This window comes from Nocardia sp. BMG51109, assembly GCF_000526215.1.
Taxonomy (GTDB): domain Bacteria; phylum Actinomycetota; class Actinomycetes; order Mycobacteriales; family Mycobacteriaceae; genus Nocardia.
Genome location: NZ_JAFQ01000004.1, coordinates 8,320,101 through 8,435,443, shown reverse-complemented (window position 1 = coordinate 8,435,443; position 115,343 = coordinate 8,320,101). Strand labels below are relative to the sequence as shown.

At 68.0% G+C, this 115,343-nt stretch carries 101 protein-coding genes, 3 pseudogenes and 1 riboswitch; of the genes and pseudogenes, 70 read left to right on the top strand and 34 right to left on the bottom strand.

All coding sequences use genetic code 11. The features are described from left to right. Window positions 1-286: 286 nt before the first annotated feature. Window positions 287-523 (bottom strand): hypothetical protein, encoded by a 237-nt coding sequence (locus D892_RS0139460; protein ID WP_036571584.1) that lies wholly within the window; start codon window positions 521-523, stop codon window positions 287-289. 186 nt (window positions 524-709) lie between these two features. Here D892_RS0139460 and D892_RS0139455 point away from each other — a divergent pair, with 186 nt between their 5' ends. After that, window positions 710-1,615 carry a DMT family transporter gene (locus D892_RS0139455; RefSeq protein WP_024806523.1) on the top strand — a complete coding sequence of 302 codons (906 nt, stop codon included), beginning with the start codon at window positions 710-712 and terminating at the stop codon, window positions 1,613-1,615. 17 nt (window positions 1,616-1,632) lie between these two features. Here D892_RS0139455 and D892_RS0139450 read toward each other — a convergent pair whose 3' ends face one another. Beyond that, window positions 1,633-3,093 carry a short-chain fatty acyl-CoA regulator family protein gene (locus D892_RS0139450; protein ID WP_024806522.1) on the bottom strand — a complete coding sequence of 487 codons (1,461 nt, stop codon included), beginning with the start codon at window positions 3,091-3,093 and terminating at the stop codon, window positions 1,633-1,635. A gap of 116 nt (window positions 3,094-3,209) precedes the next feature. On the opposite strand from D892_RS0139450, the gene D892_RS0139445 reads away from it, so the two are divergent. Further along, a complete protein-coding gene (locus tag D892_RS0139445) occupies window positions 3,210-4,718 on the top strand; it encodes an MmgE/PrpD family protein (RefSeq protein ID WP_024806521.1) in 1,509 nt (502 codons plus the stop codon). Window positions 4,719-4,720: 2 nt separating this feature from the next. Here the strand turns inward: D892_RS0139445 and D892_RS46165 are convergent, their stop codons facing one another. Further along, window positions 4,721-4,891, bottom strand: coding sequence for a DUF1737 domain-containing protein (locus D892_RS46165; protein ID WP_084161428.1), 171 nt, complete (start codon window positions 4,889-4,891; stop codon window positions 4,721-4,723). Between the two features lie 230 nt (window positions 4,892-5,121). Between D892_RS46165 and prpB the strand changes: the two genes are divergently transcribed. Together prpB and D892_RS0139425 are read left to right on the top strand one after the other, a co-directional pair. Then, window positions 5,122-6,030: a methylisocitrate lyase gene (gene prpB, locus D892_RS0139430; RefSeq protein WP_024806520.1), complete on the top strand. Its 909-nt coding sequence runs from the start codon at window positions 5,122-5,124 to the stop codon at window positions 6,028-6,030. A gap of 4 nt (window positions 6,031-6,034) precedes the next feature. Then, window positions 6,035-7,168, top strand: a complete 1,134-nt coding sequence (locus tag D892_RS0139425; RefSeq protein WP_036567822.1) for a bifunctional 2-methylcitrate synthase/citrate synthase — start codon at window positions 6,035-6,037, stop codon at window positions 7,166-7,168. 148 nt (window positions 7,169-7,316) lie between these two features. On the opposite strand, the gene metE is transcribed toward D892_RS0139425, so the two are convergent. Then, window positions 7,317-9,602 carry a 5-methyltetrahydropteroyltriglutamate--homocysteine S-methyltransferase gene (gene metE / locus D892_RS0139415; RefSeq protein ID WP_036567821.1) on the bottom strand — a complete coding sequence of 762 codons (2,286 nt, stop codon included), beginning with the start codon at window positions 9,600-9,602 and terminating at the stop codon, window positions 7,317-7,319. Window positions 9,603-9,820: 218 nt separating this feature from the next. Continuing rightward, window positions 9,821-10,007: riboswitch (cobalamin riboswitch) on the bottom strand. Between the two features lie 218 nt (window positions 10,008-10,225). Here metE and D892_RS0139410 point away from each other — a divergent pair. After that, complete coding sequence (locus D892_RS0139410; protein ID WP_024806517.1) at window positions 10,226-13,630, top strand: pyruvate carboxylase; 3,405 nt, start codon at window positions 10,226-10,228, stop codon at window positions 13,628-13,630. A gap of 295 nt (window positions 13,631-13,925) precedes the next feature. Further along, window positions 13,926-14,483, top strand: coding sequence for a 16S rRNA (guanine(966)-N(2))-methyltransferase RsmD (rsmD, locus tag D892_RS0139405; protein ID WP_024806516.1), 558 nt, complete (start codon window positions 13,926-13,928; stop codon window positions 14,481-14,483). 13 nt (window positions 14,484-14,496) lie between these two features. Here rsmD and D892_RS0139400 read toward each other — a convergent pair whose 3' ends face one another. After that, window positions 14,497-15,084 (bottom strand): helix-turn-helix domain-containing protein, encoded by a 588-nt coding sequence (locus D892_RS0139400; RefSeq protein WP_024806515.1) that lies wholly within the window; start codon window positions 15,082-15,084, stop codon window positions 14,497-14,499. Between the two features lie 82 nt (window positions 15,085-15,166). On the opposite strand from D892_RS0139400, the gene D892_RS0139395 reads away from it, so the two are divergent. Continuing rightward, window positions 15,167-16,183 carry an NAD(P)/FAD-dependent oxidoreductase gene (locus tag D892_RS0139395; protein WP_024806514.1) on the top strand — a complete coding sequence of 339 codons (1,017 nt, stop codon included), beginning with the start codon at window positions 15,167-15,169 and terminating at the stop codon, window positions 16,181-16,183. 47 nt (window positions 16,184-16,230) lie between these two features. On the opposite strand, the gene coaD is transcribed toward D892_RS0139395, so the two are convergent. The 3 genes from coaD to D892_RS49945 all read right to left on the bottom strand — a co-directional run bounded on the left by coaD (window position 16,231) and on the right by D892_RS49945 (window position 19,221). Continuing rightward, window positions 16,231-16,716 (bottom strand): pantetheine-phosphate adenylyltransferase, encoded by a 486-nt coding sequence (coaD, locus tag D892_RS0139390; RefSeq protein WP_024806513.1) that lies wholly within the window; start codon window positions 16,714-16,716, stop codon window positions 16,231-16,233. A 245-nt stretch (window positions 16,717-16,961) separates the two neighbouring features. Continuing rightward, on the bottom strand, window positions 16,962-18,014 hold the full coding sequence (locus D892_RS0139385) for a hypothetical protein (protein WP_024806512.1): 1,053 nt from the start codon (window positions 18,012-18,014) through the stop codon (window positions 16,962-16,964). A gap of 415 nt (window positions 18,015-18,429) precedes the next feature. Next, complete coding sequence (locus tag D892_RS49945) at window positions 18,430-19,221, bottom strand: GtrA family protein (RefSeq protein ID WP_024806511.1); 792 nt, start codon at window positions 19,219-19,221, stop codon at window positions 18,430-18,432. 247 nt (window positions 19,222-19,468) lie between these two features. Between D892_RS49945 and D892_RS0139370 the strand changes: the two genes are divergently transcribed. The 7 genes from D892_RS0139370 to D892_RS0139340 all read left to right on the top strand — a co-directional run bounded on the left by D892_RS0139370 (window position 19,469) and on the right by D892_RS0139340 (window position 24,514). Beyond that, complete coding sequence (locus D892_RS0139370) at window positions 19,469-20,218, top strand: DivIVA domain-containing protein (RefSeq protein WP_024806510.1); 750 nt, start codon at window positions 19,469-19,471, stop codon at window positions 20,216-20,218. A gap of 99 nt (window positions 20,219-20,317) precedes the next feature. Next, window positions 20,318-20,983, top strand: coding sequence for a DUF177 domain-containing protein (locus tag D892_RS43275; RefSeq protein ID WP_024806509.1), 666 nt, complete (start codon window positions 20,318-20,320; stop codon window positions 20,981-20,983). 2 nt (window positions 20,984-20,985) lie between these two features. Beyond that, window positions 20,986-21,168: a 50S ribosomal protein L32 gene (rpmF, locus tag D892_RS0139360; RefSeq protein ID WP_024806508.1), complete on the top strand. Its 183-nt coding sequence runs from the start codon at window positions 20,986-20,988 to the stop codon at window positions 21,166-21,168. A gap of 59 nt (window positions 21,169-21,227) precedes the next feature. Further along, on the top strand, window positions 21,228-21,926 hold the full coding sequence (gene rnc / locus D892_RS0139355; RefSeq protein WP_156959907.1) for a ribonuclease III: 699 nt from the start codon (window positions 21,228-21,230) through the stop codon (window positions 21,924-21,926). A 36-nt stretch (window positions 21,927-21,962) separates the two neighbouring features. Next, the gene (gene mutM / locus D892_RS0139350) at window positions 21,963-22,829 is read left to right on the top strand and encodes a bifunctional DNA-formamidopyrimidine glycosylase/DNA-(apurinic or apyrimidinic site) lyase (RefSeq protein ID WP_024806506.1); all 867 of its coding nucleotides are present in this window, start codon (window positions 21,963-21,965) and stop codon (window positions 22,827-22,829) included. A gap of 63 nt (window positions 22,830-22,892) precedes the next feature. Then, on the top strand, window positions 22,893-23,474 hold the full coding sequence (locus tag D892_RS0139345) for a dihydrofolate reductase family protein (RefSeq protein WP_024806505.1): 582 nt from the start codon (window positions 22,893-22,895) through the stop codon (window positions 23,472-23,474). Beyond that, window positions 23,474-24,514, top strand: a complete 1,041-nt coding sequence (locus D892_RS0139340; protein ID WP_024806504.1) for a PHP domain-containing protein — start codon at window positions 23,474-23,476, stop codon at window positions 24,512-24,514. The genes D892_RS0139345 and D892_RS0139340 overlap by 1 nt, the downstream gene beginning before the upstream one ends. Window positions 24,515-24,577: 63 nt before the next feature. Here D892_RS0139340 and D892_RS0139335 read toward each other — a convergent pair whose 3' ends face one another. The 8 genes from D892_RS0139335 to D892_RS47505 all read right to left on the bottom strand — a co-directional run bounded on the left by D892_RS0139335 (window position 24,578) and on the right by D892_RS47505 (window position 31,877). Then, a complete protein-coding gene (locus D892_RS0139335) occupies window positions 24,578-25,030 on the bottom strand; it encodes a DUF350 domain-containing protein (protein ID WP_024806503.1) in 453 nt (150 codons plus the stop codon). Between the two features lie 55 nt (window positions 25,031-25,085). Continuing rightward, window positions 25,086-26,252 carry a glutathionylspermidine synthase family protein gene (locus tag D892_RS0139330; protein WP_024806502.1) on the bottom strand — a complete coding sequence of 389 codons (1,167 nt, stop codon included), beginning with the start codon at window positions 26,250-26,252 and terminating at the stop codon, window positions 25,086-25,088. Beyond that, a complete protein-coding gene (locus D892_RS49940) occupies window positions 26,252-26,785 on the bottom strand; it encodes a hypothetical protein (protein ID WP_024806501.1) in 534 nt (177 codons plus the stop codon). The genes D892_RS0139330 and D892_RS49940 overlap by 1 nt, the downstream gene beginning before the upstream one ends. Before the next feature lie 741 nt (window positions 26,786-27,526). Continuing rightward, complete coding sequence (locus tag D892_RS0139320) at window positions 27,527-27,805, bottom strand: acylphosphatase (protein WP_024806500.1); 279 nt, start codon at window positions 27,803-27,805, stop codon at window positions 27,527-27,529. Between the two features lie 22 nt (window positions 27,806-27,827). Beyond that, the gene (locus D892_RS0139315) at window positions 27,828-28,286 is read right to left on the bottom strand and encodes an OsmC family protein (RefSeq protein WP_024806499.1); all 459 of its coding nucleotides are present in this window, start codon (window positions 28,284-28,286) and stop codon (window positions 27,828-27,830) included. Between the two features lie 113 nt (window positions 28,287-28,399). Further along, a complete protein-coding gene (locus tag D892_RS0139310) occupies window positions 28,400-29,098 on the bottom strand; it encodes a response regulator (RefSeq protein ID WP_024806498.1) in 699 nt (232 codons plus the stop codon). Further along, window positions 29,095-31,737, bottom strand: coding sequence for a sensor histidine kinase KdpD (locus D892_RS0139305; protein WP_024806497.1), 2,643 nt, complete (start codon window positions 31,735-31,737; stop codon window positions 29,095-29,097). The genes D892_RS0139310 and D892_RS0139305 overlap by 4 nt, the downstream gene beginning before the upstream one ends. After that, a complete protein-coding gene (locus D892_RS47505) occupies window positions 31,734-31,877 on the bottom strand; it encodes a hypothetical protein (RefSeq protein WP_156959905.1) in 144 nt (47 codons plus the stop codon). Before D892_RS47505 ends, D892_RS0139305 begins: the two co-directional genes overlap by 4 nt. Before the next feature lie 265 nt (window positions 31,878-32,142). On the opposite strand from D892_RS47505, the gene D892_RS49935 reads away from it, so the two are divergent. The 4 genes from D892_RS49935 to D892_RS0139275 are packed head-to-tail and all read left to right on the top strand — an operon-like array spanning window position 32,143 to window position 37,062. Next, window positions 32,143-32,337 (top strand): potassium-transporting ATPase subunit F, encoded by a 195-nt coding sequence (locus D892_RS49935; protein WP_036567819.1) that lies wholly within the window; start codon window positions 32,143-32,145, stop codon window positions 32,335-32,337. After that, on the top strand, window positions 32,338-34,014 hold the full coding sequence (gene kdpA / locus D892_RS0139285; RefSeq protein ID WP_024806496.1) for a potassium-transporting ATPase subunit KdpA: 1,677 nt from the start codon (window positions 32,338-32,340) through the stop codon (window positions 34,012-34,014). After that, entirely contained in the window at window positions 34,011-36,167 is a 2,157-nt protein-coding gene (gene kdpB / locus D892_RS0139280) for a potassium-transporting ATPase subunit KdpB (RefSeq protein WP_024806495.1), read from the top strand. The genes kdpA and kdpB overlap by 4 nt, the downstream gene beginning before the upstream one ends. Window position 36,168: 1 nt before the next feature. After that, window positions 36,169-37,062, top strand: coding sequence for a potassium-transporting ATPase subunit C (locus D892_RS0139275; protein WP_024806494.1), 894 nt, complete (start codon window positions 36,169-36,171; stop codon window positions 37,060-37,062). A 362-nt stretch (window positions 37,063-37,424) separates the two neighbouring features. Here D892_RS0139275 and D892_RS0139270 read toward each other — a convergent pair whose 3' ends face one another. After that, complete coding sequence (locus D892_RS0139270; RefSeq protein WP_024806493.1) at window positions 37,425-38,654, bottom strand: Ig-like domain-containing protein; 1,230 nt, start codon at window positions 38,652-38,654, stop codon at window positions 37,425-37,427. Window positions 38,655-39,138: 484 nt separating this feature from the next. Between D892_RS0139270 and D892_RS0139260 the strand changes: the two genes are divergently transcribed. The 6 genes from D892_RS0139260 (at window position 39,139) to thpD (ending at window position 44,088) form a co-directional block, all read left to right on the top strand. After that, a complete protein-coding gene (locus tag D892_RS0139260) occupies window positions 39,139-39,858 on the top strand; it encodes a response regulator transcription factor (RefSeq protein ID WP_024806492.1) in 720 nt (239 codons plus the stop codon). Beyond that, window positions 39,845-40,873, top strand: a complete 1,029-nt coding sequence (locus D892_RS0139255) for a HAMP domain-containing sensor histidine kinase (protein WP_024806491.1) — start codon at window positions 39,845-39,847, stop codon at window positions 40,871-40,873. The genes D892_RS0139260 and D892_RS0139255 overlap by 14 nt, the downstream gene beginning before the upstream one ends. A 191-nt stretch (window positions 40,874-41,064) precedes the next feature. Next, window positions 41,065-41,532 carry a diaminobutyrate acetyltransferase gene (gene ectA, locus D892_RS0139250; RefSeq protein WP_084161427.1) on the top strand — a complete coding sequence of 156 codons (468 nt, stop codon included), beginning with the start codon at window positions 41,065-41,067 and terminating at the stop codon, window positions 41,530-41,532. After that, entirely contained in the window at window positions 41,529-42,791 is a 1,263-nt protein-coding gene (ectB, locus tag D892_RS0139245; protein WP_024806489.1) for a diaminobutyrate--2-oxoglutarate transaminase, read from the top strand. The genes ectA and ectB overlap by 4 nt, the downstream gene beginning before the upstream one ends. A gap of 3 nt (window positions 42,792-42,794) precedes the next feature. Continuing rightward, complete coding sequence (locus D892_RS0139240; RefSeq protein WP_024806488.1) at window positions 42,795-43,187, top strand: ectoine synthase; 393 nt, start codon at window positions 42,795-42,797, stop codon at window positions 43,185-43,187. Window positions 43,188-43,206: 19 nt separating this feature from the next. Next, a complete protein-coding gene (thpD, locus tag D892_RS0139235; RefSeq protein WP_024806487.1) occupies window positions 43,207-44,088 on the top strand; it encodes an ectoine hydroxylase in 882 nt (293 codons plus the stop codon). Window positions 44,089-44,444: 356 nt separating this feature from the next. On the opposite strand, the gene D892_RS0139230 is transcribed toward thpD, so the two are convergent. Beyond that, on the bottom strand, window positions 44,445-45,572 hold the full coding sequence (locus D892_RS0139230) for an acyl-CoA dehydrogenase family protein (RefSeq protein ID WP_024806486.1): 1,128 nt from the start codon (window positions 45,570-45,572) through the stop codon (window positions 44,445-44,447). A gap of 2 nt (window positions 45,573-45,574) precedes the next feature. Continuing rightward, entirely contained in the window at window positions 45,575-46,804 is a 1,230-nt protein-coding gene (locus tag D892_RS0139225) for an acyl-CoA dehydrogenase family protein (RefSeq protein ID WP_024806485.1), read from the bottom strand. Window positions 46,805-46,972: 168 nt separating this feature from the next. On the opposite strand from D892_RS0139225, the gene D892_RS43265 reads away from it, so the two are divergent. The 3 genes from D892_RS43265 (at window position 46,973) to D892_RS0139210 (ending at window position 52,293) form a co-directional block, all read left to right on the top strand. Then, window positions 46,973-47,611 (top strand): DUF1707 domain-containing protein, encoded by a 639-nt coding sequence (locus tag D892_RS43265; RefSeq protein WP_024806484.1) that lies wholly within the window; start codon window positions 46,973-46,975, stop codon window positions 47,609-47,611. 177 nt (window positions 47,612-47,788) lie between these two features. Next, window positions 47,789-51,400, top strand: a complete 3,612-nt coding sequence (gene smc, locus D892_RS0139215; RefSeq protein WP_024806483.1) for a chromosome segregation protein SMC — start codon at window positions 47,789-47,791, stop codon at window positions 51,398-51,400. Window positions 51,401-51,465: 65 nt separating this feature from the next. Next, window positions 51,466-52,293 (top strand): alpha/beta fold hydrolase, encoded by an 828-nt coding sequence (locus D892_RS0139210; protein WP_024806482.1) that lies wholly within the window; start codon window positions 51,466-51,468, stop codon window positions 52,291-52,293. A gap of 425 nt (window positions 52,294-52,718) precedes the next feature. Here D892_RS0139210 and D892_RS0139205 read toward each other — a convergent pair whose 3' ends face one another. After that, window positions 52,719-53,108 carry a DUF2237 family protein gene (locus D892_RS0139205; RefSeq protein ID WP_024806481.1) on the bottom strand — a complete coding sequence of 130 codons (390 nt, stop codon included), beginning with the start codon at window positions 53,106-53,108 and terminating at the stop codon, window positions 52,719-52,721. A 163-nt stretch (window positions 53,109-53,271) separates the two neighbouring features. On the opposite strand from D892_RS0139205, the gene D892_RS0139200 reads away from it, so the two are divergent. The 13 genes from D892_RS0139200 to trmD all read left to right on the top strand — a co-directional run bounded on the left by D892_RS0139200 (window position 53,272) and on the right by trmD (window position 66,653). Beyond that, entirely contained in the window at window positions 53,272-53,679 is a 408-nt protein-coding gene (locus D892_RS0139200; RefSeq protein ID WP_024806480.1) for an RpiB/LacA/LacB family sugar-phosphate isomerase, read from the top strand. Between the two features lie 187 nt (window positions 53,680-53,866). Further along, a complete protein-coding gene (ftsY, locus tag D892_RS0139195) occupies window positions 53,867-55,432 on the top strand; it encodes a signal recognition particle-docking protein FtsY (protein ID WP_024806479.1) in 1,566 nt (521 codons plus the stop codon). A 217-nt stretch (window positions 55,433-55,649) separates the two neighbouring features. Further along, window positions 55,650-56,996, top strand: a complete 1,347-nt coding sequence (locus tag D892_RS0139190) for an ammonium transporter (protein ID WP_024806478.1) — start codon at window positions 55,650-55,652, stop codon at window positions 56,994-56,996. Between the two features lie 4 nt (window positions 56,997-57,000). After that, complete coding sequence (locus D892_RS0139185) at window positions 57,001-57,339, top strand: P-II family nitrogen regulator (RefSeq protein WP_024806477.1); 339 nt, start codon at window positions 57,001-57,003, stop codon at window positions 57,337-57,339. Window positions 57,340-57,582: 243 nt separating this feature from the next. Continuing rightward, the gene (locus D892_RS0139180; RefSeq protein WP_051499405.1) at window positions 57,583-60,033 is read left to right on the top strand and encodes a [protein-PII] uridylyltransferase; all 2,451 of its coding nucleotides are present in this window, start codon (window positions 57,583-57,585) and stop codon (window positions 60,031-60,033) included. A 163-nt stretch (window positions 60,034-60,196) separates the two neighbouring features. Next, window positions 60,197-60,508: a hypothetical protein gene (locus D892_RS0139175; RefSeq protein WP_024806475.1), complete on the top strand. Its 312-nt coding sequence runs from the start codon at window positions 60,197-60,199 to the stop codon at window positions 60,506-60,508. An 88-nt stretch (window positions 60,509-60,596) separates the two neighbouring features. Then, entirely contained in the window at window positions 60,597-62,204 is a 1,608-nt protein-coding gene (gene ffh, locus D892_RS0139170) for a signal recognition particle protein (protein ID WP_024806474.1), read from the top strand. A 195-nt stretch (window positions 62,205-62,399) separates the two neighbouring features. Continuing rightward, a complete protein-coding gene (locus D892_RS0139165) occupies window positions 62,400-63,500 on the top strand; it encodes an amidohydrolase family protein (protein WP_024806473.1) in 1,101 nt (366 codons plus the stop codon). 147 nt (window positions 63,501-63,647) lie between these two features. Next, window positions 63,648-64,232: a Uma2 family endonuclease gene (locus tag D892_RS43260; protein WP_024806472.1), complete on the top strand. Its 585-nt coding sequence runs from the start codon at window positions 63,648-63,650 to the stop codon at window positions 64,230-64,232. 386 nt (window positions 64,233-64,618) lie between these two features. Next, window positions 64,619-65,059 (top strand): 30S ribosomal protein S16, encoded by a 441-nt coding sequence (gene rpsP / locus D892_RS0139155; RefSeq protein WP_024806471.1) that lies wholly within the window; start codon window positions 64,619-64,621, stop codon window positions 65,057-65,059. Continuing rightward, window positions 65,059-65,301: an RNA-binding protein gene (locus D892_RS0139150; protein ID WP_024806470.1), complete on the top strand. Its 243-nt coding sequence runs from the start codon at window positions 65,059-65,061 to the stop codon at window positions 65,299-65,301. The genes rpsP and D892_RS0139150 overlap by 1 nt, the downstream gene beginning before the upstream one ends. Then, the gene (gene rimM / locus D892_RS0139145; RefSeq protein ID WP_024806469.1) at window positions 65,302-65,826 is read left to right on the top strand and encodes a ribosome maturation factor RimM; all 525 of its coding nucleotides are present in this window, start codon (window positions 65,302-65,304) and stop codon (window positions 65,824-65,826) included. A 2-nt stretch (window positions 65,827-65,828) separates the two neighbouring features. Continuing rightward, complete coding sequence (gene trmD / locus D892_RS0139140; protein ID WP_024806468.1) at window positions 65,829-66,653, top strand: tRNA (guanosine(37)-N1)-methyltransferase TrmD; 825 nt, start codon at window positions 65,829-65,831, stop codon at window positions 66,651-66,653. On the opposite strand, the gene D892_RS47495 is transcribed toward trmD, so the two are convergent. Further along, window positions 66,638-66,871 (bottom strand): hypothetical protein, encoded by a 234-nt coding sequence (locus D892_RS47495; protein WP_156959904.1) that lies wholly within the window; start codon window positions 66,869-66,871, stop codon window positions 66,638-66,640. The two genes, trmD and D892_RS47495, sit on opposite strands and share 16 nt — an antisense overlap. Before the next feature lie 377 nt (window positions 66,872-67,248). Between D892_RS47495 and D892_RS0139135 the strand changes: the two genes are divergently transcribed. From D892_RS0139135 to D892_RS0139080, 11 genes are all read left to right on the top strand, one after another. Further along, the gene (locus D892_RS0139135; protein ID WP_369801801.1) at window positions 67,249-69,720 is read left to right on the top strand and encodes a Tex family protein; all 2,472 of its coding nucleotides are present in this window, start codon (window positions 67,249-67,251) and stop codon (window positions 69,718-69,720) included. A 306-nt stretch (window positions 69,721-70,026) separates the two neighbouring features. Continuing rightward, complete coding sequence (locus tag D892_RS0139130) at window positions 70,027-70,890, top strand: hypothetical protein (protein WP_036571544.1); 864 nt, start codon at window positions 70,027-70,029, stop codon at window positions 70,888-70,890. A gap of 154 nt (window positions 70,891-71,044) precedes the next feature. Then, on the top strand, window positions 71,045-71,386 hold the full coding sequence (rplS, locus tag D892_RS0139125) for a 50S ribosomal protein L19 (RefSeq protein WP_024806465.1): 342 nt from the start codon (window positions 71,045-71,047) through the stop codon (window positions 71,384-71,386). Between the two features lie 111 nt (window positions 71,387-71,497). Beyond that, window positions 71,498-72,325 (top strand): signal peptidase I, encoded by an 828-nt coding sequence (gene lepB, locus D892_RS0139120; protein ID WP_024806464.1) that lies wholly within the window; start codon window positions 71,498-71,500, stop codon window positions 72,323-72,325. A 136-nt stretch (window positions 72,326-72,461) separates the two neighbouring features. Then, a complete protein-coding gene (locus tag D892_RS43255; protein WP_024806463.1) occupies window positions 72,462-73,259 on the top strand; it encodes a ribonuclease HII in 798 nt (265 codons plus the stop codon). Then, a complete protein-coding gene (locus D892_RS49335; RefSeq protein ID WP_255360286.1) occupies window positions 73,249-73,377 on the top strand; it encodes a hypothetical protein in 129 nt (42 codons plus the stop codon). Before D892_RS43255 ends, D892_RS49335 begins: the two co-directional genes overlap by 11 nt. Then, entirely contained in the window at window positions 73,374-73,679 is a 306-nt protein-coding gene (locus tag D892_RS0139110; RefSeq protein WP_011210678.1) for a DUF2469 domain-containing protein, read from the top strand. Before D892_RS49335 ends, D892_RS0139110 begins: the two co-directional genes overlap by 4 nt. Before the next feature lie 107 nt (window positions 73,680-73,786). After that, window positions 73,787-74,143, top strand: a complete 357-nt coding sequence (locus tag D892_RS0139105; RefSeq protein ID WP_024806462.1) for a YraN family protein — start codon at window positions 73,787-73,789, stop codon at window positions 74,141-74,143. Further along, window positions 74,143-75,651: a YifB family Mg chelatase-like AAA ATPase gene (locus D892_RS0139100; protein ID WP_024806461.1), complete on the top strand. Its 1,509-nt coding sequence runs from the start codon at window positions 74,143-74,145 to the stop codon at window positions 75,649-75,651. Before D892_RS0139105 ends, D892_RS0139100 begins: the two co-directional genes overlap by 1 nt. Window positions 75,652-76,244: 593 nt before the next feature. Further along, window positions 76,245-77,423, top strand: a complete 1,179-nt coding sequence (gene dprA / locus D892_RS0139090) for a DNA-processing protein DprA (protein ID WP_198037208.1) — start codon at window positions 76,245-76,247, stop codon at window positions 77,421-77,423. A 731-nt stretch (window positions 77,424-78,154) separates the two neighbouring features. Beyond that, window positions 78,155-79,078: a tyrosine recombinase XerC gene (locus D892_RS0139080; protein ID WP_024806458.1), complete on the top strand. Its 924-nt coding sequence runs from the start codon at window positions 78,155-78,157 to the stop codon at window positions 79,076-79,078. A gap of 589 nt (window positions 79,079-79,667) precedes the next feature. On the opposite strand, the gene D892_RS0139075 is transcribed toward D892_RS0139080, so the two are convergent. Continuing rightward, entirely contained in the window at window positions 79,668-80,174 is a 507-nt protein-coding gene (locus D892_RS0139075) for a DUF1990 family protein (protein WP_024806457.1), read from the bottom strand. Window positions 80,175-80,325: 151 nt separating this feature from the next. Between D892_RS0139075 and D892_RS0139070 the strand changes: the two genes are divergently transcribed. Continuing rightward, complete coding sequence (locus tag D892_RS0139070; protein WP_024806456.1) at window positions 80,326-81,087, top strand: siderophore-interacting protein; 762 nt, start codon at window positions 80,326-80,328, stop codon at window positions 81,085-81,087. Window positions 81,088-81,362: 275 nt separating this feature from the next. Here D892_RS0139070 and D892_RS0139065 read toward each other — a convergent pair whose 3' ends face one another. Next, on the bottom strand, window positions 81,363-81,863 hold the full coding sequence (locus D892_RS0139065) for a M23 family metallopeptidase (protein WP_024806455.1): 501 nt from the start codon (window positions 81,861-81,863) through the stop codon (window positions 81,363-81,365). Window positions 81,864-82,287: 424 nt separating this feature from the next. Between D892_RS0139065 and rpsB the strand changes: the two genes are divergently transcribed. The 6 genes from rpsB (at window position 82,288) to D892_RS0139035 (ending at window position 86,793) form a co-directional block, all read left to right on the top strand. Then, entirely contained in the window at window positions 82,288-83,175 is an 888-nt protein-coding gene (rpsB, locus tag D892_RS0139060) for a 30S ribosomal protein S2 (RefSeq protein WP_024806454.1), read from the top strand. A gap of 2 nt (window positions 83,176-83,177) precedes the next feature. Next, window positions 83,178-83,321: a hypothetical protein gene (locus D892_RS47490; protein ID WP_156959903.1), complete on the top strand. Its 144-nt coding sequence runs from the start codon at window positions 83,178-83,180 to the stop codon at window positions 83,319-83,321. Window positions 83,322-83,351: 30 nt separating this feature from the next. Continuing rightward, window positions 83,352-84,176, top strand: a complete 825-nt coding sequence (gene tsf, locus D892_RS0139050) for a translation elongation factor Ts (protein WP_024806453.1) — start codon at window positions 83,352-83,354, stop codon at window positions 84,174-84,176. 275 nt (window positions 84,177-84,451) lie between these two features. Further along, window positions 84,452-85,180 carry a UMP kinase gene (pyrH, locus tag D892_RS0139045; protein WP_024806452.1) on the top strand — a complete coding sequence of 243 codons (729 nt, stop codon included), beginning with the start codon at window positions 84,452-84,454 and terminating at the stop codon, window positions 85,178-85,180. A 68-nt stretch (window positions 85,181-85,248) separates the two neighbouring features. Next, window positions 85,249-85,806 carry a ribosome recycling factor gene (gene frr / locus D892_RS0139040; RefSeq protein WP_024806451.1) on the top strand — a complete coding sequence of 186 codons (558 nt, stop codon included), beginning with the start codon at window positions 85,249-85,251 and terminating at the stop codon, window positions 85,804-85,806. Window positions 85,807-85,869: 63 nt separating this feature from the next. Beyond that, window positions 85,870-86,793: a phosphatidate cytidylyltransferase gene (locus D892_RS0139035; protein WP_024806450.1), complete on the top strand. Its 924-nt coding sequence runs from the start codon at window positions 85,870-85,872 to the stop codon at window positions 86,791-86,793. 208 nt (window positions 86,794-87,001) lie between these two features. Here the strand turns inward: D892_RS0139035 and D892_RS0139030 are convergent, their stop codons facing one another. Next, window positions 87,002-87,364 (bottom strand): lipopolysaccharide assembly LapA domain-containing protein, encoded by a 363-nt coding sequence (locus D892_RS0139030; RefSeq protein WP_024806449.1) that lies wholly within the window; start codon window positions 87,362-87,364, stop codon window positions 87,002-87,004. Between the two features lie 124 nt (window positions 87,365-87,488). Between D892_RS0139030 and rlmN the strand changes: the two genes are divergently transcribed. From rlmN to D892_RS47485, 7 genes are all read left to right on the top strand, one after another. Further along, a complete protein-coding gene (gene rlmN / locus D892_RS0139025; RefSeq protein WP_024806448.1) occupies window positions 87,489-88,598 on the top strand; it encodes a 23S rRNA (adenine(2503)-C(2))-methyltransferase RlmN in 1,110 nt (369 codons plus the stop codon). Window positions 88,599-89,141: 543 nt separating this feature from the next. Then, window positions 89,142-89,651 carry a DUF4365 domain-containing protein gene (locus tag D892_RS0139020; RefSeq protein WP_024806447.1) on the top strand — a complete coding sequence of 170 codons (510 nt, stop codon included), beginning with the start codon at window positions 89,142-89,144 and terminating at the stop codon, window positions 89,649-89,651. Between the two features lie 26 nt (window positions 89,652-89,677). Further along, the gene (locus tag D892_RS0139015; protein ID WP_036571530.1) at window positions 89,678-90,745 is read left to right on the top strand and encodes a hypothetical protein; all 1,068 of its coding nucleotides are present in this window, start codon (window positions 89,678-89,680) and stop codon (window positions 90,743-90,745) included. 10 nt (window positions 90,746-90,755) lie between these two features. After that, on the top strand, window positions 90,756-91,403 hold the full coding sequence (locus D892_RS0139010) for a hypothetical protein (protein WP_024806445.1): 648 nt from the start codon (window positions 90,756-90,758) through the stop codon (window positions 91,401-91,403). Continuing rightward, the gene (locus tag D892_RS0139005; protein WP_051499399.1) at window positions 91,403-94,507 is read left to right on the top strand and encodes an ATP-binding protein; all 3,105 of its coding nucleotides are present in this window, start codon (window positions 91,403-91,405) and stop codon (window positions 94,505-94,507) included. The genes D892_RS0139010 and D892_RS0139005 overlap by 1 nt, the downstream gene beginning before the upstream one ends. Window positions 94,508-94,587: 80 nt before the next feature. Beyond that, window positions 94,588-95,367 (top strand): radical SAM protein, encoded by a 780-nt coding sequence (locus D892_RS46155; RefSeq protein WP_369801800.1) that lies wholly within the window; start codon window positions 94,588-94,590, stop codon window positions 95,365-95,367. Between the two features lie 270 nt (window positions 95,368-95,637). Further along, window positions 95,638-96,993, top strand: a complete 1,356-nt coding sequence (locus D892_RS47485) for a hypothetical protein (RefSeq protein WP_156959902.1) — start codon at window positions 95,638-95,640, stop codon at window positions 96,991-96,993. Window positions 96,994-97,120: 127 nt separating this feature from the next. Here the strand turns inward: D892_RS47485 and D892_RS47480 are convergent, their stop codons facing one another. From D892_RS47480 to D892_RS0138980, 3 genes are all read right to left on the bottom strand, one after another. Further along, window positions 97,121-98,587, bottom strand: coding sequence for a hypothetical protein (locus D892_RS47480; protein WP_156959901.1), 1,467 nt, complete (start codon window positions 98,585-98,587; stop codon window positions 97,121-97,123). A 176-nt stretch (window positions 98,588-98,763) separates the two neighbouring features. Then, a complete protein-coding gene (locus tag D892_RS46150) occupies window positions 98,764-99,330 on the bottom strand; it encodes a nucleotidyl transferase AbiEii/AbiGii toxin family protein (protein ID WP_369801850.1) in 567 nt (188 codons plus the stop codon). Window positions 99,331-99,528: 198 nt separating this feature from the next. Next, on the bottom strand, window positions 99,529-100,194 hold the full coding sequence (locus tag D892_RS0138980; protein WP_232236273.1) for a type IV toxin-antitoxin system AbiEi family antitoxin: 666 nt from the start codon (window positions 100,192-100,194) through the stop codon (window positions 99,529-99,531). An 84-nt stretch (window positions 100,195-100,278) separates the two neighbouring features. Between D892_RS0138980 and D892_RS0138975 the strand changes: the two are divergent. The 3 genes and pseudogenes from D892_RS0138975 to D892_RS0138960 form a co-directional block, all read left to right on the top strand. Then, a pseudogene (locus tag D892_RS0138975) lies at window positions 100,279-100,845 on the top strand (radical SAM protein); the annotation flags it as partial. Window positions 100,846-100,976: 131 nt separating this feature from the next. Then, window positions 100,977-101,663 (top strand): hypothetical protein, encoded by a 687-nt coding sequence (locus D892_RS0138970; protein ID WP_156959900.1) that lies wholly within the window; start codon window positions 100,977-100,979, stop codon window positions 101,661-101,663. A 60-nt stretch (window positions 101,664-101,723) separates the two neighbouring features. Then, window positions 101,724-102,641 carry a hypothetical protein gene (locus D892_RS0138960; RefSeq protein ID WP_156959899.1) on the top strand — a complete coding sequence of 306 codons (918 nt, stop codon included), beginning with the start codon at window positions 101,724-101,726 and terminating at the stop codon, window positions 102,639-102,641. A 796-nt stretch (window positions 102,642-103,437) separates the two neighbouring features. Here the strand turns inward: D892_RS0138960 and D892_RS43250 are convergent. Both D892_RS43250 and D892_RS49070 read right to left on the bottom strand, forming a co-directional pair. Then, window positions 103,438-104,364, bottom strand: a complete 927-nt coding sequence (locus D892_RS43250) for a hypothetical protein (protein WP_024806436.1) — start codon at window positions 104,362-104,364, stop codon at window positions 103,438-103,440. 84 nt (window positions 104,365-104,448) lie between these two features. Next, window positions 104,449-104,712, bottom strand: coding sequence for a hypothetical protein (locus D892_RS49070; protein ID WP_232236272.1), 264 nt, complete (start codon window positions 104,710-104,712; stop codon window positions 104,449-104,451). A 92-nt stretch (window positions 104,713-104,804) separates the two neighbouring features. Here D892_RS49070 and D892_RS0138940 point away from each other — a divergent pair. Next, a pseudogene (locus D892_RS0138940) lies at window positions 104,805-105,375 on the top strand (23S rRNA (adenine(2503)-C(2))-methyltransferase RlmN); the annotation flags it as partial. Between the two features lie 592 nt (window positions 105,376-105,967). On the opposite strand, the pseudogene D892_RS49065 reads toward D892_RS0138940, so the two are convergent. The 5 genes and pseudogenes from D892_RS49065 to D892_RS0138910 all read right to left on the bottom strand — a co-directional run. Further along, window positions 105,968-107,067 (bottom strand): annotated as a pseudogene (locus D892_RS49065) (IS3 family transposase); the annotation flags it as partial. A gap of 374 nt (window positions 107,068-107,441) precedes the next feature. Continuing rightward, on the bottom strand, window positions 107,442-107,768 hold the full coding sequence (locus D892_RS47460; RefSeq protein ID WP_156959895.1) for a hypothetical protein: 327 nt from the start codon (window positions 107,766-107,768) through the stop codon (window positions 107,442-107,444). Next, complete coding sequence (locus D892_RS47455; RefSeq protein ID WP_156959894.1) at window positions 107,758-109,491, bottom strand: hypothetical protein; 1,734 nt, start codon at window positions 109,489-109,491, stop codon at window positions 107,758-107,760. Before D892_RS47455 ends, D892_RS47460 begins: the two co-directional genes overlap by 11 nt. Next, window positions 109,488-112,421, bottom strand: a complete 2,934-nt coding sequence (locus D892_RS43230; protein ID WP_051499396.1) for an ATP-binding protein — start codon at window positions 112,419-112,421, stop codon at window positions 109,488-109,490. Before D892_RS43230 ends, D892_RS47455 begins: the two co-directional genes overlap by 4 nt. Window positions 112,422-112,483: 62 nt before the next feature. Further along, window positions 112,484-114,403 (bottom strand): hypothetical protein, encoded by a 1,920-nt coding sequence (locus D892_RS0138910; RefSeq protein WP_156959893.1) that lies wholly within the window; start codon window positions 114,401-114,403, stop codon window positions 112,484-112,486. Window positions 114,404-114,721: 318 nt separating this feature from the next. On the opposite strand from D892_RS0138910, the gene D892_RS46130 reads away from it, so the two are divergent. Continuing rightward, the gene (locus D892_RS46130; RefSeq protein ID WP_156959892.1) at window positions 114,722-115,342 is read left to right on the top strand and encodes a class I SAM-dependent methyltransferase; all 621 of its coding nucleotides are present in this window, start codon (window positions 114,722-114,724) and stop codon (window positions 115,340-115,342) included. The last annotated feature ends 1 nt before the right edge of the window (window position 115,343 follow it).

Here is a 115,343-nt window from a genome sequence, read left to right as displayed (position 1 = left end):
GCCGTGGGATTCCGGCCGAAGCGCGCAGGTATGACGGAGTCGGGGTGCGCCGGATCGACGGGTGCCGGGGCGGCGGGCTCGGCGTTGCGCCTGGACGATGTGCGCTGGGTGGTGTCCCGGCGACCGGGTTGAGGTTTGCCGGGTGACGGGTTTGGTGTGTCGGACCGGTAGAGGTTGGGTTCGGCGCCCGAGTGAGACTGGCTGGGCCGGAGTGGGAGACCCGGTGCTGCGGGGGTGGTCGTATATCGGTTCCGGCAGCGGATGGAAGTCGGGTGCGATGTGGTTGTCAGCGTGTGGAGGGGTGTGGCGGGTCGTCCGGTGAGGGTGCCGGTGCTCGCAGCTCGGCTCGGACCTCGATCTCGAGGACGGTGCGGCCGGCTCCCGGATCCCAGATGTCCTGGAACGGTCCGATGACCGACACACCGAGCCCGCGGCGGCGAGCGCGGGTCGTCACCCAGGCGAAGCCGCCGGTGATCAGGACGATCGGGCCGACCGACAGTAAGAACAACAGAAACCCGTCCATGCGCGACATGCTACGGCCGGCCGACGGCGACCTCCCGTGAGCGATGCGGCCCGGCTGCGACGAACGAAACCTCTCACCGCAGGCGCGGGGCGGGGGAATCGATACCGGGTGGAAGCATGTCGACGGTGGGTGCGATGCTGCCCCGCAGGGGGATGGCTCGGCGGCGGCGATGAGAAGGGAGAACCGGTGGTAGCGATCGACCTCGAATGGGGCCGGAAACCCGCGGTGACGCAGCTGTTCTCGCGGCTGTCGGCGCGGACGGGGATCGGTGGCGTTCCGCCGACGATGCTGGTGCTGACGGGGATCGTCAGCGTCCAGGTCGGCGCGGCGGTGGCCAACAAGCTGTTCGCCGCCACGGGCCCCGCGGGTGCGGTGAGCCTGCGGCTGTTCTTCGCGGGCGCCGTGCTGCTGGTGTTCTGGCGCTCGTCGCTGCGCATCGAGCGCCGCGCCCTGCCGGTGGTGATTGCCTACGGCACGGTGCTGGCGGCGATGAACTTCTTCTTCTACGAGGCGATCGCCCGCATCCCGCTCGGCATGGCGGTGACCATCGAGTTCCTCGGCCCGCTGGCGGTCGCCCTGGCCGGATCGCGTCGCTGGACCGACCCGGTGTGGGCGATGCTGGCCGGGGGCGGCGTGCTGTTGCTCACCCAGGCCGACGGGCCGGTGGCGTGGAGCGGTGTCGCCTTCGCTCTCGCCGCCGCGGCCTGCTGGGCCTGCTACATCCTGGCCGGTGCCAAACTCGGCGAAAAGACCAGCGGCGGTGGCGGTTTGGCGCTGGCAATGGCCTTCGGCGGCATCCTGATGGCACCGGTCGGCATCGCCGGCGCGGGCACCGCCCTGCTCGAACCGTCCGTGCTGCTCGCGGGTTTCGCCGTCGCGCTCCTGTCCTCGGTGCTGCCGTACTCGGTCGAGCTCGAGGCCCTGCGCCGCATCCCGCCCCGCGTCTTCGGCGTGCTCATGAGCCTCGAACCCGCCGTCGCCGCCCTCGCCGGCCTGGCCGTCCTCGGCCAGCTCCTCGGCCTCCCGCAGTGGTGCGGCATCGCCTGCGTCGTGGCCGCCTCGGTGGGCGCCACCCGCACCGGAAAACGCTGACAGCAGGGGCGCCCCCCTCAGCGCGGCGAGACCGGTAGTTCCGCGCCTACCGTGGGTGGGCGGGATGCGCGGGGGTACGGCAGATCGACCGACGTGTTCTCGGTGACCGCCAGCGGGCGGCCGATCTGCGGAAAGGCGCGCTGCGGGCAGGACGATCGCTCGCACACCTTGCATCCGGCGCCGATCGGGATGGCCGCCGAGGGGTCGTCGAGTTGCAGGCCCTTGGAATACACCAGGCGGTCGGCGTATTCGATGTCGCAGCCCAGGCCGATGGCGAATTCCTTTGCCGCCGTGCCGTATCCGCGCGGCGCCGAGTGGGCGGTGCGGGCCACCCAGAGATAGCGCCGCCCGTCGGGCATCGACGCCACCTGGGTGAGGATGCGGCCGGGGTGGGCGAACGCCTCGTGCACGACCCAGAGCGGGCAGCTGCCGCCGACGCGGGAGAAGTGGAACGCCGTGGCGGACTGGCGCTTGGAGATATTGCCGGCGCGGTCGGTGCGCACGAAGAAGAACGGCACCCCGCGCTGCCCCTGCCGCTGCAGGGTGCTCAGGCGGTGGCAGACGGTTTCGAAACCCACCTCGAAGCGCAGGCCGAGCAGGTCGATGTCGTAGTGCAGCTCCTCGGCCGACCGCAGGAACTTCCCGTACGGCAGCACCAGCGCGCCGGCGAAGTAGTTGGCCAGCCCGACCCGGGCCAGCGCCCGCGATTCCCCGGTCAGCGAGGGGGTGTCGCTGACCACCTCGTCGATCAGCGGGCCGTACAGCAGGAAGGCCAGGGTGGTCGCGATCTGGAAGGCGCGCTGTCCAGGCCGCAACCGCCGGGCCAGCGTGAGCGTGCGGGTCTCGGGGTCGAAATGGCGTTTCGGAATGGCCGGGTCGGCGCCGTCGCCGCGCACCAGCACGGTGACGCCCGCCTTCTCCTCGGCGACGCGGGCCAGTTGCCGATCCAGCGACCCGATGGACAGGCCGCATTCGTCGAACAGCCGCTCGGCGGCCAGGTCCAGCTGGGCGATGTGATTGTGATGGTCGTAGAAGAAGTCGCGGACGTCCTCGTACGGCATCGGCACGCCGGGCGCGCCGGTCGGGGTCGCGACCTTGGCGGATAGCAGGTCCAGCTGGTCGGTTGCGGCGCGCAACCGGCGGTGCATGGCGACGATGGTCTTGGCGACCTCGGGCAGGCGGGTGGCGAGATCCTCGACCTCGGCGGCGGGCGGGGCGGTGCCGCCGGCGGCCTCCACCAGCACCTCGTGCAGGTCGGAGACCAGCCGGGCGTCCGAGTCTGCGGCGAAGAACTGCACGTCCAGATCGAACGTCGAGTTCAGTTTCAGGAGTACCGGAATGGTGAGCGGACGTTGATCGCGCTCGAGCTGATTGAGGTAGCTGGGGGACAGCTCCAGCGACTTGGCCAGTGCGGCCTGGGTCATCCGCCGTTCCTCGCGCAACCGCCGTAGTCGGGCACCCGCATACATCTTGCGCACGCCGCCGATGCTACCCACTGGCTTCGCAAACCTTGCAATTATGGCGGTACTCGCCGACAAAAATCTGCCATTGCGAGGCGTTTTGTCCCGAGTCATCGCTGCGTAGCGTGCGAAGTATGAAGCCTCATATCGTACGTGCCCGCGCGGCGGCCGATGATTTCCCCCGCCCCGACCATCTGGCGACCCGGATCGCGCAGGTGGCCGCCGACCCGGTTGCCGTGCCGGACGAGGTTGCCGAGATGATCGTCAACCGGATCATCGACAATGCCGGGGTGGCGGCGGCCGCGCTGCGCAGGCGCCCGCCGACGACCGCCCGGCGGCAGGCGCAGGCGCATCCGTACACACCCGGCGCCACGGTCTTCGGATTACCTGCCGCGCAGCGGTTCTCGCCCGAGTGGGCGGCCTGGGCCAACGCGGTCGCGGTGCGGGAGCTGGATTTTCACGACACCTTCCTGGCCGCGGAGTACTCCCATCCGGGCGACAACATTCCGCCGATCCTGGCGGTCGCGCAGCACACCGGGCGCGGCGGCGCCGAGCTGATCCGCGCCCTGGCAACCGGTTACGAGATCCAGATCGACCTGGCGCGCGGAATCTGCCTGCACGAGCACAAGATCGACCATGTCGCCCACCTGGGTCCGTCGGTGGCGGCCGGGATCGGCACCCTGCTCGGTCTCGACGGCGAGACGATCTATCAGGCCATCGGCCAGGCCCTGCACACCACCACCGCGACCCGGCAGTCGCGCAAGGGGGAGATCTCGAGCTGGAAGGCGTACGCCCCCGCCTTCGCCGGGAAGGCGGCGGTGGAGGCGGTGGACCGCGCGATGCGCGGGGAGACCGCGCCCGCCCCGATCTGGGAGGGCGAGGACGGGGTGATCGCGCGGCTGCTGAACGGACCGGACGCGGAATACGCCGTGCCGCTGCCGGTTCCGGGCGAGCCGAAGCGGGCGATCCTGGACAGCTACACCAAGGAGCACTCCGCCGAGTACCAGAGCCAGGCGCCGATCGACCTGGCGCGGCGGATGCGGGAACGGCTCGGCGATCTCGGCCGGATCGCCTCGATCGTGCTGCACACCAGCCACCACACGCACGTGGTGATCGGCAGCGGGTCCGGCGATCCGCAGAAGTACGACCCGAACGCCGGACGGGAGACCCTCGACCATTCGGTGCCCTACATCTTCGCGGTCGCGTTGCAGGACGGAACCTGGCATCACGAGCGCTCCTACGCGCCGGAGCGGGCCCGGCGGCCCGACACCGTGGCGCTGTGGCACAAGATCCGCACCGTCGAGGACCCCGAGTGGACCCGCCGCTACCACTCGGCCGACCCGAACGACAAGGCCTTCGGCGCACGGGCGGTGGTGACGCTGGACAGCGGCGAGACGATCGTCGACGAACTGGCGGTGGCCGACGCGCATCCGCTGGGACGGCGGCCGTTCGGCCGCGAGCAGTACGTCGCCAAGTTCCGCACCCTCGCCGAGGGCGTACTCGAACCCGCCGAGCAGGACCGCTTTCTCGATGCGGCGCAACGCACCCCGCTGCTGCGCCCGGACGAACTCGATCAACTGACCTGCACCGTCGCCCCGGAGATCCTGGCGACGGAACCTTCGACCGGAAAGGGAATCTTCTGATGTCAGTGCGGATCCCGGACCACGGCCTGCGCCGCGACCACCCGCGTGCCGTCGAACGTCACCGACGGCGACCCGTGCAGCCGGTACCCCTCCTCGAGCAGTGTGCTGATCCGCTCGCAGAACGTGACGTCGTCGGGGCCGGTGATCAGGCGGTAGCGCAGGGGCTCGGTCATGTCGCGATCGTAGTGCTGCCACGGCGGTTGCCACCGGTTCCCGTCACCTCGGCATCCTTCCCCGTCATGCCGGCATGCTCCCGGCCGGGATCCATCACCGGCACTTGTCGATTCCGGCCACAAGCACGCCGGAACGACGGAGGCGCCGTTGCGGGGTCGGCAGCTCCGGTCTCGCCCGGCTGTCGGCGGCACGCCCGCACCGCGGCCTGCCGACGGGCCCGGTGGTCGGCATGACGGGGCCGATGGCGGCGTCGACCACGCCGGCGCAGAAGCGTACGGCGTTGCGGGCCGGGCTGGGCAGCGGGCGGATTCAGCGGCTCCCCGGGGCGTTCAATCCCTTGGTGGCCAAGCTGATGCAGGAGATCGGATTCGAGGGCACGTACGTGTCGGGCGCGGTGGTCTCGGCCGAGTTGGCGCTGCCCGATATCGGGCTCACCACGCTGAGCGAGGTCACCGAACGGGGACGGGAGATCGCTCGGGTCACCGATCTGCCGACGCTGATCGATGCCGACACCGGGTTCGGGGAACCGATGAACGCGGCCCGCACGATCACGCTCCTGGAGGACGCGGGCCTGGCCGGGTGCCATATCGAGGATCAGGTGAATCCCAAGCGGTGCGGCCACCTCGACGGGAAGGCCGTCGTACCGGCCGCGGACATGGCCCGCCGGATCAGGGCGGCGGTATCGGCACGGCGGGATCCCGGATTCGTGGTCTGCGCTCGCACCGATGCCCGTGCCGTCGAGGGGTTGTCCGCCGCGATCGACCGAGCGAAGGCGTACGTGGACGCGGGCGCCGACCTGATCTTCACCGAGGCGCTGGCGGACGAGTCCGAGTTCGCGAGGTTCCGTGCCGCCGTGGACATTCCGCTGCTGGCGAATATGACCGAGTTCGGCAAGTCGGAGCTGCTGTCCGCGCGGACGCTGGAGGACCTCGGCTACAACGCCGTCATCTACCCGGTGACCACACTGCGCCTCGCGATGTTCGCCGTGGAGGCCGGGCTGCGCGAGATCGCCGACAGCGGAACGCAAACCGGTCTGCTCGACCGCATGCAGCACCGCGCCCGGCTGTACGACCTGCTCGACTATCGCGGCTACAACGAATTCGATTCCGGCATATTCGATTTCACGGTGAGTGAGTGACCCCATGACCGAGATCAAGAAGGGCCTGGCGGGGGTGGTGGTGGACACCACCGCCATCTCGAAGGTCGTCCCCGAGACCAACTCCCTGACCTACCGGGGCTACCCGGTGCAGGATCTGGCCCGGCACTGCCGCTTCGAGGAGATCGCCCATCTGCTCTGGTACGGCGAACTGCCCGACCCCGACCAGCTGCGGGCGCTGTGCCTGCGCGAACGCGCCCTGCGGCACATCGACCGCTCGCTGCTCGCGCTGATCGGCCGGCTGCCCGAGACCTGCCATCCGATGGACGTCGTGCGCACCGTTGTCAGCTACCTCGGTGCCGAGGACCCGCTGGAGGATCGGGGCAAGAGCCCGGATGCCCTGCTGGCCAAGGCATTGCGGATGACCGCGATGCTGCCCACGGTCATCGCGGCGGATCTGCGCCGCCGCCGCGGACTGGCGCCGATCGCCCCGGACGAGCGGCGCGGGTTCGCCGAGAACTTCCTCGTCATGTGCTTCGGCGAGGCCACCGGGGCCGACCGGCACCTGGACCCGCGCCTGGTGCGGGCGTTCGAGACCTCGCTGATCCTCTACGCCGAGCACAGTTTCAACGCCTCCACCTTCGCCGCCCGCGTGGTCACCTCCACCGAGTCGGATATGTACAGCGCCGTCACCGCGGCCATCGGCACCCTGAAGGGGCCGCTGCACGGCGGTGCGAACGAGGCGGTCATGCACGCCATGCTGGCGATCGGCCGGCCGGAACTGGCCCGGGAATGGCTGCGGGACAAGCTGTCCCGCAAGGAGAAGGTGATGGGATTCGGCCACCGGGTCTACCGTAGCGGCGATTCCCGGGTGCCGACCATGAAGGCCGCCCTGGAGCAGGTCGCGGAGGTGACCGACGGCGGGGACTGGTTGCGGATGTACGCCGAACTCGAGGCGGCGATGGCGGAATTCACCGGCATCGAACCCAATCTGGACTTCCCGGCCGGGCCCGCCTACTACCTGATGGGCTTCGACATCGACATGTTCACACCGATCTTCGTGATGAGCCGCATCACCGGCTGGACCGCGCACATCATCGAGCAGTCCCAGTCCAACGCGCTGATCCGCCCGCTGTCGGCCTATCACGGTGTGCCGCAGCGGCCGGTCGGGGCCGCCTGACCCGCGGCCCCTCGGCGGCACGGGCCGACCCATCCGGCTTCGGCCGACGGCATCCCGGACGATCCGGCGTCACCGGTCGCGCTGCCGAACGGATCGGCGCGGCGGCCGGCCGCACGAACCACGATGTCGCGCGGCCGGCCCGGCGCTGTTACCGGCGCACGGCCTGTGCGGCGGTCACCATGTTGCGCAGCGACGCCTGCACCTCGTCCGGTCCGCGGGTCTTCAGACCGCAGTCCGGATTGACCCAGAGCCGTTCGGCCGGAACGGCTTTCAGTGCCGACCGGAGCGACGCGGTGATCTCCTCCACACCGGGCACACGCGGCGAGTGGATGTCGTAGACACCCGGACCGACACCGAGATGGAACCCCGCGGCGTTCAGGTCGTCGAGCACCTCCATATGCGAACGCGCCGCCTCGATCGAGGTGACGTCGGCGTCCAGCGCCGCGATCGCCCCGATGATCTCACCGAACTCCGAATAGCACAGGTGCGTGTGGATCTGGGTGGCATCCGAGACACCGCTGGTCGCCAGCCGGAACGCGGTCACCGCCCAGTCCAGGTATGCCTGCTCAGCCCCGGCCCGCAGCGGCAGCAGCTCCCGCAGCGCCGGCTCGTCGACCTGGACGACGCGGATTCCGGCGGACTGCAGATCCACCGTCTCGTCCCGGATCGCCAGGGCGACCTGCCGCGCGGTATCGGCCAGCGGCTGATCGTCGCGCACGAACGACCACGCCAGAATCGTCACCGGACCGGTGAGCATGCCCTTGACCGGCTTATCGGTCAGCGATTGGGCGTACTCGATCCACTCGACGGTCATCGCCGCCCGGCGGGCCACGTCCCCGTACAGGATCGGCGGCCGCACGCAGCGGGTGCCGTAGGACTGCACCCAGCCGTTGGCGGTGGCGAAGAAGCCGTCGAGCTGTTCGGCGAAGTACTGCACCATGTCGTTGCGCTCGGGTTCGCCGTGCACCAGCACGTCCAGCCCCAGTTTCTCCTGCAGCGCAACGACATCGGCGACCTCGGTGCGCATCTGCTCACGATACTGCTCGGCGGTGATCTCGCCCTTGCGCAGCGCGGCCCGGGCCCGCCGGATCGCCGAGGTCTGCGGGTAGGAGCCGATCGTGGTGGTGGGCAGCAGTGGCAGCTTCAGCCGTTCCCGTTGCAGCGCACGGCGTTCCGCGGCGGGGGAGCGGTGGGTGGCGTCCTCGCCCAGCGCGGCCAGCCGCGCCCGGACCGGCTCGTTGCGCAGGCGCGGGTCGGACCCGCGGCTCGCCGCGGCCTCGCGCGCCGTGCTCAGCTCCTCGGCGATGGCCCCGGTGCCCTTGTGCAGCGCGGTGTTCAGCACCCGCACCTCGTCGACCTTCTCCGCGCCGAATGCCAGCCACGACCGCAGCGCCGGATCCAGATCCGTTTCCGGCTCCAGCGAATACGGCACGTGCAGCAGCGAACTCGAACTCGACACCGCCAGCGCACCGGTGCTGCCCAGCAGCGTGCCCAGCGTCGACAGCGCGTGGTCGAGGTCGGTGCGCCAGACGTTGCGGCCGTCGACGACGCCCGCCACGACCAGCTTGTCCGCCAGGGCCGGGACGGCGGCCACGTCGTCCACGGTGGTGCCGGAAACGAAGTCCAGGGCGATGCCCTCCACCCCCATATCCGCCAGCGCGGGCAGCGCGGGCCCCGGACGGCCGAAGTAGGTCGCGACCAGGATCGCCGGGCGTCGCCCCGCCCCGGCCAGCTCGGCGTAGGCACGGCGCACCTGCGCCAGCTCGGCATCGGACAGGTCGGTGACCAGCACCGGCTCGTCGATCTGCACCCAGTCGGCGCCCGCGTTCGCCAGCCGGCCCAGCAGGTCGCGATAGTGCGGGAGCAGATCGTTCAGCCGGTCCAGCGGCGCGATGCCGCCGGTGTCGTCGGTGTCCTCCGCGCCCTTCGCCAGCTTCAGGAAGGTGAACGGCCCGATGATCACCGGCCGCGCCGGGACACCGAGCTGACGCGCCTCGTGCAGCTCGTCGAGCAGCTTGTCCGGATGCAGCGTGAAGGTGGTTCCGGGGCCGATCTCGGGAACCAGATAGTGGTAGTTGGTGTCGAACCACTTGGTCATCTCCAGCGGCTCGACGTTCTCGGTGCCGCGGGCCGCCGCGAAGTACCGATCCAGCGGGTCGGCGATCCCGGCCACCCGCGCGGGCAGCGCGCCGAACATGGCCGTGGTGTCGAGCATCTGGTCGTAATAGGAAAAGGTGCCGACCGGAACGGAGTCCAGTCCGGCCGCGGTCAACTCGGTCAGCTGCCGGGTGCGCAGCTCACGGCCGACGGCGCGCAGCTCGTCGGCGCCGAGACGACCGGCCCAGTAGCCCTCGGTCGCGCGTTTCAACTCGCGCCGCGGCCCGATCCGCGCCGTGCCGAGAACCGTTGCGGTGAAAGGGTTGTGAACAGTCACAGTCTCTCTCCAGTGCTGGAAGCCACTGGCCACTGCCCTCACCGAGCGGACGGAGCCCGAGTTGCCGAGCGAGCTGCGTAGCGGCCCGAGCGGTCGGCAGACGGTTGGTCCGTCCGCGCTGCGCCGCTGGGCGACATCTCGTTCGGTCGCACCGGAGTTCTCCGGTGTGTGCACTGGTGCCCGGTCGCCCGATCCACGAGGCGGTGGCCGCCGGATACGGCGTATCCGGCACAGTTGGCAGGTCTTCGGACTCGCAGGCGCTCCCCGTCGGGGTTTCCTACTGGCCGTCGCTTCCCAGGTTTCCCCAGTGCTCATGACGGCGGTCGTTCCTGCACACCGCTGCGGGACAGTCCCGGATTCCCACCGGGTTCCCTCTGGCCGGCCGCTAGGGACCGGTTTCGACGCTGCCACCCGGCGCTCGGGGCTCCAACTCGCGGGCGCAGCGAACCAGCTGCAGTACCGAGCATAAGTCACGCGGGCGGGTGAATATTCCTCGGGACGGCGGGCGACGAGGTTACCGGCGGGTTTCGCCTCTTCGCTGATCGGCCCGGTCGGGTTGTGAGGTTGGCTGCGAAGGCGCATTCGCCGTCCGGACCGCGCGACGAGGCAGGTACCTTAATCGAATGTTCTCGAAAGTGCTGGTCGCCAATCGCGGGGAAATCGCCATCCGGGCCTTCCGCGCCGCTTACGAACTCGGCATCGGCACCGTCGCGGTGTTCCCCTACGAGGACCGCAACTCGGTGCACCGGCTGAAGGCCGACGAGTCGTATCAGATCGGCGTGCCCGGTCACCCGGTGCGGACGTACCTGTCCATCGAAGAGATCCTCGAGGCCGCCAAGACGGCCGGCGCCGACGCGGTCTACCCCGGTTACGGGTTCCTGTCGGAGAACCCGGACCTGGCCGCGGCCTGCGAGCGCGAGGGCATCACGTTCATCGGTCCCTCGGCCGGGGTGCTGGAACTGACCGGTAACAAGGCGCGGGCGATCGCGGCCGCGCGGGAGGCCGGGCTGCCGGTGCTCGACTCCACGGCGCCGTCGGCCGACGTGGACGAGCTGCTGGCGGCCGCGGAGCCGATGCGGTTCCCGATCTTCGTCAAGGCCGTCGCGGGCGGCGGCGGGCGCGGCATGCGCCGGGTCGCCGACCGGTCGCAGCTGCGCGAGTCGGTGGAGGCCGCGATGCGGGAGGCCGAATCGGCCTTCGGCGATCCGACGGTGTTCTGCGAGCAGGCCGTGATCAACCCCCGCCACATCGAGGTGCAGATCCTCGCCGACGAGCACGGCGAGGTCATCCACCTGTACGAGCGGGACTGTTCGCTGCAGCGGCGGCACCAGAAGGTGATCGAGCTGGCGCCGGCGCCGAACCTGGATCCCGCACTGCGCGAACGCATCTGCGCCGACGCGGTGGCGTTCGCGCGGCAGATCGGCTACAGCTGCGCGGGCACCGTGGAATTCCTGCTCGACGAGCGCGGCCACCATGTGTTCATCGAGATGAACCCGCGAATCCAGGTGGAGCACACGGTGACCGAGGAGATCACCGACGTCGACCTGGTGGGCGCGCAGCTGCGGATCGCCGCCGGGGAGACCATGGCCGATCTCGGCCTGAGCCAGGACGCGATCGGCATCCGCGGCGCGGCGCTGCAATGCCGGATCACCACCGAGGATCCGGCCAACGGATTCCGGCCCGACACCGGCCGCATCACCGCCTACCGCAGCCCGGGCGGCGGCGGTATCCGGCTCGACGGCGGCGCGAATCTGGGCGCCGAGGTCGGCGCGCACTTCGACTCGATGCTGGTCAAGCTCACCTGTCGCGGGCGCGATTTCGGCCAGGCGGTGGCCCGGGCGCGGCGCGCGGTCGCCGAGTTCCGGATCCGCGGCGTGGCGACGAACATCCCGTTCCTGCAGGCGGTGCTCGACGATCCGGACTTCCGGGCCGGGCGGGTCACCACCTCGTTCATCGATGAGCGCCCGGAACTGCTGACCCAGCGCGCCTCCGCCGACCGCGGCACCAAGATCCTCACCTATCTGGCCGATATCACCGTCAACAAGCCGCACGGCGAGCGCCCGACGGCGGTGTACCCGCACGACAAGCTGCCGGCGATCGATACGACGGTGCCGCCACCGGCCGGGTCGCGCCAGCGGCTGTTGCAACTGGGGCCGGAGGGGTTCGCCCGGGCACTGCGCGAACAGCGCGCGATCGCGGTCACCGACACCACGTTCCGGGATGCGCATCAGTCGCTGCTGGCGACGCGGGTGCGCACCGACAGCCTGCTGAAGGTCGCCGGCCACGTGTCCCGGTTGACGCCCGAACTGCTGTCGATCGAGTGCTGGGGCGGCGCGACCTACGATGTGGCGCTGCGCTTCCTGTTCGAGGACCCGTGGGAGCGGCTGGCGGCGCTGCGCGAGGCGATCCCGAACATCTGCCTGCAGATGCTGCTGCGCGGACGCAACACCGTCGGCTACACGCCGTATCCGGAAAAGGTCACGCGCGCTTTCGTTTCCGAGGCGACGGCGACGGGCATCGACATCTTCCGGATCTTCGACGCGCTGAACAACGTCGACCAGATGCGCCCGGCCATCGACGCGGTCCGCGAAACCGGCACGGCCGTCGCGGAAGTCGCGATGAGCTACACCGGCGACCTGTCGAACCCGGACGAGAACCTCTACACCCTCGACTACTACCTCAAGCTGGCCGAGCAGATCGTGGCGGCCGGGGCGCACGTCATCGGCATCAAGGACATGGCCGGGCTGCTGCGCGCACCGGCCGCGCACACGCTGGTGACGGCGCTGCGGGAGAACTTCGACCTGCCGGTGCACGTGCACACCCACGACACACCGGGCGGTCAGCTGGCCACGTATCTGGCCGCGTGGCAGGCCGGGGCCGACGCCGTCGACGGCGCCAGCGCCCCGATGGCCGGTACCACCAGCCAGCCGGCGCTGTCGGCCATCGTTGCGGCAGCGGCGAATTCGGACTACGACAGCGGGCTCGACCTCGCGAACGTCTGTGACCTGGAGCCGTACTGGGAGGCGCTGCGCAAGGGGTACGCCCCCTTCGAGTCCGGGCTGCCCGGGCCGACCGGGCGCGTCTACAACCACGAGATCCCCGGCGGGCAGCTGTCCAATCTGCGCCAGCAGGCCATCGCGCTCGGGCTCGGTGACCGGTTCGAGGAGGTCGAGGCGAAATACGCCGCGGCCGACCGGCTGCTCGGGCGGCTGGTGAAGGTGACGCCGTCGTCGAAGGTCGTCGGCGATCTGGCGCTGTCGCTGGTCGGTTCCGGGATCGACGTCGAGGATTTCGCCCAGGATCCGGGCCGCTACGACATCCCCGACTCCGTGATCGGTTTCCTGCGCGGCGAACTCGGCACACCGGCGGGTGGCTGGCCCGAACCGTTCCGCAGCCGCGCGCTGGCCGGGCGTGGCCCGGTCAAACCGGAGGTGCAGCTGACCGAGACCGACGAGGCCGGGCTGAACGGAACCTCCGAGGAGCGCCGGGCGACGTTGAACCGCTTGCTGTTTCCCGGCCCGGCCGCCGAATTCCTCGCGCACTGCGAGAAGTTCGGCGACACCTCCGGCCTGTCGACCAATCAGTTCTTCTACGGGCTGCGGCACGGCGAGGAGCACCGGGTGCAGCTCGAGAAGGGTGTCACCCTGCTCATCGGGCTGGAGGCGATCTCCGAACCCGACGAGCGCGGCATGCGCACCGTGATGTGCATCCTGAACGGCCAGCTGCGCCCGATCATGGTCCGCGACCGGTCCGTCGCCAGCGATGTCCCGGCCGCCGAGAAGGCCGACAAGAACGACCACGGCCACATCGCCGCGCCGTTCGCGGGCGTCGTCACCCTCACCGTCGCCGAGGGCGACACCCTCGCCGCCGGCGACACCATCGGCACCATCGAGGCCATGAAGATGGAGGCCGCCATCACCGCCCCCCGCGCCGGCACCGTCCGCCGCGTCGCCATCGGCAAGGTGCAGCAGGTGGAGGGCGGCGACCTCCTGGTCGACGTGCGCCTGAACGAGACCGCCCAGGAGTGAGGAAACCCGTACGCCTCCAACGAGTCCCGCGCCCCGCATCGGCCGCCGGGCCGAGGGCGGGGTGCGGGACGGCGGCCGGCCACAGCGGCAGCTGCTGCGGGTCCTCGCATCCCGCGCGGGACGTCGTATTCCGCACCGGGCGCCAGGGCGATCCGGGTGGCCGGGCTTCCGGCCGCGGTGCCGGTCCCTCCGGATGGCCCTTGCCGCCGCGCGCCGACTGCCTTTCGGCGGCAACGACTTCCGGAGGCACAGGTGTGCGGGGGCGTCGAGTCGCGGCGGTTTCGGGAATGGCGCGATGACGCGGATCGTGGCGGGGCGGGTCGGAGGGCGGCGGTTGCGGGTTCCCGCCGCGGGGACGCGGCCGACGTCGGACCGCGTGCGGGAGGCGCTGTTCAGCATGGTGGCCGCGCGCGTGGATCTGGACGGGGCACGGGTGCTGGATCTGTATGCCGGGTCGGGCGCGCTGGGGCTGGAGGCGTTGTCCCGCGGTGCTTCTCATGCGCTCCTGGTCGAGGGCGACCGCAAGGCTGCGGCCGTGGTGCGCGGGAATATTGCCGATCTCGGGCTGGCCGGTGCCGAACTGCGGGCCGGGACGGTGATTTCCGTGCTGTCCGGCACGCCTGGCGCGCCCTACGACCTGGTGTTCTCGGATCCGCCGTACGCCCTCGACGGTGTCGCGGTAGTGGCCGATCTCTCGGCACTGGCGGCCAACGGCTGGCTGCGTGACGAATCGCTGGTGATCGTCGAGCGGCCGACCAGGTCACCCGAAATCGACTGGCCGGAACCCTTTTCCGCGCTCGAGCCGCGCCGGTACGGCGAGACCCGCATCGAACTGGCCGAATACGAGCCGTGAACGCGGTAAACCCTTATGCGTCCTGGTCTTTCATATTGGCACGCAGGTGCGCCCGCTCGCCCTGCTTGCCGAACAGGCTGAGGATCTCGACCGGTTCGTCACCCGCCGCGCCGAACCAGTGCGGTACGCGGGTGTCGAATTCGGCCGCCTCGCCGGGGGCCAGCACCAGGTCGTGTTCGCCGAGCTTCAGGCGCAGCCGCCCGTTGAGGACATACACCCAGTCGTAGCCCTCGTGCGTCTGCTGCTGTGGATCGCGCTCGTGCGCGCGCGGCGGCAGCACTATCTTGTACGCCTGGATGCCGCCGGGACGCCGGGTCAGCGGCACCGTGGTCATGCCGTGGTGGGTGACCGGGCGCATATGAATGCGCGGGTCGCCGGTGGGCGGCGCGTCCACGAGATCGTCGAGGGTGACCCCGTGCGCCCGGGCCAGCGGCAGCAGCTGTTCCAGGGTGGGCCGTCGCGCGCCGGACTCCAGCCGGGACAGCGTGCTCACCGAGATCCCGGTCACCGCCGACAGGTCGGCGAGGGTGGTCTCGCGCTGCCGGCGCAGGGCCCGCAGCCGCGGGCCGACCGTATCGAGTGCCTGATCGATGTCGTCCATACCGACAGTTTGCCATTTCAGCAAAGAAGTTTGCACGCATGGCGGGTGTGGCCGCATGGTCGTAGGCGAGGAGGTGGTCGAGATGACCGATCAACTGAACGAGGCATACGACGTGGTGGTGGTCGGCGGGGGAGCCGCGGGCCTGAACGGGGCGTTGATGCTGGCCAGGGCGCGGCGCTCGGTGCTGGTGATCGACGCCGGGGACCCGCGCAACGCGCCCGCCGAGGGCGTGCACGGCCTGCTGGCCCGGGACGGGATGCCCCCCGCCGAACTGGTCGAACGCGGCCGCGAGGAGGTCCGCAGCTACGGCGGACAGGTGGTCGCCGGGACCGTCGAATCCGCCACCCGCGACGGCGATTTCGCGGTGACCCTGGCCGGCGGCCGGACCGTGCGGGCCTGCCGGCTACTGGTGGCCACCGGGCTCACCGACGAGCTGCCGGAGGTGGCCGGCCTGTGGGACCGGTGGGGCCGCGACGTGGTGCACTGCCCGTACTGCCACGGCTGGGAGGCTCGCGACCAGCCCATCGGCGTGCTCGCCAACGGCCCCATGTCGGTGCACGGCGCCCTGCTGTGGCGGCAGTGGAGCGACGACGTCACGCTGTTCTGCCACACCATGGACGCCCCGACCGGCGAGCAGGCCGAGCAGCTGGCCGCCCGGGGCATCCGCGTGGTCACCGGCGAGGTTGCGGCGCTGGACATCGTCGACGACCGCCTGGCCGGTGTGCGGCTGTCCGACGGCAGCACGATCGCGCGGCGCGTGCTCGCCGCCCCGCCGCGCATGGTCGCCCGCGCCGGTTTCCTGGCCGGACTGGGGCTCCGGCCGGTCCCGCATCCCAGCGGCATGGGCGAGCACATCCCGGCCGACCCGACCGGCCGCACCGAGGTGCCCGGGGTCTGGGCGGCGGGCAACGTCACCGACCTCTCCGCTCAGGTGGGCAACGCGGCGGCGGCCGGTGCCCTCGCGGGCGCCCAGATCAACGCCGATCTCGTCACCGAGGACACGCGCCGGGCGGTCGAGGCCGCCCGCGAAACCTTTTCGCCCGAGATGGAATCCCGCGTCGCCGAACTGATTTCGGACGACCGCCGACACGGGCTGTGAAGTATCCTCGGCGATCTGCCGCGGCCCGCTCCTGACCCCCGCCCCGCTTATCCGCGGCGTTCGGCGATGCGGGTGAGCAGGCGTTTGTGGACGGCGTCGGGGAGCATGCCGGCGACGTCGCCGCCGAAGGCGGCGACCTCCTTCACCAGCGAGCTGGACACGAAGCTGTAGACGGGGTTGGGGGCCAGGAAGTAGGTGTCCACCCCGGACAGCTTCTTGTTCATCTGCGCCATCTGCATTTCGTAGGCGAAGTCGGTGGTGTCGCGCAGGCCCTTGACGATCGCCGTGATGCCCTGCTCCCGGGCGAAGTCCACGAGCAGTCCGTACCAGGATTCGACGCGGACGTTCGGCAGGTCGGCGGTGGCCTCGCGGAGCATCTCGATGCGCTCGTCGATGCCGAACATGCCCTGCTTGTTCTTGTTGATCAACACGGTCACGACGATCTCGTCGAACTGCGTGGCCGCCCGCGCGATCACGTCGAGATGCCCGCTCGTCACCGGATCGAACGACCCGGGGCACAGTGCTCCAGCCATGTTCGAACGCTAACAGGTGCGTGTCGCATTCGCGCGGCCCGTATTCGGAATCCCGGCCGTGCGGAGACGGTTCGCGCGAGCGCGAACAGAGACCGTGTACCCCGGAGACCGTGCACCCGGAGACCGTGCACCCGGAGACCGTGCACCCGGAGACCGTGCACCGCCGAAGGACCGTGGCGACCCGACGCTCCGCCGAACCGGGGGTTGCGGCCCGCCGCAGCGAAACCACAACCCCGGCGGCGCCTTCACAGTGCGCGCAGCGCAAGGAGTTTCGGCTCCGGCAGGGGCGCTTGGCAGATGAAACCGCCCGGGCGGACATGCTGTGCGGCCGCCAGCGCGGCCCGGATGCGCCGGGCCGCCTCGCCGGTCGGCAGATCGTCCCAGGTCCATCGGACAACGTGGAGACCGTTGTCGCGCAAGGCATTCTCCCGGATCTTCTCGGCAGCGGGATCGGCCGGGCCGGCACCGGGACCCCGCCGCCGCCCGTACTCCGTGCGCCCGTCGAACTCGCCGACGACACCGGTCTCACCGAAATAGAAGTCGACCCGCCCCAGCATCCGCCCGTCGCCGCCGTACACATCGCCCTGCGACTGCGGTATCGGGATGCCGCACCGCCGCAGCATCACCCGGCTGCGGGACTCGCCGACGCTCTCGCTGTGCGGATTCAGGAACTCCACCACCCGCCGGGCCGCGGCGATGCCGTGGCGGCGCCGCGCCAGCGCCAGCTCCCCGTCCAGATCGGCAGGGGTGACACCGTATTCGCGGGCGAGCGCGTCCCCGGCGACCACCGCGGCCTCGAACGGCACCGTGCGGGCGAGGTCGACGATCGTGCGCGCCGGTGCGGTGAGCACGAAGCCGTCCAGCTCGGCCACGGTGCCGACCGGCGCGCAGTGCACCTTCAGCTTCGGCCGGACCCGCCCGCCGTGCCGCCGGTCGCGAGTGACATCGACGCGGTCCAGCAGCGCCACCCGGACCGGCGCACCGTAGATCACCGCCGCGGACTGATGGCTCAGGATGGCGTCGGTGGACAGATCCGGCAGCATCGCGTCGGCCAGCACCCGGTGGCGGGCCATGGCGTCCAGCCCGGCGAAGGCCGCCTCGTCGGTGTAGGAGCCGCGCCGCAGCCGCCGCCACCGCCCGCCGGTGCACCGCCGGCGGATCTCGTCGTCGCTGATCCCGTGCCGCACCGCCTCCCGCCGGCGGAGTACGCCGCCGCAGATGTCCTCCGCGGCCACGCATTCGGGCCACGGTCCGGGCGGGAGGGGATCGTCGGGCGCGACCCGTTCCCGGGTACTCATTCGGGCTCGCGATCGGTACGCGACCGCCGGTTTCGCCGCGAGGTGAAGCGTTCGCAGAGCTCGGTGGGCCGGGCGAAGGGCCGCATCCGCGACAGATCCGAGCGCGTTCCGTTGCGCGCCGACGTGCGACATCCGTGGCAATGCTGCATTGCTAGACCTCCACATCGAGTACTCGGGCACTTACGTTTGCTCTGATTGGACGTGGGGTACCCCGGGGCGGTTCCTTACTCGGTTGACCATGTTTTCCCGCACCTCATACCGGTTCTCGCACCGTTTGCCGGACCCCCGCGCGGGCGCGCGAACACGCACGGGGTGCGGGCACAGCGGTGCCAGAGAAACGGCGGTGCCGGAGATGCGGCGGTGCCGGAGATGCGGCGGTGCCGACTTTGGCAGGCGGGGACTCGGAAGACCCGGCTCAGAAGACCCAGAGCCGCAGGGTGAGGAAGCGCAGGGTGCCGACCGCAACGGTGATGACGATGACCGCGATCGCCTCGCCCACATCGCTGAGGCCGGGCGCGACGAAATCGAGTACCGCGAGCGAGGCCGAGGTGAGCGCGAGGCCGGCCAGCGCCAGCCCGCCGCCCTCGAGCTGCGCGGTGAACCAGCCGACCCGATCGGCGGCGTGGAAGGTCAGCCGCCGGTGCAATTCGTTGGCCAGCGCCGTGCTCACCACCGAGCCGGTCAGGTTGGCCAGCTGCGGGCCGCCGCCGTAGCAGGCCAGGAACAGCAGGAAGTAGCCGATGTTGCTGAACCCGCCCACCAGCGCGAACCGGATCAGCTGCGGCAGCCACTTGTCGCCGCGCAGATAGGCGCCCAACCGGGTGAGGGCGGCCCGCCGGCCGGTGGGGACGTCGGTGTCGGCCGCATCGGACGAGAGATCTTCGGGCGTATCGGAATTCGAGTCCGCGTCGGGGCCGGGTCGGCGCGGCGGCGGGACCCGTCCACCGGCGAGTAACCGGGCCGGAAGAGCGGAGCGGTCCCGGGTCGTCCGGCGCGACCCGAATACGGCGCCGGCGCGGGCCGAGGGCAACAGCATCCGGAACGCCTCGGGCGGCGGCACGGCCAGGCCCTTGCCGAGCCGGGTGAGCCGGCGCAGCACGGGATGCGCCGACTCGGCGCGCTGGGCAGCGGTTTCGGCGTCGGGCCGCACGGATACGCCGGGGCGCTGGTTCTCCAGGTCCCTAGCTACCGGATACAGGACAGCCATTGTCTTTCCGATCCCATATCGCCGGGACCGCATGCACGGCGCCCGGCTGCTCTACCGCTCGGTAGGAAGATTACATCAAGTGGAGAGATTGCCTCCACTTGATTTGTGTGGCATTGGAAACATGCCCACGACACACCGCGGGTGAACTGGGCGGATGATCGTGACCAGAGGCACACTGAGCCATGGCTGCAAGACGGCCGGGCGGTGTTGCGCCGTGAGAGTTCGGCAGGAGAGTGGGGTCAGCAGGATGTACCGCGTATTCGAAGCACTCGACGAGCTGGTCGCGATCGTGGAGGAGGCGCGCGGCATCCCGCCGACGCGCAATTGCATCGTTCCGCGCGGCGAGGTGCTCGAGCTGCTCGACGACGTGCGCGACGCGATCCCCGGCGAACTGGACGACGCCCAGGACGTGCTCGACCACCGCGACAAGATCGTCTCCGACGCCCGCACGACCGCCGAGACCACGGTCACCTCCGCCGACGACGAGGCCAAGCAGACCGTCGCCGCCGCCCGCGAGGAGGCCGACCGGATCCTGGCCGACGCCAAGGCGCATGCCGACCGAATGGTCGCCGAGGCCGGCGCGCACGCGGATCATCTGGTCGGCACCGCGCAGGCCGAGGCCGAGCGGGTGGTGACGGACGGCAAGGCCGAATACGAGGCCGTCACCGGCCGGGCGCGCACGGAGTCCGAGCGGATGATCCAGGCGGGCCAGACCTCCTACGACCGGTCGGTCGCCGAGGGGCAGGCCGAACAGGACCGCCTGGTGGCGCAGACCGAGGTGGTGCGCGCCGCGCACACCGAGTCGGCGCGGATCATCGACGCCGCGCATACCGAGTCCGACCGGCTGCGCGAGGAGTGTGACCACTACGTCGATTCCAAGCTGGCCGATTTCGAGGAGACCCTGCACGGCGCCCTGCGCACCGTCGGCCGCGGTCGCCAGCAATTGCGTACCGGTGGTACGGGCGTCCCGGACTACGCCGCCGAATTCCGGCGCTGAACAGGCCCGTCCGGTACCGCGAGTTTGGGCGGGCGGCACCCGTTCGCGTATTGTCGGGTGGTTGCCCAAATCCCCGACCTCGATGTGAGTGAGTTCGTGATGCCTGCCGAATCCGGTTCCGGTTCGCGTCGTCGCCTGACGGACGCGGATTTCGTGCTGGACACCCGCAGCCTCGGACGTGCCCCCGGATCGATGAAGCAGGTGCGGCGCACCGCGACCGCCGCCGAGCGCATCGGCCTGGACCTGATCGCCATCCCGGCCGGCGGCGAGATCGAGCTCGATCTGACGCTGCAGGCCGTCTCGGAGGGCGTCCTGGTCACCGGCACCGTGTCCGCGCCCCTGGCCGGCGAGTGCTCGCGCTGCCTGGAGCCGTTCACCGATCGGATCGACCTGGGCGTCACCGAGCTGTTCGCCTATCCGGACAGCGCCACCGAGCGGACCACGGAGGACGACGAGGTCTACCGCCTGGTGGACGACCGGATCGACCTGCAGCCGGTGGTCGTCGACGCCGTCGGCCTGGAGCTTCCGTTGCAGCCGCTGTGCGAGCCCGACTGCGCCGGTTTGTGCGCGGAATGCGGTGTGCGGATGGCGATTGCGGGTCCCGATCACGGGCATGAGATACTGGACCCCCGCTGGGCCGGGCTCGCGAAGTTCGCGGCCGATGTGCCCGGTACCGGTGTCGCGGACACCGCCGCAGAATCAGACGAAAACCGATCGCTTGCGGGCCGTAACGGCCCGGCAGGCTCCAGAACAGAGGAGACGTAGTCGTGGCCGTTCCGAAGCGCCGGATGTCCCGTGCCAACACCCGCTCGCGGCGCAGCCAGTGGAAGGCCACCGCGCCGACGCTGATCACCTGCCCGAACCGGGCCTGCGGTCAGAAGACGCTGCCGCATATCGCCTGCCCGAACTGTGGCACCTACAAGGGCCGTCAGGTCGCTTCGGCCGTCTGAGCGCCCAGCCCGGTAGCCCGAACGTGACCGCCAGCAAGGATGGAGCGGAGGCGCCCCCCGTGGGCGAGTCCGCCGACCACGCCCCATTGCTCGAGGCGCTCGGCGTCGACGTGCGCGCGGATCTGCTCCGGCTCGCGCTCACCCATCGGTCCTACGCCTACGAGAACGGCGGTCTGCCGACCAACGAGCGCCTGGAGTTCCTCGGCGACTCGGTGCTCGGCCTGAGCATCACCGAACGCCTGTACCTGGAGCATCCGGACAAGTCCGAGGGTGAGCTGGCGAAGCTGCGCTCGAGCGTGGTGAACATGAACGCGCTGGCCGAGGTGGCCCGCGGTCTCGGCCCCGGCGGCCTGGGCCGGCACCTGCTGCTCGGCAAGGGCGAGGAGCTCACCGGCGGCCGCGACAAGCCGAGCATCCTCGCCGACGGCATGGAGTCGCTGCTCGGTGCGGTACATCTGGAGCACGGGATCGACGTCGCCCGCAGCGTGGTGCTGCGGCTGTTCGCGGGCCTGCTGGAGCGCGGCCCCCGGATGGGCGCCGGCCTGGACTGGAAGACCAGCCTGCAGGAGCTGACCGCGGAGCGCGGCCTCGGCGTGCCCAGCTACGAGATCACCTCGACCGGCCCGGACCACGACAAGGAGTTCACCGCCACGGCGGTGGTGAGCGGCGACGCCTACGGCACGGGCGTCGGCCGTTCGAAGAAGGAAGCGGAGCAGAAGGCCGCCGGCGCCGCCTGGCAGGCATTGAACGGCGTGTGACGGCCGCCGCGGCGGGCGGTTGCCGGAGGAGTCAGCGTGCCCGAACTACCCGAGGTCGAAGTGGTCCGTCGCGGCCTCGCCGAACATGTGGTCGGCGGCGTCATCGAATCGGTCACCGTCAAACATCCGCGTTCGGTGCGGCGGCACCTGCCGGGCGGCGACGATCTGGCCGCGCAGCTCGCCGGTCTGCGGGTCGAATCCGCGCGGCGGCGCGGCAAGTTCCTGTGGCTGACCTTCGATGATCCCGATCTCGCCCTGGTCGTGCATCTGGGCATGAGCGGGCAGATGCTGGTGCGCTCGGCCGACGCGCCCGTCGAGAAGCATGCGCACATCGTCGCGACGCTGAGTTCGGGGGTGCAGCTGCGATTCGTCGATCAGCGCACGTTCGGCGGCTGGGCGCTGAATCCGCTCGTGGAGGTGGACGGGACATCCGTCCCGGAGTCGGTCGCGCACATCGGCCGTGACCCGCTGGATCCGCGCTTCGACGCCGACGCCGTCGTCCGGGTGGTGAAGGCCAAGCAGTCCGAGGTCAAGCGGGTGCTGCTGGACCAGACCGTGGTGTCGGGCATCGGCAACATCTACGCCGACGAGGCGCTGTGGCGGGCCCGCGTGCACGGCGAACGGATCGCCGCCACGCTCACCAAGCCCGCCCTGCACGGCCTGCTGACCGAGGTCCGGGCGGTGATGAGCGATGCGCTGCGGGCCGGCGGCACGTCCTTCGACGCGCTGTACGTCAATGTCAACGGCCAGTCCGGCTACTTCGAGCGGGCGCTGGCGGCCTACGGTCGCGAGGACGAGCCGTGCCGGCGCTGCGGCGCGCCGATCCGGCGGGAGAAATTCATGAACCGGTCCTCGTTCTCGTGTCCGAGGTGTCAGCCCAAGCCACGCCGCCGAGCGAACTGAAGCGCTAACGTTTTCAGTGTGTGTCCGCCGACGAGGACGCCGGCGGTCCGGAAGGGAGGACGGATGCGCAAGCTGACCTATTACGTCGCGGCGACCATCGATGGGTACATCGCCACCGAGGACGGTTCGGTCGACTTCTTCCCGGTCGGTGGTGACCACGGGCCGGCGATCACGACGCAGTATCCCGAGACCCTGCCGACCAAGGTGCGCGAGTCGCTGGGCATCGATAAGCCGGGCAGTTACTTCGACACCGTGCTGATGGGCCGCAAGACCCACGACTTCGGTGTCCGGACCGGGACCTCCAGCCCGTACGCGCATCTGCGGCAGTTCGTGGTCTCCACGACGCTGCCCGAGGGCCCCGATCCCGATATCGCACTGATCTCGGCGGATCCGCTCGAGCGGGTGCGAGAGCTGAAGCGGGAGAACGGGCTCGGCATCTGGCTGTGCGGCGGCGGCGACCTCGCCCGGGCCCTGCTGCCGGAGATCGACCAGGTGTTCCTGAAGCTGTATCCGATCGTGCTGGGCGGCGGCCGCTCGCTGTTCGGCGCGAGCGCGCAGTTGCCCGACCCGGCCCGGTTCCGGGTGCTGACCAGCCGGGTCTTCGAGGACGGCGTGGCGTTCGTGAAGTACGTGCGGATTCGCTAGTGGCCCAACAGGTTCCGGGCCCCGTCCAGGCATTGCGGGAGATCGCGTTCTGGATGGAGCGCTCCCGGGCCCAGACGCATCGGGTGAAGGCGTACCGGCGGGCGGCCGATATCGTGGCCGAACTGCCGCCGGACCGCTTCGACGATCTCCGCGGACACGGTGGCTGGCAGGAGCTTTCCGGTATCGGGCCGAAGACCGCCGAGGTGATCGCGCAGGCGTGCGCCGGGCGGCTGCCCGAGCGGCTGGCCGAATTGCGTACGGAGGCTCGGCCTATCGCCCCCGGCGGGGCGCCGCTGCGCAAGCGGTTGCGCGGGGATCTGCATACGCATTCGAACTGGTCCGACGGCGGTAGCCCGATCGAGGAAATGATGCGCACCGCGATCGCGCTGGGCCACGACTACTGCGCGCTGACCGATCATTCGCCGCGGCTGACCGTCGCCAACGGGCTGTCCGCCGACCGGCTGCGCCGCCAGGTGGAGGTGGTCGCGGAGCTGAACGAGGAGTTGGCGCCGTTCCGCGTCCTCACCGGCATCGAGGTCGACATCCTCGACGACGGCACCCTCGATCAGGAGGCCGGGCTGCTGGCGGAGCTCGATATCGTGGTGGCCAGCGTGCATTCCCATCTGCGTGCCGACCGGGAGACCATGACCCGGCGGATGGTGTATGCCGTGGCGAATCCGAACGTCGACGTCCTCGGCCACTGCACGGGGCGGCTGGTGGCGGGCGAGCGCGGCATCCGGCCGGAGTCGCAGTTCGACGCCGAGGTGGTATTCGAGGCGTGCCGCCGCTACGGCACCGCGGTGGAGATCAACAGCCGCCCGGAGCGTCTCGACCCGCCGAGCCGGCTGCTGCGGCTGGCGGCGGAGATGGGCTGCTACCTGGCCGTCGACACCGACGCGCACGCGCCCGGCCAATTGGATTGGCAGGGTTACGGATGCGAGCGGGCGATCGCCAACGGCGTTGCGGCCGAACGGATCGTCAACACCTGGGCGTTACCGGAGCTGCTGGCGTTCACCGAGCGTGCCGCCGACGGGTCGTGAACGGCTCGCGGAGGTACCGTTCGCCGGCTGCCGGGCCCGCCACCCGGGTGCTACGAGCTTCCGCTACAGGACCGCGAAGGCGACGACCAGACCGATGCCCACATGGGCGGCGGCGACCACCAGCGAGTTCACCGAGTACTGGTCGGCCTTCAGCAGCGCGCCGATGTCCAGGCCGACGACCCACTCCAGGATCCGCACCGAGATCACCTGCGCGACAATGCCGACCAGGCCGTAGATCGCCGAGGCGATGAGCCCCTCGGCGAGCTTGCCGCCCGCCGAGTAGATCGCCAGCACCACGATCAGCGCCATGCTCACCATGCCCGAGGCGGTCACGACGACGGCGTTCGGATTGCCGGCGGCGACCATCTTGCGCAACGGCCCGGGCGTGGTGACGTCGATGGCGTAGAAGCCGACCAGCATGAGCGCCAGCCCGACGATGGCGTACAGGATGATGGCGCCGACGCCGTGGCCGACGTTCCCCCAATACCCCGACTCGAGCGCAAGTGTGGTCCTCAATTGTCCTCCAGGTGGTGTGAATTCGGTGCCGGGTGGTCTCGTGCTTGCCGGGTGATCAGTGCTGCGGGATCCGGTGCGGGACGAACGTGGAGCTGTCGTCGGTGATCAGCCCGGGCGTCTCGCGGATGCCCAGGCCGGCCGACGAGTCGCCGACGATCCACGCACCGAGTACCGGCCGCATGCCGTCGAAGTCGGGGAGCGGGTCGAACATCTGATAGACGTAGCCCTCCTCGCCGTACACCCCGCCGGTGGCGGTCTCGGTGCCGGTGCCGACGATCGTCATATTCGCGCCCTCGCGGCCGAGCTTGGGCTTGCGGATGTACTCGGTGAGCTCGTGCGGCTCATCGATGTAGGCCGGCAGCAGGTTGGGGTGGCCGGGATACATCTCCCACAGCACCGCCAGCAGCGCCTTGTTGGACAGCATCGTCTTCCACAGCGGCTCGATCCAGGTGGTCTCCGGCAGCGAGTCGACGACCCGCTTGCCGAACTCGTCGTCCAGCGCCCATTCCCACGGGTACAGCTTGAACAGCGACTCGATCGGCGCCTCGGCCAGATCGACGAAACGGTCCAGCTCGGTGTCGAATCCGATCTCCTCGATCGGCAGTGCCACGGTGTGGAATCCGGCCTCGGCGGCGGTCTCCTGCATATAGGCCGTGGTGATGTTGTCCTCGCCGGAGGCGTCCGCCGACGACCAGGTGAAGTGCAGCTCGTCGGTGGGCATCGACTCGCGCAGCTCGGTCCAGCGCTCGACCAGCTTCTCGTGCAACGAATTCCACTGATCGTCGTCGGGGTGGGTATCGGTCAGCCAGTGCCACTGCACGATTGCCCCCTCCAGCAGCGAGGTCGGCGTATCGGCGTTGTACTCCAGCAGTTTCGCCGGGCCCCGGCCGTCGTAGCGCAGGTCGAAGCGGCCGTAGACGTAGGGATCGGAGCGCTGCCAGGATTTCTTGATCGGCTCCCAGCTCCATTCCGGCAGACCGAACTCGGCGAAGCGCTCGGTGAGCACGATCTGCTCGACCGCGTGCAGGCACATCGAGTGCAGCACCTCGACCTGTGCCTCCAGCGCGAGGATCTCGTCGAGATCGAACTCGTAGTGCACCGTTTCGTCCCAGTACGGGCGCGGACGACCGTTCACGTCGCGGCCGGGCGAGCCGAATACCAGGCCCTGATCCTCGATGATCTGCCGCCAACCCGGTCGTGGTTGGCCGTGCATCCGCCGCACTACGATCCTCCGCTGCTGCCGCTCTTGGAACCCAGTCCGCCGCGAACGACGGTGCCGCTCTTGGTCTTCACCGTTGCGTCCTTCGGCGCGACGGTGCTGCCGCCCGTGGGTGGCCGCCCCACGGTGTTGTTGCTGCCGCCGTAGTAGTAGCTGTACTGGCGGCCGTTGTAGAGGAAGATCCCCGGCGCGCCGTAGTAGCCGCCGCCGGTGGTGGAGTAGGTCTGCGCGCGGTCGCAGTCGTCGTCGGGGGCTAGGACCTCCTGGCCGTTGGCGTCGCGGACGACGCAGTAGGCGGTGACATCCGGCTTGGTGACCGCGCGGTAGGCCAGATATCCGCCCCCGACCACCGCAGCGATGCCGACCACGGCCACGCCGCCGATCAGCAGCCGCTTGCGCGTGCGCTTCTTGGCCGCCAGTGCCTCCTCGGCCGCGCGCTGCGCGTCCTCGGCTCGTTTGCGTGCCTTGTCGCGGGCGCGCGCCTCGGCCACCGTCGGCGGCCGGGCCTGGGTGACGCCGGGCTCCTGGCGCTGGATGCTGCCCCGCATGCGCGGGGGTCCGGCCGGTCCGCCGGTCGTCTCGCCGGGCGGAGGTACGCCCATGCCGCCGGATTCGGTAGCTCCGGGAAATCCGCCGGGTGCGCCCGGCGGGGGACCGGCGGGCCCGCCGGCCGGGGGTACGTCCGTGCCGCCCGGTTCGGCGGCTCGGGGAAACAGGTCCGGAGTGGTCGGCGGGGGCCCGCCGGCCGGCTGGTCGGGTGGTGCTGCGGCCCACGGGGGTTCGGGCGGCGGCGCGCCGGGACCACCCGGCCGACCTGGCAGCGGTGCGGTGCCCGGCTGCCCGGAGATGCGCACGGTGTCCTCATCGCCGGGGCGATCGAGGTGGACGGTGGCGTCGGTGTCGTCCGGCCGGTCCGGGCGGCCGGGGCCTTCGCTGCCGCCCGGGCGAGCGATGCGGGCGGTGGTTTCGGTGTCGCCCGGTTCGTTCACGCGGCCCGGGGTTTCGCTACCCGGCCGGTCGATGCGGGCCGTGGTCTCGCTGTCGGCCGGCTGACCGCCGGGGACCTGCGGCTCGGAACTGCCCGGACGGACCGGAGGTCCGGCATTCCCCGGACGGTCGATCCGCGCCGTGGTCTCGGCGTCGCCGGGTGCCTCGGGTTGCGGTGCCGTCCGGTCTGCGGCCGGGTCGCCGGATTCGGGTTTGCGGGGGTCCGGAGAGTTTCCGGGATGGTTGCCGGACTGTTCACTTGCCAACGATCGACTCCCTGTTCCCCGCCGCTACCGTTCCTCGAATCCGGTCAATTCGCCCTGTGCGGCGCCCCAGTCTTCCACAACCAGATCGACGCGGCCAGGCGTGTTGCCGGACCGCAACAACGTCAGCAGTCTGTCACATCGGTCCCGCGGACCCTCTGCAAGAACATGGACGCGACCGTCGCGAGTGTTACGCGCGTAGCCCGCCAGACCGAGTTCCAGTGCCCGCGAACGGGTCCACCACCGGAACCCGACGCCCTGCACCCGGCCGTGCACCCACGCGCTCAGCCGGACGTCGGCCGTCATCGGGTCACCGGCGCGCGGCCCGTCACGCGTCCACCTGGAACGACAGGTTCACCTTGCTTCCGGCCTTCAGCGTCCGGCCCACCGTGCACACCTTGTCGACGGCGCGCTGAACGGTGACCAGCAGCCGCTCGCGCCCGGCCTCGTCGAGTTCGGACAGGTCCAGCTCGACCACCTCGTCGAGTTCCGGATAGACCTCGTTCTCCCGGTCGGCCGCGCCGGACACCCGGATGGTGACGTCGTAGTTCTCGCCGAGCCGGTTCGACAGCGGGAAGTCCGAACTCATCCCCGTGCAGGCGGCCAGCGCGATCTTCAGCAACTCGCCGGGGGTGAAGACGCCCTCGACGCCCTCCGAACCGACGAGCACCTCCGCTCCACGCGAGTTGCGGCCGGTGTAGCGCCGAGTTCCGGTGCGCTCGACCCACAGCGAGGTCGGCGCCGTGGCGGATGCGGCGGGCGGGCGTGCGGCGGTATCTTCAGCCATGTCCCGATCCTGCCATCCGGGCCCGGCAGGGCGTCGTGCGGCGTTGCGGGTACGCGGCGCGCCGGAATCAGGCCGAACCCGAGTTCGGTCGCCTCTGCGACCCGGACCGTCCGTCAGGCACTGAACCGGTAACCCATGCCCGCCTCGGTCAGCAGATGTTTCGGATGCGACGGATCGTCCTCCAGCTTGCGCCGCAACTGCGCGAGATAGACACGCAGATAATGGGTTTCGGTCGCATACGACGGCCCCCACACCTCGCGCAGCAGCTCGCGGCGGCCCACCAGCTTGCCCTGGTTGCGCACCAGCATCTCGAGCACGCCCCATTCGGTGGGGGTGAGGTGCACGTCCCGGCCGTGCTTGGTGACCTTCTTCGCCGACAGGTCGACGACGAACGAGGAGGTCTCGACCACCGGGTCGGAGCCCTCGCCCGCCTCGGCGGCGCGGCGGACCGCGGCGCGCAGCCGGGCCAGCAGCTCGTCCATCCCGAACGGCTTGGTCACGTAGTCGTCGGCGCCGGCGTCCAGCGCCTCCACCTTGTCGGCCGAATCGGTCCGCGCCGACAGCACGAGCACCGGTGCCCGGCTCCAGCCGCGCAGCCCGGCCAGCACGTCTATCCCGTCCATATCCGGCAGTCCCAGGTCGAGCACCACTACGTCGGGGTGTCTTTCCGCCGCGGCGCGCAGCGCGGCCGCCCCGCTGGCGGCCGTGATCACCTCGTAGCCGCGGACCGACAGGTTGATGCGCAGCGCGCGAAGGATCTGCGGCTCGTCGTCGACCACGAGCACCTTGGTGGCCGCAACCGGTGTGCTCACCCGTTCTCCTGTCCTCGTGTCGTTCCCTGATGCCGTCCGGCGCCGTATCGCGTGCCGCCGTCCGGCACCGCACCGGTTTCCGGCACCGCATCGGTTTCCGGCACCGGGCCCGCGACGGCCGCCGTACCGGTGTCCCGGGCGCCGTTGGTGTGCTCGCCGGCCGGCAGGTCGACCACCATGGTGAGACCGCCGCCCGGGGTCGGTTCGGCGTGCACGGTGCCGCCCATCGCCTCGACGAATCCGCGGACGACCGACAACCCCAGCCCGACACCGGTGGAGTTGTCCCGATCGCCGAGCCGCTGGAACGGCTCGAACATCTGATCCTCCACGCCCGTCGGCACCCCGGGGCCGATATCCACCACCGTGACCGCGACACGGCTGCCGGTGCGCTCGGCGGTGACCCGCACGGGTGTGTCGTTGGGCGAGTAGCGCAGCGCGTTATCGATGAGGTTGGCCAGCACCCGCTCCAGCAGTCCGGTGTCGGCACGCACCGACACGCCGCCGACCTCGACCTCGAGCCGGCTCATCGCCGCGCGGCGCAGGCCGCGGGTGCCCATCCCGACGCCGACCACCGCGCGATTGACGACCTCCTCCAGATACACCCGCTTCAGCTGCGGCCGCACCACGCCCACCGCCAGCCGCGAGGAATCGAGCAGGTTCCCGACCAGGTTGGTGAGCTGATCGACGGATTCCTCGATGGCCTCCAGCAGTTCGGCCGTGTCCTCCGGCGAGAATTCGACATCGTCGCTGCGCAGGCTCGACACCGCGGCCTTGGCCGCGGCCAGCGGGGTGCGCAGGTCGTGGCTGACCGCGGACAGTAGCGCGCGGCGCAGCCGATCGGCCTCGAGCACGCCGGCCGCGGCCTGTGCCTCGTCGGCCAGCCTGCGGCGCTGTTGCAGCCCGGCGGCCTGGTTGGCTACCGCGCCGAGCACCAACCGGTCGCCCGAGGTCAGGTTGCGGCCGGAGAGCAGCAGCCAGTGCATGTCGTCGCCGGCCTCGATCGCGACGTCGGCGTCGGCGATCCGGCGCGGCGGATCGTCGCCCACGCGGGCGATCACCTCGTCGTCGGTCGCGAAGCTGACCGCGCGCTGCCCGAACGTCTCCCGCGCGCGTTCCAGCAGGTCGTGCAGGTCGGCGCCGTGCAGTACGGCACCGGCGAACAGTGTGAGCAGTTCGGCCTGCTGCGACGCCCGCCGGGCCTCGCGGGTGCGTTTCGCGGAGATGTCGACCAGTGCCGCGACGGCGACCGCCACCATGAGCATCACGACGATGGTGAGGAAATTGTTGAGCTCGGCGACGGTGACGCTGTAGCGCGGGGAGACGAAGAACCAGTTCAGCAGCATGCCGCCGAGCAGCGCCGACAGCGTCGCCGGTGCCACGCCGCCGAGCAGGGATACCCCGATGACGCCGGTGAAGAACAGCGCGCTCTCGCCGGCCAGGTCCAGGTGGTTGTCCAGCCAGAAGTAGCACGCCACGGTGATCACCGACGGCACCAGCACGGCGGCGAGCCAGGACGACAGCTTGCGCCGGCGCGGCGTCACCGTCGACCACCGGAACCCGCGTTTGGACTCCTCGTGGGTGACCATGTGCACGTCGATCTTCCCCGACAGCTGCACCACGGTGGATCCGATGCCCTCGTCCAGCATGCGGGCCCAGCGCGAGCGGCGGGAGGTGCCCAGCACCAGTTGGGTCGCGTTGACCTGGCGGGCGAAGCCCAGCAGTGCCGTCGGCACGTCCTCGCCGGTCACGGTGTGCAGGCTCGCGCCCAGGCCGTCGGCCAGATCGCGCAGCCGGGCGAGCCGCTGCGTGGACACGCCGGCCAGCCCGTCGCCGCGCACCACGTGCACGACGATCAGATCGGCGCTGGACTTGGTGGCGATGCGGCCGGCGCGGCGCACGATGGTCTCCGACTCCGGGCCGCCGGTCACCGCCACGACGACGCGTTCGCGGGCCTCCCAGGTGTCGGTGATCTTGTGGTCGTCGCGGTACTTGGCCAGCGCCGCGTCGACCTGGTCGGCCAGCCACAGCAGCGCCAGTTCCCGCAGCGCCGTGAGGTTTCCGGGCCGGAAGTAGTTGCGCAGCGCGGCGTCGACCTGCTCCGCCGCGTAGACGTTGCCGTGCGACATCCGCCGCCGCAGCGCCTCGGGGGTGATGTCGACCAGCTCCACCTGTTCGGCGCCGCGCACCACCCAGTCGGGCACGGTCTCGCGCTGCACCACGCCGGTGATCTGCTGGACGACGTCGTTCAGGCTCTCCAGGTGCTGGACGTTGACCGTGGTGATCACGTCGATCCCGGCGTCGAGCAGCTCGTGCACGTCCTGCCAGCGTTTCTCGTTCTTCGAGCCGGGCGTGTTGGTGTGCGCGAGCTCGTCGACCAGCACCACCGCGGGCGCGCGGTGCAGCACCGCCGGCACGTCGAGTTCGGGCAGCGCGGCGCCGCGGTACTCGATCAGCGCCGGCGGGATGCGCTCGATGCCCTCCAGCGATTCGGCGGTCTTCTTGCGGCCGTGCGTCTCCACCACCGCGGCGACCACGTCGCGCCCGCGATCCAGGCGCCGATGGGCCTCGCCGAGCATCGCGTAGGTCTTGCCCACACCGGGGGCAGCACCGAGATAGATGCGTAACCGACCGCGCTTCACTCGTCCATCATCGCGCGTCGGTGTCGCCGGGCCTCCCGCGCCGCGCGCGAGCGGGCCGGTGTCTCCGTCGCGCGTGTCCACAGGTCCCGCGCGTGGGCGACACCGGCGGGCGCCGCGGCGCCGACCGCGAAATCCGGCACTGTTGTCTCCTCACGCACTGTCGTCACCGCCCGGGCCGCATATCCACGGCCGGGCACAACACTGTCTACCGGTGAGTAACTCGGGACGGAAAATATTGACGACTTCTTGACGGCAATCGCCGCAACCTTGACGGCATCGACGTGACACGCCGGGGAGGCGCGTCAGCGGTCCGTCAAGGCGGCCGCCCGGAACGCTAAGAATGCGTCAACACTCTCGAAATCCAACCAAATGGGCATTTGACTCACTGCGGCATAGGCGTTGCGTATGCCGCTGTCCAAGAGAGGTTTTCCACATGTCTGTCGTGGTGTTCACACTGCTGACCGTCGCGGTCTTCGCGCTGCTCGGCCTGATTCAACGGGGAGTGGAGCGGCTATGACGGAGAACATCATCGGTCTGGTACTGGCCGTCGGCGTCGCCCTGTATGTCGTTGCGGCGCTGCTGTTCCCGGAGAGGTTCTAGGTGAACACGACCATCGCGGGGATGCTGTTCGTCGTCTCCCTGATCATTGCGATCGCCGTCGTGCACGTCCCGCTCGGCAACTACATGTACCGGGTGTACGCGGGCGATAGGCACACCCGGCTGGAGCGGGGCATCTATCGGCTGATCGGCGTCCAACCCGGCGTCGAGCAGAACTGGGCGGTGTATGCGCGCAGCGTGCTGGCCTTCTCGGCGATCAGCGTGCTGTTCCTGTTCTTCCTGCAACTGCTGCAGGGGCACCTGCCGTGGCAGCCGTCCGATCCGGCCACCGAGATGACCGGCGGCCTGGCCTGGAACACCGCCATCAGCTTCGTCACGAATACGAACTGGCAGAACTACGCCGGGGAGTCCACGCTCGGGCATACCGTGCAGATGGCCGGCCTGGCGGTGCAGAACTTCGTCTCGGCCGCCGTCGGCATCGCCGTCGCGATCGCGCTCGTCCGCGGTTTCGCCCGCCGCGACACCGGCGATCTCGGCAACTTCTGGGTGGATCTGGTGAGGGGAACCATTCGGCTGCTGCTGCCGCTCGCGTTCGTCTTCGCGATCGTGTTCGTCGCCGCCGGGATGGTGCAGAACTTCCACGTCTACGACCAGGTTGCGCAGACCCTGGGCGGCACCGGATCGCAGACACTGCCGGGCGGTCCGGTCGCTTCCCAGGAGGTCATCAAGGAACTGGGCACCAACGGCGGCGGATTCTTCAACGTCAATGCCGCGCACCCGTTCGAGAACCCGACGGCCTGGACGAACTGGCTCGAGATCTTCCTGATCCTGATGATCAGCTTCTCGCTGCCGCGCACGTTCGGCCGCATGGTCGGCAGCCCGAAGCACGGGTACGCGATCACCGCGGTGATGGCCACGCTGGCGATCCTCAGCGTGACGCTGACCAACGCGTTCCAGCTGATGCACCACGGCACCGTGCCCACCGCGGTCGGCTCGGCGATGTCGGACGTGGAAACCCGCTTCGGCGTATCGAATTCGGCGACCTACGCCGCGGCCACGACGCTCACCTCGACCGGTTCGGTCGACTCCGCGCACGACTCCTATACCAGCCTCGGCGGGCTGTGGCCGCTGTTCAACATGCAGCTGGGCGAGGTCGCGCCCGGTGGTACCGGCGCCGGCCTGTACGGCATGTTGATCCTGGCCGTGATCACGGTGTTCGTCGCCGGCCTGATGGTCGGCCGCACGCCGGAGTATCTGGGTAAGAAGATCACTCCGCGCGAGATCAAGCTGGCCGCCACCTACTTCCTGGTGAGCCCGCTGATCGTGCTCGTGGGTACCGCGGTGGCCATGGCGATGCCGGGCCAGCGTGCGGGGATGGCCAATACCGGCCCGCACGGATTCACCGAGGTGCTCTACGCGTTCACCTCCGCGGCCAACAACAACGGCTCGGCGTTCGCCGGCCTGTCCGGCAACACCGACTGGTACAACACGGCGCTCGGCCTGGCCATGGTGTTCGGTCGCTTCGTGCCGATCATCCTGGCCCTCGCGCTGGCCGGATCGCTTGCCGCACAAGGTCGTACGCCCGAGTCGGCCGGCACGCTGCCGACGCACCGGCCGCAGTTCGTGGGCATGGTCGTCGGCGTGACGATCATCCTGGTCGCGCTCACCTTCCTGCCCGCGCTGGCGCTCGGGCCGCTCGCCGAAGGAATCCATTCATGACCACCCCCACCCTGGACACCACGGAGACGAAACAGGAATCCCCGGCACGATCCCGCGGCCGCGTGGGCAGTGGCCTGTTCAACCCGCGGATGCTGATCGAGTCGCTGCCCGAGGCGTTCCGGAAGCTGGATCCGCGCACCCTGTGGCGCAATCCGGTGATGCTGATCGTCGAGATCGGCGCGGTCTGGTCGACCGTGCTGGCCATCGCCGAGCCGACGTTCTTCGCCTGGATCATCGTCGTATGGCTCTGGCTCACCGTGCTTTTCGCCAATCTGGCCGAGGCCGTCGCCGAGGGGCGCGGCAAGGCGCAGGCCGACACGCTGCGCAAGGCCAAGACCGACACCATCGCCCGGCGACTGGCGAATTGGCAGCCGGGGCGGCCCGGCGGTGCCGAGGAGCAGGTTCCCGCACCGGAACTGCGGCGCGGCGACTACGTCGTGGTCGAGGCCGGACAGGTGATCCCCGGCGACGGCGATGTCGTGGAAGGCATTGCGTCGGTGGACGAGTCGGCCATCACCGGAGAGTCCGCGCCGGTGATCCGCGAGTCCGGCGGCGACCGCTCGGCCGTCACCGGCGGGACCACGGTGCTGTCGGACCGGATCGTCGTGGAGGTCACCCAGGAGCCCGGCGGCTCGTTCATCGACAAGATGATCGCGCTCGTCGAGGGCGCCAGCCGGCAGAAGACGCCGAACGAGATCGCACTGAACATCCTGCTGGCCGCGCTCACGATCATCTTCGTGTTCGCGGTGGCGACGCTGCAGCCGATGGCGATCTTCGCGAAGGCGAGCAATCCGGGCGTCGAGGACACCCTGGCGCTGGATGCGCACGGCGTCACCGGCATCGTGCTGGTGTCGCTGCTGGTGTGCCTGATCCCGACCACCATCGGCGCGTTGCTGTCGGCCATCGGCATCGCGGGCATGGACCGGCTCGTACAGCGCAATGTGCTGGCGATGTCCGGCCGCGCCGTCGAGGCCGCCGGCGACGTGAACACGCTGCTGCTGGACAAGACCGGCACCGTGACCCTCGGCAACCGGCAGGCCTCGGAATTCGTGCCGATGCCGGACGTCACCGCCGACGAGATCGCCGATGCCGCACAGCTTTCCAGCCTCGCCGACGAGACCCCCGAGGGGCGCTCGATCGTGGTGTACGCCAAGCAGGCATACGGGCTGCGCGAACGCACGCCCGGCGAGCTGACCGGCGCGAACTGGGTGGAGTTCACCGCGCAGACCCGCATGTCGGGGGTGGATCTGCACGACGGCCACCAGCTGCGCAAGGGCGCCGCCAGCGCCGTCACCGAATGGGTGCGCGCGCACGGCGGCGAGGTGCCCGCCGAGGTCGGCGAGACCGTCGACGGCATCTCCGCCTCCGGCGGCACGCCCCTGGTGGTCGGCGAGATCTCCGGCGGAAAAGCCCGGCTGCTCGGCGTGATTCACCTCAAGGACGTCGTGAAGCAGGGCATGCGTGAGCGTTTCGACGAGATGCGCCGGATGGGCATCCGGACGGTGATGATCACCGGCGACAATCCGTTGACCGCCAAGGCGATCGCCGACGAGGCCGGTGTCGACGACTTCCTCGCCGAGGCCACGCCCGAGGACAAGCTGGCGCTGATCAAGCGCGAGCAGGACGGCGGCAGGCTGGTCGCGATGACCGGTGACGGCACCAACGACGCGCCCGCCCTGGCCCAGGCCGATGTCGGTGTCGCGATGAACACCGGCACCTCGGCGGCCAAGGAGGCCGGCAACATGGTCGATCTGGACTCGGATCCGACCAAGCTGATCGAGATCGTGGAGATCGGCAAGCAGCTGCTGATCACCCGCGGCGCGCTGACCACGTTCTCCATCGCCAACGACATCGCCAAGTACTTCGCGATCATTCCCGCGTTGTTCGTGGCGCTGTTCCCCGGCCTGGACGTGCTGAACATCATGCGGCTGCACAGTCCGCAGTCGGCGATCCTGTCGGCGGTGATCTTCAATGCGCTGGTCATCGTGGCACTGATCCCGCTGGCGCTGCGCGGCGTGAAGTACACGCCGTCGAGTGCGTCGAAGCTGTTGTCGCGCAACCTGACGATCTACGGTGTCGGCGGGATCATCGCGCCGTTCATCGGGATCAAGATCATCGACCTCATCGTCCGATTCCTCCCTGGGATGTCCTGATATGCGCATGTCAACCTGGATCCGGCAACACATCGCGGCGCTGCGCGCGCTGCTGGTGCTCACGGTGATCACCGGAATCGTCTATCCCGTGGCGGTTTTCGTGGTCGCTCAGCTGCCCGGCCTGCACGACGAGGCCGACGGCTCGCTGCTCGAGCGGGACGGCAAGGTGGTCGGCTCGTCGCTGATCGGGCAGTCGTTCACCGACGGCAACGGCAACGCGCTGGCGCAATACTTTCAGAGCCGCCCGTCGTCGTCGGGCGAGGGCGACGGCTACGACCCGACCTCGACCAGCTTCACCAACCTCGGTCCGGAGAGCATCGTCGACACCCTGGCGGCGAATCCGGACGACGCCGACCAGAGCCTGCTGACGCAGGTGTGTCAGCGCAGCAAGACGATCGGCGAACGCGAGGGTGTCGACGGCAGCCGGCCGTTCTGCGCACCCGGCGGCGTCGGCGCCGTGCTGTCGGTGCTGGGCCCGCGCGACGCCCAGGGCGGCGTCGAGCATCCCACCAAGGTGGTCAGCGTCAACGAGGCGTGCCCGGCCACCCCGTTCCTCGGCAGCTACAAGGGCGTGAAGGTCGAATGCGCCGAGATCGGCGAGGACTATTCGGCCGGCCTGATCGTGCCCGTCCGCGGCGACGCCCCGGCCGAGTCCCCGGTCCCCTCGGACGCGGTCGTCACCTCCGCCTCGGGCCTGGACCCGCACATCTCCCCGGAGTACGCGGCCATCCAGGTAGCCCGGATCGCCAAGGCCCGCACCATCTCCGAGGCCGAGGTTCGAACCCTGGTCGCCGCCCACACCGACGGCCGCGACCTCGGTTTCCTGGGTGAGCCCCGGGTGAACGTCCTGGAGCTGAACCTGGACCTGGACGGGAGGTACCCGGCCGAGAGCTGAACGTCCTCACCACGGCAGGCCGCCTTCATCCAACGATGAAGGCGGCCTTTGCTTTTCGCCGGACATGGTGGTCGGCGCCCACCGGTGCCCTGGGCGGATGGCCGTCCGGGTGCCGGTGCAGATCTTCGGGCGTGGCCCGTAGCCGCGGGCCATCGGCGGCCGTGCGGCATGTGCACGAGACCTTGCCGTGCGATGCTCGTCTGCACGCGGTTGATACAACGTCGGGGAAACGAGATCGCGTGGCGGACAGGCGAACAACGCGGCTGCTGTGCCTGCGGCACGGCCGGTCCGCCGACAATGCCGCGGGGATCCACGCGATTCGGGTCGCCCACACCCGGCCGGGCTGACGCGGCAGCGCTACCTCAGTGCAGCGCGCTGCCCGCCAGCCACTCCTCCCACGGGATGGTCCAGTCGCCGTTGTCCCAGGACTGCAGGGGTGGGCCGGTGGTGTTGCGGACCTCCACCACATCGCCGGGGACCACCCAGTTGAAGAACCATCTCGCGTTCTCGCCGCTGAGGTTCAGACAGCCGTGCGAGAGGTTCTGGCTGCCCTGCGCCCACACCGTCGAATCCAGCTGGTGCAGGTAGATACCGTCGGCGCTGATGCGGGTCGCCCAGTTGATCTCTTCCTTGTAGCCCAGCCGGGAGTTCACCGGCAGCCCGTAGCTGGCGGAGTCCATGGTGACCGGATTGCCCTTGTCCATCACCGTGTACGTGCCCGACGGCGTATTGAAGTAGATGGTCTTGCCGCCCACCTGCTCGCTGCCGCCGCGCCCCATCGAGGTGGGCATGGTGCGGATCAGGTTGCCGTTCTCGAACACCTGCACCTGATGGGTGTTGTCGTCGGCGATCGCCACATGCGACGGGCCGATGGTGAAGGTGGTCTTGGAGTCCTCCTGGCCGTACATGCCGGACCCCAGATCGGCCCCGAACAGGTTGGCCGACGCCGTCACCTTCGCGCCCGAGGGCCAGTACTGCTGCGGCCGCCAGTGCGCATTGCGATCGTCGAGCCAGTACCACGAGCCCTGCACCGGCGGATCGGACGTCACGCTCAGCCGCTTCTCGGCGGCCGCGCGGTCCTGGATCGGCTCGTCGAAGTGGGCGACGACGACGGTGCCGACGCCGTAGGTACCGCCGTCGGCCAGGGGGAGACCGCCGGTGGTGGTCAGATACGCCTTGGTCTGATTGCTCGGCGTGAGTGTCGAGAAGGATGCCTTCGTGGGTCCGCTGGGCCCGCTGATGGTCACACCCTGCGCGGTAACATCGTAGGTATGGCCGTATCCGAGCGGACCGGTCGGCTTCCAAGCGGTCTTGTCCGGTGTGAGAATCCCCTCCACCGGTTTGCCCTGTTCGTTGGTCATGCTGACCGACGTCAGAATGCCGTCGGAGGTGGACACCTCGATCTTGCCTAAGGGGTCGACATCCTCGCTGTCCGTCGCCGGTGTCACCGAGATCACCGGCGCGGCCGGACCCGGTGTCGCCGGGGCCGGTTTCGAACCGGAACCCGACGAGGATGAGCACGCGGCCATCAGCACCGTCACCAGGGCTATTACACCCGTTGCGATACCGAATCGGCAGCGGCGACCTGACATGGTGTCTCCTGCGCTCGCCGTGCGCCTGCCGAGCGAGTCCCCCGCAGCGCACCATCGCCTAACTGTCTTCGCGGGTAGTTTACGGGCAGACGGACGACGGCGGCACACCGAGGTGTTGCCGCAGGTTTACGAACATGTTGAGCGGGTATCCCAGGTACCGTTCTCTGCCGTCCCCGACCGCACCACCAGGGCGGCGGGATATCCGGCGGGGAACCTGCCAGGGAAGAAATCTATGAGCGAGCACAGCGAGGGACGCATCGGCACCGCCGCCCCCGCGGTCGAGGGCGCAGCCGCGGTGGCGGCCGGGCCGGAGTCGGGCGCCGGCGAGGTACAGGCATGAGCGGTCAGGCCCGGAGGCGGCAGCGGAGCGTCACCACGGAGGGCCCCGGTCATGCCCGAGAGGACACAGCATGAGCGGTCAGGCCCGGAGGCGGCAGCGGAGCGTCACCACGGAGGGCCCCGGTCATGCCCGAAAGGAAACAGCATGAGCGCGAACCTGATGATCGTAGAAGACGACGACCGGGTCCGGAGCGCCTTGCGGCTGGCCATGGAGGACGAGGGTTACGACGTCGAGGAGGCCGAGGAGGCCGAGGACGCCCTCGAGCATCTGCGCGACAACGGTGCGCCGGATGTGATGATAGTGGACCTCATGCTCGGGGAGATGGACGGATTTTCCTGTATCCGTGAGATCCGTCGCGATCACGACGTCCCGATAATAGTGGTCAGCGCGCGTGACGATACTCACGATGTGGTGGCCGCTCTCGAGGCGGGCGCCGACGATTTCGTCACCAAGCCGTTCGAGATCAAGGAGATCACCGCGCGCATGCGGGCGCTGCGCCGCCGCGCCCAGCAGTTCGCCGAACCGGAGGAGCCGCCCGCACCGCAGGAGGTCGTGCTGGACGCCGATCCCGATGCGCCGCTGGTGTTGTCGGCCGATGGCGGCACGGTGCGCCGCGGCGATGAGGAATTGCACCTGACGCTCACCGAGTTCCGGCTGCTGTGCGAGCTCGCCGAGATGCCGGGCCGGGTCCTGTCCCGGAGCGTGCTGCTCGAAAAGGTATGGGATCAGGGCTTTTTCGGTGACGAGCGGATAGTCGACGTGCACGTGCGCCGGTTGCGCACGAAAATCGAGCAGGATCCCTCGGAGCCCAGCATCGTCGTGACGGTGCGCGGGCTCGGTTACCGCCTCGATGTCCAGCGCTGATCTTCGGAAACTGCGCCTGCCCGGTCGGCAAACCCTGCGTGGCCGAGTCGTTTTCGTCTTCGCGGTGATGTCGGGGCTGGTGTCGGCGCTGCTGGTGGTGGCGGTGTTCGTGCTGGACCTCGGTTTCTGGGGAACGCTGGCCGGCGGCGTGGCCGGCGGGATCGCGGTCGGCATCGCCTTCGCGTGGTGGATGTCGCGGCGTCTCCTGGAACCGTTGCAGCGGATGACCCGCACGGCGGCGCGTATCGCGTCGGGCGAACTCGGCACCCGGCTCCCGGACACCGACGACCCCGATCTGGCCCCGACCGTGGACGCCTTCAACACCATGGTCGATTCGTTGCAACGGCGTATCGATCGGGAGCGACGGCTGGTCGGTGACGTGAGTCACGAACTGCGTACCCCGTTGACGACGCTCACCACGAGCGTCGGCGTCATGTCCCGCTACGAGGACGAACTTCCGCAACGGTCGCGCCAGGCGCTGGTGCTGGTCCGGGCCGAATTGGAACATCTGCGGCGGCTTCTGGACGATCTGCTCGCGCTGGCGCGCGCGGAGGCGCGCATGCACCGCGCCGATGCCGAGCCGCTGTCGGTGCGTGACCTCCTCACCCACACCCTCAACGATCTGCGCTATCCGCCGGATCTGCTGACCATCTCCGCCGAGGCCACCGTGACCGGGCGCAAGCTGGAACTCGAACGCGCGCTGGTGAATCTGCTCGAGAACGCGGACCGGCACGGGGGCGGCGTGATGGGCGTCGGGGTCGATCGGCGGGGCGCGCAGGTGGTGATCACCGTCGACGACTACGGGCCGGGGGTGGCGCCGGAGGATCGGCAGCGCATATTTGAACGTTTCGTGACGGTGCGCCGCGGACGCCGCACCGTCTCGGGAACCGGCATCGGATTGGCGCTCGTCGCCGAAACCGTTGCCGCACACGGGGGAACGGTGGAATGTACGGATCGACCAGGGGGTGGTGCGCGTTTCCTCGTACGCCTACCGGCGTGTGACGAAATTCACTGATTATACTGCTGTAACGTAACCGTAAAGTGTTCGACCAGCTGCCCTCAAAGTTCGGCGGCAATTCTGGAAGGGTGATAGAGACCCGAACGCGGGATGCGTCTTTCGGTTCCCCTTCTCCCGGTGGCGAAAGAACCCGGGACGACTCTGCGCCAGCGGTGATCAGGACGCCGCGGCTTGGTGACGGGGCGCCGATGTGGCGTATTGCCGTCGATTCCAAAGTCCTGGACGTAAATTCCAGCTACGCATACATCCTGTGGTGCCGAGACTTTCGGGCAACCTCCGTGGTCGCCGAAATCGGATCGGAAATCGCGGGATTCGTCACCGGATATCTTCGGCCGGAGGCGCCGGGGACGGTGTTCGTCTGGCAGGTTGCCGTCGACCATGCCTTCCGCGGTCGCGGACTGGGCGTGGCTATGCTGGAACAGCTGGTAGAAAACGTTGCCGAACACGGAGTTTCGATACTGGAGACCACTATTTCCCCGGACAACGAGGCCTCGCAGGCGATGTTCGCCGCGCTGGCGCGGCGCCGGGGCGCGGAGCTGACGCGAGAGTCACTGTTCGAACCACAAGACTTTCCGGACGGTCACGAATCCGAGGACCTGTACCGGATCGCGCCATTGCACGAGGTGGCGCATACCACACGAGAGGATCATCGATGACGACGACCGCTGAGATGACCATTTTCGAAGAACTCGAATCCAATGTCCGCGGCTACTGCCGGTCCTGGCCGACCCTGTTCGACACGGCCCAGGGATCGTGGATCCGCGACGATAGCGGCCGTGATTTTCTGGACTTTTTCGCCGGTGCGGGTTCGCTGAACTACGGGCACAACAACCCCGTGCTGAAGCAGGCGCTGATCGATTACATCGCGCGTGACGGCATCACCCACGGCCTGGATATGTCGACGGTGGCCAAGCAGAAGCTGCTGGAGACGATCGACAGCGTTCTGCTGAATCCGCGCGGGCTGGACTACAAGGTGCAGTTCCCCGGACCCACGGGTGCCAACGCGGTGGAGGCGGCGCTGAAGCTGGCCCGCAAGGTCACCGGGCGCACCACGATTCTCAATTTCACCAACGCCTTCCATGGCATGACACTGGGCGCGCTGTCGGTGACCGGCAACGCGGCCAAGCGCGCCGGCGCGGGTGTGCCGCTGACGTACGTGAACCCGATGCCCTACGACGGCTACCTGGACGGCGACGAGCTGGCCTGGATGGAGAAGGCCCTCGACGACAGCTCCTCGGGCATCGAGAAGCCGGCCGCGGTGATCGTGGAGACCGTGCAGGGCGAGGGCGGCGTCAACGTGGCGCGCGCGGAGTTCCTGAAGCGGCTGTCCGAATTGTGTGCCGCGCGTGGCATTCTGCTGATCGTCGACGACGTGCAGATGGGCTGCGGCCGCACCGGGCCGTTCTTCTCCTTCGAGATCGCCGGCATCACCCCCGACATCGTCACGCTGTCGAAGTCGATCAGTGGCTACGGGATGCCGCTGGCGCTGGTGCTGATGCGTCGGGAGCTGGATCAGTGGGCACCCGGTGAACACAATGGCACGTTCCGTGGCAACAATCCCGCCTTCGTGACCGCCACCGCGACGCTGGAGAACTTCTGGGCCGACGGCCGGCTGGCGGAGTCGACGGCGGCCAAGGGCGCCCGAATCCACCGGTCGTTCAGCGATCTGTCGGATACTTACGAGGGCGTGTCCACCCGCGGTCGCGGACTGGTGCACGGCCTGGTGTTCGACGAGCCGTCGGAGGCTGGCAAGGTGAGCCGCATCGCCTTCGAGCAGGGGCTCCTGGTGGAGACCTCCGGCGCCGAGGACGAGGTGGTCAAGTTGCTGCCACCGCTGACGATTACCGATGACGAGCTCGACCACGGCCTGAGCATTCTGGGCGCGGCGGTCGACAAGGCCCGAGGAGGAAACTGACCCATGATCGTGCGCACCACCGACGAGATCACCGGCACCGACCGGGACGTGGCGGACGCCCAGTGGCGCAGCAAGCGGATCATTCTGGGCGGAGACGGCGTCGGCTTCTCCTTCCACGAGACCACGATCGAGGCCGGGACCTCGCACGTGTTCCATTACGCCAACCACGTCGAGGCGGTGTGGTTGATCGAGGGTGAGGCCACCCTCTACGACCTCGACAACGATGTCAGGTACGAGTTGGGTCCTGGGTCCATGTATCTGCTGAACGGGCACGAACGCCACCGCGTCGAGACGAAAACGCGGATGCGTGCGCTGTGTGTGTTCAACCCGCCGGTTACGGGCCAGGAGGTGCACGACGAGAACGGCGTCTACCCGTTGGTCGCCGTTCCTGAGTAATTAGGAGGACAACACCGCGATGACGTTGGCCGACAGTCGAATCGATCGGTATCGCACGCGCACCATCACCGAGGTGCCGCCGATCGACCGCAACGATCCGACCGTGTGGGGCCGGATCACCTCGCCTTCGCTGGCGAACTTCGACGCCGACGGGTACGCGATCATCGATCAGCTACTGTCGCCGGAGGAGGTGGCCGACTTCTCCGCGGAGGTCGATCGGCTGGCCTCCGACCCGGAACTGCGCCTGGACGAACGAGTGATCACCGAGAAGAAGGCGAACCGGGTGCGGTCGATCTTCGAGGTACACAAGATCAGCCGGGCGGTCGCGGATCTCGTCCGGGACGAGCGCGTGGTGGGCCTGGCCCGCCAGGTGCTCGGCTCGGAGGTGTACATCCACCAGAGCCGGGTCAACTACATGCCTGGTTTCGAGGGCGCCGGATTCTACTGGCATTCGGACTTCGAGACCTGGCACGCGGAGGACGGTATGCCGTCACCGCGTGCGGTGAGCCTGTCGATCGCGCTGACCGACAACTACGCCTTCAACGGCAGCCTGATGGTGATGCCGGGCTCGCAGCGGACCTTCGTGCCGTGCCGGGGCGAGACCCCGGAGGAGCACTATCGGGAGTCGTTGCGGGAACAGGAGATCGGTGTGCCGTCGCATGCCGAGATCGCCGAGCTGGCGAAAAAGCACGGCATCACCCAGTTCATCGGGGCGCGCGGATCCGCGCTGCTGTTCGACTCGAACATCATGCACGGATCGACCAACAACATCACGCCGTTCCCGCGCTCGAACATCTTCCTGGTGTTCAACAGCGTCGAGAACGCCCTGCAGGACCCGTACGCCGCGACGGAATACCGACCGACATACATCGCCGAGCGGGACATCGAGCCCGTCCGGTGACCGACCCGCGTCGCACGCCCCGGATCGGGACGTGACGCGACAGACCGGTGCCCGCTCGCGGAGAGCGAGCGCATCACACCCGTGACCGGGCACCGAACGACGAGGCGCCGCCCGTTCCCTCGGAGCCGGGCGGTGCCTTGTCGTGCGACATCACCTGTGTGCCCTGCCTATCGACGTGCGCCCTGCCTATCGACGTGCGCCCTGCCTATCGACGTGCGCCCTGCCTATCGACGTGTGCGCCTTGCGTATCGATGGCGAGTGGTGCCGCCCGGTCCGGAGACACGAAATCCTGGCGGGCCCGGGTGCCGTGCGGGCCCGCCAGGATGCGAAAAACCGCGAAAAACGCTGTGCCGGGCCTACTGCGGGCGGGTGAGCGCCGCGTAGCGGGCGATGTGGTGGTCGGCCGTGCCCCACTCGTGCTGGATCGCCGTGAGCCGCTTGAAGAAATGGCCGATGGCCAGTTCCTCGGTCATGCCCATGGCGCCGTGCAGCTGCACCGCGTGCTGGCCGATGAACCGGGCGGCGCGGGCCACCGTGGCCTTGGCCGCGGCCGCGGCGCGGGCCCGTTCTGCGGGCTCGGTGTTCAGCTTCAGCGTGATCAGATACGTTGCGGCGATTGCCTGTTCGAGTTCGAGGTGCATATCCACCATGCGGTGTTGCAGCACCTGGAAGCTGCCGATCGGCACGCCGAACTGCCGGCGCTGCTTGGCGTACTCCACGGTGTCGGCGAGCACCTTGCGCATGCCGCCGACCGCCTCGGCCGCGATGGCGGCGATCGCCTCGTCCACCGCGAGGGCGAGCGAATCGTCCGCGCCCCCTTCGGCTCCCAGCAGCGCGTCGGCGGGTACCCGCACACCCTCGAACACCAGGTCGGCCGACCGGCGCTCGTCGATGGTGCGATACGGGTGCTGCGTGAGCCCGGCGGCACCGGCGTCGACGACGAACAGCGACACACCGTCGGTTCCGGGTGTCCGGGCCGTCACCAGCAGGTGCGTGGCCAGCGGGGCGCCGGTCACCACCACCTTCGCGCCGTCGAGCAGCCAGCCGTCCTCGTCGCGCCGCGCGGCGGCCGACACCCGCAGCACGTCGTAGCCCGACTCGGCCTCCAGCGCGGCGAAGGCCGTGACGACCTCGCCGGATACGATGCCGCGCAACAGTTCCGCGGCCCGCTCGCCGCCGGCGCGGCGCAGCAGCCCGCCGCCCAGCACCACAGTGTCCACGTACGGCTCGACCACGAGCGCGCCGCCCAGCGCCTCGGCGATCACCATCGTCTCGACGGCGCCGCCGCCGAAGCCGCCGGCCTCCTCGGGCAGGCTGGCGCCGAGGATGCCGACCTCCTCGGCGAAGGCGCGCCAGATCTCCGGCTGCCATCCGGTGCCGAGCCGGGCGGCGGTGCGGCTCTTCTCGAGGTCGTAGCGGGCCGCCAGGAACTCGGTGACCGTATCGCGGAGCAGCTGCTGTTCGGCGGTGTATTCGAAGTCCATCTCTACAGTCCCAGGGTTGCCTTGGCGATGATGTTGCGCTGAATTTCGTTGCTGCCGGCGTAGATCGAGCCGGCGCGGTCGTTGAAATAGCGCTGGGGTGCGACCGCCTGCCATTCGGCGCCGCTGAGGTAGCCGTCGTCGGGTGCGGCGAAGTCGGCGATCGGGCCGCCGGGCATGGTGGCGTGCGGCTGGTAGACCCGGCCGCGCGGGCCCGCCGCCGAGAGCGCCAGCTCGGTCAGTTGCTGGCTCAGCTCGGTGCCGAGGATCTTCAGCGTCGATGCCGCCGGCCCCGGGTTCCTGCCCTGCGAGATCGCCGCCATGGTGCGGTATTCCAGGATCTCCAGCACGTCGGCGCGGATCCGGGCGTCGGCGAGCCGGGCCGCGAAGGCCGGATCGTCCAGCAGCGCACCGCCGTTCGGCCCCGGCTGCGCACTCGCCTGCCCCGCCAGCGCTTCCGCCAGCACCTGCAGCATCGGGCCGAGCGCGCCGCCGCGTTCGAAGTTGAGCAGATACTTCGCGACGGTCCAGCCGTCGTCGATGTGGCCCAGCACGTTCTTCTTCGGCACCCGGACCTGATCGAAGAACACCTGGTTCTGCACCTGTTCGCCGGAGGTCATCACCAGCGGGCGCACCTGGATCCCGGGGGAGTCCATCGGGATCAGCACGAAGGTGATGCCCTGCTGCTTGCGCTCCAGCTTCGCCGTGCGCACCAGGCAGAAGATCCAGTTGGCCTCGGTGGCATGGGTGGTCCAGATCTTGGAACCGGTGCACACCAGGTCGTCGCCGTCGTCGACGGCGGCCATGGTCAGCGACGCCAGGTCCGATCCGGCCTCCGGTTCGGAGTAGCCCTGGCAGAAGAACACCTCACCGGTGAGGATGCGCGGCAGGTAATACGACTTCTGCTCGTCGGTGCCGAACGCGATGATCGCGTGCGCCACCATCTTGATCCCCATCGGCGACAGCGCGGGCGCGCCGGCCAGCATCGACTCCCGGTCGAAGATGTAGTGCTGGGTCATGCTCCAGTCGCAGCCGCCGTGCTCGACCGGCCAGGCCGGCGCGGCCCAGCCGCGGGCGTGCAGAATCTGCTGCCACCGCATACTGGCCTCGTGGTCCGGGTAGACGCTGGTGGCGAGCTGCCCGGCGCGGCGAAGCTCGAGGGTCAGGTTCTCGTCCAGAAACGCCCGTACCTCGTCGCGAAACGCCAGATCGGTGGGCGACCAGTCCAGATCCACGAAGAACTCCTTGTGCGATAAACGGAGTTTCACCTTCTCATTTACTCGACGCTGAATGCAAATGGTCGTTAACTTAATCTCCCCCTTGACATTCCATTGTGGAGGGCGCATTCTATCTCTACTACGTTCCACTTTGGAATATCGGACTCGTCGACAGGATCACGTGCCATGGACATCGCAACCGGCACCCGCGCCTCCGATGCCGAGCGTCGGCAGGTGGTCGATCTGCTGGCCCGGCATCTGAGTGAGGGACGCCTCGATCTCACCGAATACGACGAACGCGTCGCGCGGGTGTACGCCACCGTCACGCGCGACGACCTGCGGCTGGTGCTGTCGGACCTGCCGGAGCCGCCGGATCGGCGCGACGGGCACGCGGATACCGCCACATCCTCGAAAAGGTCTGCCCGCGTGCCGATCTGGCAGCGCATCGAGGGCACGGCCTGGCTGGGGGTCGGTCTGCTGTGCGTGGCGATCTGGGGCATGGTCTCGATCGGTGTGGGCGAGCTGACCTATCCGTGGCCGATCTGGGTGATCGGACCGTGGGGCGCGGTCCTCGTGTTCCGCGTCCTCACCGGATGGGAGGCCGGCCCCCGTCCCCCGAGGCCGGGTGTGACCGGGTGCCGCTCGCGCTCGGGCGCTACCGGATACGGACAGTCCGCCGCTACTGGATACGGGCGGCCCGCCGCTACTGGATACGGGCGGCCCGCCGCTACTGGATACGGGCGGCCCGCCGCTACTGGATACGGGCGGCCCGCCGCCTCGGCGCCACAGCCGGTCCATTCCGTGCCCGACGGCCGCGTCCGGTGACCTCGCCGCCGGATCGGCCGCCCCCGGGCACCCTGCGGCAATCGGCCGGGTCGAGCCGTCTCTCCTGGTGAGAGTGGCCGCGAGGGGACGACGGTGGGGCGTCGGCAATATCCTCGACCGACATCGCGCTCCGGCATACGCGGGGCAACCCCCGGCCAGCGGGTAGATTGGCCTGCTGTGCACCTGAAGAGTCTGACGCTGAAGGGTTTCAAATCCTTCGCGTCCGCGACGACCCTGCGCTTCGAGCCGGGCATCACCTGCGTGGTGGGGCCGAACGGCTCGGGCAAGTCGAACGTCGTCGATGCGCTCACCTGGGTGATGGGTGAGCAGGGCGCGAAGGCGTTGCGCGGCGGCAAGATGCAGGACGTCATCTTCGCGGGGACGGCCGGCCGCGCGCCGCTGGGCCGCGCCGAGGTGACGCTGACCATCGACAATTCCGACGGTGCGCTGCCCATCGACTACTCCGAGGTGTCCATCACCCGCCGGATGTTCCGCGACGGCGCCGGGGAATACGAGATCAACGGCAGTTCCTGCCGTCTGATGGATGTGCAGGAGCTGTTGTCCGACTCCGGAATCGGCCGGGAGATGCACGTCATCGTCGGCCAGGGCCAGCTGTCGGCGATCCTGGAATCGCGTCCCGAGGACCGCCGCGCCTTCATCGAGGAGGCGGCGGGCGTGCTCAAGCACCGCAAGCGCAAGGAGAAGGCGGTCCGCAAGCTGGAGGCCATGCAGGCCAATCTGGCGCGGCTGACCGACCTCACCACCGAATTGCGCCGCCAGCTCAAGCCGCTGGGCCGGCAGGCCGAGGTGGCGCGCCGGGCCGCCACCGTGCAGTCCGAGCTGCGCGACGCCAAGCTGCGGCTGGCCGCCGACGACCTGGTGACCCGCCGCCGCGAGCTGGAGAGCCAGCAGAGCAAGGAGTCCTACGCCCGCGAACAGCAGATCAATGTGCAGGCCGAGCTGGATGCCGCCAATGCCGCACTGGCGCAACAGGAGTACGAGCTGTCCCGGCTGACCCCCGGCGCGGAGGCGGCCGCGCAGACCTGGTTCCAGCTGTCGGCGCTGGTGGAGCGGGTCAACGCCACCATCCGGATCGCCCACGACCGGGCCCGCAATCTGACCATCGAACAGCCCACCGGCTCCGGGCGCGACCCCGACCAGCTGGAGGCCGAGGCGACGCGGGTCGAGGCCGAGGAGGCCGAACTGCTGGAGGCCGTCGAGGTGGCCACCGCCACCCTGGAGGCGGCCCGCGACCAGCTGCACGACCGCGAGCAGGCGGCGAAGGCCGCCGAGCAGGCCCACCTGGCCGCGGTGCGCGCGATCGCCGACCGGCGCGAGGGTCTGGCCCGGCTGTCCGGTCAGGTCGACAATCTGCGCACCCGGGCCCAGTCGGCCGATACCGACATCACCCGGCTGTCCACCGCGCTGGTGGAGGCGCGGCAGCGCGGCGAGGCCGCGGAGGCCGAATTCGAGTCCGTCCAGGCCGAACTGAGCGAGCTCGACGCGGGCGAGGAAAGCCTGGACGCCACCTACGAACATGCGGCGCAGGCACTGGAGCAGGCCGAACGCCGGGTCACCGAACTGCGCGAATCCGACCGCGAGGCGAGTAAGAAGGTGGCCTCGCTGACCGCCCGGATCGAGGCGCTCACCATGGGGTTCTCCCGCAAGGACGGCGGAGCCTGGCTGCTGGAGCACCACACCGACGGGCTGCTCGGGCCGCTGTCGGGCCTGCTGCGGGTGCACGGCGGGTACGAGGCCGCCGTCGCCGCGGCGCTCGGGCCGCTCGCCGACGCGGTGGCCGCGCGCACCGGTACCGACGCGCACGCCGCCCTGCGCGCGCTGAAGGAGGCCGACGGTGGCCGCGTCGCGCTGGTGTTCGGCGGTGTGCGGCAGGCGGATTCGGGCGGGCGGCCGGCCTTGCCCGGCTCGGCGCGCTGGCTCGCCGACGTGGTGGACTGTCCCGACGACATGCGCGGCGCCGTCGACGCGCTGACCGCCGGAACCGCGGTGGCCGACGATCTCCCGGCCGCCGCCGAGGTGCTCGCGGCGCGTCCGGAACTGCGCATCGTGACCCGCGACGGCGATCTCACCGGCACCGGCTGGCTGGTCGGCGGCTCCGACCGTGCCCCGAGCCAACTCGAGATCCAGGCCGATATCGACGCCGCGACCGCCGAATTGGCGTCCTGGCAGCGGCATTCCGAGGAGTTCGAGGCGGCGCTGTCGGGCGCGGAGGCCGAGCAGACCGACCGCAAGGAGGCCGCCGACCAGGCGCTGCTGGCGTTGCACGAATCCGATCAGGCGCTGGTGTCGATCTACGACCGGCTCGGGCGGCTCGGGGAGACGGCTCGCACCGCACAGACCGAATGCGGGCGGCTGGAGAGCCAGCGCGCCGACGCGGAGACCGCCCGCGACGAGAACCTGGCGAAGCTCGCCGAACTCGAGGACCGGCTGCGGCACGCGGAATCCGAACAGTCCGAGCTGGATTCGGACGCCGAGGCCGGCAGCGAGACCTCCGGGCAGGAGCGCGAGGACGCCGCCACGGCCCTCGCCGAGGCCCGGTCGATGGAGGTGGAGGCCCGGCTGGCGGTGCGCACGGCCGAGGAGCGTGCGGAATCGGTGCGCGGCAAGGCGGATTCGCTGCGCCGCGCCGCCCGCGCCGAACGCGAGTCCCGGGCCCGCGCCGAACGCGCCCAGGCCGCCCGGCGTCGTGCCGCCGCGGTGGCCGCGGTCGTCGCCGAATCCGCCGAGCGGGTCGCCGCGGAGCTGGAAACCGTGGTGTCCGAGGCGTCCGCGCGCCGCGACGATCTGGTGCGCCGCCGCACCGAATGCGCGACCCAGGTGGATCAGACCAAGGAGCGGGTGCGCGTACTGACCACCCAGCTGGCGCAGCTGACCGATGCCGTGCACCGCGACGAGGTCGCCCGCGCCGAGGCGGCGCTGCGGATCGAACAGCTGGAGCAGTCCATCGCCGAACAGTTCGGCCTGGCCCTCGACGATCTGGTCGCCGAATACGGCCCGGATGTGCCGATGCCGCCGACGGCGCTGGAGATGCAGGAGTACGAGCAGGCCAAGGAGCGCGGCGAACAGGTCAGCCCGCCCCAGCCGATGCCGTTCGACCGCGCCGATCAGCAGCGCCGCGCCAAGCGGGCCGAGAAGGATCTGACGACGCTCGGCAAGGTCAATCCCCTCGCGCTGGAGGAGTTCGCGGCGCTCGAGGAGCGCTACACCTTCCTGTCCACCCAGCTCGAGGACGTCCGCAAGGCCCGGCAGGATCTGCTCGACGTCGTCGCCGAGGTGGACGCGCGCATCCTGCAGGTGTTCGCGGAGGCCTACGAGGACGTGTCCCGCGAGTTCGTCGAGGTGTTCGCCAAGCTGTTCCCCGGCGGCGAGGGCCGGCTGCTGCTCACCGAGCCCGGCGACATGCTGGCCACCGGCGTCGAGGTGGAGGCCCGCCCGCCGGGCAAGAAGGTGAAGCGTCTGTCGCTGCTGTCCGGTGGGGAGAAGTCGCTCACGGCGGTCGCCCTGCTGGTGGCCATCTTCCGTGCCCGGCCCTCGCCGTTCTACGTGATGGACGAGGTGGAGGCGGCGCTGGACGACACCAACCTGCGCCGGCTGATCGGACTGTTCGAGCAGCTGCGGGAGAAGTCGCAGCTGATCGTCATCACCCACCAGAAGCCGACCATGGAGATCGCCGACGCGCTGTACGGTGCCAGCATGCGCGGCGACGGCATCACCCAGGTGATCTCGCAGCGGATGCGCGGCGAGAATCTGGTGGGCGCACCGAGCTGAACGGATGCGGCCCGGACCGTTTCCCCGCTACGCGGGGGCAACCGGTACCTTATACGCTGCCCGATATGGATCTCGATCGGACGTTCGACTGGCAGGGCCGCAGGATCGCGCACGCAACCCGGGGCAGCGGGCCCGATGTCGTCTTCTGTCACGGCACGCCGTTCTCCTCGCTGCTGTGGCACCCGTTCGCCGAGGCACTCGCGCGCGACTTCACGGTCCACGTGTGGGATATGCCGGGCTACGGGCGCTCCTCGAAGGACGCGGCGCACGCGGTCGACTTCGGTACGCAGGCCGCCGCTTTCGCGGCGCTGCTGGAGCACTGGGGTGTGCGGGAGCCGCATGTGATCGCCCACGACTACGGCGGGGCGGTGTCGCTGCAGGCGCATCTGACCGAGCGGGCCGCCTACGCCTCGCTGATGCTGATCGATGTGGTGGCGATTCCGCCGAGCGGGTCGCCGTTCTTCCGGTTCGTCCAGGAGAATCCCGATCTGCTCGCTCAGCTGCCCGACTACATCCACCGGGCGCTCGTGCGCGCGTACATCGGGAACGCGAGCGCGACGGATCTTCCGGCCGGAATTCTCGACGCCCTCGTCGAGCCGTGGACCGGCCCGGACGGGCAGCCGGCCTTCTACCGGCAGATCGCCCAGTACGACGAGAAGTTCCTGCGCGACAACGAGAATCGCGCGGGCGAGATCGATATTCCGGTGCACATCGTCTGGGGCGAACAGGACGCCTGGATCCCGCCCGACCGCGCCCACCGGCTGCAACAGCTGATCCCCGGCTCGACCGCCCGGCTCGTCCCCGGCGCGAACCACCTGATCCACTACGACCAGCCGGTCGCCCTCATGCACGAGGTCCGCTCCTGGCTGGACGCGCGGACCCCGACCGCTTAGCCGACCGTCCAGAATTTCTGTGCCCCTCGGGGTTTCGCGGCCTCGTCCGCAGGGAACTTGTCGGTGCCTCCGCGTACTGTCCGCAGCATGCCGTTCCTACCGACATGAGGGTTTGATCGAGCTGTTCCGGGCGCGGCCCATGCCGGCCGCGTATCGCGTCGCCTACTGCCACCAGCATGGCTGGACGCGGCGGCCGTAGCGTCTCGTCGGCACGCTCCGGGCGGGCCGGATAGCTCGGGTCGATTCCCGGGTCCGGCATATCGTGACGATCGTCTCGAGATGCGCGGGCGCAGGGCACGGTCCGTCCGACCCCTGTGCGGCTCGCGCCGGCGGCGGTCAGGATTCCGGCCGGTGCGTCGCCGGGAAGCAGGATTGCTCCGTCCTGCTCCGGAACTCGGGACCGCGCGAGGGGGCCTCGGGAGCGCTCAGAGGAGGTCGCTGACGTCGTCGGGGACGTCGACGGCGTACTTGCGCAACGTGTCCATGGGGACGACCTCGAGGGCGTTCTCATGGGTGGCGGCCAGCACGACGGGGGCGGCGACGCCGTCCTCGTGGGCGTGCAGCCAGCGGACCGCGACGACGCACCAGCGGTCGCCGGGTTGCAGGCCGGGGAAGTTGTTCTCCGGGCGCGGGGTGATCAGATCGTTGCCGATCGACTTCTGGTGCTCCAGGAACTCCTGGGTAACGACGGTGCACACCGTGTGGCTGCCAAGGTCCTCGGGTCCGGTGCTGCAGCAACCGTCCCGGTAGAAGCCGGTGAGAGGATCGGTGCCACACTCCTCCAGCGGTCCCCCAAGCACATTTCGATCGGTCACGCCGCCGATCCTATTGTCTCGGTATCGGATTCGCCGAGCCTTCCGCCGCGTGGTGCCTAGACGAGCAGACCGGTCGGTAGTTGACATGGCCCGATCGGGCCTATGTCGGCGTGTCCTTCTGGGCGGGAACGATCTTGTGTGCTAGTGGACGTACCCTCGGGGCATGCGGATCGCCTTCGGAACCGACGAGTCCACCGCGCTGACCGAGCACATGAAGGAGTGGCTGATCGCCCAGGGCCACCAGCTGGTGGTGGTCGGTGAGGACATCGCGTGGCCGGAGGCGGGCGGCGGCGTCGGCGAGGCGGTGGCGAAGGGCCTGGCCGACCGCGGCGTGGTGTGCTGCTGGACCGGCACCGGCGTGTCGATCGCCGCGAACAAGGTGCCGGGCGTGCGCGCGGCCCTGTGCACCGACCGCGCCACCGCCGCGGGCGCCCGCACCTGGAACGACGCGAACGTGCTGGCGCTCGGCCTCCGGCTGACCTCGCCCACGGTGGCCGAGGAGATGATGGAGGCATTTCTCACTACGGATCCGGATGCCTCCGAGGCCGAGAACTACAACCGCCTCGGCTGAAACCGTTCCCCGTCCTCGTGTCGGGCGGTCTCCCGGACTCAGGTAAACCGTCCGAGCGCGTGCCGGGCACTGGGCGTGCCCGTGGCCCTGGGTGTGTCGGAAAAGCCCGGGCGGCTGAACGGGCCGGTCGCCGCGCCGCGATCTGCCGCCCCGCAGGTGTAACCGGGCGTTCTGTAAGGATGGGGGCGTGACTGCGCAAGCTTGGATTCTGATCGCCGCGATCGCCGCCGTGCTGCTGGTGGCGTTCGTTTCCGGATTCGTCCTGTACAAGCGCCGCCGGGTGACGCTGAGTTCGTCCGCTCCCGAGCAGGAGCTGACCGACCGGTCGGGTGGGTACCAGGCGGCCGGTGGATTCAGCTTCAGCCAGGGCGGGGCGGGCACGGTGGCGCCGGAGCGCCCGGAACCCGCACCGTCGGAACGGACCGACGACGAGGGCCAGCCCCACGTCGGCGACGACGCCGCCGTCCCGCGTGACGCGCCGCGCCGCACCATCACCGACGTCCGGCTGCCCGAGCCCGACACCGCCGAGGACGCGGAGGCATCGGGGGAGCAGGGGGAGCAGGGTACGAACGGTGCCGGCTCGGCGACCGCCGCCCCCAGCGAGACCACCCCCGCCGACGGCGGCGGCCCGGCCGTGACGCCCAATGGCACCGCTCCGTCGGACACCGCGGCACCCGCCGGCACTCCGACCGGCACCGCGGCGGCTGAGGACACCGCGCCGCCTACCGAGAAGGCCCCCGCCGCAGAGCCTGCCGAAAAGGCCGAGCCCGGCGCGGGATCCGAGCCCGCCGCGCCGCAACTCGAGGAGATCGAGCCCACCGCGGGCCGCCTGACCCGGTTGCGCGGCCGGTTGTCCCGCTCGCAGAACGCGGTCGGCAAGAGCCTGCTGGGCCTGCTCGGCGGCGGCGACCTCGACGAGGACTCCTGGGAGGAGATCGAGGACACGCTGGTCATGGCCGACCTGGGCACCGCCGCCACCACGACGATCGTGCAGCGGCTGCGCGAGGAGATGGCTTCGCGCAGTGTCCGCACCGACGAGCAGGCCCGCCAGGTGCTGCGCGACGTGCTGGTCGAGGCGCTGCGGCCGGAGCTGGACCGGTCGATCCGGGCGCTCCCGCACGACGAGCATCCGTCGATCCTCCTGGTCGTCGGCGTCAACGGCACGGGTAAGACCACGACCACCGGCAAGCTGGCCCGGGTCCTGGTCGCCGACGGCCGCCGGGTGCTGCTCGGCGCCGCCGACACCTTCCGCGCCGCCGCCGCCGACCAGTTGCAGACCTGGGGCGAGCGGGTCGGCGCGGACACCGTGCGGGGCAAGGAGGGCGCCGATCCGGCGTCCGTCGCGTTCGACGCGGTCAGCGCCGGCATCGATCACGGCGTGGACGTGGTGCTGGTCGACACCGCCGGCCGCCTGCACACCAAGACCGGCCTGATGGACGAGCTGGGCAAGGTCAAGCGGGTCATCGAGCGCAAACTGTCCGCGACCCCGGGCCGCTCCGGCGTCGACGAGGTGCTGCTGGTGCTGGACGCCACCGTCGGCCAGAACGGCCTGGCCCAGGCCCGGGTGTTCGCCGAGGTCGTCGACATCAGCGGCGTGGTGCTGACGAAGCTCGACGGAACCGCCAAGGGCGGTATCGTCTTCCAGGTTCAGCACGAGCTCGGCGTGCCCGTGAAGCTGGTCGGCCTGGGCGAGGGCGCCGACGACCTCGCTCCCTTCGAACCCACCGCATTCGTCGACGCCTTGCTGGGCTGACCTGCGAAGATATCGTCCCCGGACCGCGTATGGTCAAGGTTCCGGCAGGGCGAGAAGTGATGTGGTGAACATCACGAAACATGGTGGCAACATTGTAAGTTCATCCGTTCACCCAGCGGAAACATCGCTGCGCCACGGAGGAAACACCGACTGAGGACCCTACTCTGCAGGCTCGTTTTGCCGGAATCGGCGGAGCCCGAGATGAGGAGGAACAAAGGTGGCGTTTCCCGTAATCGGTGAACCCAACACCGGTGACACCGCATGGATGCTGGCGAGTTCGGCGCTCGTGCTACTGATGACACCTGGCCTGGCGTTTTTCTACGGCGGCATGGTGCGCGGCAAGAACGTGCTCAACATGATCATGATGAGCATCAGTGCGATGGGCCTGATCACGGTCCTATGGTCGCTGTACGGCTTCTCGATGGCCTTCGGCGACGACAAGGGCAATCTGTTCGGTGACCCCGGTCAGTACTTCGGCTTGAAATCGATCTTCGGCGGCAGTTATCTGGCCACCACCGATCCGGCGGCACCGGCCGCGATACCGCTGTCCGGCACGATTCCACTGACCGTGTTCGTGGCGTTCCAGCTGATGTTCGCGATCATCACGGTCGCCCTGATCTCGGGTGCGGTCGCCGACCGCCTGAAGTTCGGTTCCTGGCTGCTGTTCGCCGGCCTGTGGGCCACGATCGTCTACTTCCCGGTGGCGCACTGGGTGTTCTCGTTCGACGGCATCACCGGTGAGCACGGCGGCTGGATCGCGAACAAGCTGAAGGCCATCGACTTCGCCGGTGGTACGGCGGTGCACATCAACGCCGGTATCGCGGGCCTGGTGCTGGCCATCGTGCTCGGCAAGCGCAAGGGCTGGCCGAAGACCCCGATGCGTCCGCACAATCTGCCGTTCGTGATGCTCGGCGCCGGTCTGCTGTGGTTCGGCTGGTACGGCTTCAACGCCGGCTCGGCGACCGCCTCCAACGGCATCGCGGGCGCCACCTTCGTGACCACCACGATCGGGACGGCGGCGGCCATGCTGGCGTGGCTGGTGGTGGAGAAGATCCGCGACGGCAAGCCCACCTCGCTGGGCGCGGCCTCGGGCATCGTGGCCGGCCTGGTCGCCATCACCCCGTCGTGTTCGTCGGTGAACGTGGTCGGCGCGCTGGCCATCGGTATCGTCGCCGGCGCGCTGTGTGCCCTGGCGGTGGGCCTGAAGTTCCGCTTCGGGTTCGACGATTCGCTCGATGTCGTCGGCGTGCACCTGGTCGGCGGCCTGGTGGGCACCCTGATGGTCGGCTTGGTGGCCACCGCCGAGGCGCCCGCCGGTGTCGAGGGGCTGTTCTACGGCGGCGGTTTCGATCAGCTGGGTAAGCAGGCCGTGGGCGCGTTCGCGGTGCTGATCTTCTCCGGCGTGGCCACCGCGATCATCGCGCTGGCGATCAAGTTCACCATCGGCCTCCGCGCGAGCGAAGAGGACGAGTTCCAGGGAATGGACGAGTCGGAGCACGCGGAAACGGCATACGATTTCGCTGCTGTGGGTGGCACGGCACGGACCGCCGTCAAGGAGGCGTAACGCAATGAAACTGATCACCGCAATCGTCAAACCCTTCACGCTCGAGGACGTCAAGAGCGGCCTGGAGCAGGCGGGCGTGCTGGGCATGACCGTCAGCGAGGTACAGGGTTACGGTCGGCAGAAGGGGCACACCGAGGTCTACCGCGGGGCCGAGTACTCCGTCGACTTCGTCCCGAAGGTCCGGGTCGAGGTGGTCGCCGACGACGCCTCCGTGGAGAAGGTCGTCGAGGTGATCGTCGAGGCCGCCCGCACCGGCAAGATCGGCGACGGCAAGGTGTGGGTGACCCCGGTCGACGCCGTGATCCGCGTCCGGACCGGCGAACGGGGAGCCGACGCGCTGTAGGAACCACAGATGATGGCCCGGCGGAAGCGTCCGGCCCGGAGGCGGCAGCCACGGGCGGCCGCCTCCGCCGGGAATCCACGGGCGGGATCCGTGCCCGCCGTGGCGAACACAGCAGCGAACGGCGGCCCCGTCTCCGGCCGAGCGACGGCCGGGGCGGGGCCGCCCGCATGTCGTCCCCGTCCGCGGAGCACGGCGCGGGGATGCGGGTGGCGTCCCGCACGGCGGACGCGCAGATGAGAATGGGTGGTGGTTGTGGGTTTGCAGGCGAGAGACGAACTTCCCGGCGGCGCAAAGGATCTGGTGCGGGCACGAGATCAGTTGCTCGACGGCGGCGACTCCCGCAATCCGCGCCTGGACGCCGAATCCCTGCGGCAGGCGCTGGTCGATCTGCACGATCTGTGGCTCACCGGCAAGGGCGCTGAACTGGGCATCACCGCCGACAGCGGCCTGGCGGTGGTCGCGGTCGGCGGGCTGGGCCGCCGGGAGATGCTGCCGTATTCGGATCTCGACCTGGTGCTGCTGCACGACGACGTGGATCCGCAGCGCGTCGCCGAGGTGGCCGATCAGCTCTGGTATCCGCTCTGGGACGCCCACATCAAACTGGACCACAGCGTGCGCACGGTGCCGCAGGCGCTGCGGGTGGCGTCCGACGATCTCACCGCGGCCCTCGGCATGCTCGAGGCCCGGCACATCGTCGGCGACGAGGAGCTCAGCAATCTGCTGATCGGCGGGGTGCGCCGGGAGTGGCGCACCGGAATCCGTTCCCGCTTCGGCGAATTGGTGGAACAGGCGCACGCCCGGTGGCGGCGGGGCGGCGAGATCGCCCACCGCGCCGAGCCGGACCTGAAGAACGGCCGCGGCGGCCTGCGCGACATCCAGCTGCTGGACGCCCTGGCCATCGCCCAGCTGACCGACGCCATGCCGGGGCTCGGCCCGGATGTTCCCGGCGGCGGCATGAAACAGGCACACCGCAGGCTGCTGGACGTGCGCACGGAACTGCATCGGGTGGCCCGCCGCCCCCGCGAGCAGCTGCGCGCCCAGGACGCCGACGAGATCGGCGCCGCGCTGCGCATCGGCGACCGCTTCGACCTGGCCCGCACGCTCAGCGACGCGGCCCGCACGGTCGGCTACTCGGTCGATGTCGGGCTGCGGACCGCCGGTAATGCCCTGCCCCGGCGCGGGCTGGCGCGCCTGCGCCGGATGCCGGTGCGCCGACCACTCGATGAGGGGGTGGTCGAGCACGCGGGTGAGGTGGTGCTGGCGCGTGATGCCCGCCCGCAGAAGGATCCCGGGCTGATCCTGCGGGTGGCCGCGGCCTCGGCGCAGACCGGGCTGCCGATGGCCGCGACCACGCTGAACCGGTTGTCCGAGGACGCGCCCGAACTGCGCGAGCCGTGGCCGCGGGAGGCGCTGAACGATCTGCTGATCCTGCTGGGCACCGGGCGCGGCACCGTCGACGCGATCGAGGCGCTGGACCGAACCGGGCTGTGGGGCAGGATGTTTCCGGAGTGGGGCGCCGTGCGCGACCTGCCGCCGCGCAACCCGACGCACATCTGGACCGTGGACCGGCACCTGGTCGAGACCGTCGCCTACGCCGGTGTGCTGAGCACGCGGGTGGCCCGCCCCGATCTGCTGCTGCTGGGCGCGCTGCTGCACGACATCGGCAAGGGCCGCGTCGAGGACCACAGCGTCGTGGGCGCCGAGCTGGCCACCCAGATCGGCCGCCGGCTGGGGCTGTGGCCGTCGGACGTGCGCGCGGTATCGGCGATCGTCCGGCATCACCTGCTGCTGCCGGACACCGCGACGAGACGCGACGTCGCCGACCCGGACACCGTGCGGATGGTCGTCGACGCGCTGGACGGCGACCCGCAACTGCTGGACCTGCTGCACACCCTCGCCGAGGCCGACTCGCTGGCGACCGGTCCGGGCGTCTGGGGCGATTGGAAGGCGTCGCTGATCGGGGAGCTGGCGCGCCGGTGCCGGCTGGCGATGGCCGGCGAGCCGCTGCCGCAACCGGATCCGATCGACGCCGAGCTGCTGGCGCGGGCCGAGGCCGGTGGCGTGCACGTCGACCTGGTCCCCGGCGACGGCCGCTACACCCACGTCGTCACGGTGATCGCACCCGACACGCCGGGCCTGCTGTCGGATGCGGCGGGTGTCCTGGCGATGCATTCGCTGCGTGTGCTGTCGGCCTCGCTGGGTGGTTCCGGCGAGGTGGCGATCGACCGGTTCGTGGTCACGCCGATGTTCGGCGATCCGCCCGACGCCGGGCTGCTGCGCCAGGAGCTGATCCGGGCCGTGCAGGGCGAGCTGGACCTGGCGAAGGCACTGGTGAAGAAGGAGCGCGACGCGGGCGCGCGGACCAGCCCGTATGCCCAGGCGCAGCCGCGGCTGATCTGGACCGACACCGCCGTGCCCGGTCAGGTGCTGCTGCAACTGCGCGCCGAGGACCGGATCGGGCTGCTCAGCCGGCTGGCCGCGGTCCTGGCCGCCGCGGATGTCGGCGTGTTGTGGGCGAAGGTGGTCACCATGGGGTCGGCCGTGGTCGACGCATTCTGCCTGGACCTCGGCGGCGGCGACACCCCGCAGCGGCGGTCGGAGATCGAGGCCGCGCTGCTGGCGGTGGTTCCCCAGCCGGAACCGCAGAAACCGGCCGAAACGGACATCGATACCGGGTCGGACGAGATTTACTGACCGATCGCCCCGGCTCCCGATTTTTCGGCAAACCGGTCATTTGCTGGTTAACCAGATCGTTGCGTGAGATTTGCTGGTATTCGTTTCGGGTGTGACCCGGGCCACTCTACTATCGGAAATGTTTCGAGTTCTGTACCGAAGCACGCACGAGGGGAGCAGGCCGGTGGCTATCGAAGTCGTGTCCGCGTCGATGATGACCAGCGATATGACCCGGCACATCGCGCGCTGCGTCGGCGGGGATCGCTGGGTGGTGTCGTGGTTGCCGGGGCGCACCCTCACCGGGCAGCAGGCGGTGACGGCCATGACGATCGCCTCGACCGTCACCGGCCACGCGCCCACCGACGCCGAATGGGTGATGCTCGACAACATGGCCCTGGAACTGGGCCTGACCGGTCGCGAGGCGGTGTACATGGTGGCGTCCGAGGATCACGATCTCCGGCAGCCGCCCCGGTCGCGCCGGCGCGGTCTGGAGTAGCGCCGGCCGGGCCGGATCAGCACGTTCGCGCGATCCCGATACCCTGGTAAGTCGAGTGACATCCGTCGAGATACCAGGAGCGCGATCGGTGTTCGAATCCCTGTCCGACCGGCTGACCGGTGCCCTGCAGGACCTGCGCGGCAAGGGACGCCTGTCGCCGGCCGATATCGATGCGACGGCCCGCGAGATCCGGCTCGCGCTGCTGGAGGCCGACGTCGCGCTGCCGGTGGTGCGGCAGTTCATCGCGCGAATCAAGGAGCGCGCCAAGGGCGCCGAGGTTTCGGCGGCGCTGAATCCGGCGCAGCAGGTCGTCAAGATCGTCAACGAGGAACTGATCGGCATCCTCGGCGGCGAGACGCGGCGGCTGCGGTTCGCCAAGACCCCGCCGACGGTGATCATGCTCGCCGGCCTGCAGGGCTCCGGTAAGACCACGCTGGCCGGCAAGCTCGCGAAATGGCTGAAGGGACAGGGGCATACGCCGTTGCTGGTGGCCTGCGACCTGCAGCGGCCGGGCGCGGTCACGCAGTTGCAGGTGGTGGGTGAGCGGGCCGGTGCGCCGGTGTTCGCGCCGCATCCCGGCACCACCGTGGCGGCCGCCGGTGAGAGCGGCGACAACCCGCAGGGCATCGGGGTCTCCGCGCCGATCGACGTGGCGCGCGAGGGCATCGAGGAGGCCCGGCGCAAGCAGTACGACGTCGTCATCGTCGACACCGCGGGCCGGCTGGGCATCGACGAGGAACTGATGCGGCAGGCCGCGGGCATTCGCGACGCCGTGCAGCCCGACGAGATCCTGTTCGTTCTCGACGCGATGGTCGGCCAGGACGCCGTCAGCACGGCCGAGTCGTTCCGCGACGGCGTCGGCTTCACCGGCGTCGTCCTCACCAAGCTGGACGGCGATGCCCGCGGCGGTGCGGCGCTGTCGGTGCGCGAGGTGACCGGCGAGCCGATCCTGTTCGCCTCCACCGGTGAGAAACTGGAGGACTTCGACGTCTTCCACCCCGACCGGATGTCCAGCCGCATCCTGGGCATGGGCGATCTGCTCACGCTGATCGAACAGGCCGAGCAGGTCTACGACCAGCAGCAGGCCGAGGACGCCGCGCGCAAGATCGGCTCCGGCGAGCTGACCCTGGAGGACTTCCTCGACCAGATGCTGGCGATCCGCAAGATGGGTCCGATCGGCAACCTGCTCGGCATGCTGCCCGGTGCGGGTCAGATGAAGGACGCGCTGGCCCAGGTCGACGACAAGCAGCTGGACCGGGTGCAGGCCATCATCCGCGGCATGACGCCGGCCGAGCGCGACAACCCGAAGATCATCAACGCCTCCCGGCGGCTGCGCATCGCCAACGGCTCGGGTGTCGCGGTGTCGGAGGTCAACCAGCTGGTCGACCGCTTCTTCGAGGCCCGCAAGATGATGGCGTCGATGAGCCGCCAGATGGGGATGCCCGGTTCGCGGCGAAATGCCAAGGGCAAGAAGGGGAAGAAGGGCAAGAAGGGCGGCCGCGGGCCGACGCCGCCGAAGGTGCGCGGCGGGTTCCCCGGTATGCCGCCGATGCCGGGCGGTATGCCCGGTGGCATGCCCGATCTGTCCAACATGCCGGCCGGGCTCGATCAGCTGCCGCCGGGGCTGGAAGGCTTCGACCTGTCGGAGCTGACCAATCCCAAACCGCCGAAGAAGGGTGGGGGTTCGGGGAGTTAGGCTCGCCCGGCCGTTCGGGCGCTGCCGGAACGGTCGGCGGACCGTCGATATCACCTGGCTCGACCTCGGGCGGAAGCCGAGGAGCCCGTGACATCGCGCCCGGCACGGCGAGGGACCGGCCGGATCCACCGGCCGAGACCGCCGTACCGCACCCGGTATGTTGCGGGTGGTGGAGACCGCGATCAGGAGGTGGCGATGCGACTGCATCTGCGGGGAGTGGTGCTCCCGGGCGACGAGATGCGCGACCTGTGGGTGCACGACGGCCTGATCTCGTTCGAGCCGGTGCGCGATGCCGAAACCCTGTGCAGCGCAGGGTGGATCGTGCCGGGACTGGTGGACGCGCACTGCCATGTCGGCATCCGGTACGGCGGTGGGAACGAGGACCACGACGGCGCCGTCGCGCAAGCCGAGACCGAGCGCGAGGCCGGTGCGCTGCTGCTGCGCGACGCCGGTTCGCCCATCGACACCCGCTTCATCGATGACCGCGAGGATCTGCCGAAGATCATCCGCGCGGGCCGCCACATCGCCCGGCCCAAGCGCTACATCCGGGAGCTGGGCATCGAACTCGACGACGAGCGCGACCTGCCGGAGATCGTCGCCGAGCAGGCCCGCCGCGGCGACGGCTGGGTGAAGATCGTCGGCGACTGGATCGACCGCTCCGTGGGCGACCTGCGGCCGCTGTGGGGCGACGCGATCCTGAAGGAGGCCATCGACGCCGCCCATCGCGAGGGCGCCCGGGTCACCGCGCACGTCTTCGGCGAGGACGCCCTGCCCGGCCTGCTCGACGCCGGTATCGACTGCATCGAACACGGCACCGGCCTGACCGGCGAGACGATCGAGACGATGGTCCGGCACGGCACCGCGCTGGTGCCCACCCTGGTCAACATCGACACCTTCCCCGAGATCGCCGACAGCGCAACGAAATTCCCGACCTATGCCGCCCACATGCGCGACCTGCACCGTCGCGTGCGCGACACCGTCGCCGACGCACATGCGGCAGGGGTGCCCATCTACACCGGCACCGACGCGGGCGGCTCGATCCGCCACGGCCGCATCGCCGACGAGATCGACGCCCTGACCCGGGCGGGCATGACCCGCCACGAGGCCCTCGGCGCCTCCTCCTGGAACGCCCGATCGTGGCTCGGCCGCCCCGGCATCGAACCCGGCGCCCCAGCGGATTTCGTTGTGTACCAGGAAGACCCGCGCACGGGCCCGGACGTGCTGGCCGCCCCGTCGCTCGTGGTGCTGCGCGGTCGGGTCTACGGCAGGCGCGACCCGGTCACCGGGCACCGCTAGCGGCGTTGCGCCGGGGAAAGCGGGCCCATGCCCGGTGCGACCGGCCCGGAGGCTGGGTGTGCGAGATGCAACAATCGTGGCCGACGGCTACACCGCGTCCGAGATACCGGCGGCCTGCGGACCTGAAACGTGCAGATCGGACGGGATATGACGATGAGTGCCGAGGTTTCGATGATCCACCCCTTGGGCCCGACGACTGTGGAAGACTGGCTGCTCGAAGATCAGCCTGGGGACGGATCTCGACTCGAACTCATTCTGGGGTACCTCTACATGACGCCACTGCCTACGGGCTCGCATCAGCACGCCGCGTTCAGGTTGGCGCGTGCCTTGGACCAGGCTGTTGCCGCTTCGGATCGCGCGGAGCTTCATGTCCTGCCGGGAGTCGGGGTTCGGCTCAGCACGGCGTTTCGGACCGGCGTCATCCCCGACGTGGTTGTGGTGGATGTCGATGTCCATCACACCAGCTTCTCGCCGGAGAACGTGCTGCTCGCCGTCGAGGTGTGGTCACCGGGCAACAGTCGCGAGGAGCGGGATACGAAGATCGCCGCCTACGCCGGCGCCAGGGTGCCCTATCTGTGGATCGTCGAACTGCCGGACGGTCAGCCGGCACAGTTCTGGGGCTATCGACTCGGCGAAACGGGATATCGCCAGGAGGTCTACGCCGCGGCCGGTGAGACGGTGACGGCTCCCGCGCCCGTCGCTGTCGACGTTCCGACGGCCGTGCTGCGCTGATCACGGGCCGCAACCGGTTGGAGACGGGCTCCCGGCGTCGCGCCACCGGCGAGACCGACGCGCTCCCGGGTGGGATCCCGGCATCGGGACAGGGTGGTAATTGCGTTCGCCAGATTCGGATTTCGTGGGCCCGTGAATCCCCTGGCCACGGACTGAACGGAGCCGATTTCCTCCGGTCGCGGCCGGTCTGGCACAATGAACGATCGTCCTCGCCGGTGGCCCTCGGGTTGCCCGCTTCGGGGACAGTGTCAGCCCGTCTCCGGTTACGTACCGCGCGGCGGTCACACACTTTACGCAAAACCGGGCCCGCACTCGTGTGGGTCGCTGAATTGCGCCGTGACCAACCGGCCGTCCCTGTGGCGGCCACCACCCGAAAGGCAACAGCCATGGCTGTCAAGATCAAGCTCACCCGGCTCGGGAAGATCCGGAACCCGCAGTACCGCATCATCGTCGCCGACGCGCGCACCCGCCGCGACGGCCGGGCCATCGAGAACATCGGCAAGTACCACCCCAAGGAAGAGCCGTCGCTGATCGAGGTGAACTCGGAGCGCGTGCAGTACTGGCTGGGTGTCGGCGCGCAGCCGACCGAGCCGGTCAAGCGCATCCTCGAGGTCACCGGCGACTGGCAGAAGTTCAAGGGCCTGCCGGGCGCCGAGGGCACGCTGAAGACCAAGGCCGCCAAGCCGAGCAAGCTGGACCTGTTCAACGCCGCGCTGGCCGCCGCCGACAGCGAGCCGGTCGCCGAGGCCGTGACCCCGAAGAAGAAGGCCTCGAAGAAGGCCGCCTCCGAGGAAGCCGCCGCTGAATCCACCGAGGCCGCCGAGTAATGAGCGTCGTCGTCGCCGATGCCGTCGAGCACCTGGTGCGCGGCATCGTCGCCAATCCCGAGGACGTCCGCGTCGAGCTGATCACCAGCCGGCGCGGGCGCACGGTCGAGGTGCACGTGCACCCGGACGATCTGGGCAAGGTGATCGGCCGCGGCGGCCGCACCGCGACCGCGCTGCGCACCCTCGTCGCCGGTATCGGCGGGCGGGGTATCCGGGTCGACGTGGTCGACACCGACCAGTAGATGGAACTCGTCGTCGGGCGGGTCGCCAAATCGCACGGAGTGCACGGCGAACTCGTGGTCGAGGTGCGCACCGACGAGCCCGAGCTGCGGTTCGCGCCGGGCGCGGTGCTGCGCGGCCGGGCGCCGCGGGCACGGGAAACGCGGGAATACACGGTGGAGTCGGCCCGCGAACATTCGGGCCGGCTTCTCGTGCGCCTCCAGGGCATTTCGGATCGCGGCGCCGCGGATACGTTGCGCGGCACCCTGTTTCTGGTCGACACCGCCGAGCTGCCGCCGTCGGAGGATCCGGACGAGTTCTACGATCACGAACTCGAGGGCCTGAGCGTGCGGCTGGGCGACGGCACGGTCGTGGGCACGGTGTCCGAGGTACTGCATTCCGCTGCGGGAGAGCTGCTTTCGGTGCGTGCCGCCGAGCGCGACCGGGAGATCCTGGTGCCCTTCGTCACCGCGATCGTGCCCACCGTGTCGATCACCGAGGGCGTGATCGTCATCGACCCGCCCGAGGGCCTGCTCGACGAGGAGTGAGTATGGGCACCGGTGCCGCACTCGGGATCGATGTCGTCACGATCTTCCCCGAGTATCTGGAACCCCTGCGAACGGCCTTGCTGGGCAAGGCGATCGAGAAGGGGATCATCGAACTCGGCGTGCACAACCTGCGCCGCTGGACCCACGACGTACACCAGTCCGTCGATGACGCGCCGTACGGCGGCGGGCCCGGCATGGTCATGAAGCCGACCGTCTGGGGCGACGCCCTCGACGAGGTGTGCCCCGACGACGCGCTGCTGGTGGTGCCCACCCCCGCCGGCGTCCCGTTCACCCAGGCCACCGCCGAACGCTGGTCCGCCGAACGGCATCTGGTCTTCGCCTGCGGCCGATACGAGGGCATCGACCAGCGGGTCTTCGACGACGCCGCGCGGCGGGTGCGCGTCGAGGAGGTCAGCATCGGCGACTACGTGCTGATCGGCGGCGAGGCCGCGGTCCTGGTGATGGCCGAGGCCGTGGTCCGCCTGATTCCGGGTGTGCTCGGCAATCAGCTTTCGCATCAGCAGGATTCGTTCTCCGCCGGGGCGGAGGAACGGGACGGGCCCGGGCTGCTCGAGGGTCCCAGCTACACCCGGCCGGTCAGCTGGCGCGGCCTCGATGTCCCCGACATCCTGCTGTCGGGTAATCATGCCCGGATCGAATCCTGGCGCCGCGAACAGTCCCTGGCCCGCACCCGGCAGCGCCGCCCGGATCTGCTGCCGCCCGAACAACGGGTCGGCGAACCCGATGATCGGGCCGTTGATCTCGAGGAACAGGTCGCCGACCCGGGCACCAGGCCCGGTGAATCCGACCGTCAGGTAGGCGAATAGGGCTTTCGCCCCCGCTCGGTGATCCACCGCTCGGCGATCAGCAGCGCGACCGTCCAGCCCAGCCCCGTGCTGATTCCGGCCGTGACCTCGGTGAACCACCAGGACGCCGCCGAAGACGTGGACCCGCCCTGCGATCCGGTGCGCCGTGCCCGGGGGACCGCTCGCCCTCGCCCCGGCGGCTCATCCGGGAGTGGGACGTGGCAGCGGGACCGTCGCATTCCCGCGCGCCTCCGACGACGCTGCGGTGGCAGAGATCTTCGGCTCCGGACGGTATTCGCCGCCCGAGGCGCCCGAGGCGCCCGAGGCGGACGACGGCGAGTTGCGCGATGTCGACGCGCTGTTCGAATCCGGCCTGCGCCGCCGGGCGGACCGCATCCCGGCCTGTCTCGGCCACGGTCGGTCGTATCGAAACACGATGCGGCTGCGGCTGATTCGCTCGGTGCGTGGCACTGCGCGACCTCGCGGCGCGCCGCGGAAGATCGGCGTTGCCGACCGCCCTCGATCGCCGATGCGCACGGAATACGGGGTGCGGCCGCGGCGGCCCCGGTGCGGCACCCTGGCTGGCTGTCGGTGGTCGACGGTAGTGTCTGCGGGCGTGACGACAGCACCGGAATCCGTCAGCGCAGAACCCGCCAGCACCGACGCCGCCGGTTCCGCCGCGGCCGCGCCGCCCGCCGGGACAGTGCGGCTAGCGAGCGTCGGCCGCCGCATCGCCGAGGAGTTGAGCGTGCGCGACGAGCAGGTGCGTGCCGCTGTGGAACTGCTCGACGGCGGGTCGACCGTGCCGTTCATCGCCCGCTACCGCAAGGAGATCACGGGCGGGCTCGACGACGCGCAGCTGCGTCACCTGGAGGAGCGGCTGCACTACCTGCGCGAGCTGGACGAGCGCCGGTCGACGATCCTGGAATCCATTCGCGGCCAAGGCAAGCTGGATGCCGCGCTGGAGCAGCAGATCATGCTGGCCGAGACGAAGGCCCGGCTCGAGGACATCTACCTGCCCTACAAGCCGAAGCGCCGCACCAAGGCCCAGATCGCCCGCGAGGCCGGCCACGAGCCGGTCGCCGACGCCCTGCTGACCGACCCGGCCACCGATCCGTCGGGCTACGACGCCGAACAGCTCGACGGCGCCCGGGCCATCCTGGTGGAGCGCTTCGCCGAGGACGCCGACCTGGTCGGCGAGCTGCGCGAGCTGATGTGGAACCGCGGGCAGATCAGCTCGCAGGTGCGCGCGGGCAAGGAGGACGCCGGCGCCAAGTTCGCCGATTACTTCGATTTCAGCGAGCCGTTCACCAAACTGCCCTCGCACCGCGTCCTCGCCCTGCTGCGCGGGGAGAAGGAGGAGGTGCTCACGCTGCACCTCGAGCCGGATGCGGAGCAGCCCGAGGAGGGTGAGCGCACGATCTACGAGGGCCGCATCGCCCTGAAATTCGATATCGCCGATGAGGGCCGCCCCGCCGACTCGTGGCTGCTGGACACGGTGCGCTGGGCGTGGCGCACCAAGTTGCAGGTGAGCCTGGGCATCGATATCCGGATGCGGCTGCGGCAGTCCGCGGAGAAGGACGCCGTCGACGTGTTCGCCGCCAACCTGCGCGACCTGCTGCTGGCCGCGCCCGCCGGCACCCGCACCACGATGGGCCTGGATCCGGGGTACCGCACGGGCGTCAAGGTGGCCGTCGTCGACGCCACCGGCAAGGTCGTGGCCACCGAGACCATCTACCCGCACAAGCCGCAGGGGCAGACCGAGAAGTCGCTGGCGGTGCTCGGCGCGCTGGTCGCCCGGTTCGGCGTGGAGTTGATCGCGATCGGCAACGGCACGGCCTCCCGCGAGACCGACGCGCTGGCCACCGAACTGATCTCGCGCATCCCGGAGAACAAGCCCACCAAGATCGTGGTGTCCGAGGCCGGCGCCTCGGTGTACTCCGCGTCCGCCTATGCCTCGCAGGAACTGCCCGAGCTGGACGTGTCGCTGCGCGGCGCGGTATCCATCGCGCGGCGCCTGCAGGATCCGCTGGCCGAACTGGTGAAGATCGAACCCAAGTCCATCGGCGTCGGCCAGTACCAGCACGACGTCTCGGAGACGCTGCTGGCCCGCTCGCTGGGCGCGGTCGTCGAGGACGCGGTGAACGCGGTCGGCGTCGATGTCAACACCGCCTCGGTGCCGCTGCTGTCGCGGGTGTCCGGCGTATCCGCCTCGGTGGCGGAATCCATTGTCGCCCACCGGGATCAGAATGGCCCGTTCCGCAATCGCGTCGCGCTGAAGGATGTGCCGCGGCTGGGCCCCAAGGCGTTCGAGCAGTGCGCGGGCTTCCTGCGCATCCGCGGCGGCGACGATCCGCTGGACAGTTCCGCGGTGCATCCGGAGGCCTATCCGGTGGTGCGGCGGATCCTGGACAGCACCGGGAGCGGCGTGCTGGAGTTGATCGGCAACGGCAGCGCGCTGCGTTCGCTGCGTCCGGCCGATTTCACCGACGACCGGTTCGGCCTGCCGACCGTCACGGACATCATCGCCGAGCTGGAGAAGCCGGGCCGCGACCCGCGCCCGGAGTTCAAGACCGCGGAATTCGCCGCCGGCGTCGAGAAGGTCGCCGATCTGCAGCCCGGCATGGTGCTCGAGGGTGTGGTCACGAATGTGGCCGCGTTCGGCGCGTTCGTCGATGTCGGGGTGCATCAGGACGGGTTGGTGCACGTCTCGGCCATGTCGCACTCGTTCGTCCGGGATCCGCGCGAGATCGTGAAATCCGGCGATGTCGTGAAGGTCAAGGTGCTCGAGGTCGACGTGGCCCGGCAGCGCATCGGCCTGAGCCTGCGGCTGGACGACGAGCCGGGTAAACCCGAGAAGGGCGGCCAGGGGCAGCGTCCGCAGGGGCGCGGCGGCCAGAACCGGGGCAATCAGGGCGGGGGTAATCAGAGCGGTGGCAACCAGAGCGGTGGTAACCAGGGCCGCGGCAATCAGGGGCGAGCCAATCAAGGCCGCGGCAACCAGGGCCGGAACCAGCAGCGCCGCAACGCTTCCGAGCCCAGCGGCGCGATGGCCGACGCCCTGCGCAGGGCGGGATTCGGTCGCTGACCCGGACCGGGTCCCGGCCTGCCCCGGGTGGGCCGGGTCCGGTTTCGTAGCGCCGCAACGCTGTTCGGCGGCACCGGGGGTCGGCGGATGGCGCGGCGGGGTTCGGTAGCGCTCCGCGGTCCGGTAGCGCTCCGCGGTCCGGTAGCGCTTCGTGGCCGAATCGTTCTGCCGGTTGTGCCGTGCGTTGCGTGCGGTTCGGCCGGTGGTCACGCAGTTCCTGCACAATATGGCTGAGGCCGGTCGGGCGTCGGGCGTCCGGCTCGGCGGGCAGCGATGGCGCATCCACGGGCCGGAGACGACGGGGACATGACAGGCATTCGACGGTGGCTCGACGACTCCGTCATCGCGCAGGGACGCGTGCCGCTGCTGTGCTTCCTGCTCGGATTCATCGTCGGTTTCCTGCTGATCCGGCTCAGCGTGCGGCTGATCCGCAAGCGGGTGCGCTGGTGGCCGGGCAACCTGCGGGCCGGTGACGTGCACATCCACCACATGGTGTTCGGCGTGGTGCTGGTGCTGCTGTCGGGCATCGGGCTGGTGGCGACCTACCGCAGCGGCGTCGGCACGATCAGCGCGCTGGCGTCCGTCTTCGGCGTCGGTGCGGCGCTGGTGCTCGACGAGTTCGCGCTCATCTACTACCTGCGTGACGTGTACTGGGAGGAGCAGGGCCGTACCTCGGTCGACGCGGTGTTCGTGGCGCTCGCGGTGACCGGCCTGCTGCTGCTGGGATTTCATCCGCTGTGGTTGCTGGAGGTCAACGGCATCCGCTACGACGGCAGCGAGCCGGGCCGAATCCTGCTGGCGCTGTTCGCCGTCGGGAATCTGGCGCTGGCGGCCATCGTCATCGCCAAGGGCAAGATCTGGACCGGTCTGTTCGGCATGTTCTTCCTGCCGCTGCTGGTTGTCGGCGCGCTGCGGCTGAGCCGGCCCGGTGCCCCGTGGGCGCGCTGGCGTTACGCGGGCCGCATCAAGCTGATGCAGCGCGCGATCCGGCGCGAGCGCCGGTACCGGCGGCCGGTGATCCGGGCCAAGATCTTCGTGCAGGACCTGATCGCCGGGAGCCCCGATGTCGCCCATCTGCGCCGGGCGACCGAGGAGGAACTGGTCCGCCGGGTGGTGCCGGCGCCCGCACCGCCGCATCCGCCGCGGCTCGGGCACAAGGTGGTCGACTGAGGCACCCGATTTACCGTACGGCGGCGCGGTCTGGCACAATGGCCGGGTTGCCCTGGGCGAGTCTGCCCAGCGCACCGCCCCTATCCCGGAGCACGAACCGGTCGAGCGACGGCCGCCAGGTTCCTCTGTTCACGCGAACTTCCAAAGGACGGAAATGAACACCCTCGACTTCGTCGACGAAAAGTCGCTGCGCACCGATGTCCCCGACTTCCGGCCGGGTGACACGATCAATGTGCACGTGAAGGTCATCGAAGGCAACAAGGAGCGCATCCAGGTCTTCAAGGGCGCCGTCATCCGGCGTCAGGGTGGTGGCATCCGCGAGACCTTCACGGTCCGCAAGGTCTCCTTCGGTGTCGGCGTCGAGCGCACCTTCCCGGTGCACAGCCCCAACATCGACCACATCGATGTGGTGACCCGCGGCGATGTCCGCCGGGCCAAGCTGTACTACCTGCGCGAGCTGCGCGGCAAGGCCGCCAAGATCAAGGAAAAGCGCTGAGACGATCAGTACGCTCGCGAAACCCCCGGCCGGTCAGCCGGGGGTTTTCCTTTTCCGTCCCCCGGGGCGGCAGCGCGCGGTCGCTCGGCATGCCGGGCTACGCTGTTCGGCGTGGCAGACGATATCGACTCGGTGCGGGTGTCGGGAGCGGATGGCGAACGCGCGGGGGGAGCCACGCTCGGAAGACGGCGGGCGCGGGCGAAGAAGCAGAAGAAGCAGCGCCCGTTCTGGCAGGAGCTGCCGATCCTGATCGTGATCGCCGCGGTGATCGCCGCACTGGTGGTGACCTTCATCGGCCGCCCGTACGTGATCCCGTCCCAGTCGATGGAACCGACCCTGCACGGCTGTACGGGGTGCACCGGCGACCGGATCTACGTCGAGAAGCTCAGCTACGACTTCGGCGATCCGAAGCCGGGTGACGTCGTGGTGTTCGTGGGGCCGAGCCACTCCTGGAACAAGGCCTACCGCTCCAACCGCTCCGACAATGTCGTCGTTCGCGGCGTGCAGAACTTCTTCTCCTTCTTCGGTCTCGTGCCGCCGGATGAGAACGACCTGGTCAAGCGCGTGATCGCGACCGGCGGGCAGACCGTGCAGTGCTGCGATGCCGAGGGCCGGGTGATGGTCGACGGCAAGGCGCTGGACGAGCCGTACGCCCGCTACATCGCCCCGTACCAGCAGGGGCTGCCCTATTCGGTGAAGATCCCCGGTGGGCTGTCGATCAACCCGCGCGGGCGGGAATTCGGCCCGGTTCAGGTGCCCGAGGGCAACGTCTGGGTGATGGGCGACAACCGCAACGAGTCCGCCGACTCGCGGGCGCACGTGGACGACGAGTTCTCCGGCACCGTGCCGGTCGACGACATCCGCGGCAAGGCGGTATTCAAGATCTGGCCGCCGAGCCGGATCGGTCCGATCCACGGACAGGATCCCCAGGCGAACTGAGCCGCGGGCGGCAGTCGATAATCGAACGGTGGGTGAAGTGGCGCGGAACCAGCAGCGCGCCGTCCGCAAGGGTAAGGGCGGCAAGGGGATTCGAACCGTCGCTGTCCGCAGCGGGGACTGGCCGCCCCGGGTGGTGATGCGCAGAGCCGGTGGCCTGCGCACCCTGGAGGCGGCGCTGATCCGCGGCGGGCTCGGACCGGTGGCGGGCGTCGACGAGGCCGGGCGCGGATGCTGTGCGGGCCCGCTGGTGGTGGCGTCGTGTCTGCTGGCGCCCAAGGCCTACGACTCGCTGGCCGATCTGGACGATTCCAAGAAGCTCACCGAGAACACCAGGGAGCGACTGTTCCCGATCATCAAGCGGCGGGCGCTGGCCTGGCAGGTGGTGGTGATTCCGGCGTGGGAGATCGACGCCATCGGCATTCACGTCGCCAATATCGAGGGCATGCGCCGCGCGGTGGCCGGACTGGGCGTCGACCCGGGATACGTGCTGACCGACGGCTTCCGGGTCCCCGGCATCACGGCGCCGTCGCTGCCGGTGATCGGTGGCGACGCGGCGGCGGCGTGTATCGCGGCCGCCAGCATCCTGGCGAAGGTCACCCGCGATCGCATGATGGTCGAGCTGGACGGGCGGCTGCCCGGGTACGGATTCGCCGCGCACAAGGGTTACAACACGCCCGAGCATCTGGCCGCGCTGCAGGAACTGGGACCGAGTAGCGAGCACCGGCGATCCTGGCGCAACGTGCGGATGAACGGGCGGGCCGACGGCGACCCGGTCGTGTCCGAGACCGAGTCGGCCGAGGCAGGGACGCCGGAAGCGGAGCTGTCTCCCGCGGAGTTGTCTCAGGAGGAGCTGATCGATGCGGAGGCCGGGCTCGGTGCGCCGGACATGCCCGAATCGAGGCGAGTGGCTACCGGTACCGCGCATGCGAGATGATGGTCAGCACACCATCGTGGCGAGAAGGAGGACGTTCCACCCGATGAGCGAGCGAACCATGGGCGCGGCCGCCCCGGCGGTCCGGCCGACGGCGTGGGCCGGCGAGGCGCGGGCATGAGTGCCGAAGACCTCGAGAAGTACGAAACCGAGATGGAACTCTCGCTGTACCGCGAGTACAAGGACATCGTCGGCCAGTTCTCGTATGTGGTGGAGACCGAACGCCGCTTCTACCTCGCCAACTCGGTCGAGCTGCGGCCGCAGAACGCCGACGGTGAGGTGTATTTCGAGGTGCGCATGTCGGACGCCTGGGTGTGGGACATGTACCGCCCGGCGCGCTTCGTCAAACACGTGCGGGTCATCACCTTCAAGGATGTGAACATCGAGGAGCTGGAGAAACCGGACCTGCGGCTGCCCGAGTAGCGAGCCGCGCCCGGTGTGTCGTCCACAGCATCGCGGTTATCAACAGGGCAGCTGTTTTCCCAGGTCGGCCTGATCGGCGTGCGATGCGGCCGGGGCAAGCTGGCCGGGTGGCACACAATCTCGCGCTCGGCGCACAAGGGGAGGAACTGGCCGCGCAATTCCTGCGCGAGGCCGGCATGGAGATCGTCGAACAGAACTGGCGCTGTCGCTACGGCGAATTGGACCTGATCGCCCGCGATGCGGAGGTGACGGCCTTCGTCGAGGTGAAGACCCGCAGCGGGCTGGGGTTCGGGCTACCGGCGGAGGCGGTCACCTTCACCAAGCGGCAACGGATCCGCCGGTTGGCGCTGCTCTGGCTCGACGAACAGGCCGGGCCGTGGCGGCGAGTGCGCTTCGATGTGGTGTCGGTGCTGCTCGTTCGTGATCGTGCGCCGGTCATCGAACACCTGAAAGCGGTGTTCTGATGGCCCTCGGGCGGGCCCATTCGGTCGCCGTCACGGGCGTGGACGGGCAGCTGGTGGAGATCGAGGCCGATATCGGCCAGGGGCTGCCCTCGGTGCACCTGGTCGGGCTGCCGGATACGACGCTGCAGGAGTCGCGGGACCGGGTGCGGGCGGCGGTGACGAACTCGGGTGAGAAATGGCCCGACGGGCGGGTGATCCTGGCGCTGTCCCCGGCGACGCTGCCGAAGATCGGCAGCGTGTACGACCTGGCCCTGGCCGCGGCGGTGCTCGATGCCGGCGACGCGATTCCGTCGATGCGGCTGGCCGGCACCGTGCTGCTGGGCGAGCTGGCGCTGGACGGCCGGGTGCGCCGGGTGCGCGGCATCCTGCCCGCGGTGCTGGCGGCCCGGTCCGCGGGTCGGGCCACCGTGGTGGTGCCGGAGTCCGCGCTCGCCGAGGCCGGGCTGGTGGACGGGATCGCCGTGCTGGGCGCGGCGACGCTGCGCGAGCTGATCGACTGGCTGCGTGGCGATGGTGTGCTCCGCGAACCGGATGGGTCGCTGCCGCCGGCCGAGCGCGCCGGCGGCGATCTCGACGAGGTGGTCGGGCAGGACGATGCGCGCTGGGCGCTGGAGGTGGCCGCTGCCGGTGGCCACCACGTCCTGCTCACCGGGCCGCCCGGAATCGGGAAGACGATGCTGGCGCAGCGGCTCCCCGGATTGCTTCCGCCGCTGTCGGACACCGCGGCGCTGGAGGTGACAGCGATCCACTCGGTGGCCGGCACTCTGTCCGGCGACAGTCCGCTGATCACCGTGCCGCCGTTCGTCGCGCCGCACCACTCGTCGTCGGTGAGCGCGATGGTCGGCGGCGGCTCCGGGTCGGCGCGTCCGGGCGCGGTCAGCCGGGCGCATCGCGGCGTGCTGTTCCTCGACGAGTGCGCGGAGATCGGCACCAAGGTGCTGGAAGCGCTGCGAACTCCCTTGGAGGAGGGCGAGGTTCGCATCGCTCGCCGCGACGGCGTGGCCCGGTACCCGGCTCGCTTCCAGCTCATCCTGGCCGCGAATCCGTGCCCGTGCGCCCCGGCCCGCGACGTCGACTGCATCTGTGCGCCGTTGGCGCGGCGGCGGTATCTGGGCAAGCTGTCGGGTCCGCTGATGGATCGAATAGATATCTGGGTCCAGATGCACGGCCAGGCGACCGGTGCGTTCGCCGCATCGGACGCGGAGAGCAGCGAGACGGTGCGCGGTCGCGTGGAGGCGGCGCGGCGGGTGGCCGTGCGCCGCTGGGCCGACTACGGCTGGCTGACCAATGCCGAGGTACCCGGACACGTGCTGCGCCAACGCTTCCGCCTGCCGCGCGAGGCCCTGGCCCCCGTGGAGAACGCCCTGCGGCAGGGCCGCATGTCGGCGCGCGGGGCCGACCGCGCGATCCGTGTCGCCTGGACGATGTGCGATCTCCGCGGTGGAGAGGTGCCGACCGTGCAGGACGTCTTGCAGGCCTTGAATTTCCGGCAGCGGGGTGTGTCGTGAGCCGGCGGATGCGAGCGCCCACCGGGCGGGCGTCGTTCAGCCGCCGTCGAGCCGGCCCTGCCCGTCGCACTGATGTCGTCAGCGTCCTGCGGCAGGGCCGTATGTCGGTGCGCCGGGCCGATCGTGCGATCCGGGCTGCGCGGACGATGCGTGATCTTCGCGGTGAAGTGGTGCCGGCCGTGCAGGATGTCTTGCAGGCGTTGATTTTCCGGCGGCGGGGTGCGTCGTGAGGCGGCGGATGCGAGCGCCGGTCGGGTGGGTGTCCTTCCGATGCTCGGGTCGAGTCGGCCGTGTCCGTCGCACGGGGGCCGTTTCCGGCATATGGCGGGCATTCGGATCATCACCGGACCCACGCTCGTCATCAGGGCTGGGCACAGGTGGGGAAACGGTTGCCGGTGTGGAGACAGCGGGTCGCCGTGCATCCGTCCGCGGTAGGGCGCGAGAACGAGGGCTCGGGAAAGGCCCGGAGCCCATTGGACATTCGTGGTTCGGCACTTGGTGTGGGAGCCGCGGCGACGCGCGGCCGTCAGTGGACAGGGGGCGGGATGAGCATGGGCGAGGTCGGACTGGACGCTGTCGCGGCACCGGATGTGATGCGAGGTGGGGCCGCCGAATTGGTGACCGTCACCGATGAGCAGCGGCTGGCATGGGTGTATCTGTCGCGGGTGGTCGAGGGGCCGTGCGCGCCCCTGTCGGCGTTGATCGAGCGGGTGGGGGTGGCCGAGGCCGCGCGTGCGGTGCGGAAGTGTGATCTGCCGGAGTCGCTGCTCGGGCCGACGGAGAAACGTCGCGGGATCGATCGTGCCGAACGCGATCTGGAGGTGATCGGGCGGCTGGGCGGCCGGGTGGTGACGCCGGACGATCCGGAGTGGCCGGCCTGGCGGATGCTCGGGCTGAGTCAGCTCGAGCCGGCCCGCGATGCCGGTGCGGCGGTGCCGCTGGTGCTGTGGGTGCGGGGGCCACTGTCGCTGCTCGAGTCCAGCGAGCAGGCGCTGGCCGTGGTGGGTGCGCGCTGTGCCAGCGGCTACGGTGAGCACGCGACCGCCGAGATCGCCGGCGATCTGGCCGCTCGCGGCTGGACGATCGTGTCCGGCGCCGCATTCGGTATCGATGGCACGGCTCATCGGGCGGCGCTGGCGGCCGGTGGGGTCACGATCGCGGTGCTGGCCTGCGGTGTCGACCGGCCGTATCCCGCACAGCACGAGCGGCTGCTCGCGGAGATCGCCGAGAGCGGTCTGGTGGTCAGCGAGTACCCGCCCGGCACCACGGCCCGCAAGCATCACTTCCTGGCCCGGAACCGGATCATCGCCGCACTGTCCGAGGGGGTGCTCGTGGTCGAGGCCGGGTTGCGCAGCGGCGCCCGCAACACCGTGAAATGGGCACGCCGCCTGGGTCGTCCGGCGCTGGCGGTACCCGGTCCGATCACCTCCGCGGCGTCGGTGGGCTGCCATCGGATGATCCGGGAAGGCGAGGCGTTACTGGTGAGCCGGGCCGAGGAGGTCGTCGACGAGGTGGGGCCCCTGCGACTGTCGCTCCCCGGTGGCACCCGCCCCGATCCGGGCGCCGCACTCCAGGGCGACCTGGCGGCCGTCTACGCGGTACTGCCCGCGGTGGGCTCACGGCATCCGATCGACCTCGCCCGGCAGGCCGGCCTGTCCCTGCCGGCGGTACGCGCCGCCCTACCCGCCCTGGAACTCGCCGGTCTGGTCGGCACCGATGAAAGCGGCTGGTACCGAATACACCGGCGTTGCGAGGAGGGAGGGGAGGTGTGAATCGTCCGCCCGGCAGTCGGGCGCGTCGTTGGTCGTGGTGCGTGCCGTCCTGTCCGTTGCTCGAGCCGGTCGGTCTGGTCGGTACCGATGACTGCGGGTGGTACCGATGACAGCGGGTGGTACCGATGACAGCGGGTGGTACCGATGACAGCGGGTGGTACCGAATACGACCAAGGTCACGATGAGCGAGGGCGGCCGTGAAGCGGCACATTCGCGGTCCCATCGGAGGCCGGACGGTGCGGTGGTTTCGTTCGAGGACCGCTCCACGCTGACATGCTGCCGTGCGGGCGGGCCGTCGAGATCGTCGGTGCGTTTTCGGTATCCGGGACGCCGTGTACTCGGCGGCAGGCTGCCCGCGGGCCGCCGATCCGGTACCGGGCCGCCTCGGTGATCGTCCTGTCGGCCGCGGTGACCATGATGTCTCCGAAGAAGTTTGCGTGGTGGTCGTCGGAATCGGCCGCTCGTTCGGCGACGTCGCAGATCAGCGCGCCGTAACGCATACTTCGGCGGCCGCGGGGGAGCTCGGCCGATGCACCGCGTCGTTGTCGGGTCGCACATCGTGCGTGCGGCGGGGGTGGGTATGCGGATCGAGTTGTTCGGTGTAGGTAGGGCGGTGGGTTCTGTGCTGGTCGACAACCGGTTCGTACCCGGAGAAACGGTGCGCCGACAGCGTATTCGGGGTCCGGCGCGGCGGCTTGCCAGCACTTGTGTCGCCGGGGGACCGTGGTGGTGTGGAGAACTTGCCCGAAGATCTGGATGCGCTGCTGGAGGAGTACGGGCGGCATCTGGGCCTCGGGCGGAACCGGTCGGCGCATACGGTCCGGGCCTACCTCGGCGATGCCCGGTCGCTGCTGGTGCACCTGGTGGCCCGCGCACCGGATTCCGGTGTCGCGGAGGTGGATCTGCCGCTGCTGCGGTCCTGGCTGGCGGCGCAGGCGAGTGGTGGCGCGGCGCGGACCACGATGGCCCGGCGCGCCTCGGCGGCGCGGGCGTTCACGGCCTGGCTGACCCGGACGGGCAGGCTGGCCGTGGATCCCGGGCCGCGCCTGGGGTCGGCCAAGGCGCACCGGGTGCTGCCCGCGGTGCTGGGGCGGGAGCAGGCGAATACCGCCATGCGGGCCGCGGAATCCGGTGCGGCACAACACGACCCGATGGCGCTGCGCGACCGGTTGATCGTCGAGATGCTGTATGCGACCGGCATCCGGGTCGGCGAGCTGTGCGGGCTGGACATCGACGACATCGACCGGGAACGCCGCCTGGTGCGGGTGATCGGCAAGGGCGACAAGGAGCGTGCGGTTCCGTTCGGTCTCCCCGCGGATCGCGCGCTGGAGGACTGGCTGCGTTCCGGCCGCCCGGCCTTCGCGACCCCGGCTTCGGGCGGCGCGCTCCTGCTCGGCCGCCGCGGCCGCCGACTGGACCAACGCCAGGCCAGAACCGTCGTGCACGAGGTTGTTTCGGCGGCACCGGGCGCCCCCGACATGGGCCCGCACGGGCTGCGGCACACCGCCGCCACCCATCTCCTCGAGGGCGGCGCCGACCTGCGTGTCGTGCAGGAACTACTGGGCCACGCCAGCATGGCCACCACGCAGCTCTACACCCACGTCTCCATCGAGCGCCTGAAAAGGGCCCATGACCAGGCCCATCCCCGCGCCTGACGGACCTGCGGGATTCCCGCGCCGGTCGAGCTGCCGAGGCGGCCCGGCAGTCGGCCGCATGACCGTTCTGTGCGCAGGAGCTTTCGCGACCTTGTCGGCCGAATCGCGCATCGAAGCCCGCCCGTTGCGGGCCACGCTGTTCCGGACGTGAGCGGTGAGACGCCCGCGGCGGCCACCCCGCAGTCGGACACTCGGTACGACCGACAACGCCGAGGCGGTCGATGCCGCGAATATCCGCGCCGGTGCGGTCCACCCCTGTCGCCGGGCTGGGGCACCGCCGAGATCCGCTGCCTCGACCTCATCGAAGCCGAGGCAGGGCAGTGCGACAGAGCAGATTGCTCGCGCCCGGATCGACGAACGACGTGCGGTAACCCGATGGATGCGGGTCTCCCGGACAGCGAGACCGCACACTCGCTCGGCGCGCCGTGGCCGTCTCGTGGCCCGGGACCGGCGCGCACGGTACTGACGGCGCGGCGGGATGCGCCCTCGATGAGCAGGGCGGATGTCTGCGGTGCAGGCGGTCACGGTGGAGGGCAGGTCCCGATGAGTCGGAGTCGGGCCGGTGCGGCACGTTCGCTGGGCCAGGAATTCACCGGGGCCGGACGGTCTCGATGTACCGCCCGGCGATATAGCGCTGCACGCCGCGCACGACGGGGCCGGCGAGGCGGGTGTACCAGGTTCCGGGGCGGGAGAAGGACGCCACTACTCCGTGTACCGCGTCGTCGTCGGGGTCGTATTCCACGGCGAACAGTTCCTCGCCGATCTCGGGGTGGCCGGGCAGGGTGCCGTAGGCGAAGCCGCGGCGGTTCGGTTCGTCAAGGATGTAGACCACCCGGCACGGGGCGGTGATGCCCAGGGGACCGGGGCCGAGGCGGACCGTCAGCGCGGTGCCCGGTTGCGCGGTGGGCGTGCTCGCCGCGTGGAAGATGCCGGTGCCACGCTGCATCCGATAGGCCAGGATCTGCGCGCCCGCCGATTCGAACAGCGACCGTCCCGACCCGATCCGGCGGCGCAGCCGGAAATGGTGGTACCCGGGCGGGAATTCGCCGTTCGTCGCGCCGGTTTCGGGATAGGTGTACGGGGGAGTGTCGGGCATGGGGTCATCCTGCTCGCCGCTTCACCGACCTGAGAAGGTGGCGGTGCCGAGGATTCGTAGACCTCGGATTCGCACAAATGTATCGCGAGCTATCGCCGATACTTTCGTGCTACCGTTGCTTAGGTAATCCTAATTTGTGGAGGTGTCTTCCTTGGCTCGTCCCCGCCACAGCTTCGTGGTCCGCCGCACCGAACGCCTGACCGACCATCTGATCCGGGTGTATCTCGGTGGCCCGGGTTTTGCCACGTTCGAACCCAACGGCTATACCGACGCCTACGTCAAACTGACGTTCCCGGGTCCGGACGGCGACACCGTGCGCACTTACACCGTCCGGTCGATCGACCCCGACGCCCAGGAGATCGCGATCGACTTCGTCCACCACGGCGACGAGGGCGTGGCCGGGCCGTGGGCGGCCGGCGCGCAGCCGGGCGACGAGATCGAGCTGATGGGTCCCAGCGGTGCCTACTCGCCGCGGCCGGAGGCCGATTGGCACCTGCTGGCCGGGGACGAGGCCGCGCTGCCGGCCATCGCGAGCGCATGCGCCTCGCTGGCGGCCGACGCGGTGGGCCGCGTGTTCGTCGAAGTCGCCGGTCCCGCGGACGAACTCGACTTCGACCGTCCCGCGAGCGTCGAGCTGACCTGGGTGCATCGGGGCGACCGTGGCCCGGGTGAGGCGCTGGCGGCGGCCGTGCGCGCCGAGCCCTGGCGCGACGGGCAGGTGCACGTGTTCATCCACGGCGAGGCCCAGGCGGTGATGCACGACATGCGGCCCTACATCCGCAAGGAGCGCGCGGTGCCCGCGGCGTTCGCCTCGATCTCCGGCTACTGGCGCCGCGGCCGCACCGAGGAGTCGTTCCGGGAGTGGAAGCGCGATCTCGCCGAACGCGAAGGCACGGTTCCGGCCGGGCGGTGACGCCTCGCGGCCGCGCCGGTCGCATGCGTCGCGGGGCTGCCGTGGCGCAAGTGAGACGTGCCGATCGGCGGCGCGGCCGATCGGTCCCGTTGCCCGGTGAGCGGAGAGTGAGAGACCGGCCGACGGCCCCGAGAGCCGGAAACCGCGACCTTGCCCACCACCCGTTCTCGGTCGGACTCCGCCGAACCATCCACCGGTGCACTCGTTCTCGGCGTCCGATCCGCATTCGTGACGAGACGAACGGCAGCGTGTGTCGAGGCCGTGTCTGTCATCTGTCAGGGCCCGTGTTCGATCGGTTTCAGGCGCAACGGTGCCGCCCGGAGCAACCCCAGCGGGTCCACATAATCGCGGCCCCGCCGGGCTCCCCAGTGCAGGCAGGGATTCGCGCAGCCTGGGTGCCCCGGTTGCAGGACGCCCAGCACCGTGCCCCGAACGACCTTGCGCCCCACCGCAACTGACGGCCGCACGGGCTCATAGGTGGTGCGCAGCCCGCCGGGATGATCGACGGAAACCACGGGCTTCCCGCCGACCTCGCCGGCGAAGGCGACCACGCCGCCGCCCGCCGCGAGCACCGGTTGTCCCGCGGCGGCGCCGAGATCCACCCCGCGGTGCCCCGGTAGCCAATCCCGCGGCGGTTTCTCGAACCGCCGCAGCACCGGCGGCCGCGGCTGCACCGGCCACCCGAATCCGCCGCCCGGCGCGGCATCGGCGGCGGATGCGGGCAGCAAGCCGGGCACGAGGAGCAGACCCAGGACGACGGCGACGATCCAGCGCATCGCCTCACCCTGCCGCCATCCGCCTGCGGAGAGAAGACCGAACGCCGCGAGTGTGGACAACATGCCGCGTTGTGAACAGGCCCGGGTTCAACCCGCCCGGTCCCGCTCTCGTCCGCCACAGCGTTCACGGCCGCGCCCTCGGCGGTCCGCCGCTCGCCCCTTCCCGCTATCGGGGGAGGCTCACGGAGGGGCTTCGCCGCCTCGATCGGGCCCGTGCGCGGGGGTATCGATTAGGCCCGAGCTGGGCGTGAGCGTAGACTGGCCGCGCGGTTCGCCCTGGGTGGACCGACTTCGCGCGCCCGCATCGCAAGATCGTCGGCTGGTCCCGGATTTCTCGACAATCCGGGCCCGGCGGTCTCGGGCGCCAGGGCGGGAATCGGCCGATTCCCGCGTCAACCGGCAACGAAAGCGAGATACGAGAGCCATGGCTGTCGTAACCATGAAGCAGCTGCTCGACAGCGGCGCACACTTCGGGCACCAGACCCGCCGTTGGAACCCGAAGATGAAGCGGTTCATCTTCACCGACCGCAACGGCATCTACATCATCGATCTGCAGCAGACGCTGACCTACATCGACAAGGCGTACGAGTTCGTCAAGGAGACCGTCGCCCACGGTGGCACCGTGCTGTTCGTCGGCACCAAGAAGCAGGCGCAGGAGTCGATCGCTGCCGAGGCGACCCGCGTCGGCATGCCGTACGTGAACCAGCGCTGGCTCGGTGGCATGCTCACCAACTTCTCCACCGTGCACAAGCGGCTGCAGCGCCTCAAGGAACTCGAGGCGATGGAGCAGACCGGCGGTTTCGAGGGTCGCACCAAGAAGGAAATCCTCATGCTGACGCGTGAGAAGAACAAGCTGGAGCGCACCCTCGGCGGCATCCGCGATATGGCCAAGGTGCCCTCGGCCATCTGGGTGGTCGACACCAACAAGGAGCACATCGCCGTCGGCGAGGCCCGCAAGCTGAACATCCCGGTCATCGCGATCCTGGACACCAACTGCGACCCCGACCTGGTCGACTACCCGATCCCGGGCAACGACGACGCCATCCGCTCGGCCGCGCTGCTGACCAAGGTCGTGGCGTCCGCGGTCGCCGAGGGCGTGCAGGCCCGCGCCGCGCGTGCCGGCGGCGACGCCAAGCCGGAGGCCGGCGGGGGCGAGCCGTTGGCCGAGTGGGAGCAGGAGCTGCTGGCCCAGGCGAACCCGGCCACCGAGGATGCTCCCGAGGCCGCTGCTCCCGAGACGGCTGCTCCCGAGACGGCCGCCGAGGCCGAGCTGAAGGAGGATTCGGCCACCAAGACCCCGGCCGACTTCTGACCGTGATGTTCGACGGCGGCGGCAACGAGGCCCCGGTGGCGATGCCTGCTGCCGCCGTCGGCGCGGACAACCGCACCGCGACGTTTCTGTTCACCGTGCCGGCCCTTCCCGTTCGGAAGTGGTCGGCATGGTGGTGCCAGACCTGAAATCGAAATCACCCAAGGAGGCTCGCCAGGATGGCGAACTACACCGCCGCGGACGTCAAGCGGCTCCGCGAGCTCACCGGCTCCGGCATGATGGACTGCAAGAAGGCCCTCGAGGAGACCGACGGCGACTTTGACAAGGCCGTCGAGGTGCTGCGCATCAAGGGCGCCAAGGACGTCGGCAAGCGTGCCGAGCGCGCGACCGCCGAGGGCCTGGTCATCGCCTCGAACGGCGTCATGTTCGAGATCAACTCCGAGACCGACTTCGTCGCCAAGAACGACGAGTTCCAGAATCTGGCCGGCGATATCGCCGAGGTCGCGGGCAAGGCCCACCCGGCCGACCTGGACGCGCTGAAGGCGCTGGACGTCAACGGCAAGACCGCCGACCAGGCCGTGCAGGAACTCGCCGCCAAGATCGGCGAGAAGCTGGAACTGCGCCGCGTCGTATCCTTCGACGGCCCGGTCGCGACCTATCTGCACAAGCGCTCCTCGGACCTGCCGCCCGCCGTCGGCGTGGTGGTCGAGTACCAGGGCTCCGGCGACGCCGCCGCGGAGACCGCCCGCGCGGCCGCCATGCAGATCGCCGCGCTGAAGGCCCGCTACGTCACCCGCGACGAGGTCCCGGCCGAACTCGTGGACAAGGAGCGCGGCATCGCCGAGGCGACCGCCCGCGAGGAGGGCAAGCCGGAGGCCGCGCTGCCGAAGATCGTCGAGGGCCGCGTCAACGGCTTCTACAAGGACGTCGTGCTGTTGGAGCAGCCGTCGGTCACCGACTCCAAGAAGACCGTCAAGCAGCTGCTGGACGACGCCGGCGTCACCATCACCCGTTTCGCCCGCTTCGAGGTCGGCCAGGCCTAGCGGCAGCCGGTCCCGTCACGCGAAAACGGCCCCCGCGCAACCGGTTCGGTTGTCCGGGGGCCGTGTTGCGGGTGACGGTTGTCCCGGAAGCGTCGCGTCGCTTCCGCGGCCCTGTGTCCGAAGTGCGACTAATGGTCACGAATTCTAGGGTCGGTGCGCGTTTCGGTGCGGTCGTAGGGCAGGATGGACGAAGCTTTGTCACCGTCCCGTGTTTCGCTCGACACCGGATGGTCTTTTCGCGTGTGTGTCCCCGTCTGCAGAGGAGTAGGAGACCGATGTCGGACCCGGAACCGGCCCGCCTGGGCTATCGCCGAGTGCTCCTCAAGCTGGGTGGGGAGATGTTCGGCGGCGGCAACGTCGGACTCGATCCGGACGTGGTGCAGACGGTCGCCGAGCAGATCGCCGAGGTGATCGCCACCGGCGTGCAGGTGGCGGTGGTGATCGGCGGCGGGAACTTCTTCCGCGGCGCCGAACTCGAGGAGCGCGGCCTGGAGCGCGCCCGCTCGGACTACATGGGCATGCTCGGCACCGTGATGAACAGCCTTGCGCTGCAAGACTTCCTGGAGAAGCAGGGGGTGGACACCCGGGTGCAGACGGCGATCACGATGGGCCAGGTCGCCGAGCCCTACCTGCCGCTGCGCGCCAAGCGGCACCTGGACAAGGGCCGGGTGGTGATCTTCGGCGCCGGGATGGGCATGCCGTACTTCTCCACCGACACCACCGCCGCCCAGCGCGCCCTGGAGATCGGCGCCGAGGTGGTGCTGATGGCCAAGTCGGTCGACGGGGTGTACACCGACGATCCGCGCCTGGATCCCGATGCCACCATGTTCTCCGAGATCACCCACAAGCAGGTGCTCGAACGCGGATTGAAGGTCGCCGACGCCACCGCGTTCAGCCTGTGCATGGACAACCAGATGCCGATGCTGGTGTTCAATCTTCTGACGAAGGGCAATATCGCCCGTGCGGTGGCCGGTGAGAAGATCGGCACACTGGTTCGGTCCTGAGTCGTGCCGGGGCGCGTCCCCGCTGAGCCCGGAACCGACATACGACGAACGCTGTGGAGGAAACGGTCGTGATTGAAGAAGCGCTCTTCGACGCCGAGGAGAAGATGGAGAAGGCCGTCACGGTGGCGAAGGACGACCTCGGCGGCATCCGGACCGGGCGCGCCAACCCGAGCATGTTCAACAGGATCGTCGTCGACTACTACGGTTCGCCGACGCCGGTCACGCAGATGTCCAGCATCTCGGTACCGGAGCCCCGGATGGTCGTCATCAAACCGTACGAGCAGGCTCAACTACAAACGATCGAGACCGCGATCCGGAACTCGGACCTGGGCGTCAACCCCACCAACGACGGCAACATCATCCGTGTGGCGATCCCGCAGCTGACCGAGGAGCGTCGCCGCGAACTGGTGAAGCAGGCCAAGTCCAAGGGTGAGGACGCCAAGATCGCCATCCGCAACGTGCGGCGCAAGGCGATGGAGGAGCTGGGCCGCATCCAGAAGGACGGCGAGGCCGGCGAGGACGAGGTCGGCCGCGCCGAGAAGGAACTGGACAAGACCACGCACAAGTACGTCGGTCAGATCGACGATCTGGTCAAGCACAAGGAATCGGAACTGCTCGAGGTCTGAGGCCTTCGGAAGTTTGCCCGCCGGGGCCGGGGACGGAGTGGACTACAAGTGAGCGACGGGACAATGGTGGCCGATGAAGCCGCCGCCGGCGACGCGGTGCCGGCGAGCGACGCGGCCGGTGTGACACCGGCACAGGAAACACCGTCGGCGGCGCAGCCGAACGGTAAGTCCTCGCGTGCCGGCCGGAATTTACCCGCGGCCCTGGGTGTCGGCTTCGCCTTGGGCCTGTCGCTCATCGCGATCCTGCTATTCGTCCCACATGTATTCGTCGGCGTGGCCGCGGTGGCCATCGCGGTCGCGACCTGGGAGGTCGCCAAGCGGCTGCGCGAGGCCGACGTGCTGGTACCGCGAATTCCGCTGATCCTGGGCGGGCAGGCCGTGCTGTGGCTGGCGTGGCCGTTCGGCCCCGAGGGGGTGGCGGGGGCATTCGCGGGGACCGCTCTGGTGTGCATGGGCTGGCGGCTGTTCGACCACGGCCTGTCGGCGACGCCGCGAAACTTCCTGCGGGACAGCGCAATAACGCTGTTCGTGCTGATCTGGGTGCCGCTGCTGGCATCGTTCGCGGTCTTGCAGCTGGCGGCGGACAACGGCAATCTGCGGGTGCTGACGTTCATGATCCTGGTGGTCTGCTCGGACGTCGGCGGCTACGTGGCCGGGGTGCTGTTCGGCCGGCATCCGATGGTTCCGGCGATCAGCCCGAAGAAGTCGTGGGAGGGTTTCGCCGGATCGCTGGTGTTCTGCATCATCGGCGGGCTGCTGACGGTGACCCTGCTGCTGCAGGCGAATTCGATGATCGGCGTGCTGGCCGGTGTCGCGGTGGTGCTGGTGGCCACCGGCGGTGACCTGGTCGAGTCGCAGATCAAGCGCGAACTGGGCATCAAGGATATGGGCACGCTGCTGCCCGGGCACGGCGGCATCATGGACCGGCTGGACTCGATGCTGCCTTCCGCGCTGGTGTCCTGGCTGGTGTTCACGGCGCTGCTGTAGAGGTGGCTGGATTCCGGCCACGTGCACGCCGGAATGACGGGGTCGGCCGGCAGGTCGGGATTATGGGCCGGTCGACAGGCTTGAATGGCAGACCGGCTGGCATTTACGGACGGTTGACAGACTGGGATCTCGGGTCGGCTGGCAGGCCGAGATTGCGGACCGGTGGGCAGGATGGAACGGCGGATCGGTCGGGAGCAGCTGGACCGGGTCAGCCGCGTTTGGCGGCTCGGCGCAACTGCAGGATGCGCCAACCTCCGACCAGCGCCATCACCAGGGCTCCGGCTATGACCGAGAGCAGGATGGTGACACCGAGCGGCAGCGAGAAGCTCCAGAAGAACAGCGTGACCTGCGCCTGAGTCAGATTCTGCAGGATGAAGACCAGCAGGATGATGCCCAGCACCGCGGCCGCGACGAGTGCGATCCAGGTGTAGCCGGTGCGGCTCTCGAGCGAGGTTTTACGCGGTGCCTGGGTGGCGGGCCGCGCGGTGGGTTCGGTCGGGGCGGTGGGCGAGTCCGGAGAACGCTCGGCGCTCGGATCCGGGCCCGGGGTCGATGCGGCGTCGCTGGTCATGTCTCGATCATTACCGATCGCTATGGTCATTGCACGCGAATCACTCGGCCGATCTGCCGGTGATGTGTCGTCACCCCGCCCAGCTGCCGATTCGGATCCCCGGGATGGGACAATGGATGCCGTTATGACTACCTCCCTCCCGCTCGTCTTCGATGCCCCGCGCCGGGGCATGCCGCCGCGTCATCTCGCCGATCTCGACGCGGCCGAGCGGCGGCGGGCGGTGGAGCAACTGGGACTGCCGAAGTTCCGGGCCGACCAGATCGCGCGGCAGTACTACGGGAGGTTGCAGGCCGACCCGGAGCAGATGACCGACCTGCCCGCCCCGATCCGGGCCAAGGTCGGCGAGGCCCTGTTCCCGCCGCTGCTGACCGAGGTCCGGCACGTGGTGTGCGACGACGGCACGACCCGAAAGACCTTGTGGCGCGCCGGCGACGGCACCCTGCTGGAATCGGTCCTGATGCGCTATCCCGACCGCAACACGCTGTGCATCTCCAGCCAGGCCGGCTGCGGTATGGCCTGCCCCTTCTGCGCCACCGGCCAGGGTGGCCTGGACCGCAACCTGTCCACCGCGGAGATCGTCGACCAGGTCCGCGCGGCCGCGGCGGCCCTACGCGACGGCGAGGTCGCGGGCGGGGCGGGGCGGCTGTCGAACATCGTGTTCATGGGCATGGGTGAGCCGCTGGCCAATTACAAGCGTGTGGTTGCGGCGGTGCGGCGGATCACCTCGCCTGCGCCGGACGGTTTGGGTATTTCGCAGCGCAGTGTGGTGGTGTCGACGGTGGGTTTGGCGCCGGCGATTCGGAAGTTGGCCGATGAGGGTCTGTCGGTGACTTTGGCTGTGTCGCTGCATACTCCGGATGACGAGTTGCGGGATACGTTGGTGCCGGTGAACAATCGTTGGTCGGTTGCCGAAGTCCTGGATGCGGCAAGGTATTACGCGGATACGACGGGCCGTCGGGTGTCGGTCGAGTATGCCCTGATTCGTGATATCAACGATCACCCGTGGCGCGCGGAGATGCTGGGTTCGAAGTTGCACAAGGCTCTCGGTTCGCGTGTGCATGTGAACCTGATTCCGTTGAATCCGACTCCGGGTTCGAAGTGGGATGCGTCGCCGAAGCCTGTTGAGCGGGAGTTCGTCCGGCGGGTGGAGGCGCAGGGTGTGCCGTGTACGGTGCGGGATACGCGGGGGCAGGAGATCGCGGCGGCGTGTGGGCAGCTGGCTGCTGAGGAGTAGGTGTTCGGTTGGTGGCGGTCGGCGTGCGTGCGTGGTCCGGTCGCACGGCCGGGTGGGTCACTACTTCGGAGGTGGCTGCTGGACGAAACTCGCTCGGGTCCCGGGGTTGGAACGCGCGATATGCGGCTGCTTAGGAAGGGATGTACTCACCAGCACTGGTGGGAGCTAGGCGGGCCACACTCGCCAGTGACATGTGACGGCAAGGAGTGACTGCCACGACGATCTGTGGCTTCCTGAATTCCTTACCTCAATCTGGCTATCGTGCCGATGGGTGACGGGTTACCTGTCAGGCTGGATGCATGCACGCACGCCCGGCGATCGCCGCCATCCCAATGGCCACGACATGAGTGAGGGCGGGCCCAACTGCCCGCCCTCACCACACTTCGACACAGACCCTAGCCGTATAGCTCGGCGAAAGTACCTCGGGCGGTGAGCATCCCGAACTTGACCAAGGAGCTCCATCGAAATCTCAGTGGTTGACAGAGTTTTCGTCATGGACGTAACGTCTTAGAGGGCCTTTTCGGCCGCCGTGGGGAGGACGTCGTGCTGGATGCACAGAATCACCAAGGCAAGTTCGGACAAGACTACATTCGTGCTCTGGCGTCCGCTGCCGGCCTACTTGTGTTCGAGTACGACCTGGATCGCGTGGGAATTGATCTCGGGTTCAGATTTCCCGGCCAGCCTGGCGGACTCGCCTCGCCAGCCATAGAAGTCCAGGTGAAGACCTCTTCGAAGCCGAACATGATCGGCGGCGAATGGCATTACGACAGTCTCACCGAACAGCAGTTCAACTGGCTCGCCGGCCCTGACTACACCGTGCCTCGCTACCTGTTCCTGCTACCGGTGCCGAGCGACCGCAAGGAGTACGCGCGGTTCGAACCCGGCGGGATGATGTTGCAGCACCTGGCCTACTACCTATCGCTCGAAACCGAGCCGCAGATTGCCGATCCCCGCCCGACCCGGCGGCGCAAGGTCCGGGTGCCCCTCGGCAATGTCCTGACTGTTCGGTCGCTGCTGCGCCTGTTCGAACCCAACCCGATCGGTGTCGCGTGAGCTATCCACTGTCACAAGGTGATCCGATGGTGAACGGACAGCTGTTCGTCGCCGACATCTCGAGCTATCTGGAGCACACAGGCTGGCGACGACGATCCGAATCATGGCGTGGCGCCGCGATGTGGACGCATCAGAATACTTACAACGTGCTCGTGCCCGCGCGAGACGGCATGGGCGACAGCAAGCTTCGCGTATCGGAGCTCCTCGACCTGTTGGCCACTATCGAACAGCGCCCCGCGGAGGAGGTCGCCCGGGATATCAACTCTCCACACGTCGACCAGCATTGGTACCGAACGTTCACGACCGGCCTGCCGAGCGGATTCACCACGCTGCGGGCAGGCCTGAATGCGTTGCGCGGCGTGATGGCAGTGTTCAGTGCGGCCGCTCGTTCGGTGGTCGAGGGCCCCCATTTCACGTTTTCCGGCGAGGCCCCGGAGACGGTCGGCGCACTCGTCGACCGCGTCGAACTCGCTCCGACCCGGGCAGGTAGCTACATTTTCCCTGTCCGTGTGCCCTTGGTCGACGATCCCGAGCTGGCCAGAAAGGTCTCTACGCAACTGCTGGACGCGACAATTGCGGTCCGGGACGCAGCGCTGTCCGGCAGTCCCGCGGCGTTCGACGGCACGGTCTCTGCGGGAGTGTCGGCGGAATTATGCGAAGGCATGCTCGGTCTGGCAGGTGCCAAAGGTGGCGAGCCCTTCGAAATCGGTTTCCGTTGGGCCCGAGGGCTGCCGACCGACCTGCCGTCGACGACTGTGGTGTTTCCCGAAGGCAGTGCCGAAATCATCAGCGCCGCAGCCGATCGACTGCGCCGCCACGGTCCCTCTGGTGAGGTCACCGTGACGGGCATAGTCGAAAGTCTTCACGACCAGCCGGCTCATGCGGACCGCTGGCGTATTCGGGTCCGCGGCGAGGTTTCCGGTGCTAAGGGCAACCGGCGCGTGCTATGGGTCCGACTGATGGGGCAGGACTCCTATCATGCCGCGATCACTGCACACAGAGAGCGGCATCGCATCCGCGCTCGCGGCGTGCTCTCGGAAACAGGCGCGCGTGCGGAACTGATAACAGACGACTTCGAAGTACTGGACCGGTAAAGGAGCAGAAATGCCCGACGAGAAACTGAGCGTCAGGCAGCGGGCCGTGATGCTCATACTGATGGCAGAGGGGGGCGGGCTGTCCAACACCGAGATGGACGAACGACACGGGCTCCGCTTGGATGGCACGCCCCGTATCCGGCTCAATGACCTGGGACTGGTATCAAGCGTCCGAACGAATGGCCGCGCGCCCTACACCCACGAACTGACCGACCGCGGATGGCACTGGTGTACAGACGAGTTGCAGGCAGGCCGTCCACGAACATCGCGCGAGGAATCTCTCGGCAAGGCTCTGTACGCCGTACTCGCCAGCATCGGCCATTATCTGGATCACGTCGAGAAGGGCCTCGCGGACGTCTTCTCCATCGGGCCAGCCTCCGTTGAACCCGACTCTGCGATCTCGCTCGAGAATCATATCCGCGCGGCCTACCGGACCCTGGTCCAGCGGCCCGGCGACTATGTCAACCTCACCGACTTGCGTCGCAAGCTCAACGGATTCCCGCGTGCCGAGGTGGACGAGGCACTACACCGGTTGAATCAGGTTGGCGGCGTAACCTTGGCGCCCCAGGAGGACCAGAAGGTTCTGACCGCCAAGGATCGTGCGGGGGCCCTGCGTATCGGCATACAGGATGTTCATCTGCTGGCGATCGAGTCCTGATGAGCGTGACCGAAGATGAGTTGCGTGCGCTCGCGGCGGTGCGTTTCAACTGGGCGCTGACACCGGATGATGTATGGAGCGATACGCCGTTCCATGTCGACGGCATGCATGTCGAGGTCGATCGCGAAGTGTCCGGCGGTCTGCGGGATGCCGTAGCGAGTGAGCGGCCGAGTCCCATCGGCCTGGTGCTGAAGGGCCAACGCGGTGCGGGCAAGACCCACCTGCTCGGTTGGGTTCGTCGCAAAGCGCAGCAGGAGAGCGGCTATTTCTTCCTGGTAGACCTGGAGCAGGCCGGCGACTTCTGGACTGGGGTTCTGCTTTCTGTCAGGCGAGACCTGTTGCGACCCAACGCGGTCGGCGAGAGCCAACTAACCGTGCTGTTGCAGCGACTGGCGCAAAAAGCGGGAATGTCGCCGGAGCAGAGTGCCGCAATTACGGGCGCAGCCAGGCCTTCCAAGAAGGATCTCGACCTGTTCGTCGCCGCCGTGCGCAAGATCGACCCGCTGGTGGCGCAGGAATGCAAGGAGGCCTTACGAGCGCTGGTTCTCTACGGGGCCGACGATGATGGCCTCAGCACGCTCGGCGGTGACTACCTCGGCTCGCTGAACGAGCTCTCCCCCGGCGAGCGTCGTGGCTGGGGCCTGCGGCCGAAACCGGTGTCGCCGCAACGCATTGTCCGCAGCGTGTCCTGGCTGCTGGCTTTGACCGGTCCCACGGTGATCGCGATCGACCAGCTCGACGCCATCGCCGACCAGTCGGGTCGTCACGCCGACCCCGATCCGACCCGGCTCTCCCTGACCGATGCCGCCTTGGGACTGATGACATTGCGAGAGAGCACACGCCGCACGATGACTCTCATCGCCTGCATCACGCCGACCTGGGGATTGATACGCGATACCGTGTTCGCCACCGTTGCCGACAGGTTTCGTGAGGTCGGCACGCTAGGCCGGATCGCGGACCCTGCAATCGCCCGGACGATGACGGCGAAGCGACTGGCCGTCCCCTATGCCGAGGCCGGGTTCCATCCGCCATACCCGACCTGGCCGATTGCTGAGCGCGCCTTCGACGGTATCGCGAACCAATTCACCCCCAGAGCACTGCTGCAACGAGTCGACGCGCACATACATCACTGCGTGGTCACTGGCCGGGTATCCGAACTGGAGCGTCTGGATGCCGAACGGGAACAGCTCGACGGAACCATGGCAGCGCAAGACCTTTCACCGATCGATCGCGAATTCGCCGAGTTGAAAGAGCATTCCGACGTCCGCTCCACGCTGGACCCGGCGCACGAGGACCGGATCATGCCGAAGTTGCTGGCAGCAGCGCTTACCGCGTGGAAGATCGAGCAGGAGGACAGCGGCGCGGAGTGGACAGTCGACCCCTCTCCCGGCACCAAATCTCCGGCACTCCACGCACGGCTTCGGCGCACGCTGGATGAAGAAACCGAAGCCCAAGAGAATTGGGCCTTCCGGGCGATCGCTCATCCGAATCCCCGTGCGGCACAGACCAAACTGCGCAACGCCCGACTCGAATCCGGACTGCGCCCGGGCGGCACCCAGCACTTGGTAATCCTGCGGAACTCGAAATGGCCGGGAGGTAAGACGACTGGCGAGCAGGTGGCGGCGCTCAAAGAGGCCGGCGGCCTCGATCTTCCGGTGACCGACGACGACCTCCGAACGTTCAGCGCACTCGAGACACTGTTGCGGCACAAGCCATCCGGACTGGAGGCTTGGCTGATCACCCGCCAACCGGCGACCAAGACCGAGTTGCTGGACGGGATCCTCGGCTCCATGGCGCGGGAGCCGAGCGTGGCACTGGATGAGCCGACGGAACCGGAAGATCCGGAGGAAGCCGATCCGTCCTGTGTCGGAGTAGGCGAAACTCTGTCCGGCGAAATACCGATGCAGATCGCGCTCGAGACGTTTCCACGGCATATCACGATCATCGGCGCATCGGGATCCGGCAAGACCGTGCTGGTCCGTCGGCTGATCGAGGAGTGCGCTCTGCGCGGGGTATCGGCGATCGTGCTCGACCCGAACAACGATTTGGCTCGGCTCGGCGATGCCTGGTCGGAGTTGCCCAAGGGGTGGCGATCCGGCGATGCTCGGCTTGCCGATCGGTATCTTGCGGACACTGAGGTCCTCGTGTGGACGCCGGGGTGGCAGGGCGGGCGGCCGTTGTGCTTCCAGCCTCTGCCGGATTTCGCCAGCGTCCGCGGCGACGAAGATGCCCTCCTCGGTGCCGTAGATGTCAGTCTGGGTCTGCTGGCCGCGCGGGCGAAAATAACCGGGAAGACCAAGAAGGCATCATGGAGTCTCGCGGTCCTGCGGGAAGCGCTGACACACTACGCACGCGGCGGCAATCGGAGGCTGGACGGATTCATCAGGCTCTTGGCCGATCTCCCGGACGGCGTGAGCACGATCGACCACGCCCCAGCACTGGCGGCCGAGCTGGCAACATCCCTTCAAGCGGCACGGATCATCGATCCGCTGTTCGGCGACACGGACGAGCCAGTGGACCTGGGCACGCTGTTGACCCCGGCACACGGCAAAAAGGCGCGGGTCTCGGTGATCAGCTTCGTGGGACTACCGACGGAGGAGCAGCGACAAGGGTTCGTCAATCAGCTTCAGGGGGAGCTGTTCACGTGGATCAAGAACAATCCTGCGAACGACCGCAAGCCACTGAGCGCTCTCTTCGTCATGGATGAGGCGCAGACCCTTGCTCCAGCGGGCCCATCCACACCTAGCACCCAAAGTACGGTGAGACTTGCAGGACAAGCGCGGAAGTACGGCCTCGGCCTGATCTTCGCGACCCAGGCACCGAAGGGGCTGAACAATCAGATCCCGGGCAACTCGGCGACACTATTCATCGGCAAGCTGATCGCGCCCGTTCAGGTGGGCGCGGCGCGAGAAATCGCACAGGCGCTGGGCGGAACGCTCGATCATGTCGGTGCACTGCAGGTCGGACAGTTTTACGCCAGCACCGAAAGCTCTCCCTTCGAGCGAATACGCACACCCAACTGTCTCAGCCATCACCCCAAAAACCCGCTGACCCCTCGAGAAGTAATCCAACAGGCAAAGAACGGCACAGCACCGGACGAGTAGCCGGCACCGGCACGAGGCTCGTCGAGATGACATGATGACCTGCAGAATCTACAAAGCCCGCACGCTGCAGCCGGAGACTGATGGGATCTCGACCACGTCCTAACCGCCACCCACGACCAGTGAACGTGCAGTCACGGGCCGGGGCCGCTCGCCGCCCGGTTTGTGCACCAACCCAACTACTGGTGCGCGCATCGACGGTGGTGCTGTGGCTTCTGATCACTGATCAGATGGAGAGCGGTATTGGACAACGCGCACCTATTTCCGCAGGTCGACAAGTTTGTATGAGGGTAATGATCGGTGAGCCCTTAGCGAACTACGCCCGTGTAGTTCGTGCGGTTCGCCGGATTACGTCGTCGTCACCGGATGGTCTGGGTATTTCGCAGCGCAACGTGGTGGTGTCGACGGTCGGACTTGCTCCGGCGATTCGAAGGCTGGCCGATGAGGGTTTGTCGGTGACTTTGGCTGTGTCGCTGCATACTCCGGATGATGAGTTGCGGGACACGTTGGTGCCGGTGAACAATCGGTGGTCGGTAGCTGAGGTTCTTGATGCGGCAAGGTATTACGCGGATAAGTCGGGTCGTCGGGTGTCGGTCGAGTATGCACTGATCCGCGATATCAACGACCATCCCTGGCGTGCGGACATGCTGGGTTCCAAGCTGCACAAGGCCTTGGGCTCTCGGGTACACGTGAACTTGATCCCGCTGAATCCGACGCCGGGTAGTAAGTGGGATGCGTCCCCGAAACCTGTTGAGCGAGAGTTCGTTCGGCGCGTCAACGCCCAGGGAGTGCCGTGCACCGTCCGCGACACCCGCGGTCAGGAGATCGCTGCGGCGTGCGGCCAGCTCGCTGCTGAAGGGTAGCGCTCCGGCGCGCCGCTGAATCGGGTGACCTGCGGCTCGGCGGTTGCGCTCGCGGTAACTCTTCTCGGCGTGGCGATATACCTACCGCGCAGCGTCTGGCCGTGGTAGCGTCGTGATGTTGCTAGCCTCGGACGCCGAATGGGACACCACGCCGATTCGGACGGTGGCGATGTGACGAAAAATGCCACTGATCGAGTCGGGCTCGCGCCGCTGTGCTTCTTAAGGGTGCAGACGTCTTGTTCGGCCACTCGAGAAGGTTGATAGCGAACCGTGATTATGCAATTCGTCGCGTACCGGACTCCGTCTAAGGCCCATGTCTATGCTCTGGACCGCGGAAACGAATTCTGGGCGCGAGCCGACTCTTTGGACCTCGTGACTACTGTCGGCCGTGACCAGCTGGCCTTGGTGGATGTCCTGATCACCGATCTGAACATGTACCTTGCAGACCCGGAGCGCAAGGACCCGGCGGACATCGGTAAGCATCAATTGCCGGAGACCCTGGGCCAGCTTCCTAGCGCAGTTGCCGAATCAATCGAGCGGTACATTCAACACCATTGCAGTGAATCTCGGCTCGGTCGGTATGGCGACCAAGGTCCGATCTTCACCGTTGACTGGTTTCCGGAGAGCCTCGATACCCTGCCGAAGGGGTGGAACGGTGTCGATGAACTGTTCGGATTGATAACCGGCCACGACGACCTCGCGGTCCGGTGGGAAATTGTCGAAGGTGATGACGGACTCCTCCAGTGGGAACCGGAAGCGCGAACCGAAAGGCCTCATGTCCGCTATGACGATCCTCATCCTGGGGGCTGGGCGCCACCGTTTGGGTTGCGGCCGACTGTCGTGTGGACCAGTTGGGTGATCGGGGAACTTCGTGGCGAAGACTTCGTTAGTCGGCCTCTGCGTGAAGGCCTGCGAATTGCGGTTGATGCATTTGACGCCGGCAAGATGGCGCGCATTTATCCCGTATGGACGAACGTGTGGTGGGACAAGCCTCGTTCCTATGGCGGTGTCGGATCGGCTTCAGTCGAATGGATCATCGAGGTATTCGACGTCCTGTTGGCTACCCGTGACGGTGATCGCGGGGAGTCCTCGGTAGCGGACGTCGATGAGGCTCGCGTGGACCCAATGACAGCGCCCGTAGATCCTTTCGAGGACGAGTTGTCTGAGCGCCGTCATCAGCGGGTCGTTCAACGGTTGAACGCCAAGCCAATATCCGGTCCGGCGACCTATGCGCATCTGGTCGACTGCCTGCAAGTCGACATGCGAAACTCCTTGGATCCTGCCAACCGCGGATTTGGCGGAGAGCTACTTCTGGCTCCCGCGTTGACTGAGGCCATCGTGGGCCAACACGGTCTCGTGGACTTGCGTAGGGCCGCTCGGCAGGCCGCGCGAAATCTGGGTTGGCGGCCTAAGACCCATCTCGCGAGAGGGCGCTTCCTTGTTTACGACTCCCGGGAGATTCCTGAGGACGTACGTGAACTCATGGATCGTCGCAGTGCCGAGATCCTTCAGACGGCCTTCACCGGGAATCCGCACCCTGGCAGCGGAGGAGGGCTGATACCCGCCGCCTACCGCATGGGTGTTTCCGTCCGGGCGGCGCTCGAAGCGTATCTGAACGGCGAGTGAGTGCCGGCGATGGCGCGGCGCCGCGATATGTGGGCAACCGGGTCTAAGGTGCCCGGGTGGCACTTCGCCATCGCCATGTTGGCTGATGACGTTCCGCACTGTCGGTGACCTGTGCTGTCTCCAATGATCAAATAGCGCCAGGGAGCCCGAAGAGCAACCGGTCGAGTCCCGGTATCTCGATCGTGTCGTGCAACTGTCGGTATCGACGGCGGATGTCGGTAGCGTTGGCACTGTCCGCTAACGGATCTGGTCGCATGGTGTTTGGAAGCTGTTGCTCGACCAACGTCAATCGCGTACGGCAGAGCGCCAGGATATTCTCCTCGTCGACGGTCGGAATGTCATCGTCGTCGGTGGAATCGAGCACCGTTTGCGTCGAGCGATTGAGAAGATGATAGGCTTGCCAGCCTTCCCGTCCCGGTGGCGCTACACCCAACGTTTCGGTGATCCGACCAGCGAGAGTGACTTCCGGTTCCTCCGCTGCCGCTCGCGCATACGCGCTAGCGGCGATCAACCTCAAGAGTGCGATCCGTTGCCACGGTTCAACAGAGTCTCGGTTCCGTGCGCTCCAGACATCCACAGCCGCAATGAATTCAGCAAGCGGAACTAAATCCCGGAATCCGGGACCGCCACACACGGAGCACAGTAGCCGCTTATTCTCAACGAGGATTGCCCAGAGTGGAATATGATCTGCATGTTCCAGTGAGCGCGAATTCACGCTGCGGCACCCGACCGAATGAATTAGCTGGCCTCCGGTGTCTGCGACACCGACCCGCAACCATCCGAAAGTTTCAGCCAGCACGCGGTCCTCGTCGTCGAGCCATTCCGGCATCCGGGGTACCCAGGGCAAGCGTAGCTCGTCGCCGGTGGCGGCAAAATGATCACGCACGGTTGCAACGAATGTTAGTTCGGGCTCGCCGATCAACGATCGCTGAGGGTAGTCATGTCGGTTTCGCCCGCGCCGGGACATGTTCGAGATCCTCGAGTCTTCGAGTATGTCTGCGGTACGGCGGAACACGGCTGCAACGCTATCGGCTGCGCAGTCCTCGGGAGGGCTCAGTGCGGCGATGATGTCTCGGGCAATCGTGACGGGGAATTGCGAGATAAGAGGTTCAATTTTCTCGCGTTTCACACGCTGTCCTAGGCCCCGGTGCTGGATATACGCTTGCACGAGTGCTGCTAGGGTTTCCGGCTCCTCGTCTGAAAGATACTCACGGGTTTCATCATACTTCGTTGGTAGCACTCGGTGAGGATCCGGCGAAACACGGTCGACACGCCGCTGCTCGTAGTCTTGCCGCCATGTGCTGACCCGGGCCTCGCGCTCGACCTCTTCCGCGGCTTCGGCGGCGGCTCGTTCCTCCCACTGATCCCACGGACAGGAGACTGCTCGCGTAGCGAGTTGGAGACGTTCGTTCCGGCGTGGGCGCTTTTGCCATGAGTGCTTGGGTTTCGGTCCAGGATCGACGACGACAACCGTGACCTGTCCGCCTCCGTCGATCGTGACAACCTCTACCTGAGCGGCGGCGGGCGGGCCGTCGTGCGGGTTGAATGTTGGGTACGCATACAGTCCGCCCACGGTAAAGTCTGCTTGCCGCATGCCCATAGCATGCTCTGGAAGTCACTGTCGTGTCGAGAGTTTGGTGCGATGCGACCGGCCGGCAGCCGCTGATCAGTGACCGGTTGTCAGCTCGGTAGACATCGCCGATGTCGGAGCTGTCAACGTCAACGGCTGTGCGGGCCCGAGTCGCCATGCTGTTGAATTCGGGGACTCCATCAGCCGACTGCTTGCGCGGCTACTATCCATGCTTCGCGAACAGTGCGAAGTGCTTCGGTGGCGGTGACCTGAAGTCTGGTTTGACCAGCAAGTTGGGCGTGCCATTGGGCTTCGGTTGGGGCGGTAGCGAATTGCCATGGTTGTGGGGATTTGTTGGTTGGCCCGTGGCGACGAAAGAGAGCAGCGGCTTCATGGTTGACGGCGTCGCGACCGGCCAGGGCCCATAGGTCCCAGAGGTCGCGCGGTGTGGCGCGGTCGCACCATGCCACCGTTTTGCTGGCGACAAAGGCGGCGCGGGTCGGGACTATCAGTGTGGCGGGTGGGGTGTCGAGGTAGCGCTGGAGCAGCGGGCGCACCTCGGTAGGCCATCTGGTCCTGCCGGTCGGGGAAAGGAGCTGGATTTTGACGCTGACGGTGCCGTCTGCGGTGACGAGGCGTGCTGGTTCGGTGTCGCTGACCTCGGTGAGGCTGGTATCCCATTCCATTCGACCCAAGCGACGTTGGACGGCACGGGGGAGCGAGCGCGTGAGTTGAGCTGCCAAGGGAGCCCGAGGTGTCGATGCGATGAGGTCGATGTCTTCGCTGAGTCTGCCGTCGGGCAGGTGGGTGCGGGCAAGTGCAGTGCCCGCCGAAGAACACGATCGATTCGGAGTAGCTGCTGCTGAGGTGGGCGAGCAGTAACGAGATCAGGTAGTCGCGTTCGACCTGGGCGTCTGCGACACCGAACTGTTTGGCTGTGGCAGTGCGTTCGTCGGTGCCGAGCGTCATGGGCTCTCCGTGATGGCGGTTGCGCGGTCGAGTGCGGCCCGTAGGCGCTGGTGAGTGGCGAGTTCGGCCAGTCGGCCAGGGTCGCATCGGCGGTAGAGGGTCCGGATGGCAGTGGGTACCTCGGTGTCTGCGTCGCCGAGTTCGGGGCGGTGGGCTAGGTCGAGGACGGTTTGTTCGGGGGTGGTGACGAGAGTGGGGCCGAGCGTAGTGCCGATGAGCTCGGCGTCGAGGCGGTCAGTGTCGCGGGTAACGAAGCGGACTATGGCAGCGCGATCGATGAGTTGCAGGGGGGCGCGTTGTTTGGGGACGGCGACGACGGCGACTGCGAGAGCGCGGGGGATAGCGCCGTGGACGCGGGCGGCGCTGGCTCCCATGAGGATGGCGTGGTCAGGGTCGAATGCAGCGGTGGCGATGCCGGCGGCGACGGCCTCGAGCTCGGGCTGCCAGGACTGGTCGACGCGGTCCTGGGGCACGACGATGTAGTAGCCGTAGGCGGGGCGGTGCAGTAGACCGCGAGCCGTGAGTTTGGCCAGTTGCTGGCGAGGGTGGCGATAGATATCAGCGGCGTCGCTGGGAGTGAGGGTGCGCAGCGGCAGGCGCGCCAGCTCGGGTCGGATGCCGGCTTGCCGAGATGCGTGTCCTACTGAATTCCTCTCGATCACTATTGGAAGTGTAACCCACTGGGTTACATATCGCATGGTGAGTATGGAATCGTACCATCGTCCGAGGTTTGTAAGAGGGTCATGATGGATGAGCCTTTGGCCAATTTTGGTCGAGTTCTCAAGGCAGTCAAGCGAATAACGTCTCCTTCGCCAGATGGATTCGGAATTTCGCAACGAGCGGTGACCGTTTCGACGGTGGGTCTTGCTCCGGCGATTCGCAAGTTGGCCGACGAGAACCTGTCCGTGAGGCTGGCTGTGTCGCTGCATACTCCGGACGACGAGCTGCGAGACACATTGGTGCCGGTGAACAACCGTTGGTCGGTGGCCGAAGTTCTCGATGCAGCAAGGTATTACGCAGACAAGTCGGGACGCCGGGTGTCGATCGAGTACGCGCTCATCCGCGACGTCAACGACCAGGGCTGGCGCGCCGACCTTCTCGGTAAGAAGTTGCACAAAGCGTTGGGTCCGTTGGTGCATGTGAACGTGATCCCGTTGAACCCGACCCCGGGAAGCAAATGGGACGCCAGCCCCAAGCCGCAGCAGGACGATTTCGTCCGCCGCGTCCAGACCCAAGGTGTCACCTGCACCGTCCGCGATACCAGGGGCCGTGAAATCGCCGCTGCCTGCGGCCAACTCGCTGCGGAAAGCTGACGCGGGGCCACGCCCTCGGCACCTTGGGGTTGGGAGGAGTAGCATCGCCGCAGTGTCGGCTCACCGCCCGGCTTGGGCTGAAATGTAGCGGACGTCGTATCTACTTGCGCTGGATTCTCGTAGGGGCAACTTTGGCTGAGCTTGACCGGTCCGTGTTTGAGAACGTCCGTGAACGCGACCGCTTCGCAACTGATTTCGACGCAGCCTATCCAGTCGGATGGAGCTGGACAGTCCTTGAGGATCGAGTGGTGGCACCGACCATTGCCCTCGGCTATCCAGCCGATCTCGACCGAGGAATCATGGGGTTGGCCTCTGCGGACTCGGACTGGTCGATCCATACAGTCGGCTCAGCTCGCTGGTTTCCTACGTTCACGTTTTGCGAGGAGGTCGACGAGGCGAACGCTATCGAGCGGATCGACGCTGCCGCGCCGGGGACGATTCCGGCGGGAGCACTCGTTGAAGCAATTCTCGCTGAGTTACGGCTCGTGGCCCTGCCCGACGACGGCGACGACTTGCCCGACGACGTGAGCCAGGATGAGGACGAACAGATAGGAAGCGGTTGGGCGAGGTGTGCACGTTTCGGCTCAGTGAGCGTGGCTTTCCATCCGGAATGGGATAAGTCTCTTCTCTCCCAGCTTGTCGCTCATCCTGTTGCCTCGTTCGCCCTCCCCGAAGGCTATGGACAGATGCACGCCGACGGGCATGGATCCTCTGTAGTTGCAGTGCCGTTTTGGGTGGATAGTCCAAATCTATACGCCTTGTTACACGAGCTTGGCATCTGGGACCCGTCGGTGCTTGACCGCGATGAGGAAGACTAGACCGCTCGCGAACTCGACAACCAGTGGGAGAATTGGACTGAACAGAACAGGATCTGAAGCTTGAGTAAGAAGAAGAGGAAGAAGTCCAGCAACAGGAAGAGAGACAAAAAGGGCTTTGACCTGTTTATGGCAGCAGTGGAAGACGCCATCGAGGCCACCGTGAAACCTGCGCTCGGTGACATGGCCTTGGGTGATGTGGACGCCGCCGCCATAAAGTCGCTGCGGGACGACATTCTGGCAGACGGTTACTCGGACCTATTTGCAGACCTGGTGCGTCTGATGCTGTGCGACATGCTCGATCTAGCCGAGGTTCGCAACGTCGTCACTAACAATGCGGCAGCAGAACTGTCGCCATCTGTCGGAGGCTTCGCAAACTTCTTTCAGAGGCTGGAGTCTGGAAATGAAACGATCGAACCGGAGTCATTCCGCGATCTGATCGTCCACATTCTCCGATATTATGTCCTTCCGATTCGTGCGGACGCCACACCCGATATGACTCTCACAGACGCATGGGTGGAAGTTGAGCGCATTGCGGGCGATACCTCCGATCTATACGTAGATTTTGTGAAGGTCGTGTTCACCGAGGCTGCTGTGGCTGGGCATCGGGACGGATATGACCCAGCCCAGCTCTTTGACGTTGCCGGCGGTATGGACGATCCCTACCAGAACTTGGTCACCGTCCTGGAGCAGCTACGTGAGTCCGATGAGGGGATGGAGAAGTTTGAAGAGCTGGCTTCCAGCGCTGATGACGATGTGAGCAGCGCCGTTCTAATCGCGATGTTGACCAACGAGGTCCTCAAGCAGTTCGATCTACAGACCATGCCGTCGCACAAGCGGTTACACCGGGAGGTGGTTGAGTTCGTGGCCGGTCTACGCTGGAACAATGTAGATCTCGACGCGAACGAGTTCGCCATCCCGGAGGACTTGGCCGTTCGGCTAGAAGCCGAGCGTGATCGAATGTGGGGGCCACAGGGCTAATCTCACGCCTGGCAGTCCCGACCTCGGGCCTACCTGGTGGTGTGTTGACGGTACACACCGCCATGTGTAGGGTCTACACATGACGACCGCAGAAGCGCGAGACAAGCTCTCCCCGCGGCACGTGACCCTAATTGGAGATCGCGAGGACCTGCGCGCGGCCCTGCCGGGCATCGACCCTGACGACAGCCGTATGCACGCCTATCAGTACCATACGCCTGGAATGTACTATCAGGTCTCCGAGATTGCGAAGGACTCCCGACTCATCGAAGAATGTCTCGGTGTCGACGTTGAAGAAGAGTTCGGCGGGCTCACCGAGAGGGAATGGAACGACCGGACTCGCATTTTCTACCGCGTTGACGGCAAGAACGAGGCCGTTCAGGATGTACGACGCATGTTCCTTACTCGATCTATCGAAAATGGTGCGGTCCCATACCTTTCCGGCTTTCGGCATCGAATCGTCGCGATAATCTCTGAGATCAGCGGTAGCATGAAGGAAACCAAAGTAATGCGCACTGACGATAGCGGCGACATAGAGTGCATCCACGGCTACAACTCCATGGATGCATTGACCCAGTACGCCACGTGGGTTCACGCGCTAGCTCTTGAGTTCGGTAGCGGAGACGAGCATTCATTCGGCCCGATCTCGCGTGAGTGTACCGACGCGGGAATCGATCCCGGAATTGTCCAGGCATTCTTGGTTCGAGAGGCGTCTGACGTGCTGCTTGCCAATGCGCGCCACCAGCTGAAAATGCGGCTGGGCGGCTGGAAAATGCGTAGCGGGGAGAATGCCAACATGTCAGAATTGGCCCGATCGCTGCATGCCGACCGCCCCAACCTGTTGAAGCTCGTTCGTGAGTCGGAGAAGTACATGGAGAAAGAATTGGACCGAATGAAAGAGAAATATCCTGATTTGTTCTAGGGCGTGTCTCCACATCCTCATGACCTCCTCCTCCTTGTCGGCTCGACAATCCGATCCGCAGAGCCATCCACCGCGGATGTGGAGACACGCCCAAGTCGCGCCCTGTGGTGCGGCGAACCGTTGAGGGTCTCGCGGCCTACCGATTGCCTTGTCTATCGGCTTCGCGGAGGGGCAGGAGGTGGCGAGAAGCTCCCTTCGCCAATCTGCAAATCGCTTACGCATGGCGTCGACGTCTTCTGACGGAACACCGTATTCGGCGAATGTGTCATCGGTGATTTGGGTGAGCGCTCCGAGCGCGTCGGCGAACATCCTCGGGTCGAAGCCGTCGTCGACGCTCCTCGCGAGCTCGAGCAGTCGGTCGTGGCCGTATCGGCCGCTGGCAAGCGCAGCCTCGATGTCGAGGGAATCCCTCGAGAGCGCACGGCCGAAGGGTACGCACATCTTGTTCGCCACGGCGTCGTCAGGGTGGAGCACCGGACCGATTTCGAGGAGTATCGAAGGACGCGCGCAGTCGGCCGACATCTCCAACTTGTCCGGACCGCCGTCAGCGGATGACACCAATAGGCGTGCGAAGGTCTCACCGCTCATGGCGGCCGTGAAGTCGTAGCCATGCCGCTGCAACTCGGCGACGACGGCGTTGACTGCCCTTGGGAAGTCCGCCCGTCGGTGAAGCGATCTACGTCGCAATTGGGGGCGGTTGCCCATGCCGTGGGCTCGCAGCGCGTAGCCGCCGGCGAGAGCGAATCCCTGGTCGCCGACGACAGCCAGCGCGATTTCGGCGAGTCTTCGGTGGCGCGGTTCCATCCGGACCTACGCCGATGTGAGTCGGCTGAGTTTGGCGAGTTCGGCGAAGCGATTCTCCCAGGTCTGTCTGGTCTGGGGTGGAAGCTACATGGTCGACCAGGGACGTCTGAGCACCGAGCCGTCGAGATAGGTGTGGAGGTCGTCCGGCGTGGCCGCTTCGTTGATGACCGTGCGGCAAAGGTCGACGATCCTTCCGGGCCGGTTCAGGTCGTAGTCGGCGTGGCCTGACCAATCGAGATGATTCGGGAGATGGACGACACGGCTAGTAGGGCCGGTGAGGAGATGCAGGTCCTCTGGCATTACGACGGGCTTGCCGTATCTGCGCTGGTCACGCGCATCGTCCGTCATCACTCCTCCTGCGTCAGCGCTCTGCCCAGGCTACCGCCGAACGTCAGGATACGGCGATATCCGCTGGTCGCGGCGTTTGTAAAACGGGGTGCATGGGGCATGGGGGCCACTTGCAAACATGAAGCGGGTTTGGCTGCGGTGCAACGGATTACGTCGCCGTGGCCGGATGGGTTTGGGATTTCGCAGCGGAATGTGGTGGTGTCGACGGTGGGTTTGGCTCCTGCGATTCGGAAGTTGGCCGATGAGGGTCTGTCGGCGACTTTGGCTGTGTCGCTGCATACTCCGGACGACGAGCTGCGAGATACTTTGGTATCGGTGAACAATCGCTGGTCGGTCGCCGAAGTACTCGACGCGGCAAGGTATTACGCGGATACGACGGGCCGCCGTGTACCGGTCGAGTACGCCCTGATCCGCGACATCAACGACCACCCGTGGCGCGCGGACATGCTGGGTTCGAAGCTGCACAAGGCTCTCGGCTCCCGTGTCCACGTCAACCTGATCCCCCTGAACCCGACCCCGGGTTCGAAGTGGGATGCGTCCCCGAAACCTGTTGAGCGGGAGTTTGTTCGGCGGGTGGAGGTGCAGGGTGTGCCGTGTACGGTGCGGGATACGCGGGACCAGGAGATCGCGGCTGCGTGCGGGCAGCTCGCTGCGGAGGGGTAGGTGTTCGGCTGGTGTCGGTCGGCGTGCGCTGTGGTGCGGCCGGGTGGTCACTACTTCGGTGGTGACTGCTGGCCGAAGCTCGCTCGGGTCCGGGGTTGGAAAGCGCGATATGCGGCATGAGCGGACGTTCAGCCGGTCTCGCCAGGGCGAGTTCCCGGATCGAACTTGATAGTTGAAAGAGGGGCCTGAGTCTGTCGACAACTGGAGGCGCTCGAACCGCGGCTCTACTTCCAGTGCAGCCACTCGGGCACGGGTTGATCGATTAGAACAGTCTGCGTCCGTTTCGGTATTTCCTCCAGCGCAGCGGTCAGGGCTCTACCGTCGGTCAAACGGATCTCGAGATCAAAGTGCGATGCGGATGGGTAATGCTGGGACGCCCAGTCGCGAAGATGTCCACTGTTGAGCTCGATCTCGCGATCCGCGTCCGGTGTGCGGGTTACGACGATTACGGGGATGAACCCATCCACAGAAGCGACGTTGAACACCGGCCTGTGGTGGTGACCAGTCCCCGATGACGGGACTACCCGGGTAATCGAGTCCGGGTTGTTTCGTCCGGATTCAGTTGATGCTGCAGGCCACGGGGGTGGTGGGTGTGGCTGCAGCGGCCAGAGTGCTCGGTTGGGGTCAGATAGCCCAGCGCCGAATGCCGATGCCGCCGATTGTGCTCGTCCTTGAAATCGCCAGTCACCACCTGGGCCTCGAGCAGGCTCGTCCAGTGATTACGGTTCAAGCATTCGGTGCGCAGCCGCCGGTTGATAGACTCGACGAATCCGTTGTTCCACGGCGTACCCGGCGGAATGTCGACGATCCCTATCTGGTCAGCGCAAAACTGTTGCAGCGCATGGGAAATCATCTCCGGTCCGTTGTCCATACGCAGCACTCGTGGCGGCCCGCCGGCCACGGAGAACACCTTCTCCAGCTTGGCAACAAGTTTTCGGCGGTGATCGACCGCTCCACCAGGTGCAGCAGCGATTCGCGGGTGTGTTCGTCGATCATCGGTGCGATCTTTACCGCCCGCCCGTCGACAGTGGCCTCGAACTGGAAGTCCAATGCCCACAACACCTTCGGCGCATCTGCTTCGATCGGCGGCATCGACGAGACACCGACCCGCCTACGCGGGTGGTGCTCGCGCACCTGTAGATACTCCTCGCGCCAGAGCCGGTGCACCCTCTTCAGGTTCACCTCACACCCCTCGTCGAACCGCAGTGCCGTCCAGGCGCGCCCGGAACCCGTGGTTCGGGTGTTTCGTCGCGTAGGAACGCGGGTCGGCATCCGGATCGGCCGGAGTCTGCGCCGTCGGTAGCCAGCGATACGTGGCACGATGCGGCCCAACTACCTTGCACGCGAACCGTTCCGACAAGCCCTTCGCCTGTTTGAGCATGTCCATGGCCCGCCGCATGGTAGCCGGGCTCAGAATTTTCGCTTCGAGATCTCCCGCAACGCGTCTTCTCGAGCTCGGCGTCGGCGAGCAACCGCTTCAATCGAGCGTTCTGCTCACGCAAGCTCCTTCAACTCCTTCGCCGCGTCGGTGTCCATCCCGCCGCACTGGCGTCGCCAGTTGTACAGCGTGGCCGCCGACCCCTCCAGCTCGGTGGCGGTCTCCTCACCCGAGCGGCCCGCCGCGGCCAGCTCGTCGGCACGGCGCAGCTTCCGCACGATCTCCTCCGTGGAATGCCGATTGCGTCCTGCCATGTCCCCCAGTGTCCCTTCCAACCCTTCATCGGGGCCAACAGGACTCTAATACCGAGCGGTCTTATTCGGTGAGGACGGGCCAGATCCAGGCTGAGCAGGCGACGCGCAAGCGGCATCTGGCAGCACGGCGATAGGGCCGCGATTCAATCCGGGATTCGGCGGGTATGACGACCCGCGAGGCATCGCCTGAGCGGACTGTTCGGCGGGCTAACATCCACGCGGACACATCGCCCGGAGGGCAGGATGCTTATCGATACCCTAAACGGCGGCAGCCTGCACGTCAGTTGCAAGAGATGGGACGACCGTGTCGATCGCCGCGCCTTTGACCGGTGACGGCTTATGGCGGATATGGAGTAGGCAGAGCAGGCTCCGCGCTACGTATTCAGGGTTGGAGTTAGCCCTGCCTCCTTGACACTGTCGATGATTTCGCGGCGCCACATCTCCAATTCGGTGTCGATCGGCGGGTCTCCATCTGGATACGTCACCCTAAGAGACCAGGGTGCATCGTCATTGCGCCAGAGCGTTAGCGAAGTTGCGCGAGCACCCTCCCCTTGTAGATATCGGTGCCCAAATTTGTAGTCCCAGTCATCGGCCAATCGGCCGTCGGGTTTAAGGTTGAGCGCACCGCGCAAGTGGTCCAATCTCGCTTGATCAAGTGATTCTGCAATCGTGATTTCGAATGCGCATTTCTTAGTCACCATGTGCTCTATCGTCCTTCTTTAGTGGCCTGTATTGCATCATCCAGTCTGTGTCGCGGTGATGGGCGGAGATCTCAGGCGGTGGCTTATAGGGTGGGCCGGATGATAGGAATAGAGCCGGAACCACCTCTCGGCCCCGATTATCAGATTCCGTATCTGCCCATGAAGCTACTGTTCCAAAAGTTTCTTCGAAGCACGTTTTGTTGACGAATCCGTACTTGCTGTGAAAGAACTCGCCGCTGATTCCTCCCTCATTCCATCGTTCTCGGCACCTGTCAACCATCACATCTGATGATATTTGAACATCATAGTCGCTTGGTTCGGGGTCAAGACCAAGGTGATAGTGCGAGTCGAAGGGCCGCCGTTGTGGCCGGTCGGTATCGTCGCCGAACCACTCCTGGAGCACCTGTTGAGCATAAGGACTCTTCTTCACGTCGTCTTCGGGAGCAAATGTCTTGTGCTCACCAGAGAAGAAGTGCGCCGATGAGCCCTGCAGCCGCGCATCGACATCCTTGGGTTCGACCCCATCCTGTGCGACCGCATTGAAAAGGCCATCAGTGAACTCCGAGTACCCCTCCGGAGTCATCCCGAGAGGCGCCTTGCGGTCGTGCCACCACTGGACCTCCTGCGGAGTGCGACCGAGGAATTCGGCATCTCGCGGCTTCACATGGTATCCGCTGTCGTCGGTCGGCAGCAGCTCCTGGACGTCGTCCCAGGTCAAATGTCGGCTAATGTCGGTTCTTGCGGGGTCGAGTAGTTCCGCTTCGGCCTCCGAGTCTTCGCCGTGGTCCGGCTTCTTCGGTGTGAGGTTCTGCAGCGAGTCGGGGTCGTCTACAACTTCGGAACCGTGTGCCGTCTCGCTCGGATCAGGTCGATCGTCTGGGGTGGTTGAGCCTTCGGCGGAGGCCACCACGCGGCTCTCATCTGCCGCCCGTGTATCGGCTTGACCATTTGGAGCTGCGTCGCCTTGGGACTGCTCGGGCGACGGTTCCTGGTCGGAAGGTGCGTTATCGTCGGGCGAGTCGGCTGCGTCATCGGCATGGGTCAATCGTGAGCCGGCTTGGTCGGATTCACTGCGGTCTACGGGTTCGGCGATTGACCGCTGGTGGCCGTCGGGTTGGCGAGTGTCGTTCTCGATGTCGGCGCTCGGGTCGGTGTCGGGGGTTTCCCACGCTGTTGCCGTTTCTGTGGCTGGTTGCGTGGCCTCAGCGTCGTGCCCAGAGGCGTCCGATGCCGTTGGTTCGGAAGGGATCTCGGTTGGCCGAGATTGCGGGTCGTTGTTGTCGGTGCGATCGGCGGTTTGAGTTGTTTCGGCGGGGCGACCAGGGCGTGCTAGTAGATCGGCGTTGTCCCGTTCGTGCGGTTGCGGGGAGTCGCCCGTGTTCGGCTGAGACTCGTCTGACCGATCTGGCGTGGCATCGGTTGTGATGCCGCGGCGCTCACCCGCGTTTCTGCTGCTGTGGTCCGGGGCGTCGTCAATACGGCGATCGGAGGTGGTTTGTGTTGTGTCGGTTCGTGTTTCGGGGAAGTTCGATGTGGGGGGAGTAGGCCAACGGGCGGGACTCTCGCGGTTCTCATGGTGTTCGAGGCGGTCGGTGCGCTCGTCGCGCCCACCGTCCCGGTTGTAGCGTTGTTGGGTGGCTTCCGGCCGAGATGTTTGCTCGGGCGCGTCGGCCTTCGCATCGGCAGGCTGTTCTGCCCGTGCGTTACTCGTGTCGGCGCTCACGACTCGACAACCTCGAAGAGCGCCAGCGGCCACATCGTGGGCAGGGTCAGATGCATTGTTGCGGTGTCTAATTGCTTCTTGGGATCGAGCTCGGGGCTGAGCTGTGCTACGGCGGCCATGAGTGCTGTGGGTGTTGAGGCTGTGCCGGGGCCGTCGATGATCGCAGTATCGGAGGCCCAGAGGTCCCGGTGCGTGCGGAGTACCTCGAGTTGCTCGGCGGGCGTATTGCCCGGCAGGAACAAGCCTCGTTGGATCCATGCATCGGTGTCGGGATGCGGATGGTCGGTGGGAACCTCGGGGTCCGTGAGGGCGCGTCGGACGTCGGCCCAGCGGTAATCGGCGGCCTGCCACTGGGTGTCGCATCGGGTGCCGGACGTACACGCGGTGTTGTCGGCATCCGCGTGGCCGTCCATCTGCGTGAATGCGACGCGCATCAAATGCGCAGTGAGCGTTTCGGGCTGGTAGTAGCGTGCCAGTCCGCGATACCGGGAGTCGACGCCGGTAGTGATCCGGTGGCCGACGGCGGCGTTGAGCAGATGTCTCGCATCCGGATGGCCGGAAGGGGTCACGTCATCGATCCACGCTTGGGCGGGGCGCGGTATCGGACGGCCCATCAGGTGTCCGATGATTAGCAACTCGCACCAGATGATGACTCGGGGTTCGTCGGCCAGACGTTGTGCGCGGGCGAGATCACGCATGATCATCGGCGGGATCGTTGGCTGCCCGTGGGCGGGGGAGATGAGCCGGATATCGTGCCTGATTCCGGCCCGCGATTCTCGGTGTTCGAAGTACGGAATCTGCAGGCGCAGTGGCCGATCCATACCATCGGCGAAGGCTGCCGCGTGCCCGGGTGGCAGCGAAACGACGTGCCGGGACTGCTCATCGGTGAGGTTCATCGTCGTGCCCAGCGCCTCGCGGTCCTCACCGGCGGGCAGGCGGTGCACGATCTTCAACGCTGTGTTCTTGACGACGTCCGGAGTGATTTTCGCGGGAATCTGTTCAGCGACGACGAATCCTTCGCCGTAGGCACGGATTTCGGCCAGCAACGATGCAAACAGCTCCACCGCGTGTGCTGCCGGTGTTCCGGGTAGCGCCTTTTTGAGCAGGCGGTGCGCCTCCTCGATCACGGTGACATGGCACAATCTCGAGGGAATGCCGTCGTCGGACTGGTGGTGGCGTACCCGGAGGTGCTCGTAGAGGCGGACGAGAATGGCTCCGATGAAGAATGCCTTGTCGGTGTCATTGCCCAGGTCCTCGATCTCCAGAACGACATTGCGGGCCAATAGATCCGTCACATCCAGTGGGTACGCCGCCTGGAAGAAGCGACCAGGGGTGCCGAGCCGGAGCGAACTGAGGCGGACGTCGATGAACCCTCGTACGTTGTCGGTAATCTCCCTGCTGTAGCCGATCTTGTCGACGACGTCGAGGGCGGTTGCTTGCAGGTCTGCCAAGGATGGGTACTTGGGTGTCACTCCGTTGGCGAGCCGTGACTCGCTGACGACCAGATCCCAGCCGAGGTCGGTATAGCACTGGGTCAGAGCGTGCGCGAGTACCTGGGGAAACGGCTCATTGGGCTCGAATGACGCTTCGAACAGGGCCCGGACGAGGTCGATGTGCGTCTGGAGCGGGAATCCGGGCTCGGGTTCGAGGGGATTCAATCCGACTGGAACGGCGTTCGGGTCACCGGGGCGGATGACGGTGACCGACCCGCGGTCGGTGATGCGTCCGGCCATGGCCGCGTATTCGGATTTCGCGGGTTCGATCACCAGCCAGGGGACTGCGCGGTCAGCAAGTTCTTCGAGGATATGACGCACGGTCTGCGATTTGCCGGCGCCTGTGGCTCCTGCGACGAAGGTGTGGCGGTTAAGCGTGGCGGTTGAGGCGGTGAATTCATCGACCACACGGTCGAATCCGTCAAGCACACCGCCGATGTGCACCCCAGGCGCGCGTGCGGTGTCGGATCTCGTGGTCACGTCGAACTGCGGAGGTTCGAGTACCTCGATGCCCGGCAGCTCGGCGCGAGGTGGCCGAGCCAGTGCCGCCACCAACTCGCCGGCCGCCGTGAACGGGGATTCGAAGTCGCCGTAGACCCCATCTGCGGGTGCGACGTGGGTGTTCCACATTTCGGTTAGGGGGCCGATTCGGTCACCGGGTCGCAGCAGATAGGGCAGTTCATCGAGATCGCTAGCGCTGCACAGCAACGCGGCTGCGCGCTGCGTCGCGGGCTCGCTGACGCTGCCGACGAGAACATGGAGGCGCCACAGGCCGGCGGCCTTGGCGCGGGACAGCTCGTGAAAACGAGCCTCACCGCGAGCGAGGGCGATTCGATCGGGCTCGTGGTTGGGCCGGTTGCGCAGCCTCGGCAACTGCAACTCCAGTTCGAGCATCTCTTTGTCGATATTCTCGCGTGGTAGCGGCTCGGCAACCACCAACCACGCGAATGGACCGGGCAGGTGCTCGATGTAATCCTCGAAGCCACCTCGGCTGGGGACCGTCATCGTGTCACTTGTCATCGCCCACAGTGGATCCGATCGCCCCGTGCATCGGATCCAGCAAGGTAGCGAATTCCAGTCTGCAACAAGTGACTCGGTCTCGACACTCGTTCCGCGGCTGCCGGGTGGATAGAGCACGGAGACCGTGCCGTCGAACCGATCAGCTCGCAGCGGTCCGGCTTCCTCGGCCGAAGAAGCATTATGCGCCGGCGGAAAATACGGGTTGCCGCCCACCAGGATTCGGAGCTGCCGGTGCCCCCGTGGACGGTCCCATGCAACGGCGATGCCGGGGCTGGCGTATTCATCGGAACGCGAGATCTGCTGGCCTACGTAGGGCGTTGATAGTTCTGCGTAGGCGGCTGTGATCGCCGCGAACAGCTTGGCGCCGATCCTCTTGTCGACGGACTGGTCAACGGCAGGAGAGTCGAGGTTCGCCATGGGGCGAGGCGTCGCGACGACTCGGTGAAATACGTACGATGACAAGCCTGTCGGCGCCGGATTCACTGTGACACCGCCCGGCGCGGGTCCGCGACGCGATCGAGCAAGGCGATCCCGGGATTGCAGTCCGCCGCGACCACTCGCCTGCCTGCCTGTCCGTTCTCGACCAGGATGAACGCGGTCGCGGGCAAGGCTTGGATCGTCGTCGGTTCGACCGTGTACTCATACGCTCGCCCGAGTGTCCTTCCGGTGCTGTTGGATTCGGCGCGCGAGGTGTTGACTGTATCCGACCAGTTGCGAGCACGGGATCGCGAGAAGGACGAGTTCGGTATCTGTTCGAGAAACGTACCGCTGTGTCCTTGTGTGCGGGTATCCGACACCGACTCTCCAGTGGTGACGGCCGTGCCGCGGCTGAAGGTGTGGCCGACCTGTTCGGTCAACTGGGAGAGCACGAACTTGTAGTCTCTACCGATGAATTCGGCAGCAGCCGCGGACTCGGCGGCATTGCCCAGGCGCATAAAGATCGTCGCGCTGTCCGAGCCACCCAGCAACTGCGTCATCTCGGATCGAAGATGTTCGACCATGATGACCAGCCGAAGCCCCGCTCGCTTTGCCTGGCGCTCCAAGGCTTCCAGGCTGGCCAAGCCCAAATGATCTGCGCCCGCGACGATTACGACATCAGAGTCCACGGCAAGTGGGGATCGTGCCTGGTTGCGTTCGGCATAGTTGAGTTCGCGCAGCTCATGCAGCAAACGCTGTAGCACCAAACGATCCAGCAAATCCTTGCGCCGTGGATGCGGACTGGATGTCGCGAGCACCGACAGGCCGGAGGTGGGAAGCAACTGCAGACGCTTACCTGTCGTTGCCGCAGTGCCCTGTTGGTTGGCGAGCAGTCCGGCCAGTCCGGTCAGCAGCTGCAACTCGTCGACCACCTTGTCGGTCGAGCCGACATCGTCGGCCCACGCAGTCAGCCTCGCGACCTCGTTGTCCGTCAATGGGCCATCCGCTTCACGTTGGTAGACCCGGCGTAGAACCTTCAGGCCGGCGGTGATCCGTGCGAAGGTGACCGGCTGGTCGAGCCGATCACACACTCCCTGCAATAGCTCGGAGTCCAGGCTCCGCAGGTCGACGAATCCATGTGCACCGGCTGCCTCGTGGTTGCGGAGTGTGTGTACTGCCTCGGCGACCAGTTCGGCGATCTCGTCGGCCGACAGACCAGCCAGGAGATCATCCGGGTCCGCCGGCTCGGTCTCCGGGTGCGTGCCGGCGGGGTCGAGTCGATAGCGGTTTCCAGGTAGGTCCACGATCCGGACCGAGCAGCCTTCCGGCGCCGCCAGACGGGCCAGATCGCCCGCCAGGTGCCCCTCGGTGAAGTCCAACATCAGCACATGACCACCAGCCGACAGCAGCGCGGCGCCGACGGTTGTGAGCAGGCTGGCCCAGCCATCGACGGTACCCCCGAATACATCGAGCCGGGGAGGATGAGATTCAGGGCTCAGTGGGTGCCACAGCAGGGAACTGCTGACCCGCTGGTGCTCACGCTGATCGTGCTCGCCGACCGCTAGCGCCCACGCCTGGTGGTCCGTCTCGAACCTGGCCCGCTCATTCATGCACCAGGAATCGAAGGTGCTCTGCGCCGCTTGATAGCTGTACCGAGGAAGCCAGAACAGCAGGATCGTCACCGCGACACCGACTCCGGCCATGACCGCCGCGGTGCCCACCGACGCCTTTGCGATGACGGCTCCGAGAGCGCCGGATACCAAGAATCCAACAAGCAGACGCGCCCATGCGTCTCGGCTTTGCCGCCGTTTCCACAGCAGTTGGGGCGGCGGCTCCGGCTCGATCCATACCGGACGCTGGTTCAGTACTGGCGAGGGCGCAGGCGGGCTCGGGGCGAGGTATTCCCACCCCCAACGCTCGGGCGCGCCGAATAACTGACTGGCCAAGACGGACTCTGGTTGGGTCCTGACGGTATCGGCCATCGCACTCTCCCCCGTGTTACTAGCTCCCTATATGGCAGTCCCGAGCGGCAGTCATAGTAACGGCGATCTTCCGGAAATACATTACAACTGAACATGTTTCAGGGCGAGCGTTCAGTTGATCCAGGGGCACCGGCGCCGGTGGTGATGCGCTTGCCGGGACGAAGATGAGGGATGTAGTGGACAACTATCCGGTCGGCGAGGTGGCAGCGGGCCGACCGATCCGGACAAACTGCGCGCCTCCACATCGCGCGCTGGCTGGCCTGGCGCACACGAATATCCTCGTGTTGACTGATCATTGTGGGGATACGGGAGCCAGTCATGCGAGGTGTCGCTGCCCAGTTGGGCCAACCCTCGGGTGCGTTGGGGCCACTGGTCGGGCGGTTGCTGAACTACGGGAACCGTGGGCCGGTCACCGGATCAGTCGAGGCCCTTGCTGCCGCCGAAGGCCACACAGTGGCGGATATCGGATTCGGTGGCGGGCTGAGCCTGGGGATGTTGCTGGACCGAGTCGGCGCGCGCGGGACGGTGTACGGAGTCGATATCTCGACAACGGCGGTGAAAGGCGCACGGCGACGATTCCGTCGAGCCGTTGAGCAAGAACGGCTTCGGCTATTCCATGGTCCAATGGATCGAATGCCTTTGCCCGACGACACCTTCGACTGCGGCATGACAGTAAACACTGTCTACTATCTCTCGGATGATGGCCTGCTCGCCTCCTTGGAGGAACTCAATCGTGTGATGCGGGCAGGTGCCAGAGTTGTAGTGGGACTTGGAGATCCGAAGTATACGGCGACGCTGCCGTTCGCTGTCGGCCTGCGTTTGCGGCCGGTGGACGAAGTTGCCGCCGTTGCGGAAGCGTCAGGATTGTCGGTGGTCGACCACAGTCGAGTTGGCAAGAGTGAGAGGGCGTTCCACGTATTAGCGGCACTCGCGCAGTGAA

Coding starts and splice junctions, on each gene's coding strand:
- D892_RS0139260 (WP_024806492.1), top strand. CDS start 39,139: ATGAGCGCGAACCTGATGATCGTAGAAGACGACGACCGGGTCCGGAGC.
- D892_RS49945 (WP_024806511.1), bottom strand. CDS start 19,221: ATGGCTGTCCTGTATCCGGTAGCTAGGGACCTGGAGAACCAGCGCCCC.
- D892_RS0139210 (WP_024806482.1), top strand. CDS start 51,466: ATGGATCTCGATCGGACGTTCGACTGGCAGGGCCGCAGGATCGCGCAC.
- D892_RS43255 (WP_024806463.1), top strand. CDS start 72,462: ATGCGCAGAGCCGGTGGCCTGCGCACCCTGGAGGCGGCGCTGATCCGC.
- D892_RS47495 (WP_156959904.1), bottom strand. CDS start 66,871: ATGCGACGGTCCCGCTGCCACGTCCCACTCCCGGATGAGCCGCCGGGG.
- D892_RS0139400 (WP_024806515.1), bottom strand. CDS start 15,084: ATGGACGACATCGATCAGGCACTCGATACGGTCGGCCCGCGGCTGCGG.
- D892_RS0139065 (WP_024806455.1), bottom strand. CDS start 81,863: ATGCGCTGGATCGTCGCCGTCGTCCTGGGTCTGCTCCTCGTGCCCGGC.
- D892_RS0139395 (WP_024806514.1), top strand. CDS start 15,167: ATGACCGATCAACTGAACGAGGCATACGACGTGGTGGTGGTCGGCGGG.
- D892_RS0139130 (WP_036571544.1), top strand. CDS start 70,027: ATGACAGGCATTCGACGGTGGCTCGACGACTCCGTCATCGCGCAGGGA.
- rpsP (WP_024806471.1), top strand. CDS start 64,619: ATGGCTGTCAAGATCAAGCTCACCCGGCTCGGGAAGATCCGGAACCCG.
- D892_RS49935 (WP_036567819.1), top strand. CDS start 32,143: ATGCCGCTGTCCAAGAGAGGTTTTCCACATGTCTGTCGTGGTGTTCAC.
- D892_RS0139165 (WP_024806473.1), top strand. CDS start 62,400: ATGCGACTGCATCTGCGGGGAGTGGTGCTCCCGGGCGACGAGATGCGC.
- D892_RS46165 (WP_084161428.1), bottom strand. CDS start 4,891: ATGACCGAGCCCCTGCGCTACCGCCTGATCACCGGCCCCGACGACGTC.
- D892_RS0139270 (WP_024806493.1), bottom strand. CDS start 38,654: ATGTCAGGTCGCCGCTGCCGATTCGGTATCGCAACGGGTGTAATAGCC.
- pyrH (WP_024806452.1), top strand. CDS start 84,452: ATGTCGGACCCGGAACCGGCCCGCCTGGGCTATCGCCGAGTGCTCCTC.
- D892_RS0139150 (WP_024806470.1), top strand. CDS start 65,059: ATGAGCGTCGTCGTCGCCGATGCCGTCGAGCACCTGGTGCGCGGCATC.
- D892_RS0139200 (WP_024806480.1), top strand. CDS start 53,272: ATGCGGATCGCCTTCGGAACCGACGAGTCCACCGCGCTGACCGAGCAC.
- rimM (WP_024806469.1), top strand. CDS start 65,302: ATGGAACTCGTCGTCGGGCGGGTCGCCAAATCGCACGGAGTGCACGGC.
- D892_RS0139030 (WP_024806449.1), bottom strand. CDS start 87,364: ATGACCAGCGACGCCGCATCGACCCCGGGCCCGGATCCGAGCGCCGAG.
- D892_RS0139370 (WP_024806510.1), top strand. CDS start 19,469: ATGTACCGCGTATTCGAAGCACTCGACGAGCTGGTCGCGATCGTGGAG.
- D892_RS43260 (WP_024806472.1), top strand. CDS start 63,648: ATGACGATGAGTGCCGAGGTTTCGATGATCCACCCCTTGGGCCCGACG.
- D892_RS0139425 (WP_036567822.1), top strand. CDS start 6,035: ATGACCGAGATCAAGAAGGGCCTGGCGGGGGTGGTGGTGGACACCACC.
- D892_RS0139005 (WP_051499399.1), top strand. CDS start 91,403: ATGAGCGTGACCGAAGATGAGTTGCGTGCGCTCGCGGCGGTGCGTTTC.
- D892_RS43265 (WP_024806484.1), top strand. CDS start 46,973: ATGGACATCGCAACCGGCACCCGCGCCTCCGATGCCGAGCGTCGGCAG.
- D892_RS47480 (WP_156959901.1), bottom strand. CDS start 98,587: ATGCGGCAAGCAGACTTTACCGTGGGCGGACTGTATGCGTACCCAACA.
- ectA (WP_084161427.1), top strand. CDS start 41,065: ATGTGGCGTATTGCCGTCGATTCCAAAGTCCTGGACGTAAATTCCAGC.
- rlmN (WP_024806448.1), top strand. CDS start 87,489: ATGACTACCTCCCTCCCGCTCGTCTTCGATGCCCCGCGCCGGGGCATG.
- D892_RS49070 (WP_232236272.1), bottom strand. CDS start 104,712: ATGACGGACGATGCGCGTGACCAGCGCAGATACGGCAAGCCCGTCGTA.
- D892_RS46155 (WP_369801800.1), top strand. CDS start 94,588: ATGGGATCTCGACCACGTCCTAACCGCCACCCACGACCAGTGAACGTG.
- ectB (WP_024806489.1), top strand. CDS start 41,529: ATGACGACGACCGCTGAGATGACCATTTTCGAAGAACTCGAATCCAAT.
- D892_RS0139240 (WP_024806488.1), top strand. CDS start 42,795: ATGATCGTGCGCACCACCGACGAGATCACCGGCACCGACCGGGACGTG.
- dprA (WP_198037208.1), top strand. CDS start 76,245: ATGCGAGGTGGGGCCGCCGAATTGGTGACCGTCACCGATGAGCAGCGG.
- D892_RS0139110 (WP_011210678.1), top strand. CDS start 73,374: ATGAGTGCCGAAGACCTCGAGAAGTACGAAACCGAGATGGAACTCTCG.
- prpB (WP_024806520.1), top strand. CDS start 5,122: ATGACGGGGCCGATGGCGGCGTCGACCACGCCGGCGCAGAAGCGTACG.
- D892_RS0139315 (WP_024806499.1), bottom strand. CDS start 28,286: ATGGCTGAAGATACCGCCGCACGCCCGCCCGCCGCATCCGCCACGGCG.
- trmD (WP_024806468.1), top strand. CDS start 65,829: ATGGGCACCGGTGCCGCACTCGGGATCGATGTCGTCACGATCTTCCCC.
- coaD (WP_024806513.1), bottom strand. CDS start 16,716: ATGGCTGGAGCACTGTGCCCCGGGTCGTTCGATCCGGTGACGAGCGGG.
- tsf (WP_024806453.1), top strand. CDS start 83,352: ATGGCGAACTACACCGCCGCGGACGTCAAGCGGCTCCGCGAGCTCACC.
- D892_RS0139015 (WP_036571530.1), top strand. CDS start 89,678: ATGGTGAACGGACAGCTGTTCGTCGCCGACATCTCGAGCTATCTGGAG.
- rpsB (WP_024806454.1), top strand. CDS start 82,288: ATGGCTGTCGTAACCATGAAGCAGCTGCTCGACAGCGGCGCACACTTC.
- D892_RS46130 (WP_156959892.1), top strand. CDS start 114,722: ATGCGAGGTGTCGCTGCCCAGTTGGGCCAACCCTCGGGTGCGTTGGGG.
- D892_RS0139075 (WP_024806457.1), bottom strand. CDS start 80,174: ATGCCCGACACTCCCCCGTACACCTATCCCGAAACCGGCGCGACGAAC.
- D892_RS0139345 (WP_024806505.1), top strand. CDS start 22,893: ATGCGCAAGCTGACCTATTACGTCGCGGCGACCATCGATGGGTACATC.
- D892_RS0139460 (WP_036571584.1), bottom strand. CDS start 523: ATGGACGGGTTTCTGTTGTTCTTACTGTCGGTCGGCCCGATCGTCCTG.
- D892_RS49335 (WP_255360286.1), top strand. CDS start 73,249: ATGCGAGATGATGGTCAGCACACCATCGTGGCGAGAAGGAGGACGTTC.
- D892_RS0139035 (WP_024806450.1), top strand. CDS start 85,870: ATGGTGGCCGATGAAGCCGCCGCCGGCGACGCGGTGCCGGCGAGCGAC.
- D892_RS0139185 (WP_024806477.1), top strand. CDS start 57,001: ATGAAACTGATCACCGCAATCGTCAAACCCTTCACGCTCGAGGACGTC.
- D892_RS47460 (WP_156959895.1), bottom strand. CDS start 107,768: ATGGTGACTAAGAAATGCGCATTCGAAATCACGATTGCAGAATCACTT.
- D892_RS0139320 (WP_024806500.1), bottom strand. CDS start 27,805: ATGACGGCCGACGTCCGGCTGAGCGCGTGGGTGCACGGCCGGGTGCAG.
- D892_RS0139445 (WP_024806521.1), top strand. CDS start 3,210: ATGAAGCCTCATATCGTACGTGCCCGCGCGGCGGCCGATGATTTCCCC.
- D892_RS43250 (WP_024806436.1), bottom strand. CDS start 104,364: ATGGAACCGCGCCACCGAAGACTCGCCGAAATCGCGCTGGCTGTCGTC.
- rsmD (WP_024806516.1), top strand. CDS start 13,926: ATGACGCGGATCGTGGCGGGGCGGGTCGGAGGGCGGCGGTTGCGGGTT.
- kdpB (WP_024806495.1), top strand. CDS start 34,011: ATGACCACCCCCACCCTGGACACCACGGAGACGAAACAGGAATCCCCG.
- D892_RS0139010 (WP_024806445.1), top strand. CDS start 90,756: ATGCCCGACGAGAAACTGAGCGTCAGGCAGCGGGCCGTGATGCTCATA.
- D892_RS0139230 (WP_024806486.1), bottom strand. CDS start 45,572: ATGGACTTCGAATACACCGCCGAACAGCAGCTGCTCCGCGATACGGTC.
- D892_RS0139275 (WP_024806494.1), top strand. CDS start 36,169: ATGCGCATGTCAACCTGGATCCGGCAACACATCGCGGCGCTGCGCGCG.
- D892_RS43275 (WP_024806509.1), top strand. CDS start 20,318: ATGCCTGCCGAATCCGGTTCCGGTTCGCGTCGTCGCCTGACGGACGCG.
- rplS (WP_024806465.1), top strand. CDS start 71,045: ATGAACACCCTCGACTTCGTCGACGAAAAGTCGCTGCGCACCGATGTC.
- D892_RS0139410 (WP_024806517.1), top strand. CDS start 10,226: ATGTTCTCGAAAGTGCTGGTCGCCAATCGCGGGGAAATCGCCATCCGG.
- thpD (WP_024806487.1), top strand. CDS start 43,207: ATGACGTTGGCCGACAGTCGAATCGATCGGTATCGCACGCGCACCATC.
- D892_RS0139100 (WP_024806461.1), top strand. CDS start 74,143: ATGGCCCTCGGGCGGGCCCATTCGGTCGCCGTCACGGGCGTGGACGGG.
- D892_RS0138910 (WP_156959893.1), bottom strand. CDS start 114,403: ATGGCCGATACCGTCAGGACCCAACCAGAGTCCGTCTTGGCCAGTCAG.
- D892_RS0139255 (WP_024806491.1), top strand. CDS start 39,845: ATGTCCAGCGCTGATCTTCGGAAACTGCGCCTGCCCGGTCGGCAAACC.
- D892_RS0139385 (WP_024806512.1), bottom strand. CDS start 18,014: ATGAGTACCCGGGAACGGGTCGCGCCCGACGATCCCCTCCCGCCCGGA.
- D892_RS43230 (WP_051499396.1), bottom strand. CDS start 112,421: ATGGCGAACCTCGACTCTCCTGCCGTTGACCAGTCCGTCGACAAGAGG.